The organism is Dongia sp. (genome assembly GCF_041909655.1).
Classification (GTDB): domain Bacteria; phylum Pseudomonadota; class Alphaproteobacteria; order Dongiales; family Dongiaceae; genus Dongia.
Map to the genome: position 1 here is coordinate 1 of NZ_JAYRDA010000006.1, position 111,594 is coordinate 111,594.

Consider the following 111,594-nt stretch of genomic DNA (forward strand, 5'->3'; position numbering starts at 1 on the left):
CGCCTATCACGAAGGCGGCCACATCATCATCGAAGTGAACGATGACGGCAAAGGCCTCGCCCTCGACAAGATCAAGGCGAAGATCCTCCAGAACAATCTCGCCACCGAGAGCGAACTGGAGAACATGTCGGATCAGCAGATCCAGCAATACATCTTCAAGGCCGGCTTCTCGACCGCCGCCAAGGTGACCAGCGTATCGGGCCGCGGTGTCGGCATGGACGTGGTCAGGACCAATATCGAAAAGATCGGCGGCACCATCGAATTGCGCAGCCAGGAAGGCAAGGGCACGCGCTTCTCGATCAAGATTCCGCTGACTCTCGCCATCGTCTCGGCCCTGGTGGTCGAATGCGCGGGCGAGCGTTTCGCCATTCCGCAGATCAGCGTCGTCGAACTGGTGCGCGCCAGCTCGACCGGCGAGCTGAAAGTCGAGCGCATCAATGAAACGCCGGTCCTGCGCCTGCGCAACAAGCTGCTGCCGCTCGTCAGTCTGCGCGAAAAGCTGCAATTGGAAAGCGAAGCCGAGCGCAACAGCGACGATACCTTCGTCGTGGTGACGCAGGTCGGCACCTATCAGTTCGGCATCATGGTCGACCGCGTGTTCGACACGGAAGAAATCGTCGTGAAGCCGGTGGCGCCGATCCTGCGCCACATCGAGGTGTTCTCGGGCAACACGATCCTGGGCGACGGCTCGGTCATCATGATCCTGGATCCCAACGGCATAGCCGCGGCTTCCGGCCAGATCAGCATGGGCGATGCCGATGCCGCCGAGCAGCAGATGTTGCGCAGCCGCGCCCATAACGACGAGGCCGTGCCGCTGTTGCTGTTCCGCGCCGGCGCCGGTGCCCCGAAGGCGGTGCCGCTGGCCCTGGTCGCGCGTCTCGAGGAAATTGACCGCAAGACGATCGAGCGTTCGAACGACCGCCTGGTTGTGCAGTATCGCGGGCAGTTGATGCCGCTGGTACCGCTCGACGCCTATCAGGATCATTCGCAGACCGAAGGACAGCAGCCGGTGCTGGTGTTCTCGGACCGCGATCATTCGATGGGCCTGATGGTCGACGAGATCGTCGACATCGTCGAGGCGAAGCTCAGTGTCGATCTGGCGGCGGAAAATCCGGGCCGTATCGGCAGCGCCATCATCGCCGGTCAGGCGACCGACATCATCGATACCGGCTTCTTCCTGTCGCAGGCCTTCGCGGATTGGTTCGGCTCGCGCCGCGCCGACAGCGTCGGCGACGAGTCGAAGCGCGTGCTGATGGTCGATGACAGTGCCTTCTTCCGCAATCTGCTGTCGCCGCAATTGCAGGCCGCCGGCTTCATCGTCACCGCCGTCGACAGCGGCGACAAGGCGCTGGCGCTGGCTGAAGCGGGCGAGCAGTTCGACCTCATCATCTCGGATATCGAAATGCCGGGGATGGACGGCTTTGCCTTCTGCGAAGCGGTGAAGAAGAGCGGTCACTGGCAGTCGACGCCGATGATCGCCCTGTCGTCGCATGCGAGCCCCAAGGAACTGGCCAAGGGCCGTTCCGTCGGGTTCGACGATTACGTCGCCAAATATGATCGCGAGGGCCTGGTGCATACCCTCAACGAAGCCCTTTCCGAAGTGCGAGGTGCAGCATGAGCGCCGCAAAGAACGGGGCCGATCGCGGCTCCCCCGCCGCCAGCAATAGCGGCGAGCAGCGTGACTACGTGACCATGACGATTGCCGACCAGTTGTTCGGCATTCCGGTTCTGACCGTCCAGGACGTGCTCGGGCCGCAGAACATTGCCCGGGTTCCCCTGGCACCCAAGGAGGTGGCCGGCAGCCTCAATCTGCGCGGCCGTATCGTGACCGCGATCGATGTGCGGCCGCGTTTGGGCCTGCCGCGGCGCGAAGGCGGCAAGGCTGCCATGTCGGTGGTGGTCGAGCATGAAAACGAGCTCTACAGTTTGTTGGTGGATAGCGTCGGCGAAGTGCTCAGCCTCAATTCCCGCGACTATCAGCGCAACCCACCGACGCTGGATCCGCGCCTGCGCGACTTCTCGGACGGCATCTATCGTCTGAACGGTTCGCTGCTGGTCGTGCTCAGCGTGGCGTCGCTGCTGGATTTCGGTAACCGGTCGGACGCCGCCTGATAGGGTGGCGGCCGGCGCGGTTGTTGCCGGAATGGGGAAGACTAAGCGTGGGGAGCGCCTGAGGCCGGGAAATTCCTAAACATCCAGAGGTGATTGTGTGCGATCGCCGCAATTTCGCGCAAATGCCTGCGAGGATGATTGACGAAACGGGCCTTGGCTGACTAATGATGATGTGAGCCGCGGCCAGGGCGCCCCGGCGAACGGAGTTGATGTATGAAATCGTGTCTGGTCGTTGACGATTCCAAAGTCGTCCGGATGGTCGCTCGAAAGATCCTGGAGGGTCTCAATTTCCAGATCTTCGAAGCTGATAACGGTCAAGCCGCGATGGATCAGTGCGCCAAGGAAATGCCCGACGCGATTCTGCTCGATTGGAATATGCCGGTGATGAGCGGGATTGATTTCCTGCGAGAGCTCCGGAAGATGGACGGCGGCCAGACGCCGATCGTGGTGTTCTGCACCACGGAAAACGACATCCAGCATATTCAGGAAGCGATCTCGGCCGGCGCCAACGAATACATCATGAAGCCCTTCGACAGCGAGATCATCGAATCCAAGTTCTCTCAGGTCGGGCTGCTGTGACGGCGCCGCAAAGCGCGCGCCACGGTCACAATGGTTGCAGGAAATGACAGCATTCAGCGCGGCATCAGGGGCGTCAGCCAGCGGATCTTCCGGCGCCACGCCGGCCGGGCCCTATCGCGTGATGGTGGTCGACGATTCCGCCGTGATTCGTGGTTTGCTGACACGCGCCCTGGAAAGCGATCCGACCATCAAGGTCGTGACCACGGTCGGTAACGGCCAATTGGCGATCGATGCCTTGGCGCGCGCCGGCAGCGATATCGAAGTCGCCGTGCTCGATATCGAAATGCCGGTGATGGACGGCATCACGGCACTGCCCAAAATGCTGCAGGCAAAGCCCGGCCTTGCCGTGATCATGGCTTCGACGCTGACGCTCAAGGGTGCGTCGGTGTCGATGAAGGCGATGTCGCTGGGTGCCGCGGATTACGTGCCGAAGCCGACCACGACGGGCGCCATTTCGGCGGCGACGGATTTCAAAAGCGATCTGGTCGAAAAGGTAAAATCGTGGGGTGCCGCCGGACGCCGCAAGCGCGGTGTGGCGGCGCCATCGCCGAACGCCGTGGCCGCTGCGCCGGAAGCGCCCAAGCGGCTCTACGGTTCGCAGCCGATCCAGTTGCGCCAGATGCCGCCCATTCTGAAGCCGGAATGTCTGGCGATCGGCTCGTCGACCGGCGGGCCGCAAGCCCTGTTCAAGGTGTTTCAATCCGTCGGCAAGATTTCGCATCTGCCTGTCTTCGTGACGCAGCACATGCCGGCAACCTTCACCACCATCCTGGCGGAACATCTGGCGCAGGCATCGGGCATGCCTGCGGCCGAAGCCAAGGACGGCGAGCCAGTCGTGCCGGGCCGCATCTATGTGGCACCCGGCGACTTCCACATGATCGTGGAAGGCAACGCGGCGCAACGCGTCGTGCGTCTCAACAAGAACCCACCTGAGAATTTTTGCCGCCCCGCAGTCGATCCAATGTTGCGTTCCATCGCAAAGGTTTATGGCAACAAGACTTTGTTTGTCATGCTGACGGGAATGGGGCAGGATGGCCTCAAAGGGGCGGCAGAACTGACCAATGCTGGGGGAACGGTGATCGCTCAAGACGAACAGAGTTCAGTAGTCTGGGGTATGCCGGGTGCCGTCGCAACCGCTGGGTTGTGCTCCGCCGTCATGCCGTTGACTGAAATCGGACCGTTCGTCAAAAAGGCGATTGGCCGCGGCATGGCATGAGGCGAACGTCGATGACGATCACGGACTTCGACTTCATCTGCCAGATTCTGAAAACCCGGTCAGGCCTGGTCCTGACCAACGACAAGGCGTATCTGCTGGAAAGCCGCCTGTTGCCGGTGGCGCGCAAGTGGAAGCTCGCCACCTTCGACGATCTCGTGCGTCTCATCCGCACGAAGAATGACGAAGCGGTGATCCGCGACGTGGTCGAAGCCATGACCACGAACGAATCCTTCTTCTTCCGCGACACCAAGCCCTTCGATCAGTTCAAGCAGATCTGCATGCCGGCGATGCTGAAGGCGCGCGCCGGCAACAAAACCTTGCGCATCTGGTCGGCCGCCTGTTCCTCGGGCCAGGAAGCCTATTCGCTGGCGATGATCCTCACCGAGATGGGATCGCAATTGGCCGGCTGGAAGATCGACATCGTCGGTACCGATCTCTCGAATGAAATCCTGCAGCGCGCCAAGGACGGCCTCTATTCGCAATTCGAAGTGCAGCGCGGATTGCCGATCACCTTGCTGGTGAAGTATTTCCAGCAGACCGGCGATCGCTGGAAGATCTCCGACAAGATCCGCCAGATGGTGAACTTCCGCGAATGGAACCTGCTTAACGATCCGGTCTCGCTCGGCAAGTTCGATATCGTCTTCTGCCGCAATGTGCTGATCTATTTCGACCAGCCGACCAAGGCCAAGGTCCTGGCCGGCATCGCCAAGCAGATGCCCGAAGACGGTTATCTGTTCCTGGGCGGTGCCGAAACCGTGCTCGGCATTTCCGACAAGTTCCAGTTGCTGCCCGGCCAGCGCGGCATCTATGGCCTCACCGGCGGCATCAAGACGCCGCAATCCCTGACCCCGCCGGGTTTTGCCACACCGCGGACCTAGCTGTTTCCCTTTCTCCATCGTCATCCCCGAGGATGACGGAATGAATGTCGGGGCATAGCGCAATCCAAACGAAAATGGCCGGGCGTTGTGGCCCGGCCATTGCCAGATTTGCGATGAAGGTGGCGCCTATGCGCTTTCGGCGGTTTTCGCCGGCATGCCGCCTTCTTCCGGATCGCGCAGCACATAGCCGCGGCCCCAGACGGTCTCGATATAGTTCTCGCCGCCGGTCGCGGTGCTGAGCTTCTTCCTCAGCTTGCAGACGAAGACGTCGATGATTTTGAGTTCCGGTTCATCCATGCCGCCATAGAGATGGTTGAGGAACATCTCCTTGGTAAGCGTGGTGCCCTTCCTGAGCGAGAGCAATTCGAGGATGCCGTATTCCTTGCCGGTGAGATGCAAGGGCTGGCTCTCGACCTCGACGGTGCGGGTATCGAGGTTGACGGTGAGGCGGCCGGTCTTGATGACCGAATCCGAATGTCCCTTGGAGCGACGCACGATCGCCTGCAGCCTGGCGATCAGTTCGCGCCGGTCGAATGGCTTGGTAAGGTAATCATCCGCGCCGAAGCCCAACCCCTTGATCTTGGAATCGAGTTCGTTAAGACCCGACAGGATCAAGATCGGCGTGTTAACCCTGGCGGCGCGGAAGCGGCGCAGGACTTCATAGCCATCGATATCGGGCAGCATCAGATCGAGGATGATGATGTCGTAGTCGTAGAGCTTGCCGATCTCCAACCCATCTTCGCCGAGATTGGTGGTGTCGACGATATAGCCCTCGGCTTTCAGCATCAGCTCGATGCTTTGGGCGGTGTTCGAATCGTCTTCGACGACTAGCACGCGCATGGCCTGGACCCCGTTCGAGTGTCAACCGCAGCGGTTCGGTGAAGGAATCTTAATCATTAATGCGGTGTTATGTAAAGGTGTTGACGTTAACTTTGAGCCTCGGGGTCGATTTATCCACAATTTAAGCTTAAAATCCTATTAACCAACTAAATTATTGAGGTAGCAAAAAAGTTCTGGCTGGGATCAGGTTCCTTGCTAATCTTAACGACGATTTAACGGGGATCGCTTAACGTTATCTACAGCACTTTTCTTGGGTATTCCGCCGGAAGCCGGCGTCGAATAGTGGCAATAAACGCAGTCTGACCGAAATTCGGTCGCATGAAGGTTCAGGGCGAAGTTGGGCGCATTGGTGCAAGGGCTGGAGCCGTTCTTTCACGAACTGGAGCGCATTCCGGACACGCGCGTGCATGGCCGGGTGGCGGCGGTTGTCGGCATGCTGGTCGAGGTGGCCGGAATCGAAAGCGCCCTCTCCATCGGCGCGCGCTGCGCCCTGGTCGATCGCAATAACCGCCAGGTTCCCTGCGAAGTGGTCGGTTTCCGCGAGGGCCGGGCGCTGGCCATGACCTATGGCTCGCTGGAAGGTGTGGGCCTCGGTTCCAGGGTGCTGCTGGTCGATAGCGAGCCGGTGATCCGGCCGTCGCGTGCCTGGCTGGGGCGCGTCATCAATGCTTTCGGCGAACCGATCGACGGCAAGGGCCCGCTGGCCGCCGGGGCCGAACCGGTCCGCATCCGCAACCAGCCGCCGCCCGCCCATGCCCGCACACGCGTCGGCGGCAAGATCGATCTCGGCATCAAATCCATCAACGCCTTCGCCAGCGTCTGCCGCGGCCAGCGCCTCGGCATCTTCGCCGCCTCCGGCATCGGCAAATCGGTGCTGATGTCGATGATGGCGCGCTATGCCTCGCTCGACGTCAACGTGATCGGCCTCATCGGCGAACGCGGGCGCGAGGTACAGGAATTCATCGAGGACGAATTGGGGCCGGAAGGTCTCGCCCGTTCCGTCGTCGTGGTGGCGACCTCGGATGAATCGCCGCTGCTGCGCCGGCAGGCTGCCCAGGTCACCCTGGCCCTGGCCGAATTTTTCCGTGACGACGGCGATCATGTGCTCTGCCTGATGGATTCCGTGACCCGCTTTGCCATGGCGATGCGCGAGATCGGCCTCTCGGTCGGCGAGCCGCCGGCCTCGAAGGGCTATACCCCCTCGGTCTTTGCCGAATTGCCGCGCCTCCTGGAACGCGCGGGGCCGGGTGTCGCCGGTTCCGGGTCGATCACCGGCCTCTTTACCGTGCTGGTCGAGGGCGACGATCACAACGAACCCATCGCCGATGCCTGCCGCGGCATTCTCGACGGCCATATCGTGCTGGAACGCTCGATCGCCGAGCGCGGCCGCTATCCCGCCGTCAACATCCTGCGCTCGCTTTCCCGCACCATGCCGGGCTGCAACAACGAATTCGAGAACCGCGTCATCCGCGAGGCGCGGCGCCACATGTCGGTCTATGAGGACATGGCGGAACTCATTCGTCTTGGTGCCTATCGCCGCGGCTCGGACCCGGCGGTCGACCAGGCGATCCAGCTTTATCCGCAGATCGAGCAGTTCCTCAATCAGGGCCGCAACGAGAAAGCGGAGATGTCTCTGGGCTATCTGCAGCTCGCCACCATTCTCGGCATTCCGCCCGAGATGGGGCCGGGGCCAGACGAAGTCCCCGCTCCTGAATCCGGGGCAGCATGAGCGGTCTCGACCAACTCCTGCGGCTGCAGAAATGGAATCTCGATGAAAAGCGTCGCCAGGCCGCGGATCTCGAAGGGCTCATTCTGCGCCTGCAGGGGGATATCGCGCGCCTCGACGCCGAGGTGGCGCGCGAGATCGAAGCCGCGCGCAGCGATCTCGAAGCCAGCCGCGTCCTGCCGCCCTACCGCGCGGTGATGGCAACCCGGCGCGAGCGGCTGGAGCAATCGGTGGCCGACGTGACGCTGGAACTCGACCGGGTGCGCGAGGAGATCGCCGAAACCTTCGCCGATATCAAGAAGACCGAGCAGGCCATTCAGCTGCGCCTGGAGCGGCGGCGCCAGGAACAGGCGCGGCGCGAGCAGATCGCGGCCGACGAAATGGGGCTGGAACAGCACCGCCGCAACCGCACCAAGCGCGACACGTGACGGGCGCGACACGTGATCAGATCGTGACCTTGTCTGGTCCTTGCTTCAGTTCCTCGAGCGGCGAGACTGGGAATTCGTCCACGGTCTGAAACGCGATCACGCCGGCAAAGCCGGTCATCCCGCGTGCTTCCTCGTAAATCGATTCAATGTCGCGGCGCATGCGCTCGTCGACGCGCTGGCGGCTGCGGATCATCAGGTCGAAACGATGCTCGCGCATCAGGCCGTCGAGCTGGAAGGGTCCCAATCGCGTGAACTCAGCCTCGACCACGAAGCGCGTGCCGCCTTCGCCATGCTCGTAGCCGCGCTCGCCCTTCTGGTGGCGGCGATAGAACAGGTTGATCCGCTGCACGCGCTGCTGGTCGTCGAGATAGGGCAGGAACAGGGCGCGCCACTCGCCTTCCTGCCGGTCCTGGGCAAGGCTCGATAGCTGGCTGAACTCGCCCCGCAGGCGCCGCACGATTTCCTCGCGCTCGGGGCCGAGGCCGCGCGCGGCGAAACCGGAACCCAGCAGACGGCCGATATCGCCGCTGCGCAACGCCGCCATGGCACCGACGATCCCGGCGCCGAGACGCGATCCCATATGCGGCAGGTTGGCGAGGATTTCGCGCGCGAGCGCCGGGTCGATGGCGGCATTGCGGCCGGAAGCTGCCGGTGCTGCGCCCTGCAGGATGGCGACGAGATCGGCCAAGGTCGGCCAGGCGCGCGAGAGCGAGAGCAGTGCCTGCTGCGGCGTTTGGACGACCAGCGGCGCTGCAACCAGCGGTGCCGGCGGCGGTGCCTCGACATGATCGATTGCCAGGGCAAGCTGCGCGCCCACGGGCAGGCTGGAGCGCTGCTGCATCAGGATGTCGCCGGCCGGCGTGTGGATGACGGCATGGCCGGCCGGCGTCATGGCGATGACGCGGCCGAAGACGATATGGCTTTCCTTGCCATTCTGGTTGAGCTGGGCGGCGGGATCGATCTCGATCGGGTGCTGGCTGCCGATCTGGACGGCAAGCACGCGGATCTGTAATTCGGCGCCAGCGGGCAATGCGGCCTTCAGCAGGGTCTCGCCGGCGGGCATTGCCGGATGGCCGGGATTGGGCAGCGCGGCATGGGTGGGGGCCGCGTCGAAAAGGGCGAGGATGCGATGCTGCACGTCGCCGGGAAGCGCACTGGCCGATGGCGGCAGCAGCGGCGGGCGCGAGATCGGCATCGGCGCCGGCGTCGATAGGGGAGTCGCGGTGGGTGGCGCTGCCGCCTGGCTCGGAACCGCTATCGGCGCGGGGCCAGCCGGATTGGGCAGGACGGAGCCGGGTGCCATTGGATTGGGCGTCGCCTGGCCGGTCGGCACCGTCGTCGTTGGCGGCGCGGCCATGGGTTGCGGCAGGGTGACGATCTGCCCATTGGGCAACTGAATCTGGATCTGCGGCGCGCTGGGTTGACCGGCTTGCGTTCCCGGCAGGGGCGGGGTCACGGCATGGGATTGCAGCACGATCGCCGGCAAGGTGGAGCCGACGATCTGAATGCTGGGCGCCGGGGCGCTGGGGGGCGGCGTGGTCGCGGGCGGCGTGCCGGTTGCGGGGATTCCTGTGGTTGGCGTTCCCGTGGCGGGCGCGCCGGTGGTCGGCAAACCGCCTGCAGGGGCCGGCACTGTGCTGGGCGCGCTGCCGCCCGGTGCTTGCGGGGAGGAGGGCTGACCCGGTTGCGGCGGTGCCGGTGTGCCGGCGGCGGGTGGCTGTGCTGCGCCGGGCGTCTGCGGGGAATTGGAGGGCGCGGGCGTCGGCCGCACGGCGTCGTTGGCGAGGATCAGGACCTGCAGCCGGTCGCCGGTGGGGCGCACTTCCAGGGTCACGTGGGTTCCCGGCGGGAGGGGAGCATTGCTGGCAACGCGGACCGTCCCTTTATCGGTGGCGATGGTGATCTGGCCGTCATTCTCGCGGCCCATCACCACGCCCTTGATGATGGTGCCGGGATCGACTTGCAGGAAACTGCGTGGGGGGTCTGGAACGGTGCCGGTGATCGCGGCCGGCGTTACCGGCCCCGACATGCCGATGAAACGCCCGCCAAGGGGTTTCAGAAAATCCGTCATGTCCCGGTTGAGGTGGCGGGATCGTTCGCCTCGGCCATCAGATAGGCGGCCAGCGCCTCGACATCGGCGGCGGCGATGGCGGCCGGGTGGCGCGTGAGGAGCGGCATCTGCGCGCGGATCGAGTCCTTCACCTTGGAATCGCGGCGGACGATGCCGAAGAGCGCCGGATTGAATTTGAGGAAGGAGCGGCAGGCCTTGGCCAAAGTCTCGTAGGTCTGCCGGCCCTGGCTCATGTCCTGGGCCGAATTGACCACGATGCCGATCCGCGCCGGGGCCGCATCCGCCTTCATCATCTTGATGAAGGCATAGGCGTCGGTGAGGGTGGTGGGCTCGTCATTGGCGACGATGATCACATTGGCGCAAAGCCCCGCCAATTGCCGCACCGGCCGGTCGATGCCGGCGCCCAGATCGATGATGACGCGGTCATAGCCGGCGGCGAGATCGCGCAGGCCGGCGATCAGATGGGAGAGGCGTTGCGCCGGCATATGGGCAAGGCCGCCCGAGCCGGAGCGGCCGGCGATCACCGAGAAGCCGGCCCCGGAGGGGGTCACCGCGCGGGAGAGGGGAAGGTCGCGTTCCAACACCGTGCCGAGATCGAGCGCCGGGGTGAGGCCCAATTGGATATCGACATTGGCAAGGCCCAGATCGCCATCGAACAGCAGGACCTTGTCGCCGCCATGCGCCAGTGCCTGGGCCAGCGAAATCGAGAGCCAGGTCTTGCCGACCCCACCCTTGCCGGAGGCGACGGCGATGGCATTGCTGAGCGGTGATACTTGGTCGGTCATACCGTGTTTCCAAAGACAGGCCGGGCCGCATTTGCCGGCGGATTGGGCTGGTTGTCGCGCGGGGCACCCAAAGTAGGCCGCAGAATCAGATCGGCCAGGCGCTCGGCGGTGACGATTTCCAAACCGCTGGCAATTTCGGGCGAGGTGCCGAATTCGGCAAAGGCAAACTTGCCAGCCTCGCACGCCGCCAGAATACCACCGAGACGCCGGGCAGCGTCAATGCGCGTCGGCACCAGACGATGGGCGCCGGCTTCGGCATAGAGCTGAGCAAGCTCGCTGCTCTCGACGGTGCAGCCGCCGGCGGCCATGACCAGGACCATCTCGGCCTTGACGCTGTCGGCGAGGGCGGCGAGGTGATGGAGATCGCCGCTGTCGAGCGGGTTGCTGCCCACCGTATCGATGATGACAAAGGCGCCGGCGGGGGCTTGTGCCACGGCACGGCGCAGCATGTCGGCATCCTTGGCCCGGTAGGCCGGGACCTGGAGCGCCTTGGCATAGGTGCCGAGCTGTTCGACGGCGCCCGCTTTCACGAGGTCGCAGGTGACGGCGATGGAGGGCCAGTCGCGCAGCTTGGCGCGGGCCAGCAATTTCGCGAGCGTCGCCGTTTTGCCCGCGCCGGGCAGGCCCACCAGCATGATCGGTTTCAGCGGCTTGCGTTCGGTGATCGGCTGGCTGGGAAAGCGAATCCGCAAGGCGCCGGCCAAAGCCTGGATGGGCGATTCGAGGAGGAAGTTGCCGGCCAATTGGGTGAGCCGGTCGGCGAGCGGCACCGGTACACGGTGGAAATCGAGCGCCTGGGCGATCGCCTCGAGAGGATCGAGATCCGCGGCACCGGTGGGTGGCGCCGCCAGGATGGCGTCACGGTCGAGTGCTGCCGTCAGCTTCACCGCCTTGCCGACCTGTTCGGTCGACAGGATGACGGCATCGGGGCCCAGCTCGGCTTTCACCAGGGCCATGGCCTCCTGCATCGTCGGCGCGTTGAAGCTGCGCAGCCGCATAATGGTTCGCTAGCCTCTGTATGTCGGGAAAAGGAAGACCGCGCAAAACCGTGCCCCCCTCCCGCCTCCCCCCTGAAGGGGGGAGGAGAAAGCGAAACCCTCCCCCTTCAGGGGGAGGGGAGGGTGGGGGCATGGAAGCGATGAATGCCGCATCAAATCTGCCCCAGAGTCCGGATCTTGGCCTTGGGATGAATCTCGTTCTGCGACATGACCGTGGTCGATGGGCGGAAGCGTTCCACGATCGAGCGCACGAAGGGGCGGATGCCGGGGCTGGTGAGCAGAACCGGACTTTCCCCCATGATCGCGAAGCGTTCGAAGTTCTGCCGCACGCTCTGGATGAATTGCTGCAGATCGGTGGGCGCCATCACCAACTGCCGGTCCTCGCCATCGCCGCGGATCGCATTGGCAAAAGCATTTTCCCATTCCGGCGAGAGGGTGATGAGCGGGATGACGCCGGAGGCATCGCTGGCCGCGTCCGAAATCTGGCGGGCGAGACGGGCGCGCACATGCTCGACGATGGCATTGACGTTGCGCGAATAGCCGGTAGCCTCGGCGACACCTTCCAGGATGTTGGCAAGATCGCGGATCGAAATTCGTTCACCGAGCAATGCCTGCAACACGCGCTGCACACCGCCCACCGATATCTGGCCGGGAATGAGATCGGCCACCAGCTTCTGGTGTTCCTTCGGCAATTCATCGAGCAGCTTCTGCGTTTCCGAATGCGAGAGCAGTTCGGACATGTTGTCCTTCACGATCTCGGTCAGATGCGTGGTGATGACGGTCGATGGATCGACCACGGTATAGCCGCGGAAGAGCGCTTCTTCGCGCGCGGAGGGATCGACCCACATGGCGGGAAGACCGAAGGTCGGCTCGGTCGTGTCCTCGCCGGTCATGTTGATCTTGTCGCCACGCGGGTCCATGACCAGGATCATGTTGGGGCGCAGATCACCACGGCCCGATTCAATCTCCTTGATGCGGATGATGTAGGAATTGGCGTTGATCTGCAGGTTGTCCTGAATGCGGACGGCAGGCAGGATGAAGCCCATTTCACCGGCCAATTGCCGGCGCAGGGCCTTCACCTGATCGGTCAGGCGATGGCCGCGCTCGGTATTGATGAGGCCGAGAAGACCATAGCCGAGCTCGAGGCGGATCGAATCCAGTTGCAGCGCCGTCGAGATCGGTTCCTCGGCCACCGGCACCTGGGTCTGCTGCGCCACTTCGGCCTGTGTTGCCACATCGACCGCCTTGCGCTGGTGGCGCATGACCAGCCAGGCCATGCCGCCGGTGAGCAGCGCCAGACCCATGAACGGAAGGGTCGGAATGCCCGGCATCACCGCCAGGATGGTCATCAGGAAGGAGGCGAGGCCCAGCGCCGAGGGATAGCCGGCGAGCTGGCGGAAGAGAGCCTTGTCGGTCGAACCGGCGACGCCGGCCTTGGTTACCAGCATGCCGGCCGCGGTCGAGACGATGAGGGCCGGGATCTGCGAAACGAGGCCGTCACCGACGGTCAGCAGCGTGTAGGTCGAGGCTGCCTCGCTCATCGTGAGGCCTTCTTGCGCGACGCCGATGATGATCCCGCCGATCACGTTGATGAAGACGATGATCAGGCCGGCGATGGCGTCGCCGCGGACGAATTTGGCGGCGCCGTCCATGGAGCCGAAGAAGTTGCTTTCGTCTTCCAGCGTCTTGCGGCGCTGTTTGGCTTCCTTTTCGTCGATGAGGCCGGCGGAGAGATCGGCATCGACCGCCATCTGCTTGCCGGGCATGGCATCAAGGCTGAACCGCGCCGAGACTTCGGCGATGCGGCCCGAACCCTTGGTGATGACGATGAAGTTGACCAGCACCAGGATGGCAAAGACGATGATGCCGATAACGTAATTGCCGCCCATGATGAAGCCGCCAAAGGCTTCGATGACATGGCCGGCGGCATCGGTGCCCTCATGGCCGTAGGTGAGGATGAGACGGGTCGACGCAAGATTGAGCGCCAGACGCAGCATGGTGACGATCAGCAGCAGGGTCGGGAAGCTGGAGAGGTCGAGCGGCTTTTCGATGAACAGCACGACCATCAGCACCAGGACCGAGACCGTGATCGAGAAGGCGAGGCAGATGTCCAGCAACCAGGCCGGCATCGGGAAGATGAGGACGGTGAGGATGCTCACCAGGCCGAGGGCAAGGGCGATTTCGCCGCGGCGCAGGAATTTCGTGCCGCGATCGAGCGATCCCATCATGCCGCCGGTCGCGGCGCCTGGATTGTTGCTTGCGGTATCGCTCATGCCGATCTCGTCATGTCCCATTCGCTCCTGTCAACGCGGAACTAGCTTCAGGTTTTAATAGCTGGCCTGTTCGCTGTCGCCATGGGCTGCCGGCACTGCGACGCCTTCTTCGCTGTATTGCTTCAGCTTGTTGCGCAGAGTCCGGATCGAAATGCCGAGAATGTTGGCGGCATGGGTGCGGTTGCCGAGGCAATGGCTGAGCGTGTCGATGATGAGATCGCGTTCCACCGCCGCCACCGTCCGCCCGACCAGGCCGACCGTTCCCGCCGCCGCCACCGCCGCCGCCTTGGCGACGATGCTGTCGGTCGGCGTCGGAACCTGGGCTGCACCCACCGGCAGGCCGCGACCGCCGGTCAGCAGGATGGCTTCCGGGCCGATCACCGGGCCGTGGGTGAGGAGGACCGCGCGGTGCATGGTGTTCTCAAGCTCGCGGACATTGCCGCGCCATTCATGGGCGCGCAGCATGTCCTGAACTTCGGGCGAGATGCCGCTGAAGGCGACACCGTTGGCGGCAGCGTATTTCTTGGCGAAATGCTCGGCCAGCATGGCGATGTCGCCGGGCCGCTCGCGCAAAGGCGGCAGTTCCAGAGACATGACGTTGAGGCGGAAATAGAGATCCTCGCGGAAGGTCCCCTTGGCAACCTCTTCCTGCATGTCGCGGTTCGAGGTGGCGATGAGGCGGATGTCGACCTTGACCGGCTGCGAGCCGCCGACGCGGTCGATGACCCGCTCCTGGATGGCGCGCAGGAGTTTCGCCTGCAGGCGAGGATGCATCTCGCTGATTTCGTCGAGCAGGAGGGTGCCGCCATTGGCCTCTTCGAACTTGCCGATGCGGCGCGCGATGGCGCCGGTGAAGGCGCCCTTTTCGTGGCCGAAGAGTTCGGATTCGAGGAGGTTCTCCGGGATCGCCGCGCAATTGACCGAGATGAAGGCCTTCGACGCGCGCTTGGAATGGGTATGGATATAGCGCGCCATTACTTCCTTGCCGGTGCCGCTTTCCCCGGTGATGAGGATGCTGGCATCCGATGGCGCCACCTGATCGGCGAGCTTGATGGTGGCGCGCATGCTGGCATCGTTGAAGATGAAGGCGGCACTTTCCTCGGTGACGGCGGCGAGGACGGCGGCGATCAGCTCGGCATCGGGCGGCAAGGGGATGTATTCCTTGGCGCCCGCCTTGATGGCGCGGACGGCGATCTCGGCCGAGGTGCCGATGCCGCAAGCCACCACCGGAATGTTGATGCGCTCACGCTTCAGGCTGTCGATCATCTGCCCGATGTCGAGATTGACGTCGAACATGATGAGATCGGCGCCCTGGCCGTTGCGCAAGGCCGCCATGGCCTGCTCGACATCGTGAACATGGGCGACCTTGGCGCCGCGGCTCAGCGCGATCTTGCCGGCCGCCGTGATATGGCCGTCCAAGGATCCGACAATAAGTAAGCGCATCGATTAGCTCCCGTTCCGTCAGTCGAAATAGCGTACGCGCTGGTTGGCCGGCAGGATTGTGTTGAGGACCAGTTCCAGGCGTCGCGGATTTTCCTGATGCCCGATGGAGAGGGCGCCGAGGATATAGATGTGATTGACCAGCAGCTCGATCGCGGAATTGCGTTCCAGCTTGCTGGCGAGCGGCAGGAAGATGACATTCGCCATCACCGCGCCGTAGAAAGTGGTGAGCAGGGCGACGGCCATGGCCGGGCCGATCGCATCGGGCTGGTCGAGGGCGCCCAGCATCTGCACCAGCCCCACCAGTGTGCCGATGAGGCCCATCGCCGGCGCCACCTCGGCGGCACGGCGCAGGATGCCGGTCGAGCGCTGATGACGCTGCGCCATCGCATGGGTCTCGAAGGTGAGGTTGCGCTCGACCTCCTCGATCGGCATGCCGTCCACCAGCATGGTCATGGCGCGGAGCAGATAGGGTTCGCCCCGGAGAGCCGAAAATTCGTTCTGCATGGCGAGCAAACCGCGCCGGCGCGCGCGTTCGGCAAGCTGCAGCACCTTCATGGCGGCTTCATCCGGTGCCTGGCCGCGCACGAAGAGGGTGCGCCACATGACCGGCTGCGCCTGGACGACCTCGCTCCAGGAATAGGAGACGGTGGTGATGGCGAAAGTGCCGAGGATCACCATCAGAATGGAGGGAACGTCGATGAAGGCGGTCCAGTTGCCACCCATCCAGATCGCGGCGGCGATCAGGAGAACGGCGCCGATGAGGCCGAGCAAGGTGGCCATGTCGAAGCCCTGCCGGCGCGGCTCGATCCGCACCGGCACGTCGCTCTTGGCGGTGAAGCTTTGTATCGGCTCGTTGGCGGTATCGGACATCGGTTCGCTCCGGCGGTCCATCGTTACGGCGATCAGCCGCGGTCCGATTTGATGATTTCCGTCATGGTAACGCCCAGGCGGTCTTCGACGACGACCACTTCGCCGCGGGCGACGAGACGGTTGTTGACGTAGATGTCGACCGCCTCGCCGACCTTGCGGTCGAGTTCGACGACGGCGCCGCGGCCCAGTTTCAGGAGCTGGCTGACCTGCATGGTGGCGCGGCCGAGCACGGCGGAAACCTGGACCGGCACATCATAGACGGCGTCCAGTTCCTTGGTGCTGGCCGGTGCCCGGGAAGCTTCGGCGAGCTCCGTGCCGGCATTCTGCTCCTCGAATTCCTGCAATTGCAGGTTCTCTTCGTCACCCATCATTCGCTCCTCATGGCTTCGGCGTCGCTCGCAGGGGCGAGGTTGCCGGCATCGTTCTCAGTGGCGTCCGTTGCCTTGGCCAGATCGTCCGGCGCTGGGGTTGCGGCAGCCGGTGCCGCCATCTCCGTGGGCAGGGGAATATCCTGCAAGGTGAGGCAGCGGTCGAGTGCCGCCGAAATCTCGCGCCAAATCGCATCGGCATGTCGCTCAAGCCCGCCATCGGCCCATTCGATCGTGCAATCGGCAGCTCCCAGCCGCTCGTCGGCGATCAGGAAGAGGCGGCCTTCGAAGCCGGCGCCGGCGGTCATCGCCGCCATGCGCGGCTCCAGCGCGGCCACCAGATCGGGCGAGACCCGCGCCACCAGGCGCGGTTCCTTGCGCTGGTCCTGCAGGCACCGTTCGATGACCGCCTCGATTTCGGCAAGGCCGCCGCGGCGGGTGAATTCGGGCAGCATCTTTCTAACCATGGCCAGGGCGATGGTGGCGGCGTCGCCAAGGATGGCCTGGCGGTCGGTCGCCACATCGCTCTGCATTGCCGCGACCTGTGTCGCCATCGTTTCAAGGGTCGTGGCGATGCGTTGTTCGATCTCGGCCATGGCCGCGGCGCGGCCCTTGGTTTCGCCGGCACGCTCGCCTTCGGTACGCGCCTTGTCGGCGGCGGCCTTCATCTCGGCTTTGCTGAAGGTCGGCTCCGGCGGGGGCGGAGGTGGTGCCGGTTCGGCGGGCGGTGCCGGTTCGGCGGCCTTCGCCGTCTTGGCCTTTGCGTTTTGGGCCTTCGCGGCGGCGCGCGCAGCCGACGGCGATTCAACGCCGGGGACGGCGTCGAAATCGGTGTCGAACATAAATTTGCGCACGCTGGTCACCTCAATCTGTCTCCATTACACGAATCAATAGATCAACTCGTCTTCGCCCTTGCTGTCGGCCAGCACGAGTTCGCCCTTGCCCGCCAGTTCCTTGGCCATGTTGACCATGCTCATCTGCGCTTCTTCCACGTCCTTGAGGCGGACCGGGCCCATCGCCGCCATATCCTCGCGCAGCATCTTCGAGGCGCGTTCCGACATGTTGGAAAGGAAGAGGTCGCGCACCGCCTCGGAGGCACCCTTGAGTGCCACCGGAAGCTTGGTCTTGTCGACGTTGCGCATGAGGGTCTGAACGCCGCCGGGATCGAGCTTGCCCAGATCCTCGAAGGTGAACATGAGCGATTTGACCTTCTCGGCGGAATCGCGGTTCCGTTCCTCGAGGGCGGCGATGAAGCGCTGCTCGGTGTTGCGATCGAGATTGTTGAAGATCTCGGCGATGAGTTCGTGGGCGTCGCGGCGCGAGGAGCGGGCGAGGTTGGAGAGGAACTCGTTGCGCAAGGTCCGCTCGACGTCGTCGATGACATCCTTCTGGATCGATTCCATGCGCAGCATGCGCATGATGACTTCCATGGCGAAGGCCTCCGGCAGCAGTGCCAGCACGCGCGAGGCGTGGTCGGATTTCACCTTGGAGAGCACCACCGCCACGGTCTGCGGATATTCGTTCTTCAGATAGTTGGCGAGCACGCTCTCGTTCACGTTGGAGAGCTTGTCCCACATGGTACGACCGGCGGGACCACGGATTTCCTCCATGATCTGGTCGACCTTCGACTTGTCGAGCACCTTCATCAGCAGGCGCTCGGTGCTTTCGAAGGTGCCGGTCAGCGAGCCGGTCGAGGAGATGCCGTCGGCGAATTCGACGAACAGGCGCTCGACCACGGTCGCGGAAACGGTGCCGAGATTGGCCATGGTCTGCGAGATTTCGCGGATCTCGTCGTCATGCATCAGGGCAAAGAGCTTCGATGCCGATTCCTCGCCCACCGAGAGGAGCAGCAAGGCGGCCTTCTGCGAACCGGTCAGTGACCTGTAGTCATCCTTGGTGCGCATCTCAGGCTTCCTGATAGATCCATTGACGCATGATATTCACCGCCTGCTCGGGGTGCTGATCGACCAGTTCGGCGATCCGCTTCAGCGAGGAGGCGCGGACGCGGCCTTCGACCTGGTTGATGTCGATCATCTGCTCGATCTCGTTGGCGATGTTGGTGATGTCGCCCATGCTGCCGTCGCCGCCGCCGGCGGTCAGGGCGGCAAGATCGCCCCCGGCGCCAGGCAGGGCCAGGGCCGCCGCAGCACCCGGCGGCAGGGCCGCGCCACCCGGACCGGCGATGGCGAATTGCTCTGGTGCCGCACTCGGGATCGCGAGCACGCGGTTGAGCAGCGGGCGCACCACCAGCAGCAGCACCAGGATCGCCACCAGCGAGAGCACGACCAATTCGGCAATGCGCATCAGATCGGTCTTGTCGAGGCCCAGCAGGCTGACGCCCTCGTCGACGACATCCATCTCGGCAAATTGCATGTTGATCACCTCGACCACGTCGCCGCGATCGGCATTGTAGCCGATCGCCGAGCGGACCAGGGTCGCGATCTTGTCGAGTTCTTCCTGCGGCAGGGGCGCGTAGGTGGCGACGCCGTCGGCATCGGTGGTATAGGTGCCGTCGACCAGGATCGCCGCCGAAATCTTGCGTACGTCGCCGCTATGCTTGACCTCGGTCTGGACCTTTTTCGAGATCTCGAAATTGACGGTTTCCTCGGTGCGCTGGTTGGTCGAGGAACTGCTGCTCTCGGTGCCGGCGGCCGCACCCGGCGGATTGGGCACGTTGTTGGCGACCGTCACATTGTTCTGCGGCTCGCGCTCCTGGCTCTGCTCGTTCTCTTCCACCGTCTGGGTGGAGCGGACGACCTGGCCTTCCGGATCATAGGTCTCGGTATTGGTGGTGACCTGGTTGAAGTCGAGTTCGGCGGTGACTTCGGCGCGGACCTTGCCGGCGCCCAGCGTGCGGCTCAGCATTTCCTCGATCGCCTGGGTCATGCGCAATTCGTAGCTGCGGCGCATTTCCTCGGCGTTGAGCTGGGTCATCTCCTCCTCGGAGCCGCCGCGGGCGAGCAAGCGACCCTTGTCGTCGATGATCGAGACGCTGCTGGTCTTCATGCCGGGGACGGAGGAGGCGACCAGATGCTGAATGGCGGCGATCTGCTCCTTCTCCAGGTTGCCCTGAAGGGTAACGACCACTGACGCGGTCGGCTCGGCGCGTTCCCGGGAGAACAGCTCGCGTTTCGGCATCACCAGATGGACGCGGGCGCCCTTGACCTGGCGCAGCGCCCGGACCGTGCGGGCGAGCTCGCCCTCGAGGGCGCGCAACTGATTGATTTGCTGAACGAAATTGGTCGTGCCGAGGGCATCCGGGCGATCGAAGATCTCGTAGCCGACCGAGCCGCCATTGGGTAGGCCTTCGCCGGCCATGACCAAGCGCAGGCGGCCGACCTGATCGGCGGGCACATATATCTGGGCGCCGTCGCCCTTCACCTCGAAGGGGGTCTGCTGCTCCTCGAGCTTGGCGGCAATGGCCGCCGAATCTGTTGCATCGAGGCCGCTATAAAGCAGCTGCATGCCGGGCGAGGTCAGCCGGGCACCGATGAAGAAGAAAAAGGCGATGAGTGCCAGTGCGGTCGCACCTAAGGCGGCGAGGCGCAGCGGGCCGAGGTTACGTAAGGTGTCCAGCAGCGGATTCACGTTTGCCACTCGCTCCTAATAGGCAGCTTTTGCCGACTCGGCCGCACGAATTCGTCTAAAATTTTATATACTAAAATTTTCGACGAATTGCTTATGTTCGGGCGCTTATCCCTCGAAATGCGGCTTGCCGACCGGGCTGAGAATAGGGGCGAGGCTTTAAAGAGAGGTTAATAGCGGAAGTTTTTGCCTAGGCAGCCAGCAAATTCTGCCTAGCTAGTATATTGATATGGTTAATATATATTAGGTTATCCACAGAAATTAAGGAATATTACCTTAGACCATCACGAGTGTGGTGATTTTTCGTCCGGTTCGACCCTATCGATGGACCGATAATCCTGAATACGGGTCGTCCTTAGGCCGCGAAGCCCATGCCGGTCGATCGATCTTTGCCAGGAAAGGAACTCCTCGACCGAGAGTGAGTAGCGTTTGCAGGCTTCCTCAAGAGTGATGAGGCCGGCGCGCACGCCAGCCACGACCTCGGCCTTGCGCCGGATCACCCAGCGGCGGGTGCCTGGGGGCGGAAGTTCATCGAGGCTTTTGGGAACGCCGCCCAAAATCCCGTTATCACCAGATCTAGCGTGCGACATGACCACCTGTGGCATCCCCTCGAGGATGTCGCTCGGTTGCGGGGCTGATTGCTCCGATTCATACGCCATCGCCATTTAACAAAGTCCTAAACCGATTGACGAAAGACACCGCCCGAACACACTTTGGCAGATAAAATAATGATAAAATACAACGGGTTGCCTTAGAGGATGGCGTCGGCAAGCAGATCCGCGGCCTCTTCCTCGGGATCCTCTTCGTCGGGCGGCGTTTCAACCGGGGCCGCCGGCTTGATGATCCGGGTGACATCCTCGAGCGGGATCCTGAGATCGCCGATATTAAGGAGAACCTGGCCATCGACGATCTCGGCGCCGTCGACGGTGCCGTAGGAGGTGATGTCGGCGGTATAGGATTTGCCGAGCGCGTCCTCATAGGTGACCGCCACCCGGTACTGGCCGTCCGGCAATTGGTTGCCGAAATAATCGGTCCCGTCCCACAGGGCTTTATGGGTGCCCAGGGATTTGTTGGCGTCCATCAGCATCACCAACTGGTTGTTGCTGTTGTAAATGTTGAGGACCGCCTTGCCGGCATTGGTTTCGAGCGTGTAGTCGAAGCGCACCTCGCCATCGCTCAGCATGATCTTGTCGCTGTCGACCGCCACTTCGGTGCCGAGGAAATTGGCCGCGGCATAGGCGTTGGTCGAGGATTGCAGCGAGATCAGCCGATCGAGGCGGGAATTCTGCTGGATCATCTGCTCGACCGAGGCGAAGGACACCAATTGCTCGGTGAACTGCGCCGTATCCATGGGCGAGAGCGGATCCTGGTTCTGAAGCTGTTTGGTCAGCAGCAGCAGGAAGTTGTCATAGGTCTCGGTGAGATCGCCCAGCGCGCTGCCGGTCTTGCCGTTGGCGCCGGCGGCATTTTCGGTGCGCAACTTGTCGAGCGTGTCGCTGATGCTGGGGACTTCCATCGCCCGTCACTCCTTATTCACCAGATCCGGGACCGGGTCCGCTAGATCTGTACGTCCACAAGGCCGTCGCCGGTGGCCACAATCGCCGACTGTGCCGCCAGTTCCGCCGCCAATTCGTCATCACTGCCGTCCGTCAGCATCTGGGCGAGATCGCCACCGCCGCTGCCGAACTCACGGGCAAAGGAATCGCCGTCGCCACCCTGCTGGAGGCTGAACGACAGGTCACCCTGGTCCATCTTCAAGCCAGCGTCTTGCAAGGCGCGTTCCAACGCCTTCACGTCCCGCTGCAGCAGATCGAGGGTGGCCGGGCGCTCGACCGAAACGGCGGCCCGGACGTTCTTTTCCTCATCAATTTCGAGCTTTACGTGGATGCGGCCGAGTTCGGAGGGGGAAAGCTGCAGGGTAATGCTGCCGCTGCCGTCCCGGGCGGCGCGCTGGATACCGAGGGCAACCTGCTCGCGGGCCGGCAAATTCTGCAGGTGTTGCCGCAGATTGGCGACAAAATCGGCCCGTTTGGCCGCATTGCCCTGGCCAAGATTGAGGTTCCAGCCCGGGATGCCCGAAATGGTGCCGCTTTCGCCCTCGAAGCCCAATGGCGAGAGCGGAAGCACGGTCGATATCGCCGCGCCGGCGCTGGCCGAGCCCCCAGTCTGGCTGTTGGTCGACGCGGCCGCGTTTTGGGCGGGCGCCTGAGCTGGCGTGCCGGTGGTCCCCGCGCTGGCGGTGGCAGCGCGCTGGCGAGGTGTTTGTGCGCTGCGCCGAAACGTGCCGGGGGAATCCTCCTGCCGATGCTCGTTCTGCCGTGCCATGGCGCCGGCCTTCGCCTCGGCTTCGCCGGTGGAACTCTCTTCGGCCAGGGACAAGGCCATCTCGGCCGCAGCGGCCGTCTTGATATCGTCTTCGGCCTGGTTCCCGATCGCCGGGGCGGCGGTCGCAGGCTCGCCTTCCACCGACGCGTTTTCGCCTTCGGCGGGCAAGCCAGGCTGGGCCGCGGCGATCTCTTCTTGTGCCGGCTCCGCGGCGGCGATGGGCTGCGTCGGCGCCACCGCTTCATCGGCATCGGCATTCAGTTCAGGCGCCGCGGGATCGTTCGCAACCGGCATGGCGCCGGCCACGGCAATCGGCGCGGTAACCTGCGGCGTTTCCGATGTCGGCTGCCAGATCTCGATCACGGCGGCCTGAGGCTGCTGGTCGAGGGATGGATCGGCGCTTTGCTCGCCGGTGCCGCCCTCCTGGCCTTCGGTGCCTTCGGCCTCGGTCTGCAGATCGAGATCTTCGCCGGTGTCCTCGCCGATTTCGACACCCTCGGCCGGCGGTGCCGCTTCAATGCTTTCGCCCTGATGGGCGCAATCCACTGCCGGCGCTTCCACCGCGCCAGGTTTCTTGTCGCCGAGGGGGCTGTTGCTCGCATTGCCCGTGCCCGGACTGCCGCTGGATTGATCGGCGGGGGCGGCGGCCTGTTCGTTGCCGCGGATGCCATGGGCGCGATCAAGCGCGCGCGGGCTGGCCAGGGGACGGGCCGTCAAGGGCTCGACCGCATCGGGGCGATGCTCGATCGGCAGAACGGTGGTGACCTTGTTCGCCGTCACGGGAGGCTGCGCCGTGCTGACGCGCTTGCTCATCACGCCGAAGAGAAGATCGGCAAAGCCGCCGGATTGGTTGGTGCCGGTCTCGGCGATGCCGTTAACCTTCGGCGCGAGACCGAAAAACTGACCGATGCGGCTGGTATCCATGCTTCCCATCGTTTTCTTCTTCAGGCCAGGAAATTAACCAGGGACAATTGGCTGGTGGTGCCGACCGCGGCAAAGACCGCCTGCAACTGGAGCTGAACGACGTCGAGCTTGGCGGCCACTTCCGCCTCGTCGATGCCCTCGATCTTGCTGCTGCCATCCTTCGACAGATTGATCGTGGTCTGATGCGACAAGGTCGTGGCGCCGATCACCGCGTCGTTCACCGTGTTGTCCGCGTGCAATGCCCGCAACCCTTCAAGCGATTCGCGTGCCAAGGACTGCGCTATCTTGACCTTCTCGTCGTAATGCTCGAGATCGTCGACCGCCGATTGGGCATAGCGCAGGGCGAGCTGCAGCTTCTGGATCGCGATTTCGTTGGCGGAGAAGGAACCGCGGATGGTGAGCTGATCGGCGATCGTCACCTTGCTCCGCTCCCAGGCATTGGCCGAGTCAAAGGCCTCCTGGTGCTCGTTGTAATCGGGCGCCACGGGATTGGTGACGGTATAGGGCTTGATCACCTCGAGCTCGGTCTCCAGCACCACGCCGATGGTCGTCGCCGTGAGCGAGAAAGTGCCGGAGCCGGTGGGGCCTGCCGTGGCGGTCACCGGCATGGGCGGCGTGGCGGCGTTGACCAATGCCGTGAGATGGATGGCGATCGCATCCATGTCCTGTTCGTCGCCGGTGGTGACATAGCGGATGGTCCGGCCGTTGACGGTCAGTTCGTAGGCATCGCCGCGGCGGCCGACCGGACCGGAAAGCTGAATTTGATCGATCTGGGCCAGCGGGCCGGCGGGAATGTTGGCGATTTTGGTGGTGGTGACGGGAGGTGCCGAGACCTGGCCGACATCGGTGGTGAGGGTGGCCGTATAGGTGAAGCCCGTGCCCGGCGTGTCGGAGGTCAGCGCCAGCTGTCCGTCCTTGATCGAGGCCGTGATGCCGATCGCGGCCGCGTTGATGAGGCCGGCGAATTTCTGCGAGATCGAGAGCTCGTCATCGACCGCCGTGGTCGTGACGGTGAAGGGGCCGGCGACCGGTGCGGTAAAGGAAATTTCATAGATGTCACCGGCATCGCCGAACGGCCCGTCAAAAGTGACCAGTTCTTCCTGCGCGACGGCGACGACCGTGCGCTGGGTGGTCTCGACGGCGGCGCTGTTCTGCACGGCGGCATGCGCGGTGAAAGCGGTCGCCGAGGAAAGCTGGATCTGGCCGTTGCCGGGGAGCGTCGCAATCACGTTGAAGGGAGGCTGATAGCTGGCAAGCTGGCTGGTCAGCTTCTGCGCAATTTCGTCGAGGGTTTTCTCGTCCCCCGTGGTGCGATAGGACAAGGTTACCGGCAAGGGATGGGTCGGCGGATCGGTCACGGTGATGCTGTAGACTTCGTTGATGATGCCGACCGGCCCGCTGAGCTGGATGCGGTCGACCTGCGTCGCCCCCAGCGGGATGTTCGGCTGCACCACTTCGAAAGTCGCCGGTGTGGGGTCAGTGCCGGTGATGACTGTGCTGAACCCCGTGCCGGCGACATCGGCCGTGATGGTGAGGCCGAAAGCATCGACATCGCTCACCGTCACCACGCCGGTCAGCGGCACATTGGCGCCGATCGCGGTGCTCAATTGCGCGGCCACTTCTTGTGCCGTCAGCGGCCCGGTCAGCGTAAACACCTCGGCATTGATCGTGAAGGTCTGTGACTGGCCCGTGCCCAGATAATCCGTGGTGATGCGGACTTGCTGCAGGGTCGTGCCGGGGGCCAATTGCTGCAATGTGGCGGAAGTGGCGGCGTTGGCGCTGCCGGAGGGATCCGGCAGACGCTTCAGATCGAGAACCGGGAGCTTGTCGTTGGCGGTGAGGCCGCCGAAGAGGAAACGGTCGTTGACCTGCTCGTTCAGCAGCGCCCGCAGCTGGCTGAGGGCGCCGTCGATCTGGCCGATAATGGGCGAGACCTTGCCGGCACGAGTCAGTTCGGAGGTAAAGGTGTTCGCGTCGCCGCCGGCAACGTTGGTGATGCTTGCGGTGACGGAGTAGGTCTCGCCGGCTTCCAGCGAGGTGATCGTGAGCTTCGTGCCGACGACATCCGCCTTGACCCTGGTTCCCAGCGCGGCGTTGACCTGGCTGGCAAGATTGCGGGCAATGTCCTCGACGCTGCCTTCGACCCCGGACGTCACATAGCTAAAGAGCTGGCCATCCACCACCAGTTTATAGACGTCACCAACATCACCAAGATCGCCGTCGAGGGTAACGGTGTTCATCTGTGCCTTCGGCGGTTCGGTCATCGAGTCGAGCAGGGCGGAGTTGAGGTCGCTGGCCAGCTTCTCCATGCCGGTGAAGACGCGGTCATAGGCCTTCACGTCGGTCTGGGTGAGTTTAATGGCATCGAGATAGCCTTCGCGCCGCTGGATCTCGGTACGCAGGCTGAGGAGCTGCGAGCTCTGGGTGCCGTAGGCGACCAGGCTCAACGACTTCTTGCCGGAACCCAATTGTTGCGTGAGATCGGCCAGCGAGGTCTGCAGATTCTTGAATCCGGCGACATTGCTGAGATAGGTCGCGTAGGAACTGTAGGCGTTAACGCTCATATCGGTTCTCCGCCATTACCTGACCGCAGCCTGCAGTGTATCGAACAGCTGCTGGATCACCGTGAGGAGCCGCGCCGAAGCGGCATATGCATTCTGCAGGACCTGGAGATTGGCAATCTCCTCGTCGAGATTGACGGCGACGTCGGCCTGATAGCGGGTTTCGGTCTGGGCGACGCTTTCCGCGTTGAACTTGCTTTGATCGGCGATGAATTTCGCATTGACGATCGAGGTGCCGACGATGCCCGTGAAGATGCCCTTGTAGGAGACGCCTGAAATGGCGATGCCGGCGGCGTTGAAGGTTCGGTCGGTTGAATTGAGCGCATTCACCACACCGTTGGCTGCGTTCTTTTTCAATTGCTGGGTGCCGTCCAGCAAAGCCTGGTTGACCTGGAAGGTGTAGCGGTCGGTGCCGGTGAAGAAGCCGCTGCGCAGTTCCGGCAATTCGCCATTGGCGCGGGTCAAGACCGTGAAAGGCGTGTCGGCGGCGCCGGCGACCAATTGCAGTGAGCCGACGCCATTGATCGCGGTAACCCCGAGCGTGGTGTCGGAATTGATGAGACTGGCGAGCGACGACGCGATCTGGTCGAGCGACGTATCGGTTTCCTTGGCGGTATAGCTGAAGATCTTGCCGTTGACCTCGACTTCGAAGATATCGCCGGGGCGCAGATCGCCATGGAAGCTGACGGTGGTATGCTGCGCCGAACTGGGCGAAGCCTCGATCGATGTCTGGAAGGAGGATTCGATACGCAGGGACTGGCCGGCGGCGTCATAGGCCGCGCTGAATGTGGTCGAAGAACCGATGGTCGTGGTCAGCGCCGAGACGACGGCATCCAATTGCGAGCGGATCTTGCGGATCACCTCGGTCGCGGGATCGGAACTGACCGGCTGGCCCTTGGCGGAATTGTCGAGCCGGAAGTCGAGGAGGGCGCGGAGTTTCCCTTCGCGGAGCAGCAGATCGACCGGCTGGGTCGGATCCTCGGTACGGACCAGATTGGTGCCGTTATAGGTGAAGCGCGAGGGCGGGCCATCGACCAGGCTGAGGCCGGCGGAGGTGAAGACGGCGATGGCGCCGTTTTCGCGTTCCACGGTCCGGATGTCGGCATATTGCGAAATCTGCCGCACCAGGTTGTCGCGCTGGTCGATCAGTTCGGTCTGCTCGGCGCCGCCGGCGCTTGAGGAGCGGAGGCGGAGATTGACGGCGAATAGTTCCTCGAGCAGGCCGTTGAAATCGTCGACCGATTGCTCGATGTCGGTCTTGACGTCGCTGTCGATTGCATCCACCGCGGCGGAAATGCGGCCGATTTCCTCCGCCAGCTGCTCACCGTAGCGGATCACCGCGGTCTGGGCGGCGTCGGAATCCGGCGAGGATTGCAGGGTCTGCCAGGCCGTCAGGAATTGTGTATAGAGCGTCGGCAAGGCAGCCTGGTCGGTGGTGGTGCCGAGGATGCTTTGCAGCTGCTCCATATATTTGTTCTGCGCGCTGGTCGTGCCGTCCTTGGCAATGAGGCTTTCCCATTGCTTGCGCAGGCTTTCGTTGACCGCCGAGGCGTAGCCCGAGACGCTGACGCCGCCCACCTGGTTTTCGCCGAGGAAGATGGATTCGCGGCTGATCGTCTTCTTGGTGTAGTTGGGATCGTTGACATGGGCAATGTTGGCCGACAGGACCTGGATATTGGCCTGGTTGACCCGAAGGCTGGATACGGCGGCGTTGAGGGCGCCTGTCAGTGACATGGCTTCTTATCCCAATCCCGGTTCTAGATCAGCGCTTGATATTGATGACTTCGGCCAGCATCTCGTCCGCCGTGGTGATGACGCGGGTATTGGCGGCATAGGAACGCTGGGTGACGATCATCTTCGAGAATTCCTCGGCGATATCGACGTTCGATCCCTCGACCGCGCTGCCGCGCAAGGTACCGGCACCATTCTCGCCGGCACCTGCGACGCGCGCCGAGCCGCTGTCGAAGGTTTCGCTGAAGGCCTGGCCGGCTTCGCGCTTCAGGCTGTTGGGATCGTAGAACTGCGCCAGCGGGATCTTGAAGAAGACGCGGCTGCGGCCGTTGTCGTAATTGAGTTCGACATCGCCGTTGTCACGGATGGTGAGATCCTTGAACAGACCCTGCTCCACACCGTCCTGGGTAAAGCGGCGCACATCGATGGTCTGGCCGCCGAACTGCGTGACACCCTCGGTGGTCTGGAAGGCGCCAAGATTGAGCTCGATGGTCTGTGGGCCGACGCCGTAATCGACCTGGAAGGTGATGATGGCGTCGTCGCCGAGGCTCTGCGCGGTCGGCGTCGTGGCGTTGCCGTTGATGTTGTAGGCATTGCTGAGGCCGACCAGCTGGCCGGCCGCCGTGCCGGTGCCGAACTGGACGTCGATGAAGGCATCGGTCGAGCCGTTGGTGGCGCTGACATTGGCGCTGAACGGCGTGCCGGCATCGATCGCGGTCAACTGGATGGTGCCGCCCAAAGCCGTCGCGGTCACGCCCAGCGCCGAATTCGTGTTGATCAGCGCGGCGATGCCCTGGGCCACGTCATTGAGGCTGGTCTCGGTGCCGTTGGCAACGTAGTTGATCGACAGCGAGCCGACATTGACCGTCCAGGTATCGCCGATTTCGCTGGGACCCACGGTACCGGTGAGCGTAACGGTGTCCACCTGCGCGGTCGGCAGGCCGTTCGCCGTCGTATTCACGCTGGAGGCGCCGAGCGAGGTGCTGCTGGCCAGCGCACCCGAGGTGATCGCGCCATCGGTGATGGCGAGGGCGAAGGTGCCGAGCGGGGTATCGGAGTTGATGGCAAGGCTGTCGCCGTCGAAGATCGACGCGGTCACGAGCGGACCGACGGTGACGTCGGAATTGATGGCCGTGATGAGGGCATCGCGGGCCTGGGCCACGGTATAGCCGCCAACCGGCGCGGTGATGGTGACCGGGTTGCCGTTGACGGTGATGGTGATGTCATCGCCCGCCGCCATCGCACCGGGGAGATCGATGTAGCTGGTCTGGCCTGAGCCGGTGCCGCCGACGGTGGCGCTGAACGGCGTGCCGGCATCGTCCGCGGTGACGTCGAAAGTCGTCGCCGTCAGGTTGCCGGCGGTGATCTGCGCGGCCAATCCCGGATTACCGTTGATGGCGGAAACCAGTGCAGCGCCGGTCTGGGCCTGGGTATAGCCACCGACAGGGGCGGTGACCGTGACCGAGTTCGAGCCGATGGTGAAGGTAAGCGTCTGCCCGAAGCCGAGGCCGTCGGCCGGCAGCGTGAAGGTGTCAACCTGCGCCACCGCCGGTACGTTCGCGGTGGTGGGCGCCAGCGCCATGGTCTGGTCGTTCACACCGACGATGGTGCCGGAGACGGGATCCAGGGTGCTGTCGGAGGCGACGATGTCGAGCTGCCACAGATTGTCGGCGCGCTTGACCCATTCCAGCGAAACGGTGTGCGCATTGCCGAGCGCGTCATAGACGCGGATATTGGTGGGCGCCAAAGGCGGTGTCGGATTGACGACCGAAGAGGCCGGCAGGTTGCCGACGAATTCGATTTCGGACGTGGGCGTCGGCTCGTCGATCGTCTGTACGATCTGAATGGGGGCGAGGGTCGCCGTATCCGGCACGCCGGTGGTCTGATCGACCGCCCAACCATTCAGGAAATAGCCGCCGTTATTGACGAGGTAGCCGTCGCGGTTGACTTCGAAATCGCCGGCACGGGTATAGTATTGGAGATCGTCGAACAGCGTCTGGTTGGCGTTCTGGACCGTCGGCCGGCTGACCACGAAGAAGCCCTGGCCGCTGATCGCCATGTTGGAGACGCTTTGGGTCTGGTTGACGTTGCCCTGCAGCGCATTGGCGTAAGAGGGCGAGGCGATGACGCCGCCCGGCTGGTGCAGGTTGTTGTTCGAGACCGTGATCAGCGTCTCGAAACGCGTATCGATCTTCTTGTAACCCGTGGTCTGGGAATTGGCGATGTTGTCGGAGATGTGCCCGAGCGACCGTGATTGCGCGTTGACACCGCTAACGGCCGTAAACATGGCCCCAAGAATGCTCATCAGAAACCTCACCCGGTTGAACGAAGGGATCCCTTCTCGCCGGAGTTAATGCAAATGGCGGGCCACAAAAATAATTTAACTAAAACAATGAATTATCTGGAGGTGGCAGGCTGCGATAGGCAAACTCGGTGTGTCGCCACAGGCCGGTTAGGGACCTGGATGGAGGGCTGAGCGAGGCACATTCTGCCCAGTTGAGCCGATGTCGCAGAGGCGTTGCTTGACCGCGCGGGGGGCAGCGCGGTCTAAGTCAAGGCGGCCGTCACGGCCGGGCAGCGGCGGAGGTGTCATGACATTGAGCGGGAAGCGAATTCTGGTCACGGGTGGCGCCGGATTCATCGGTTCGGCCCTGTGCCGGCGCCTGGCGGCGCTGGAAAACTGCCAGGTCCTCAATGTCGACAAGCTGACCTATGCCGCCAATCTGGACTCCCTGAAAACGGTGAGCCATCTGCCGCGATACCAGCTCTCGGTCACGGATATTTGCGATACCCCGGCTCTCAAAGCCGCTTTTGCCACGTTCCGGCCGGATCTCGTCTTTCACCTGGCCGCGGAATCCCATGTCGACCGGTCGATCGAGGGGCCGGAGGCCTTTCTGGAAACCAATGTGATGGGGACGCAGCGCCTGCTCTCGGCAGCCCTTGCCTATTGGCAGCCGCTCGACGAACCGGCCCGCGCCGCCTTCCGCTTTGTCCATATCTCGACCGACGAGGTTTATGGGACGCTGGGCGAGACGGGCTACTTCACCGAGGAGAGCGCCTACCACCCCAATTCACCCTATGCGGCCAGCAAGGCGGCATCGGACCATTTCGCGCTGGCCTGGCATGCGACCTATGGCCTGCCGGTGATTGTCAGCAATTGCTCGAACAATTACGGGCCCTATCAGTTTCCGGAAAAGCTCATCCCCCATTGCATCATCCGCGCGCTGGCCGGTGAGACGCTGCCGGTCTATGGCCGCGGCGAGAATGTGCGCGACTGGCTGCATGTGGAGGACCATGTGGCGGCCCTCATCGCCGTGGCCGGGAAGGGCCGGGTCGGCCAGAAATACAATATCGGTGGGCATCAGGAGCGCCGCAATATCGAGGTCGTAGAAGCCATCTGCGCGGCACTTGATGTGGCGCGGCCGCTGGCCCGGGGGACCTATCGCGACCGCATCGCCTTCGTGGCCGACCGGCCCGGGCATGACTTCCGCTATGCGATCGACCCCCGGAAAGCGGAAGCGGAACTGGGCTGGCGCCAATCGATCGAGTTCGATGCCGGTATCCGGGCGACCGTCAAATGGTATCTCGAGAACGAGGCGTGGTGGCGCCCCATCCTTGAGGGCGGTTACCGGGTGCAGCGGATCGGTCAGTCGGTTCGTCACTAGCGGGCCCGGAATGAATTGGCCCCGGAATGAATTGGGCTGGCACACAAATTGCTCTATAGTGTTTGTGAATCAGCGGCTTCCGGTTGGACGCTCACGGCGCGACTGAGCCGGAGCGAGCCTGGAGGCGGGTCGGGGGAGCGATGTCGGTAGGAGAATCTGGCGCCTTGGTCGTGGACCCGACCGCGCATGTCAGCCCGGATGCCCGCATTCTGCCTTCCAGCCGCGGCAGCCGCATCGTTATCGGGCCGCGAACGCAGATCTATGAATTCGTGGTCATCAAGGCGGTGGGCGGCAGCGGCGACATCATCATCGGCGAGGAATGCTATATCAACCCGCACAGCACGCTCTATTCGGGTAACGGAATCCGTTTCGGCCGCCTGGTCCTGATCGGGCCGGGCTGCATGATCGTGCCGACCAACCATGCCATCGCCCGCCTGGACATGCCGATCCGACAGCAGGGCTTCATGCCGTCGCGGGGCGGGGTCGTGATCGAGGACGATGTCTGGGTCGGCGCCAACGTCACCATCCTCGACGGCAGCTATATCGAAGCCGGCGCCGTGATCGCCGCCGGCAGCGTCGTGGCGGGAAGGGTCGGCGGGCGCGCGGTCTGGGGCGGCAATCCCTGCCGCTTCATCCGGGCCAGGGACAACCAGCAGGAAGGCAATTGAGCGCAAGATGAAGTTCAACATCTCTTACTTCGGGCCGGAACCGCTGTTCCATCTGCGCCGCGATTTCCTGCTGGCCTTGAAATACGGGCTGGAGAGTCTCGGCCACGACGTCGTGCTGTCGGGACTGTCGCTGGAAAGCAACCGCTTCAACCTGATCGTCGGCGCCTACTTCCTGCCCAGCGCGGAGCTCAAGAAGGTCGCGGCCCTCACCATCCCGCATGCGCATGTCAATACCGAGGTGATCGCCCAGGACATGCTGAACTTCAATCCGCAGAAGACCGACTTCCTCGGCGCCTATCTGCCGGCGATGCAGGCGGGCAGGTTTGTCTGGGATGTGATCATGGACAACATGGCCGAGCATCAGCGCTACGGCAACAATGCGCATTTCCTGCGCTGGGGCTGGCATCCGAAGCTGGAAGACATCGAGCACCGCCAGGAAAAGGATCTCGACTTCTATTTCTTCGGCCTGATGAGCGGGCGGCGGCGCGAGATTCTGCAGACGCTGCAGGCCCGCGGGCTGAAGGGCGTCTCGGACGGATCGTGTCCCTATTTCCTGCGCAACGACCGCATCGCCCGGGCGAAGGTGCAGCTCAACATCATCCAGGAAGACAAGTACACCCACGTCAATTCCTTCCGCATCTGCTATCTGGCCAACAATCGCTGTGCCATCCTGTCGGAGCATGAGAGCGACCCGGCGAATTATCTGGCGCTGGCGCAGCTTGCCGATCGCGCGCATTTGGGCGAGGCGATGGCGGATCTCATTGCCGGCGACAAGTGGCGCGCGCTGGGCGAGCGTGCCTATGCCGATTTCCGCGCCGTCGCGATGCGCGATTGCCTTGCCGAATTGCTCGACCGGTCGCTGTCGGGCGCCATGGTTTAATGATCGGGAGACCGGGGGAAGCATGAGCCTGCATGACATGGAAGCCGTCATCCTGTGCGGCGGTCAGGGAACCCGCCTCAGGGAAGAGACGGAATTCAAACCGAAGCCGATGGTCGAGATCGGCGGCCGCCCGATCCTGTGGCACATCATGAAGCGCTACGCCAAATTCGGCGTGCGCCGCTTCGTCCTCTGCCTCGGTTACAAGGGCGACATCATCCGCGATTATTTCCTGCAATACCGCTATCGCAATGCCGATGTGGTGGTCAGCCTGAAATGGAACGATGTGCAGGTCCTGGGCGAGGCGGAGAACGAGGATTGGGAGATCGTCCTCACCGATACCGGCGCCGAGACCATGACCGGCGGTCGGATCAAGCAGGCGCTGCGCCATGTCAAAGGCCAGCGCTTCTTTGCGACCTATGGCGACGGCGTTGCCGATGTGGATATCGCCGCGCTGGTGCAGGCGCATCAGGCAGCCGGCCGCCAGGCGACGGTGACGGCGGTGCATCCGTCCTCGCGCTATGGCGAGATCGATATCGGCCACGACGCGGTCCAGTCCTTCTTCGAGAAGCCGCAGACCGCCGGCGGATGGATCAATGGCGGCTTCTTCGTGTTCGAGAAAGCGGCCTTTGACAATGTCGGCAACGATCCGGCATTGGTGCTGGAAGCCGACGTGCTGCCGCAATTGGCGGCACGGCAGCAATTGACCGCCTATCAGCATAGCGGCTTCTGGCAATGCATGGACACCTATCGCGAGATGCTGCTGCTCAACGGCATCTATGCGAAGGGTGATGCGCCCTGGCTGTGATGTGGCAATGCTGAACCCGCTGCCCGATTCCGATTTCTGGCGTGGCCGACGTGTCCTGGTCACCGGGTATACCGGCTTTGTCGGCGGCTGGGGATGTTATTGGTTGCACCGGCTCGGCGCCGTGGTCAGCGGATATGCCCTGCGACCGGCGAGCGAGCCCAGCTTTCATGACGTGATGCAGCTTTCCGGCCTGATCGCCGGCACCCTGGGCGATGTCCGTGACCTGGCCCAGTTGCGCGCGGCGGTCGCGGCGGCGCGACCAGAAATCGTGTTCCACCTGGCGGCGCAGCCGATCGTGCGGCAGGCCTATCGCGATCCGGTCGAGACATTCTCGACCAATGTCATGGGCAGCGTGAATCTGCTGGAGGCCCTGCGCGGCATCCCGGATCTTGGCGCGATCGTGGTCTTCACGACCGACAAGGTCTACCGCAATCTTGACCGCCCCTGGCCCTACCGGGAAAGCGATCCCCTGGGCGGCGACGAGCCTTACAGTGCCAGCAAGAGTGCCACCGAACTGGTCTGCGAGGCCTATCGCAATTCCTATTTCGCGCGCGCGGCCAAGCCGGTGCCGCTGCTGACCATCCGGGCCGGCAACATCATCGGCGGCGGCGATTGGTCGGCGGACCGGTTGTTGCCGGATGCCGTCCGCGCCTTTGCCAAGGGCGCGCCGCTGGTGCTGCGCAATCCGAATTCGGTGCGTCCGTGGCAGCATGTGCTGGAGCCGGTGCGCGGTATGCTGGCGCTGGCCGAAGCGGCGGTGGCCGGCAAGGTCGACGATCACGAAGGCTGGAACATGGGACCCGCCGGCGACGATGCCACCACCGTGGGCGAGTTGGCCGACATCGCCGCCGGTATCTGGGGAAAAGGCGCCACCTGGCGCGTGGAAGGCGATGGGTCGATTCCCGAAGCCAATCTGCTGACCCTCGACAGCCACCGCATCGCCGAGGCGGCCGGCTGGCGCACGGCCTGGTCGGCGCCGCGGGCGGTGGAAAATTCGATCGCCTGGTATCGCGATCAACTGCATGACGCCGACATGCGGCAGGCGACCGCGGCGCAGATCGACTCATATTGCGACGATGTCCGAGGCAGCAACCGATGAAGATCACCCATCTCGACCTGCCGGGTGCGGCCGTCATCGAGCTCAACCCCTTCAAGGATGTGCGCGGCTATTTCATGCGCAGCTATGACCGCGCCGCTTTTGCGGAAGCCGGCCTGCCGACCGAATGGATGCAGGCCAATGAATCGTATTCGGTGCAGAGGGGCACGCTGCGCGGCATGCATTTTCAGCGCCCGCCGCATACCGAGGCAAAACTGGTGCGCGCCATCGTCGGCGTCGTGATGGACGTCTTCGTCGATCTGCGCCGGCATTCGCCGACCTTTGGGCAGTGGCGCGCGGTGGAACTCGATGCCGGCAAGAAGAACATGGTACTGGTGCCGCGCGGCTGCGCGCATTCCTTCTGCACGATGACCGAAGACAGTCTGGTCGGCTATCTGGTCGACAATGCCTATCATGGCGCGGCCGAAGGCGGTGTGCGCTGGAACGATCCGCAACTCGACATTCCCTGGCCGCTAGCCGGACCACCGGTCATTTCGGACAAGGATGCGTCCTGGCCGCTGCTGCGCGACATCGAGCCGCTCGATCTCGAGGTGGCGGGATGAGAGCCGCAATCCTCGGTGCTGGCGGATTGGTCGGCAGTGCCGTGATGGCCGAACTCCGCTCGCGCGGGCATCTTGGCATCGGCATCGGCCGTGGCCGGGTGGAGTGCCAGGTGGATCTTGCCGATTCCGGCGCGATCCAGCCGGCCTTGTTCGAGGGCTGTCAGGCGATGGTGCATTGCGCGGGGGTGACGGATGAGGAGGTGACCGCCGATCTGGGCGCCGCATCGCGCCGCGCCATGGACGGGACCCAGCGCCTGATCGAGGCCGCGCGCAATGCCGGCATCAAGCGTTTTGTCTATATCTCGAGCGCCCATGTCTATGGGCCGCTGAACGGCGAGATCGATGAAGCGCACCCAGCCGATCCGCGCAGCAACTATGCCCTGCTGCATTTCGCGGCCGAGCAGGTCATGCGGCGCATGTTGCGGGAAGAGGCGGAGGCCGGATTGATCCTGCGCCCCTGCGCGGTCTTCGGCCCGCTGCCGGATGCCGCGCACTTTCGCCGCTGGTCGCTGGTGCCGTTTTCCTTTCCGCGCGACGCCGCCACGACAGGTGAGATACGCTTGGCGAGCAGTGGCTCGCAGCGCCGGAATTTCGTTTCCAGCGTCGCGATCGGCGAGGCGGTGGTCGATTGGCTGGAGCGTGGGCCGGCCGGCCTTTCCGTCATCAATGCGATCGGTGTCGACGACCTCAGCGTGTTCGAATTGGCGCAACTCAGCGCAGATATCTGCACCCGGCTGACCGGGCGGGCGTGCCGGGTCACGCGGCCGGAAGCGGCCGCCGCCGACGCGCCGCCGCTGCGGTACCGCTCCCGGACGGAACGGCCGCGCACCGGCCTGACGTTGACCGATCATCTGGAATCCATCATCAAGGCTTATGGCGATATGGGAGCCCATCAATGAGTAAGATCCCCCCGGCGCAGAAGGATTATCCGCCGCTGCCGCTCGACAAGGAAATTGCACAGCGATATGTGCAGTTCCTGGTGCAATCGCAGCGCGACGACGATCCCGAGGCGCGCCGTGCCTTCTGCGAGGCGCAGGGTTTCCATCAGAAGCTGCTGCACAACAACCCGCATATCGCGGCTATCGAAAAGCTGTTCCAGGACCAGTCGAGCATGGAACGCCTCGGCGACATGACGCTGCGCGATTACATGATGTATCACTATTATTACATACATCAGGGCTATCGCTATGGCGCGCCGCGCCATCAGCAGCGCTGGTTGGGCCACGACATCATCAAGACGCCGCAGGATTGCTGGGTCTATCAGGAAATCATCCATGAAACCAAGCCGGACGTGGTGATCGAGCTTGGCATCATGTTCGGCGGGGCCACGCATTTCTTCGCCAGCATCCTCGATCTGGTCGGTCATGGCGAAGTGCTGGGGATCGACATTTCCCTGGCCAAGGCAAAGCCGCCGGAGAACAAGCGGATCACCTATATCGAGGGATCGAGCACGTCGGAAGGCGTCCTGGAGCAGGTGCGGCGCAAGGCGGCGGGCAAACGGGTCCTGGTCATTGCCGATTCCGATCACGAGAAGAACCATGTGCTGGGCGAGATCCGCGCCTATGCGCCCTTCGTCCATGTCGGCGGCTATTTCATCGTCGAGGATTCGCTTAACGATGTGATGGGCTATCATCCGGTGCCGAATGAAGGGCCGAAGGCCGCGGCCGAAGCCTTCCTGCGCGAGAGCGACGATTTCGTCTATGACCGGCGCTGGGGCGAGCGATACATCATGTCGCTCAACCCGAACGGCGTTCTTCTGAGGGTGAAGTGACATGAGACATGTAATCGTCGCCCCACCCACCATCGACATCCGCGCCCAAGTTGCCGAACTGGTCAAGAAGACCGGCAGCACTCTGCTGGCCGATCCCAGTCGTGGCGCCTGCGAGCGTTATGGCTACCAGACGCTTTATGAAATGCCGGTGGCGTTGCAGAAATCGACGCGGACCAAGCTCATCACCGATCATGTCGCATCCTTGCGCAGCCACAAAGCGGTCGTGGCCGATCACAGCGTCTTCATCTGGCTGGCGGATTGGATGCGCTGGCTCTGGGGCGAGACGCCGAGCGAGGAATGGGAAGCGGTACTGGCGCTCGCCGGGCAAGCAGTGCCGCTATATGACCGCATCGAACATGTGACGGCGGGACCGGCGGCCGGTTATGACGGCTATCATTGGCTGGACCAGCGCAACGGTGCGCAGATCGAGCGCCTGATCCGGCATCTCTATGTCGATTTCGGCTGTCTGGAGCGGGTGAGCGGCCTGGAGCGGGGGCGGTCATGACCGACCAATTATTGCAATTGCCGCTCAAGGTCGAGGTGAAGTTCCCCCTGGCCGATGGGCGCATGCTGGTGCAGGGGCCACTCACCTATAATACGGACGGCTTGGCGACCCGGCATAATTGCGACTTCATGCGCGACCCCGGCTTTGTCGAAGCCTATCGCTATGGGATGCTGGATGGCCGCCCCGATCTTCATATCGAGTGGCGCGTGCATATCGCGCTGTGGGTGGCGCAGCAGGCAGCACAGCTTGACGGCGATTTCGTCGAATGCGGGGTCAATACCGGCATCCTGTCCGGCGCCATTCTGATAGCGCTGGATTTCCATGCCAAATGGCCGCAGCGCAAATTTTTCCTGCTGGATACCTTTGCCGGTATTCCGGAGGAGCAGATCAGCGCGGCCGAACGCGCGGTCGGCGTGTCGGAGATGAACCGGAAATACCAGGACGGCGATCAGCTTTACGCCGCCATGCAGAAGAAATTCGCACGCTGGCCCAATGCCGTCATCGTGCGCGGCCGCGTGCCGGAAACGCTTTCGGCCATCACGTCGCAAAAAATCAGTTACGCCTCGATCGACATGAATGTGGTCGAGCCGGAAATCGCCGCCGGCGAATTCCTGTGGCCGCGCCTGGTGCCGGGCGGCCTTATCCTGCTGGACGATTACGGCTGGGCGCCGCATGTGAATCAGAAATACGCCTGGGATGTCTTCGCCAAGGGGAAGGGTGTGTCGATCCTGTCCCTGCCGACAGGCCAGGCCTTGATCATGAAGCCGCATTGATTGTTGGAGCCATGCGATGACTGAGATTGCTGCCGATAAAAAGGGTGAAGCCCATGCGGCATTGGATTTTTCCTGGCCATGCGATGCGGCTGCAATCGCCGATGCGATTCGCCGGACCGGCTGCGCCGTCGTTCGCGGCGCCATCCCACCTGCCAAACTGGTGGATATCCGGGATCGCACCGCAGCGACCTACGACAAGTATGATGCCCTCAAGGCCCGCAACGAACTTCCGCCGACCTTCGCGTGGACCTACAAGTTTGGCGTCCTTTCGTTGCTAGACGTGTTTGCCGATTACGATTCCGCGCTGAGGTTCATTGTGGAGCATGGGCAGAATGAGGCAATCAGAGCTATCGCCAAGGCATTCTTCGCGAGCGATCTAAAGGTCGAGGTGCCGCGCATTGTATTTCGTCGCCAGGTATCGACCAATCGCAATCGGGAAATTCCATACCACCAGGATTTCTATACGCAGACGGAAGGCGTTCAGGGCGTACTGAATTTTTGGACGCCATTTATAGATTGTGGTGTCACGGCGCCATCTGTCGAAGTTGTGACGCATGTCTTTGACCGCTTGTTGCCGACGCGGGAGCGGCCGCTATTGCCGCAGAATGAATCGTTCGACAAGATCCATATCACGCGAGAGCAGATTATCGATTTGTGTGGCGACGGAAAGTTCTGGCACCCCCGCCTCAATGTCGGCGATTTTCTGATTTTCTCGGATCATGTTGTACATCGAACTTACATGACCGAGGATATGACCCAGGAGCGGCAGAGTATCGAGTATCGTGTTATCGGTGATTGCTCCATCTTGCCTTCTTATCAGGGGCCGAAAGACCGATTTGTGCGCATCTAAATGCGGCTAGAAACTACCCAATCACAATCTTGAACGAGCGAGGCAATTGACGATGGACCAGAATTTCTACAACAATCTGTCACAGATCGTTGCTGCCGCAACGCGGAGTTCATTGGTCTGGACGCTGCGCGATGTCGAAGTCGCCAGCTACTTTCGCGCCACGCTGGATACCTCGGAATACGTCGAGAAGACGATGATCAGCGCCAAGATTTTCCGCGGTGACAAGGATCCGCGGAATCGCGGGCGGTTTGAGTTGCTTGAGTTTGGTCTTCAAAATATCGCCCTCGATGAAGGTGTGGTCCTGGAGTTTGGCGTTTTTAAGGGCGATACGCTGCTGTACATCGCGGATCGGATCGATACCTACGCCTACGGTTTCGACAGCTTCGAGGGACTGCCTGAAGACTGGTTTCTCGATCACAACAAGGCGGAATTCAATCTGAAGGGAGAAATTCCGGTCATCAAGAATCACCGCGACAATATCCGGCTTATCAAGGGGTGGTTCGACCAGACGCTGCCGGAGTTCGCCAACAAGCTGGATCGCCCGGTGAAGTTCTTGCATATCGACTGCGATCTCTATTCGTCGACCAAGACAATCTTCGATTGTCTGAACCCGCATATCGTCAAAGACACTGTCATCGTCTTTGACGAGTACTTCAACTATCCGAGCTGGCGCGAGCACGAGTTCAAGGCGTTTCAGGAATTCGTCGCCGAGAACGACGTGACTTACGAGTATATCGGATACGCGCCGCGACACTATTCGGTGGCGGTCAAGATTCTGGATCGGAAGTAGGCCGGAAGGATCCGGTTCCGCGGCGCTGCGTCAGTTGGCCGAGAGCGCCGCCGGGTGCAGCTTGGCGACCTTGCGGCCGTCCGGCGTGTTGGCGGCATGGACCGAGCGCGCCATCAATTCCTGCCAGCCCAGGGTCGAGTTCGATGCCTCGTGCTCGGCCAGCCATTCGGCGCGGTATTCCGAGCCGGTGGTTTCCTCGAAGATCGGCATGCCCTGGGTATAGTGAACCAGCTTGGCATCCTTGCGTGGCGGATCATAGCCAACCAGGTGATTCCATTCCCGCGGCAGATCGCCGACCAAGCCATCGGGGAGCCAGTCCATCGCGTGCGGATTGCGGCATTGCTCGGGATCCTGGACATAGGACGGCGTCAGCACCCGGTTCGCCGGGTGGCCGCAATTGAACATGATCATGCTGGCCCATTCGAACCGCTTGACGTTCTTCGACACCATGGCGCCATAACGATCGTCGACCAGGGCAAAGAGCTCGGCCAGATCCGCAAGGCAGAGATAGTCGATGTCAAGGAACATCGCCCAGCCCTGGTAATTGCACAGCCACGGCACGAGGAAACGGCTGTAGGTGAAGGGTGTGAGGCCGCTGCGCGTCATCGGCAGGGTCGGCAATACGATCGGCGTGACGGCGATCGGCTTCGAACAGCGGCGCAGAATGCTGAATTGCAGAACGTTGTAGGAAACGGCCTGACGGTGGTCGTAGCCGATGAAAATGCGCAAGGGTGCGCCCGATGATTGGTTCTGCATGCCGCTACCCGATGATTTCAGAAGAGGGCGTCGTAAATTGCCGATTGCATCTTGCTGGTTGCGCTCGACCCCAAGGCCGGCAGCGAATTGATGAAGTTGTAGGAGGTCGACATCATGCTGACCAGATTGGTGGTCACGATATTCTGCGACATGCCGAACGGATCGGCATTGGGATCCGTCACCTTCTCGACGGTGTCGTAATCCTGGCGATAGGTGCCCATGCTCAATTGCAGGGCGTAGGAAAAGTCCTGATTCTTGGCCGAATAGGAATCATCCATGCGGGTGACACGGATGACATAATCGCCGGTGTCGAGGTTGAGGGCGCCGATCGCGGCATCGTCAAAGGCCTTCTTGGCATCGGACCCGGCCTCGGCGCCGTTATCGGCGATAACCAGGGTGCTGCCCCTCTTGAAGATCTGGATGCGGACGTCGTCATCGCCACTGGCGTTCAGCGTGCCGATCTTGGCATCGCCCGACATGGTCACGCGGAATTTGTAGGTATCGACCGAATCGCCCTGGGCAAGCGCGCTGAAGACGTTGAGGCGGGTTTCGCTTTTGCGCAACAGGCCGACGTCGCGCGCCGTCATGTTGTTGTCGATCTGGACGTCGACGGTATCCTTCTGGAATTCGGCGACTTCGCCGATCCTGGCCTGCTCGGCCTTGATCCGCTGCATTTCGGCGAGCTGCTTTTCCAGCCGCTCGAGCTCCTCCTGAGCATTGCGCGCCGTATTGTTCTGGCGGGTCGTGCTGCTCGTGGTGGTGAAGAGCGTGCTTGACGACGTGTCCTGGAAGCTGCTGATGGTTGTCGACATCTTTTCTTCTCTCCAGTTCGGACGCGCCAAATCCGCCTTCTGCCAATCTGCGCTGTGTGCTGTAGCCGTCCCGCCTTAGGCCGAGACGTTTAGAATAGGCCGCGCGTTCGGTGCCGTCGCGCTGTCGGTCATGATGGCGTTCGACTGTACCGGCTTTACCGTCGTGGAATTCATCGGTGCTTCCGGCGTCATCGACAAACCCTCGGCGATGGCGCGATTGATCGAAATGATGGGATCGATCTTGCTGCCGTCGAGGTCACCCAGACGCTGCATGATATGCCGATCCATCATCACCGACAAAGCGAGCACATTGTCGCGGATGTCCTTTGGGAGTTCGCAGGCGGGATCGATGAGCGAGGCTTGGAAGATCGACCAGAGGCGCTGGTTGAGGCGCAGCGCCTCGCGCAGCGATTCGCCCTTGTCGTCCGCCTTGGCCGCCTGCAACAGCCGCCGCGAAGCTTCGGCCAGCGCCCAAGCCTCGGTGCTGCGCGGATCCATGTCGCGCGGCTGATTCGCGTAACCGATAGCTGCCTGTTTCATCATTCCTCCGCCAGCGATTGCCCAGACATTGCTTGAGCGTACCGCGTGTTCCTGAAAAATCTGATAACTCAATCAGCTAAATCAGGCCGGCGACGTGTTTCGCATCTTCCCCGGAGGATGGCGCGGCTGTTCAGAACAGCTTGGCGACGCCCTTCAGGGCTCGATAATAATCTTGCGAATGCACGTACTGTGCCACCTTGTTCAGCTGCTCCGCGTCGCCCGGTCGCCGGTTGATGGTTTCTGCCAGAATGATCTGGAATTTCACCATGTTATCCGCGGCACTTTCCGGAAACAGATAGATCAACTGAATCGCCAGATAGAGCTGTTTCTCAATCGTATCGGCGCTTTCTTCCTTCATTACCTCACGGCCGCGCAGAAAATTGGCCTTGTTGTAGAGGAAGAAACTGCCCGGTTCGTCGCCCCGGCCGATAACGGCCCCGTTGACGATCACCTTCTCACCCGGTCGCAGCGTGAATTTAAGCGGCACGTTAACTCTCCTGACGTATTCGGAAAAGCTCGTCCGCCTTAAGACACGCCGGCTGCGGCCGGGTATTGGTGGGAGGAGCGGGCGACGGCGTTGCCGCCGCCGCCCAACTCTACCCGTTCTAGGAAAATTAGAACAGTCGCAGGATCGCCTGCTGGGCCTGGTTGGCCAGGCTGAGGGAGATCGTGCCCAACTGCTGACGCGTTTGCAGCGTCAGAATGTTGGCACCTTCCTCGTTCTGGTCGGCCAGGGTCAGCTTGCCGGCGCCTTCCTTCAACACGTTCGAGAATTCAGCCGTGAATGTCTCGCGCGTTTGGATGATGTTGAGGTTGGTACCGAGCGACGACGATGCCGCACGCAGCTTCAGTTTGGCCGCATCGAGCTGTCGGATCGAGTTCTCGATGTCGGCACGATCGTTCCAGCCGTTCTGGGCAAAGTCCAATTGGAGACCCTGACCGTCCGTCTGGACGTTCTGGCTGACCACCGTCACCGTGGAGGTGTTGGTTTCGTTGAGCTGCACAGTGAGGTTGTTGGCATCGGTGCCGTCAACCAGCTGTTCAGTTTCAAGCGTCGCCGTCTGGCCAGCATTGGTGCCGCGGACGTCGAACTGGACGTCACGGGGAGCCGTGAAATCACCGCGGACCTTGTAGTCGATTTCCGTCGTACCCGTCAGCAACTGGGCCGAGGTGACGCCGGAAACGTCGAACGAGATCGTCGCACCATCGTTGACGCCACCCGAGATCGTCGCCGTAACCGAGGTCGACGCGCCGGTGAACGACACGGTGGCCGTACCGCCCTTGCCATCGGAGATGGTCAGAGTGGCCGCAGCACTGGTACCCGAGAACTTCGCGTTCACGGCACTGACGGCGTTGTCGAGGAAGCCGCTGGCCGCCTGAACGCTCGCCGTCACCGAGTTGGCTTTCACTTCCGCCGTGCTGTTGATTTCGGCCGCAGCAGCAGAGCCCGCCGTGGTGATGTACTTCAACTCATTGTAGTTGAAGTCCACGTCGTAGGTGGCCGTGCTGTTGTTGGTGCCGATACCCGTCGCCGTGCTGATGGTGCCGGCCGCAACCGAGGAGGCCGTCAGCGAGATGGTATCCGTGCTGCCGCCGCCGCTGGCCAACGTCACCGCATAGGTGTCGAAGTTGTTGGTCAGGTAGTTGAAGCTGGTCCCCGTCGCCGTCAACTTGATGGTGTCGTCGGCAGTGACGCTCGTTGCAGTGACGCCCGTGACGGCACCAGCGCCCGTACCATAGGAGCTGCTCACCGCCGCGCTGTACTTCGACGCCTGCAGGATCTGACGCTCGTCAATCTTGACGCGCGCAGTGCCGGAATCGAACGCAAACGCGTTCTCGCCATTGGCGACCTTGCCGTTGCCGAGCAGGTTAAGACCGTCGCGGGTGATGGTTTCGCCGTTCTGATTTTCGGCGATCACCTGCAGGTTGACGTTCTTCTCGATGATGCTGGTACCGACACCAGCGGTATCCGGCACGTCTTCGATGGCGTCGAAATCGACGTCGAAGCTGATCCGGGTGCCGCTGTCGAAGCTGTTCGAGAGACGAAGGATCGTCCCCTGGGCTTCGGCCGCTTCCCATTCCGACACGGTAAAGGTGGTGGTAAAGGTCTGGTCACCTTCGGTGATGGTGAAGGTCTTGGCCTTACCGGTACCGCCGCTCAACTTGATGCTGATCGAATCAAAGTTGAATTCCGCGGTATTGGCGAACCCGGTGATTTCCAGGTTGCTGATGCCGCGCAGCTTTTCCGCATTGGCGATGTCGTTGGCAGAACCGGTGATGGCACCGTCGCCGACAACGCTGATTTCGTAGGTATCAGTGCTGACGACGTTGGTCACGGTCGCGCCGCTGACGCCCGCGAGCGAGTTGACGGTGGTCTTGGAAGACGCCGTCGCGGCGATCTGCAGGCCGCTGCCGACCAGGAGGTTCTTACCTTGATAGCCAGAATCCTTGGCGGCCGAGTCGATCTGGCGAAGCAGGTTGTTGTACGAGTTCGCGAGATTGTTACGGAACGCAACGGAGTTGGCGTCATTGCCCAAGGAACCGAGCGCCTGAGTGGTCAGACCGCGGGCCTGTTCAATGAAGGTTTCGATCGAGGAGATACCCTCGTCGGCACCTTTCACGGTGCTGATAGCCTGACCGATATTGTCCTTCAGGCCGTCGAGATCGCCAGCGCGCTGGTTGAGGCCTTTGGCGGCGAAGAACGACGCCGGGCCATCCAGAGCGGAGTTGATCTTGTTGCCCGTGGCCAGCCGGAGCTGGGTCTTGTCGAGCTGGGTCGTGGTCTGCTGCAGCAGCAGCAGGTTGCTTCGAATAGAGGACGAAAGGGCGATTGAATCAGCCATTTAAAAGCTCCCTTTGGAGGCTTATGTGGCGGCCGTGCTTTGCAAGGCCGACGCGCCCGACAGAGGCGTGCGGCAGATAGGTAGCAATTACCTTGCCAACAGGCAGAAAGTGCCGGTTTGCGCCGTTTTTCGAGGGTCGCGGCAAAGTTTGCCTAGCGACAATCCAGTCCAAATGGGCAAAAATTGCCGGATCGCGGGTAAGTATTGCCGGTTAAGGAAGATTAACCAGGCAATTTATTCACGTCGAATCAAGACCTTAAACTTCATATATTGTTAACCAACAACGCCCTAGTTTGAACCCGCCAGCGCGGCAGAAGACCTCTCGAGGAGACTGTCACATGTCCGTCCCGCCGGTCGTCCTGGATTCTCCCGCCGTGCCAAACGCTTCACCTCAAAATACCGCGGCCGATACGGCCGAGATCAACCGGCTGCTGGTGCGGTGCGCGGCCGAGCACAAAGCCGGCAAGCTGAAACAGCTGGAGCGGACGCTCAACGAAATCGTCGAGCTGGACCCCAATCACCCCGAAGCGCTATTCAACCTTGCCATCCTCCACCGCGACCGCCGCGACATCACGGCGGCCGAAATCCTGTTCCGCCGCTCGATCAAGGCGGATCCGATGCGCATCGACGCCTATCAGGGTCTCGGTGAATTGCTCTACAACGCCCGCCACCTGACCCTGGCCATATCGATCTTCCGCCGCGGCCTGGAGCGGGCGCCGACGCGCCTGCCGCTGCTGGCCAGCCTCTCGCGCTGTTTCATGCAATTGCGCCGATCGAAGGAAGTGGCGCATTACTGCGAGCAGATCCTGGCGATCACGCCGGATGACGAGGATGCATTGTGGCAACTGGCCTGGTCGCAGATCATGCTGGGACAGGCGGACAAGGCTCTGACGACACTCGATCATCTGGCGGCGATCTCGCCCGGCAACCAGCGCGCCAGGGTCTTGCGGCAGATCGCCTGCGAGCGGTTGGGCCGGCAGGACGAAGCCGAGCGCCTGTGGCTGGGTTTGCTGGACGGCATGCCGGCGGATTGGACGCTCTTCAAGAGCATAACCGAGCTTTACAGCTGGAGCGGATTGTTCGAGCGCAGCTATGAGCTGGTCGATCGCTATATCTCGCGGCTGCCCGATTCCATGGAGGCGATGCGCGAACTCTGCGTCCTGCAGATGAATGACGGGAATTTTGCCGAGGCGCAGCGCACGCTGGAAGTCATCCTGAAGCAGCACCCCGATTCGGCGCAGTTGCTGATGGTGCGTGCGCTCAATGCCTTCCGCGTCGGCGATTATGAAACCGCCTTCAAGTATTACGAAGCGCGTTGGGGGCGCGACACGCACGACGCCAAGTGGGATTTGCCGATCCCGGATTGGGATGGGTCGCCCCTGGAAGACGGCGAATTGCTGATCTTTGCCGAGCAGGGCGTCGGCGACCATGTCATGAGCGCGCATCTTTTCCCGGAATTGCGGCACAAGGCCAAGCGCGTGACGCTGGAGACCACCGTCCGCCTGATCAGCCTGTTCCAGCGCAGCTTCCCGGATATGTCGCTGGTCGACCGCAACAATCTGCCAAAGAACTGGAAGCATCATCACCTGCGCGCCCGCGCGGCGATGGCGGATCTGCCGATCCTCCTCAAGGCGGACATGGAGAAGCTGCCGCATCGTGACGGGTATCTGGTGCCGGATCCGGCATTGATGAAAAAGCTGCGCCAGCGCTATCAGGAGAGATTTCCAGGCAAAAAGCTGGTCGGCATTTCCTGGCGCAGCGGCAACCGCGACAGCGCCGTCATCCGCTCGATCGACCTGCCGCATTGGCGCAGGATTTTCGAGGTCCCGGATTGCGCGTTCATTTCCCTGCAATACGGCGCCGTCGACGAGGATATTGCGGCGCTTAAGGAGGAATTGGGTGTCGAGGTTCTGTGGGATCCCGAGATCGATCCCATGATGATCATGGATCCCTTCGCCGCGCAGGTCGCGGCGATGGATCTGGTGATTTCGGTCGATAACAGCACGATCCATTTCGCCGGCGCCCTGGGCGTTCCCTGCTGGGCCATGCTGCCGGTCAATTCGGACTGGCGCTGGCAACTCGAGCGGTCCGACACGATCTGGTATTCCAGCCTGCGCCTGTTCCGCTCGCTGCCAGAAAACGGTGGCGATTGGGCGCCGGTGATCGGTGCCGTCGCCGACCGGCTTGCCCATGTCTCAGATATCGATCTCGCGGCGGCGCGCGCGGAAGCCGATCTTCGCTGCATGCGGGTGATGCACCGTTTCGGGCGCGTTTCCGACGCCGAGGAATTTGCCCGCCGCCTGGTCGAGAGCGGCGCCCATACCGGCGAAGCGATGCATATCATCGGCCTTGCCGCGCTGCAGGCGGGTGTTGCCCAGGATGCCGTCCAGATTCTGTCGCGGGCGATGGCATTGCGCCCGGGCGACAGCGAGATACTGGGCGATCTTATCGGCGCGCTGGATGCCAGCGGCCAGCCGCAGCAGGCCGAGCGTCTGGCCCGGGACGCGCTGCGCCAGGCGGAGACCGATGCCAAGCTGCTTAACGCCCTTGGCCAATTGCTGACGCGCCAGCGCCGGTTTGACGAGGCCACCGATTACTTCGCCCGAATCCTGCGTCACCGCCCCGAGGATGTCGAGGCGCGCCAAGCCCTGGCGCGACTGCAAATGCTGGAGGGCGAGACCGAACTGGCGCAGATCAATTTCAACAAGGCGCTCAATTTCGATCCCAATTTCCGCGCCGCGCATGTCGGGCTTGCCGAGATCATGCTGCGCGAGCCCGAGCCTTCCACTGAAGCCTGGCAACATTTCATGTGGCGGTTTGCCGAGCGGCCCGGCGAAATGCCGCGCCATCTGGCGATGGTCGATCCCGACCTGCGGCCGGATGTCTGGACCGGCGGAAAATTGCGGCGCCAGCGCCTGCTGCTGCGCGCCGAACGGACGCTGCTGGAACAATTGATGTTCACCGGCTTGCTGGAGCAATTGACCGGAACCAGCCGGCCCGGGATCATCGAATGCGATCAACGCCTGCTGCCGCTGCTGAACTTGCCCAACCGGAAATGGGAATTGCGCCCGGCCGGCGCTACATTGCCGGCCGAGCTGACCACGGCGCGGATCCAGATGATTGCCAGCCTGGGCGATCTTGCCGGCGCCGGTGCCAGCCAGGCCCTGCGTCAGGGGGTGGTCGCGGCACCGGCGATCCGGCCGGACGAAGCCCTGGTGCGCAGCTATCGCGATGCCTATCAATCGGCCCTGCCGGGGCGGCGCCTGGTGGGGCTTTCCTGGCGTGAGCCGGGCGTGTCTGCCGGCCTCACGCTGCTGCTGGAACAGATCGTGCCGTTCCTGCTGCGCAACGATCTGGGGATCGTGCTGTTGCAGAGCGATCAGAAGGCGGAGGAGGTGGCGGCCCTTTCCGAGGTAGCCGGAATCAAGCTTCCGGTTCTCGATCCGCATGGCGACGCGGATTTGGCGCGCATGGCCGCGCGGCTGGCAGCACTCGATGCCGTGGTGACGGCCGAGGAAATGACAGCCCATCTTGCCGCCGCGGCCGGAGTCAAAACGGTTAAGCTCTGCGGCCGGTTGGCACACTGGGCCTGGGGGGATCGCAACCAGCCGTGCATATGGTATCCTGACGCCCGCTCGATCCATTTGAGCTCGGCCGAGCAGATTGCCGACCTGCCGGAAATAGTGGCCGCGCTGTTGCGCTGATCGTTGCAAAGTTCTGGCGCGACATCCGCGCCGCGGGAGAAGCCGATGAATCGCAAAGAGCGCCGTACCCTCGCCAAGTCGCAGGAAAAGACCAAGAAGAGCATCGCAGGGGCAAAGGCCGGCGAGGTTAACAGCGCTGTCGAGAACGTCATCAGCCGTGCCATCAAGGCGGCCCAACTCGGGGCTCTCGATGAAGCGGAATCAGCGTTGCTGGAAGCCGAGAAGGTGGCGCCGGCCCATCCCGAGATCAAGCATCAGCTCGGCATGCTGATGGCGCGGACGGGGCGGCTCGACCAGGGCATCGCCTATCTGACCGCCGCCTGTCATGCGCGGCCGAGCGAGGCGCTCTATTGGAACAATCTCTGTGCTGCCTATATGAGCGCCGGACGGTCGGTTGACGCCGCCGATGCCAGCCGCAAGGCGACCGAGATCGATCCCAACTATGCCATGGCATTCTACAATCTCGGCGTGACGTTGCGCGAAATCAACCGGCCGATCGAGGCCGTCGCGGCGTTGCGGCGCCTGACCGAGCTTACCCCCGGCGATCCCGCGGCCTGGAACATGCTGGGCGTCAACCTGGTGGCGACCGGCGACAAGATACAGGCACTGGACGCGCTGGCGAAATGCGTGACGCTGGACGGCAGGAATGTCGACGCCCGAATCAATCTTGGCCGCCTGCTGCTGGAGCGCGGCGATCATGCCGACGCCCTGTCGCATTTCCAGGTCGCGACCGAGCGCGAGCCGGAGAACTACCGCGCCGTGCTCGGGCTTGGCATTGCCGCCCACGAACTGGGCCAGACCAACGTCGCATTGCGTGCCCTGAAACGGGCGACGTCGATCGACCCGCGCAGCGTCGATGCCTGGGTTTTCCTGGCCGAGACGGCCGATCGCGCGGGCGAAGAAGTGACGGCGCGCATGGCGACGGAACGTGCTGTCGCGCTGGCAGGCACGGATGCCCGGGTCCGCGCCCTGGCCGATCGGGTGCTGCTGGGCGCCGGCCGCGTCCAAATCATGGTGGGGGATGCGCCCGGCCCGAAAGTTGTCGGCGCTGTGCCGGCACAGGCATCCGCGCCGGTACCAGCACCAGCACCGGCGGCGGATCCAGCCGCCGGCCTGCCCAAGCTCAACATCATCAAGATCAACTGATCGCCCAAAAAAAGAACCGCGGCCAAAGTTTGGCCGCGGCTCCGTTGCGATCGATATTCTCCGGGAGCGAATCGGAGAATGTCGATCAACGCGCTAGAACAATCGCAGGATCGCCTGCTGTGCCTGGTTGGCCAGACTGAGGCTGATGGTGCCGAGCTGCTGCCTGGTCTGGAGCTGCAGCATGTTGGCGCCTTCCTCGTTCTGGTCGGCCTGGACCAGTTGGTTCGAGCCTTCCGCCAGGACGTTGATGAATTCGACCGTGTAGTTCTGGCGGACGGTGATGATGTCGAGATTGCTGTTGAGGGATGACGCTGCCGATTGCAGACGCAATTTCGCCTCGGCCAGTGTCTTGGCTGCGAAATCGATGTCGGCACGGTCACGCCAGCCGTTCTGGGCAAAGTCGATGGCGAGGCCCTGGCCGTCTGTCTGTACGTTTTGACTGACCACCGTGATCTGCGTGGTGTTGGTCTCGTTGAGCTGCACCGTCAGATTGTTCTGATCCGTCCCGTCGGTGACCTGCTCGGTTTTGAGTGTTGCGCTCTCGCCCACATTCGCTGCGCGCACGTCGAAGAGGCATTGGTCGGGCGCGGTGAAGTTGCCGATCGCATTGAAGGTGAGGGCGCCTTCCGATTCCGGCGTCAGCGGCGTGCCGCCGATATTGAGCGAGAAGGTGGCGCCACTGTTGACGCCGCCCACGATGGTGAAGCTAAGCGCCTGCGCGGAGTCGAGGGTGCCGGTCACCGTCGCGGTGCCGCCGAAGCCGTCGCTGAGCACGAACGTCGAGTCCGACACACCGGTCTTCACATTGACCGTCAGGGTGTGGGCAAGGTTGTCTGCGAAGCCCGAGATCGCGGTCACTGACACGTTCGATGCCGGCAGGGCACCGCCGAGCGACCGCTTGGTGGCTTCGACATCGCCGGCGCTGGATGCAACGGCGGTGGCGACGCCGATCAGACCGACGCGGCGCAAGTCCAGGGTCACGTCCTGGTTGTTGTCGGCGACCGCAGGGAAGGTCGTGGCGCCATCGGCCGTGATGCTGACCGTGACGAGGCCGGCCGGGCCATTCAAGGTGACGTCATAGCCGGTGAAGCGACCGGTCACGAAGTCGAAATTGGCGGCGCTGGCCGAAGCCTGCAGCGTATAGGTAAAGTCATTGGCGATGCCGGTCGAGACCGCGGGCGTCGTGGCGATGGACGGAGCGCCGGAAATCGCCCCGGACGCGTTGCCATAGGAGAGGCCGACCGCCGCCGAATATTTCGATGCCTGCAGAATGGTGCGTTCATCGATGGTGACGCGTGGCGTGCCGCTGTCGAAGCCGAAGGAATTCTCGCCATTGGCCAGTTTCTGCTGGCCGTCGAGGTTCATGCCGTCGCGGCTGATCTCCTGGCCGACACCGTTGAAATTGGTAGCCGCGACCGCGACGTTGGTCAGTTTCTCGACGACCGAGGTGCCGAGCCCGTAGGTATCGGGCACGTTGTCGATTTCGTCGAAATCGATATCGAAGTGGATGTTGGTGCCGGAAGCGAATTTGTGGTCGAAGGCCAGCATCTTGCCGGTCGACTTCGCCACCGCCCACTGATCCAGCGTATAGGTCTTGGTGACCGTGACGCCACCTTCGGTGACGGTGAAAGTCTTGGCCTTGCCCTTGCCGCCGGTATACCGGATCGAGAGCGGGTCGAGATTGCCGTTGGTGAGACTCTGGAAGCCGCCGATCTGCAGGTTCTGGATGCCGCGATCGCGTTCGGCGTTGGCGACATCGCTGGCATTGGCGCTGATGGCGCCGTCGCCTTCGATCGAGATGACGTAATCGTCCGCCGACTTCACATTGGTGACGCGGGTATTGCTGACACCGGTAAGGGCGTTGGTCGCTGTCTTGGAGGACGAGGTGGCGTCCAGGCGGAGGCCAGAGCCGAGCAGCAGGTTCTTGCCCTGATAGGCGCTGTCCTGCGCGGCCTTGTCGATCTGGCGCAGCAGGCTGTTGAACTGCTCGGCCAGCGAGGCCCGGAGGTCGATCGATGCCTGGTCGTCGTTGAGGTTGCTATAGGCGGTGGTGATAAAGCCCTGGGCGCGGTCGATGAAGGATTCGATGGCGCTGACGCCGGTATCCGCCGCCTTGATGGTGCTGATCGATTGCCCGATCGAGTCCTTCAGGGTGGAGAGATCGTCGGCGCGCCGGTTGAGGCCTTTCGATGCGAAATAGGCAACCGCGCCATCAAGGGCGGAATTGATCTTGTTGCCCGTCGCGAGCCGCTGCTGGGTCCGATCCAATTTGGTCGTCGTCTGCTGCAACAGCAGCAGGTTGCTGCGGATCCCAGCCGTCAATTGAATGTCATTGGTCGCCATCTGGGTTCTCCCGAATGTGTTTTGCGACGAAGACGACCGTTTTGGGCCGTCTGGCAGCGATTTCCGCCACGTCTCGGGAGCTGTTATGCAGGTCGCGTGCCAAGTTTTAAATTATTGATTTATAAAGTAAAAAATGAATTTTGCAGACGCCGGGTGGGGTGCAGAGCCTGCCGCGGGAGGCAGGATCGGCCTGGTCAAACCGGCATTTTCTGCAGTTTGGCCTGGCCCTGAGGCACGTAGGGGCGGCAGATTTAGACCGATCCCGCCGGCCGCTCATGAAGCGTCACATCAGAAATAAGCCCTAAGGGCTTCGCGCGCAGGGGAGAAATGAGCACAGATGTGTGCTTAGGCATTGACGCCTATTGCTTATTTTGTGGGTCTTGCATATCTTGGAATCTGGGTGACTTTATTTTGGGCGCATCGCGTTTGCCCATTTGCGATCGCGTTTCCCGCCCAAAAAGGCTTTTATCGCGTGTTTTCACCCCCACCTATCGCGGATTTCCGACGATAGCGGGCAGACGATAGCGCAGGAATTATTGCCGAATGGTAAACGCTGCGGCGGCAATTGACACGGGTTCGACGAGCTCCCCGCTTTATACGCGGGCGGCGTCGGCCAATGCTGTCTTGTCGTCGGAGGCCAGCGCCCCGGTAACGTCGCCCCAGGCGAGCGAGAGCAAGGTCGTCAATCTGAGCGAGACGCTGCGTTTCAACAGTTTCGAGTTCTCGTACCGGCCGGATTTCGGCAAGATCGTGCTGTTGCGCCAGGAGCCCGAGACCGGCGAGGTCGTGCAGCAATTCCCGACCGATTATTATCTCGAGAAATATGCCGAGAGCGAGCGGGCGACGCGGCAAGCGCGTCCGGCTGCGAATGATGCCCAGTCGGAAAGCAACGTCGTGACGGCGCCGACGCGTCAACCGGCCAATGGGGCGAGTGCAGGGGGTGCCGATGTGGCGCCGGTCGTTGCCAGCGCGCCAGCCTTGCCGAGCGGCGGTGTGAGTAGCAGTGCCGGCACGGCCCGGGTCGACATCACGGTCTGATCAGCGTTTGGCATATGCGAAGACCGGCGCCGATGGCGCTTTTTTTATGCCCGCTGCTGTACGGCGACCGGGCAGGCAGGGACCTGGCGGCGGGATTTGGTAATGCCGCCACGATTGTTGTAGCCGGTCACCGAGGCGCGCTTTTCTTCCAGCGCCACCACGACGGCGCGCATCACGCGCTCGTTCACGTCGCGCATCGCCTTCAAGGCGCGGAGATTGTCCTGGACCGCACCCTGGAAGCGTTCGGTGGCCTCGGTCAGCTCATCGCGCAAAGCCTGACTGACCGCGGCAATATCCTCACCCGGCTCCTTCAGGGCCATGGTGAAGGCCTGATAGGCGTCGGCCAGGGCCACCTTGTCCATCTGCAATTGCTTGAGTTCGGTCGGCTTCAGGCTGCGCAGCATTTCGAGTTCGCGTTCCATGCAGCCGATCAGTTGCGAGGTGACGGCAAGCAGATCGGTGACGCGTTCGGTCTTGGTCATCACTGAGTCTCCTGAAGCTGCAACAATTGGCGCTGAACGATATCGGCAATGCCGAGCGAGCCGGTGCGGGCGACGCTCTTGCCGTATTCCTGATTGAGAAGCGAGCGGAACATGCCTTCGGCCTGGCCGCCGCCGGTCAGGGGATCGGGCTCCATCTCGGCGGTGATCTCGTCGAAGACCAGACCGGCGAAGAAGGCTTCGAAATCCTCGGCGATGGCGCGGATCTCGGCGGCGTTCTTCGGCTGCTGATTGCGCTGGGCGGTATTGCCGCCGGCAATCAGGCTGGGATCGATTTGGGTGGGGATACCGATATCGCTCATGATCACTGCACCATGATGTCGGCCTGCAATGCGCCGGCGGATTTGATCGATTGCAGGATCGAGATGAGATCGCGGGGACCCACGCCCAGGGAATTGAGGCCGGCCACCAATTCTTCCAGCGTCACGCTGTCTTCGAGAATGGCGAGCTGACGATCGGCGTCTTCCTCGACATCGATATTGGTGCGCGGCACGACGGTGGTGACGCCGGTATTCGAAAAGGGCGAAGGCTGCGAGACCTGCGGCGTTTCGGTGATACGGATGGTGAGATTGCCTTGCGCGATCGCTACCTTGCTGATGCGCACGTTCTGACCGATGACGACGACGCCGGTGTTTTCGTCGATGACCACGCGGGCCTGCTGATCCGGCACGATCGGCAATTGCTCGATATCGGTGAGGAGGGCGGTGGGGTCGCCGGCGTAATTGCTCAAGGAGAGCTGGACCGTGCCGGGATCCATGGCATAGGCGGTGCCGCCGCCGACGAATTCGTTGATGGCATCGGCGATGCGGCGCGCGGTGGTGAAATCGGGGTTGCGCAAGGCGACTTTGATCATTTGCAACTGCGAGAGAGCAAAGGGCACTTCCCGCTCGACGATGCCGCCGCGGGTGATGCGGCCGGAGGTGGGCACGCCGCGGACGATGGTCTCGGCCTCGCCCTGCGCCTTGAAGCCGCCGATCGTGATCTGGCCCTGGCCCACCGCATAGATTTCGCCATCGGCGCCCAGCATCGGTGTCGCCAGCAGGGTGCCGCCCTGGAGGCTGGAGGCATCGCCAAGCGAAGAGACAGTGACATCGATCTCGGCGCCCTGGCGCGAGAAGGCGGGCAGGGTGGCCGTCACCATGACGGCGGCCACATTCTTGGTCTCGAGATCGGCATTGGCCTGGTTCACCTTGACGCCGAGGCGTTCGAGCATGCCGATCAGGCTTTCACGGGTGAACGGCGACTTCTTCTTGACGTCGTCACCGGTGCCGTCGAGGCCGACGACCAGGCCATAGCCGACCAATTGGTTCTCGCGGACGCCTTCGAACTCGGCGATGTCCTTGATGCGGGAAAGCGCGCTGGCGGGGTGGGGCAGGGTGAGCAAAGTGAACGCCACGGAAAGGGCGAGCGCTGCACCGGTCATGCCGCGCCAGAACCCCCGGCGGGGGGCGCAATCGGCAAGGTGGCTGGTTTTGGCTGTTTTCAACATCGCTCTCTGCTGCCCGTTTAGGCGTGACTCTTCCGTCTCACCCTCTCATGCGAGTTCCATGCCACGGCCGGGTGAAAGTTTTTTCATCGTATTTCATGCGGTTAGATGGGCATTTCCTCGTTCCGGAGGGTGGTTCCGCCGGGCAGATTTTGGCTACCGGCGGGGTCGGGCGGTAATAAATGCCGCCAGTCCCTGCCACATCGCGCCAAGTTCTTAATTCGCTTTAATCTTTCATTAGCGGCGCGTGGTATTATATGAGGGTGATCTGCCAGCCCCGAAAGGGTGAGTCCCGCGTGCCCATCAAGATCGACCCAGTTGCCCCGAAGCCCGTTTCCGCCAATCGGCGGGTGGGTGGTGCTGCCTCGGCCGGTTCCGGGACCGAGTTCGCCAAGGCGTTGGGCGATTCCCACGCCGCACAATCGCAGCAGGTCTCGACCTCGCTCAGCGTCAATTCGCTCTCGGTCGTGCTGGCCGTCCAGGAAACGCCGGATTCCACCCGGGGCCGTGCCCGTCAGCGGGCGCGGGATCGGGGCCTCCAGATGCTGGATTATCTGGAAGAGGTCCGGCTCGGCCTGCTGCTGGGGATCGTGCCGCGGGAGAAGCTGGAACAGCTGGCGCAGATGGTCCGCGCCAAACGCGAGCAGCTCGACGACCCGGTCCTGACCGCGATTTTGGACGACATTGAACTGCGTGCCGCCGTTGAATTGGCCAAGCTAAGCCGGTAAGGCGCTGGTAACTTTCGACAGCGCCGTCACAAGAACTTAATAAATTCAAATAATTAGTCGCTTGGCCGCAGCGCAAATCGCGCTTGCGGGAGGCCGCCTTTTCCCTATACTCCGCGCCAAATTCGCCCTGCCGATTCCGGCCATCTGTTTGACGGGCGGGCGGGCACGGCGAAGTGGCAACGACCAGTCGAGACCACGCATGAAGCCTATGCTGTCGCCTGATTATCGTCCTACCGACAAAGAAACCTTTATGAACCCGGTACAGCTCGAATACTTCCGCCAGAAGTTGCTGGCCTGGAAGAACGAGTTGCTGCGGGAATCGGGAGAGACCCTGAGCCATCTTCAGGAGGAAAGCCTGTCGGAGCCGGATCTGGCTGACCGCGCGTCGCTGGAGACCGACCGGTCGCTCGAACTGCGGACCCGCGACCGCGAGCGCAAGCTGATCCAAAAGATCGATGAAGCCCTGGGCCGGATCGAAGACGGTTCCTACGGCTATTGCGAAGAGACCGGCGAGCCGATTTCCTTGAAGCGCCTTGAAGCGCGGCCGATCGCCACGCTGTCGCTGGAAGCCCAGGAACGCCACGAGCGCATGGAGCGCACGCACCGGGATGACTAGGGCCGACGATTGAGACACACCCGCTTTGGTGGGGGAAGCGTGAACGGCGGGCCTCGGGCCCGCCGTTTTCATTTCAGCTTCAGGTGCGGGTGATCGACAGACCGCCATCCACCAAAGATGCCGTCCCGGTGACGAAGGACGAGTCGTCGGAGGCGAGATAGAGCACCGAGCGCGCCAGTTCTTCCGGCGTGGCCGGGCGTTTGAGCGCGTGCAGATTGGTGATGAAGCTCTGTGCCTCGGCGGTGTCGTTCTTGCTGCGATACATCGGCGTATCCACGGCACCCGGCAGAACCGCATTGACCCGGATGTTCTGCGGCCCGAACTCGGCCGCCAAAGCTTGCGTGAGGCCGATGAGCCCCGACTTGCTGGCAGCATAGGCGGCGACGCCGGGGAAGGCGGCACTATAGCCGACGAAGGTCGAGGTGAAGATGATCGAACCGCCGCCCTGTTTCTGCAGCGCCGGGATCTGGTGTTTGGCGCCGAGGAAGGCCGAGGTGAGATTGGTGGCGAGCGTTTCCGACCAGCCCTTCTCCGAAATCTCGGTGCTGGGACCCATTTCGCCCAGGATGCCGGCATTGTTGAAAGCAATGTCGAGCTGGCCGAAGCGGGCGATGGCCGTGGCGACCAGCGCCTTGGCATAGTCTTCAGAGACCACGTCGCCGGCGAGATGAACCGCCTCGCCGCCGTCGGCCACGATCTCGGCGACCAGACTGGCGAGCTCGGCTTCGCGGCGCGCGCCGACCACGACCTTGGCACCTTCGGCGGCGAACAATTTCGCGGTCGCCCGGCCGATCCCGGAACTGGCGCCGGTCACGATGGCAACTTTCCCAGACAATCTCTTCATGTGAGCACCCTTTTGATTTTCTCGCGGCCACCCAGCGTGGCTGCCGATGCCCAGAACATATTCATTGTTTGAAAGTAAATGAACTGACCATATAATGGATATATCATTCAGTTTTTATGAATAAAGGTAGATGGATCGATTTCGGGCCTTTGAGGTGTTTGCGGCGGTGGTATCGAAGGGCAGCTTCAATCAGGCGGCCCAGGCCCTTAGCACGTCGCCGGCCAACGTCACGCGCTACGTCGCTGAACTGGAAGCCTATCTGGATACGCGCCTCCTCAATCGTACCTCGCGCAAATTCTCACTCACCGAAAGTGGTGCCGCACTCTACGAACGCTGCCGATCGATCCTGGAGGATGTGGCCGAGGCGGAGGCGATCACCGCCTCGTCGACCTTGCGGCCCCGTGGCCGGTTGCGGATCAACGCGCCTTTGAGTTTCGGCATCCAGCACCTGGCACCGCTCTGGCCTCGTTTCGCCGCGCAATATCCCGAAATCGAGTTGGATGTCAGCCTGATCGACCGCGTGGTCGACCTCGTCGAGGAGGGCTACGACCTCGCCATCCGCATCTCGCGCGCCGGCACGACCACGCATGTGGCGCGCAAGCTTGCCGCCTCGCGAAATATCGTCTGCGCATCGCCCGATTATCTGCGCGCACATGGAGCGCCGGCGACTCCCGCGGATCTCGCCCGTCATGCCTGTATCGGCTACAGCCACGCGGTGACTGGGAACGATTGGCACCTCGTCGATACGAAAGGCGATGTCCATATCGCCAAGGTGCGCTATGCGATGATCAGCAATAACGGCGATACCGCGCGCGCGGCGGCTTTGGCCGGCATGGGCATCATCTGGCAACCAACTTTCCTCATTGGCGCCGATCTTCGCGCAGGGCGGCTGGTCGAGATCCTGCCTGACTATCGCATGCCCGACATCGATATCCTGGCACTCTATCCCAGTCGCCGGCATCTCAGTGCCAAGGTCCGGGTAATGGTGGATTTTATGGCGGCATCCTTTGCCGGCACCCCGCCCTGGGACGTTACGCCGTGAGGTCCGTCATATCCTCGGCGATCGTCAGCCAGGGCCAGCGGGCGCGGTAGCTCTCGGCCTTGGCGCGGAAGCCGGCGCGATTGGGGCAGGCGGCATTGGCGACAAGTTCGCCGCGGGTGAGTTCGTCTAGGCCGTACGGGGCTGCGAGTTCCAGCGTGCCGTCGGCGCGGGGCTGCAGGCCGATACAGGTACAGCGCACTTGGAACCGGGCGATGGCATCGCGCGCGCCGGTGACCGGCGGCCAATCCGCGCCGAAGCGATCGCGGTACCAGAGATGGACGCGCGCCTGGTTCTTGATGTCGATGAGCGCATCGAGATCGGCGAAGACGAGGGAGGCGCGCCGCACGACAGCGTCTTCGGCTTCGTAGGTGAGGTCGGACGTGTCGCAATAGAAGATGTCGTAATCCTTGATCCCCGCTGTCGGCGGCCGGTTGCCGAGCGCGTTCCAATAGGATTGATAGATCGAGCCGGCGACCAGCCACGCATCGGGGATGCCCAGCATCGGCAGGCGCGTAAGGATGGCGCGGTTGATCGGGTTGGCGAGTGCCGCGGCGACGAGATCGGTCATGGCGACATTCTAGCAGAGGTATCAAAAAAAGTGCCCTCCCACCGGGTAGGTGGAAGGGCGCAGTTGCCGTCATGAAACGAGTGCCGCGTTTCGGCCCCAGCCCGGGCCGATGCGGTTGTTGGTCAGGTGTTGCGTGGTCTGGTGGGCGCCCCGGTATGATCCAATGTCGTCAGGTTAGAAGGGGAAGAAGATGTCGTAGACCTGCTGGCCAAAGCGCGGCTGCTGCACGTCGGAAAGCGTGCCCTTGCCGCCATAGGCGATGCGGGCCTCGGCGATCTTGTCGTAATCGATCTCGTTGACGTTGTTGATGTCCTCGGGACGAATGACGCCGCCCACGGTGAGCGCGCGCAATTCGTAATTGACGCGGACCTGCTGCGTGCCCTGCAGGACCATGTTGCCGTTGGGCAGGACCTGGGTGATGACCGCGGCGACGCGCAGACGGATCGCTTCCGAGCGGTTGACGGTGCCGGTGCCGCTGGTGCTGGAGGCACTGTCGGAATTGACCAGATTGCCGGCGTCGATGCCGTCGGGGAAGATGTCGGCCAGCATCGTCTCGTAGCCCAGCAGATTGTCGAGGCCGGCGCTGTTGCTGCCGTCGCGGTCCTGGGTGGTGCCGTTGTTGAGGGTCGCCTGGTCCTGGATCTCGATCACCACGGTAAGGATGTCGCCGACCTTGCCGGCGCGCTGGTCCTTGAAGAAGGCGCGGCTGCCCTGACGCCAGAGCGAGGCCGGCTGGCGGATGTCCTGCATGGGCGCCGGCATCGGCAGGCTGACCGGCTGATAATTGTCGTCATGCATCGGATTCTCGATCGGATCCATGCTGGGTTCCTTGCCGATCTCGGCGACGCGGTCGATCATGTTGCCGCAGCCGGCGAGCGGCACCGATAACAACAAGGCCAGCATCGCGGCTTTGTTCGGGTGGCGGGTCATGGCGGCTTCCTTCCTCACTTCGGGGCCTTAATTCAGGGTCAGGTGGCCGATGACGGGAATCTCGATCGTCCCCGCATCGCGCACCACGCCGACCAGTTCTTTCTTGCTGTTGACGTTCATGACGCGCACTGACTGGCCGATGGCCGCGTCTTCCAGCACCTTGCCCATGAGCGAGAGGCTCATCGGGCCGCTTTGCAGTGCCAGCGTTACCAGCGTGTTCTTGCGCACAGCCGGTGTCATCACCAGATCGCTGCCGCGCAGGATCTGATTCGAGCGCAAGGGCCGCCGCGTCGTCATGCCCAACAATTGGCGTGTGTCGGTCACCACATTGCCGACCAGGCGATCGGCCCGGATCGAGATCCAGCCGAGATCGGCATCCTGGACGGTGGTGCCGGCGGGCAGGGCGCGGTTGAGAACGGGAATCTCGATTGTCTCATGCGCCCAGCCGGTCACGACGCGCTGCAAAGCGGTCGGGCCTTCCGCCGGTACCACCAACAGCGCCGCAAAGCGCTGACTTGTGGGGTCGTATTGCAGGTTCTGCACACCGATGGTCGGTGCAAGATCGGTCGGCAGTACGAATTCGACGTCGCCGCCATCGATCACCACATTGAGGCCGCCGGCGCTGCTGCTGCGTTCCCGGAGAGCGTCGCCGAGGACTTCCGTCACCTGCAGGGCTTCGATCCGCTGGCTCATGCGCCCAACCAGAACCCGGTCGAATTTGGAATCCGGCTGCCAGTCCAGGCGATAGGCGCGGACCAACTGGCGCAGGAAGCGGGCATCGAGGGAAATCGTCTGGCCGGGCGCCGGGGCCTTGGCGACCGGTGTATCGCCCAAAGTGAGGCTTTCCATGAAGAGGTCGCCCAGGCGCACCACTTCGTCATCGACCATGATGCTGCTGCGCAGGCTTAGCGATGTCGTCTCCGGCTCCTCGTAGCCATAGAGGTCGATTGCGGCCGTCTCCTCGGCAGCGACGCTGGTGGCGCCGATTCCGCCCAGCATGGCACCACCCAGAAGGGCGTTGGCCATGAGATAGGCGAGGCGACGGCGAGGCGATGGCGGCAAGCGGGTCATGGCATTCCTCCTCAGCGGATGTTGCTGACGGTCTGCATCATTTCATCGGACGCCTGGATCACTTTCGAGTTGATCTCATAGGCGCGCTGGGCGGTGATGAGATCGGTCATCTCGCTCACCATGTTGACGTTCGATTGCTCGAGAAAGTTCTGCTGCAGCACGCCGAAGCCGATGGCGCCGGGATTGCCGACCACGGGGCCGCCCGAGGCCTCGGTCTCCAGCAGCAGATTGTCGCCGGTCTGCTGCATGCCAGCCTCGTTGATGAATGTCGCCAACTGCAACTGGCCGAGCAATTGCGGTTCGACCTGGCCCGGGATGGTCACTTCGACCTGGCCGTTGGCGTTGATGCTGATGCCGGTGGCGGTGTCCGGAATGGCGATGTTGGGGACGAGGTCGAAACCGTCGGCGGTAACGATGGTGCCGTCATTGGAAAGCCGCAGCGCGCCGTCGCGGGTATAGGCGGTGGTGCCGTCCGGCAGGGTCACCTGGAAATAGCCGCGTCCCTTGATGGCGACATCGAGCGGGTTGTCGGTCGGGATGAGCCCGCCCTGCTCGGTGATGCGATAGACCGCGATCGGCTTCACGCCGACGCCGACCTGGACGCCCGCGGGGACGATGGTGGCGGTATCAGAGGATTGCGTGCCGACGCGGCGCAGATCCTGATAGAGGAGATCGGCGAATTCGGTCCGGCTGCGCTTGAAGCCCGTCGTCGTCACGTTCGAGATGTTGTTGGCGATGACGTCGATATTGAGCTGCTGGGCCATCATGCCGGTGGCGGCTGTGGTAAGCGATCGCATGTTTCTCTCCCGCCGTTAGCTGCTGGGGATGATGTAATTGACGGCACGGCGCATGCGCTCATGCTCGCCTTCGAGGAACTTCTGAACCGATTGGTAGGAGCGCTGCACCGTGATCATGTTGGTCATCTCGAGGACGGCCCGGACGTTCGAGCCTTCCAGCATGCGCTGCTGAATCTTGAAATCCTCGAGCGGTACCGCCTGGGCCGGCTGCTCGGAGGTGAAGCCGCTGGCGCCGACCGCCTTCAATTGCTGGGTGTCGGCGAAGCTCACCACGTCGAGCTGGCCGTAGATGATCGGCACGTTGCCGCCCTGGGTCAGATCGGCGGACAGGACCCCGTCCTCGGATACGGCGAGCGGTCCGTCTTCCGGGTTGACGACGACAGGCTGACCGCCGGCCAGGACCTGATAGCCGGCCTGGTTGACGACCTCGCCGGCGGCGTTCAGCTGGAAGCGGCCGTTGCGGGTATAGATCGGGCCATCCGGCCCCTGCACCACGAAGTAGCCATCGCCCTGGATGGCGAGATCGAGATCGTTGCCGGTGACCTGCAGTTCACCCTCGCGCTGATCGCGAAAGGTGGCGAGGTCCTGGACATAGGACAGCTTGGTCGGCTTTTCGGCGCGGATCAGGTATTCGCTGAACACCATCCCCTCGGCCTTGAAGCCGGTGGTATTGGTGTTGGCCAGATTGTTGGCCACGACTTCCATATTCCGCGTCAGACCGAGCTGCCGAGACAGCGCGATATAAGTCGGTGTTTCCATGACGGTGCCCTCAAAGGGTCGGTTCAATCCAGCTCTACGTCTGGTTCGCAAAGCTATGCAGACAGCGTGCCAATTGAAAAATTTAGCTATATCAATTGGTTGATTGGGTGATGGCAGGCCGGCGCGCAGTTTGTGCCGGGTAGCGGCGTACGCAGCGCTGGGCATGATCTGCAGGGCGGCTTCTCTTGCGCTTCATGGGATGTTAACCATCAAGCCCTAGGTTACGGGCGAGATTCCGGCGCTGGAACGAAACATGCTTCGCCGGAGATGGGCGGTATCGCCGCCTTGGCCAGATTGATGAGAAAGTTGACGACCAATGGCTGAAGCTGAGGGCGCACCGGAAACCGCCAAATCCAAGAAAATGAGCGGCAAGAAGTTGGTGCTGTTCATCATTCTGCCGCTCCTGCTGCTGGCAGGCGGCGGTGCCGCTGCCTTTCTGCTGCTGGGCAAGGAAGAGCCGGCCAAAGATGCCGCCCATGGCGAAGAGGCGACGCCCGAGGAAGAGGAGCATGTCGAGGATGACGGGCATCCCCCGGTCTTCATCGAACTGCCGGAAATGACGGCCAACCTGGTCTCGAGCGGCAAGAAGGGCGCCTTTCTGAAGACGACCTTGGTGCTGGAGCTCCGCACGGCCGAAGACCAGGCCTCGTTCGAGGGCGTGCAGCCGCGGGTCGAAAACGAGATCCAGACCTATCTGCGCAGCCTGCGGCCGGAAGACCTGCAGGGTGCCGAGGGCATGAAGCGCCTGCGCGACGAGTTAATGCTGCGGGTGAAAGACTCGGCCAAACCTGCTAAGGTTAAAGATATACTGTTCAAGCAGATCCTGGTTCAGCAATAGCGCTGGCGGAACCGCGTGGTTCCGGAAGATCGGATAAGGGCGACGGATGATCGACGATCCAGAAGAGGAAATGTCCGAAGAGGAGAAGGCCGCCGCCGCCGCCTGGGGTGATATTGGCGACGATGCCGGTGACGGCGAAGAGGCGCCGGCAGCCCAGGGACCGATGTCGAACCGGGTCCTCGATCAGGACGAGATCGACAGTCTCCTGGGTATCGCCAAGGGCGGTGCGACCGACGAGAAGCAATCGGGCATCCAGGCGATGCTCAACAGCGCCCTGGTGTCCTATGAACGCCTGCCGATGCTGGAGATCATCTTCGATCGCCTCGTGCGCATGCTCTCGACCAGCCTCCGGAATTTCACCACGGACAATGTCGAGGTCAGCCTCGACAACATCACGGCGATTCGCTTCGGCGATTACCTGAATTCGATCCCGCTTCCCGCCATGATGGGTGTCTTCAAGGCCGAGGAATGGGACAATTACGGCCTGCTGATGGTGGATTCGTCGCTGACCTATTCGATCGTCGACGTGTTGCTGGGCGGGCGCCGCGGCACCGCCGCGATGCGCATCGAGGGCCGGCCCTATACCACGATCGAACGCAACCTGGTCGAGCGTCTCATCAACGTGGTGCTCAATGACCTCACCGCGACCTTCGACGTCATCTCGCCGGTGACGTTCCGTTTCGAGCGGCTGGAGACCAATCCGCGTTTCGCGGCCATCGCGCGTCCCGCCAATGCCGCCATTCTGGCGCGGCTGCGGGTCGACATGGAAGATCGCGGCGGACGCCTGGAATTGATGCTGCCCTATGCCACGCTGGAACCGGTGCGCGAGCTGTTGCTGCAGATGTTCATGGGCGAGAAGTTCGGCCGCGATTCGATCTGGGAGACCCATCTTTCCGGCGAATTGTGGCAGACGGAAGTGAAGATCAACGCGGTGCTCGACGAAGTCCAGGTCTCGCTCAATGACGTTCTCAATTGGAAACCGGGCAGCCGGCTGGATCTTGAGGTGACGCCGGATTCGATGGTCGAGTTGCGCTGCGGCGACGTGCAATTGTTCCGCGGCCAGATGGGCCGCAAGGGGCAGCACATCGCGGTCAAGATCCAGGATCGGTTGATCAAGTAGCATGTTGAGGCAGACGGAATGATGCCGTTCGGATTCCTCGCCGATATTGTCCTGATCGTCCTTCTGGTGGCGACGCTGATCTATGTCCTGAAGCTGTCGCGGCGCCTCGCCGAATTGCGCCAGGACCGGCAATCCTTCGAGGGACTCATTACCACCTTCGCCAAGGCGACCGCCGATGCGCAGCGCAGTGTCGCCGAGTTGCGCCAAGGTGCCGAGGGCATCGGGCGTGACCTCAGCGGCCGGATCGAGCGTGGACAAAGCGTGGTCGGCGAATTGCAGCACAGCGCCGACGATCTGAAGATGCTGATCAATCGCGCCGAGACGGCCGCCGGCAAGCTGGAAGCGGCGATCGGCGCCTCGCGGCAAATGGCGACCCAGCCCACGCGGCCGGCCGAGCCGTCGCAGCGGCAGCCGGAACCGCCGGCGCCGGAGCAAAATCCGCAGGACCCGCAGACGCGGGCCTTGCTGTCGGCCCTGGGCCGCATTCGCTAGGATCTGACATGACCACGCCATTGCCTCAGCCGCATAGCCAAACGCCGCAAGGTCCAGCGTCATCGCCGACGCGGTCGTCATTCCGGTTGTTGCCGATGCTGATCCTTGCCATGGGGCTGGTGCTGACCATCCGGGTCGGCGATGTGTGGCAGGAGATGTCGGTCGGCATCGGGACGGAAACCCAGGCGCAGACCGCGCCGGCGACGGATGCGGCTGAACCCGCCCCGGCCGCAGATACGCAATCCGCCGCCACCGAACCTCCAGCGCCCGCGGAAGGAGCGCCGGCTGAGGATGCCGCCGCGGCCGAGACGGCGCCGCCTGAAGATCCGCTGGATTTCACCGATGAGGAGGTCGAGGTCCTGCAGCAATTGGCCAAGCGCCGCGAGGAACTGGATCTGCGCGCGCGTCAGTTGGACGAACGGGAGGCCATGGTCGCCGCCGCGGAGCAGCGCATGGAGCAGAAGATGGCCGAGCTCCGCGCGCTCCAGACCACGGTCGAAGACCTGCTGGTCAAGCGCTCGGAGGTGGAAGAGGCGAAGCTCCAGACCCTGGTGCAAACCTATGAAAAGATGAAACCCAAGGACGCGGCGCAGGTGTTCGAGGAAATGGACATGGATCTGCTGCGCGACCTGGTCAGCCGCATGAAAACCAGCCGGGCGGCCCCCATCCTGGCCCTTGTTTCGCCCACCAAGGTCAAGGAATTGACCCTGGAATTGGCGGAAGAAAATGCCTTGCCCTTCGCCCCTTAGCGGGTGTCGATCTAAAATTAACCCGATTTGTCCGGCGGTTTAACCGCGACTTAACCTATTTGCTGCAAGTTTCAGGCGGTTACGGGGCAAACCTCGCCCTTTGGTGGGGCTGTGTTGGAGTGAGAGGCTAGAGATGTCGGTTGATCTGAATATGAACGTCCTCATCGTCGATGACTACAAGACGATGCTCCGTATCATTCGCAACTTGTTGAAACAGCTTGGTTTTAACAATGTCGACGAAGCGACGGACGGCTCCGCGGCGCTGCAGAAGCTGCGCGACAAAGATTACGGCTTGGTCATTTCCGATTGGAACATGGAGCCGATGACCGGCATCCAGTTGCTGCGCGAGGTCCGTGCCGATGCCAAGCTAAAGGGCATGCCCTTCATCATGATTACCGCGGAAAGCAAGACCGAGAACGTGATCGCCGCGAAGGAAGCCGGCGTGAACAATTACATCGTGAAGCCCTTTAATGCGGCCACGCTGAAGACCAAGCTGGTGACCGTCCTCGGCAATTTCTGACCCAACGGAAAGGGCCAAGACCATGACCGCTTCTGTGCCCCCCGAACTGCTGGGCCGATTGAGCGAATTGCAGGGACGCATGCAGAACGTGAGCCGGGCTGAAATCGCCGAAGTCGTTTCCGCGCTGCTGTCGGAGATGGAAGGCGACCTTTCGGAAGACAATCTGCGGCTGTTTGCCGAGCTGGAATCGCTCTCGCGCTATATCATCGCGGCGAAATCCGAGATCGCGGCCCTGCGCCCCGACGAAATCACGGCGCGGCATTTGCCCAAGGCGACGGACGAGCTCGACGCCATCGTCGGTGCCACCGAAGAGGCGACCAATTCGATTCTGGCGGCGATGGAGACCCTGGAAACCGCTGCCGGCGAAATGCCGCCGGAAATGGCGGAGAAGGTCACGGAAGCCGTGACTCAGGTTTATGAAGCCTGTAACTTCCAGGACATTACCGGTCAGCGTATTACCAAGGTCGTCAATACGCTGAAGCATATCGAAGAGAAGGTGGAAGCGCTGGTCGCGGCCTTCGGTGACGAGATCGCCAAGTACAAGGCGGCTCACCCGGACACCGAAGAACCCAAGGCGGAGCAGCAGAAGCCGACCGATGCCGATCTGCTCAACGGGCCGCAATTGCCGGACGATGCGTCCAAGCAGTCAGAGATCGACGCGCTGCTGGCAAGTTTCGATTAAAAGCGCCGCCTAACGCCGGCGCGAGCCGAGCGATGGAGATGCCGGAATGGCAGGACCGCCCCAGATCGGGCCAGGCACATTTTCTGCCAATGGCGGGGCGGCGCGAAACCCGCGCAGCAATGCATTCCTGATTGCCCCGCCGGCACCGCCGGCCCGGAATCCAAGCCTGGTTCCGTTTCTTGCGATCCAGCTTCTTGTCCTCGCTTTTTTCATCATCCTCACCTCGCATACGACGCTGAACGCGGAAAAAGCCCGCGCGGTGACCGAGAGCGTGCAGCGAAAATTCTCCGGCATGCAGGACAATGTCGCGGCCGGCGCGCAAGGTGGGGCCCTGGAGCCGGAAGCGCGCGACGTGTTGCAGAACGTGCTGGTCGCCTTTCAGGGCTTGATCCCGCTGGATCGCAATGTCCGTCATCTGTCGGTGCTGGAACAGACGATCAAGCTGCCGGTCGAGCTCTTCTTCGCCGGCGATTCCACCGAGGTCCTCGATAGCCGCCGCAGCCTGATCGACGAGGTGATGCGCGCGCTCGATTTGCGCCCGGCGGACTGGGGGTATGAACTGGAAATCCTGGTGCAAGGCGATCCACCCAGCGCCCTGACCCTTGACCGCGCCGCCAACCTGGCCGCCGCATTGGCGCAGGAAGGCCGGGGACAACCCAGCATCGTCGTCGCCATGGGGCGTGGCGATCCGGCCTGGATGGTGCTGATGGTGCGGCTGCGGCCGAACCAGACGGCACCCGATCAGATGGGGCCCGATCAGATGGGGCCCGCCGGCACCGCCGTCGAGGAGCCGGTGCCGTGATGCTCGACCGTGATTTCCTGAAATCGGCTTATCCCAAGGTCGAGGAGACGGGCCAGCCGCCCTGGCTCATCACCTTTGCCGATCTGGTTTCGTTGATGCTGGTCTTCTTCGTCATGCTATTTGCGATGTCGTCGCTGGATAGTGAGCCGCTGCAGCAAATCCTGGGGCGGAACCCGATTCCGCAGGTGATCGAATCGCCGGAGGAATTGGTGCAGGAGCGGTCGATGGAACGCGCACCGGTGGCGGATGCGCGCGATCCGGATTATCTTCTCTCGGTCTTCAAGACCAAGCTGGAGTCGGACCCTTTGCTGCAGGACTTGCCCCTCACGAGCTATGGCGACCGGATCGTCCTGTCGATCCCGGCGGAGCGACTCGCGGCCGATCTTGAAGCCGGTCCCACGGGTCGTGGTGGTGCCCTGGTTCATGCGCTGGGCGGGGCGCTGCAGACGCTGCCCAATCAGATCGTCATCGACGGCTATGCGCCGGAGGGCGCCGGCGGCAATCGCTGGCAGAACGCCCTGCGTCTGGCCTATCGCATCGCCCATGGCCTGGAAGAAGCCGGTGTCGCCGGCCCGGTTCTGGCGCGCGGTCATGTCGCCGAAGCCGGGGCCGCGGCGGAAGCCGGCGGCGTCGATGTCGTCCTTCTGGATGGGACAGCGCCAATCCTGGCGCCGGTGGGCGCCGATACGCCGTGACCATCTGCGACCGCGCCTGGCGGTCTCTCCGGATTTTTGCATTTCTGTGGATCGCCGCGTTCGGGCTGGTGCTTGCGCATGTCGATGTGGCGCAGGCACAGGAAAATGCGCGGGTGCGCGGCGAATTGCGGGATGATTTCGGCCGCCTGACCCTCGATTGGGGCCAGGCCGGCGGGCCCAAGGTCACGGTCGGTCTCACGGATACGCAGATGGTCCTGCGCTTCGAACGCCCGGTGCGGCTGGATGCCGATGCGGTGCGTGCCAATCTCAAAGCCTATTTCCGCGATGCGACTCTTGCCGCCGACGGCCTCTCCCTGACATTGCCACTGAAGAAGCCGGTCACCTATCGCAGCAGCCGTGAAGGCGGCCGCTTCGTGCTCGATCTCGGGCAGCCTGGCGAGGCGGTGTTCGACAATGACGGCGGTGCCAAGGCGGAAGCGCCCACGCCGGAGCCGGCTGCAACAACCCAACCACCAGCACCGGTGGCAAGCCTGCCGGCCAGTACCCCGACGCAGTCTGCTGCTGCGCCCGCGGCAACGCCCGTCGCGGACGGTCCGAGCCTGCGGGTGCGGAGCGGTGAACACAAAGGCTATTCGCGCCTGGCTATTGACTGGCCGGACGTCGCCTTCACCCTCCGGCAAACGGGCGAGCAGGTCGAGCTGATCTTTGCCAAGCCGGCGCAGATCGATCTGGCGGCGCTGACAAAACGCCTGCCGCCGCGCATGCGCAATGTGACGGCGGGCCGCGATGCGGCGGGCAACCTCGTTATTGCGTTGCAAGTGATGCCGAATGTCACGGCGGCGGGCTTCCGCAACGGCGGCACGGTAGTGCTTGACCTGCGCGATGGCGCACCGCCCCCTGTGGCTGCCGATGCGGCACCGATCGCGCCCGCAATCGTGGCCGAGGCGCCTTCCGGGAGTCTGCCGAATGTGGCGGCGCCGGCCGAAGTTCCGGCTGTCGAGACGCAGCCCACGCCAGCGCCAACCGACGGTCTGGCCGTTCCCGCCTTGCAATCGGCACCACCCGTCGCCGATGCCGGCGCTGAAGCGGTGCAGGATGCCGCGCCGGCGCAACAGCCCGCGCCGCCGATCGCGACGCCGGTCACGGTGACCAAGGAACCGGCTGTCACGCCAAGCGCCGCGCCACCGGCACCTGTCTCGATTACCGCAACGGCAATCCCGGCCGAGAACGGTGCCGAGCTCAATTTCGCCTTTGCCGAACCGACCGGTCTTGCCGTGTTCAAGCGCGGCGAGGCGCTGTGGCTGGTCTTCGGGCGGCCGGGGCCGGTGGATATTCCTGGCCTGATCCGGTCGGCGCCGGTGCTGACCGGCCTTGCCCGCATCGAGACACCCTATGCGACCGTGCTGCGCCTGCCGGGCACGGCGCGGCTGGGTGGCGCCAATATGGGCGCGGCGATCAGCGGCGACGGGCGCCTGTGGCAGATCAGCCTGGGGCCGAAACGTAACCTGCGGCCGGCCAGCGTTGTCGAGCAGCGCCGCGAATCGCTGGCCAATGGCGGCACGTCGCTGCTGCTGCAGGTGACGGAGCCCGGCGCCGCCATCGATCTTGCCGATCCAGAGGCCGGTGACCGGCTGGCGGTGGTGCCGGTGAGCAATCCCGGGCTCGGCCTTGCCGACGGCGCGGATTGGCCGGACTTCCGCGTGCTCGCGAGCTTCCAGGGCATTGCCGTGATCCCGATCAGCGAGCGGACGCGCGTGCAATCCTTGCCCAACGGCGTTGTCGTGACGACGATCGGCGAGATTGCACCGCAGACGATCGCCGAAACCGAACCACCACCGCTGGAGAACGGCGAAGCGGCACCGGCCCAGCCGGCTGCCCCGGGCGATGCGCCGGTTGTGACGCAGGTTGCAACCGCGCCGGCTACAGGTCTGTTCGATCTTCCCACCTGGCGCAAGGGCGGCGAGGCCAGTTTCAATCAGGACGACGCCGCGATGCGCGCCGCGGTCGAGAACGCGCCTCCATCGCAACGCCCCGCCGCCAATCTGGCGCTGGCGCAGTTTCGCTTTGCCCATGCGCGCTATGCCGAGACCATCGAGGCGCTCGATCAATTGGTCGGGACGACGCTGGAAAGCGACCGCCTGGTGCATGCCTTGCGTGGCGCGGCCCTGGCATTGATGGGCCGTACCGAGGCCGCCAACGAGGTGCTGGCGGAACCTGATCTCGCGACCGTGCCCGAGGCGGCGATGTTCCGTGCCTTCCTCGCGGCCCAAGTGCGCGACTGGGCGGCGGCGGCTGAAGCCTTTGGCCAGGCTCTGCCATCGCTCGACGAATATCCGAAACCCGCCCGCATGCAGATCCGCCGCATCGCCGCCGAGGCGTTGATCGAACATGGCGATCCCCTGACGGCGCAATCCTTCCTCGACGGCATCCGCCTCGATTCACCCAGCGCCGAGGATCAGGCCTATCACGACTATCTCAGCGGCAAGCAGCAATTGCGCCTCGGCGACAAGGAGATGGCCGCCGAATTGTGGCGCAAGCTGGTCGACAGCCCGATCCCGGAAGTGCGTGCCCGCTCGCAATTCGATCTTGCCGAACTGGATCTTGCCGAGGGCAAGATCGACGCGAAGCAGGCGGCACAATCCCTGGAGGGGTTGCGGTTCGTGTGGCGCGGCACCGATTTTGAATTCGACCTGCTTTATCGCCTGGGCGAACTTTATCTCGCTTCCGATCAGCCGCGCCGCGGTCTCATGACTTTGCGGCAGGCGGCGACGAATTTTCCGACCAATGCCCGTGCCAAGGATGCGACCGATGCCATGGCGAAGGCGTTTTATGATCTCTATCTCGGCAATCAGGCGGACCGGCTGCCGCCCTTGACCGCCGTGGCCCTCTATGACGAATTCCGCGAGCTGACGCCGAGCGGCATCGATGGCGATCGCATGATCACCGCTTTGGCCGACCGACTGGTACGGGTGGATCTGCTCGACGGGGCCGCGCGCCTGCTGGAAACTCAGGTCACCAAGCGCCTGGCCGGCCTCGACAAGGCCAAAGCCGGCACACGCTGGGCGGCCGTCGCCTTGCTCGACGGCAAGCCCGATCAGGCGCTGACGGCGATCAAGGAAAGTGAAATCACCGACATGCCGCCGGATCTGGTTCAGCAACGGCGGCGCCTGCAGGGCCGGGCCTTGTTCGAAACCGGCGACACGCTGCAGGGCCTCTCGCTCATCCGCGGTGACAACAGCCTCGATGGTCTGTGGCTGAAGGCCGATCTGCAGTGGCGTCTGCGCGAATGGCCGGCCGCCGCCACGGCGCTTGGCGATCTGGTGCGCGCCGAGGCCGATCGCCTGCAGCTCAATCTGCCCACCGAACCCACCAGCGAAGACGTGGCGGCGGATCCCGCCGCGGCTTTGGTCGATCCGCTGGACAACGAAGCGGTCAATGCCGAGCGGGACAAGAAGTTCACCGAGGTGCTGGCACCACTCATCCTCAATCAGGCGACGGCGCTGTCGCTTGCCAATGATCGCGGCGGATTGCGGCGGTTGGCGCGCCAGCATGGTGCCCAGATGGCCAAGGGACCTTACGCGACCGCCTTTGCGACGCTGACCTCGCCCAGCGCCAACCTCGCCGACAGCATCAGCGCGGCGATGGACAGCGTCGATCAATTGGGCGCCTTCGTCGAGGATTACCGCGCGCGCTTACGTGCGGCCAGTCTCAGCGCGCCGGCCGAACCGTCTCTCTAGGAACGGCTAGCCGGCGACGTTGAAGCTGCGAATGAGGCTGCCGGCCACCAGATACCAGCCATCGACCATCACGAAGAAGATCAGCTTGAACGGCAGCGCGATCATCACCGGCGGCAGCATCATCATGCCCATCGACATCAGCACCGAGGCCACCACCATGTCGATGATGAGAAAGGGTAGGAACACCAGGAAGCCGATCTCGAAGGCGCGCCGGAGTTCCGAGATCATGAAGGCCGGGATCAGCACCTGAAACGGCGTTTCCGCCGGCGTCGCCACTTCGTCGATCTGCGCCATGTCCATGAACAGGACCAGATCCTTCTCGCGCACCTGGCTCATCATGAAGGTATGAAACGGCGCCGTGGCGGCGGCGAAAGCCTGTTCCTCGTCGATCTCCTCGGCGATCAGCGGTGCCACGCCGTCGTTATAAGCCTGCTCGAAAGTGGGGGCCATGACGAAGGCGGACATGAAGAGCGCCAGGCTGACCAGCACCATGTTGGGCGGCGTCTGCTGGGCACCCAGAGCGGCGCGCAGCAGCGACAGCACGACCACGATGCGGGTGAAGCTGGTGACGGTCATCAGGATGCCCGGCGCCAGCGACAGCACCGTCATCAACGCGACGAGTTGGATGATGCGACCCGTCGTGCCGCCGTTGGGGCCGTCGCCAAGATCCAGCGAGAAGGTCTGCGCCATGGCCGGTGCCACGGCAAGAAGCAATGGCAGGCCCACGGCGAGACCTGCCAGCAGGAGGTAACGCCGCCGTGTCATAAGGGCTTGTCTCCGCTGCTGGGACGTTCCGCGCGCAGGGTCGGCATCAAGCCACCCGCCGGTGCGGTTTCGGCCGCCATGGTCTGGGAATGGGCCAGGGCGCGTTCGAAGGTCTTGGCATCCGCCGCGCCGGCAATGCCGGATTCGATCACGAGGTCGCCGGTCGGCCCCAGCAGAAGCAGATGCTCGGTCTGATCGCGGCGCACCAGGACCAGCCGGTGGCGCGGTCCGGCGGCGATCGAATCAACCACCTTGAGGCGTTTCTTGCCGCCGGGCCGGGCCATGCCGCCCAGGCCGAAACGGCGCAGCGCCCAGGCCAGCAGCAGGATGAGGCCCAGAACCAGGATGAGCGCCAGGACGAAGCGCAGATATTCGGAATCCATATCGACTCGATCTTACAGGTTCGGCTGAACTCTAACTCTTATCCGGCTTGCCGCCATAGGCCATCTGCGCCCGCAAGCGCCGGTCGGCCTGCGCGAGATCGAGCGAGAGGTCGAGATTGCGGCGCCGGAGGGCGAAATCGAGACCGTTGAGCTCGTTCATCACCGCATCGAGGGCCGGGCGCAAGGGTTTGGCAAGGACCGGATCGAGGCTGCCCACCGCGTCGCAGAGCACCGCGATGCGCATGGCAACGAGATCCAGCTCGACCAGTTGGCCTTCATCGGTGGCAAGCCGCGCCGCGCCGATAAGGCGGGCGAGATCGGCGATGGCAGCGGGCAGATCGTCATGATGCGGCGCGACGGGCGGCGTCATGGGGCACCATGCGCCTTGTCGTCGCCGGCGCGGCCATTGGCCCGGTAGATGTAGCTCAGGATCTCGGCCACGGCGGCAATGGCATCCACCGGAATCTCGGCTTCGAGTTCCAGCGTGGCCAGCAATTCGACCAGGTCCGGATCCTCGCGGACCGGCACCCCTTGGGCAAAGGCGATCTCCAGGATCTGCTCGGCCACCGCACCTCGTCCGGTCGCCACCACGCGGGCGCTCTGACCGGTATTGGCACCCAGGCGCGGCTTCTGCTCGATGGCGACCGCGATCGGCGTCTTTTCCTTGGGCTGCGGCCAGCGCGGCCGGCGGGGGCCGATCTCGTCCTCGTCGCTCTGACGCGCCATCGCAACGCTCCTTGGCCAGATTGCCGGTCCGGAACGGCCGGATTCGGCCTCACGACCGCCCCTCAACCCGCCCCACTTTCTCTTATACTATGTGAGCCGAGGCTTAACGAGGCCTTAACACCACCGGCAATATGATGGGAAATCAATATGTTCGCCCGCGGAGGCGGAGAAAGGCGGCAATTGGTCCGGACTTTAGCCGCGGTCTTTGAAGCACTGCTTCACCCATTCTTCTGCATTTTCCTCTGCTTCGGAACCTAGGGATGACTCGGCGCTTATAAGCTTCCTCCAGTTTTCCTCGGTTTTTTCTGCAATAAAGACATCACGCGCGCTTTTGAACTCTGGTGAGAGAGTGGCTTCAAGCTTTCCATATAGGCATTTCATGAGGTCTTCAGGCTCCGCCCAATTCACTGGACGCCCCTGAATGCGCTTCATCGATCTGACAAAGAACTCATAAGGTGTTGTTACATCCGCGTATTGCACAAAGTCATCAGCAACATCTTCGAGGTAGCATTTCTCTATTGCCTCTTTGTAAGCAGCTTGCTCGGTAACGTAAGCGACCTCGCCATTTTTTATGGACAACACAAGAGCGTCCGCGTTTGCCTTTGTGCGGTCGGCAACAAAGGTGTTCACAGCGGACACCAGCCGCGGCGAAGATAACTTCGTGGCCGTGACCGAGGCGCAGTCTCGAAATCCGGATGTATATATAAAGTGTCCGCGCAGCTTGCGGTCATGAGCATACTTGTAGGCCCACTTCCAGAACGACGGCACGTCCTTGATGTCGGCGAATTGACCGACGTCAAACTTGGTAGCCGAAGCCGTGGACTGGGAAGTGGACTTTGGCGCTGACGTTGAAGCACACGCACTGACAACCAGCAACACCGCGAAAATCAGATAGCGCATAGGAGTCCCCGTTTCCTCTGGCCGGATTATACACACGGAATGGAAGAACGAGGAAGGCAGGCAGCACGGCGCGGTCGCTCGAGACGAAGCGTAATCGCTTCGTTGACGTTTGACTGTGTTGCCAGAGCGCAGCATTGCGCGGAATAGGACCCGAACGGAGGCAGCATATGCGTTCGGCGTGGATATCGCGCGACTGGCGCGAGGTATGAACGACGAACTCAAGGATGTCCGGGAAACAATCTGCGGTATGCTTGAATGGATAGAGAAGGCAAGGAAAGCCGCCGATATGCTGCGCGGTTGGAAAAAGCGCAGAGAAATCGGAGCGCCGCCGAAGCAAATCGAAGACAAGACGGGTGATCTTGATGACGCCCTACCATTCCAGGGCCAATTCATAATTCGTTAACGTCTAGTGCCCAGTATGCGCGTAGTAATGTCTACAATTTTAGATTAATTTGGCTAAAGACTTTGGATCATGGTGATTCGAAGAGATGGGTAGGGATCTCGTTAAGGTCTCTGTCTCTGCACAATGCGATGGACGTTAAACTTAAATGTCTGATTTCATTGTGATTTGCAGATAGAAACAATTTTATATAATTTAACGGGATCTTAAGGGCTACCCCCGAGAATCGCCGGTGATCCTCGGGAAGAGGGGTGGCGAGAGGCTGTTTGGACCGGTCCCGATGACCGGTCGGCGGTGGCGCCAAGGGAGCGGAGCGGATGGATTTAAGCAGCATCCCGTTGTTCGAGCGGATCAGCGAGCGCATGGCCTGGCTGGGCGAGCGCACGCGCGTCCTTTCTCAGAACATCGCCAATGCCGATACCCCCGGCTACACTCCCAAGGACGTGAAGCCGCTCGATTTCGAGGCGGAGATGCGCAAGCTCGATCCGGTCGAGCCGCGCCGCACCAGCGAGCAGCATCTGACCGGCACGGTACCGCCGGCCGGCGATTTCGACGTCAAGAAATCGAAGAAATTCTACGAGCAGGCGGCGGAGAAAAACGCGGTCGTGATCGAAGAGCAGATGATGAAGCTCTCGGAATCGCAGGTGACCTACAACATGATGGTCAATCTCTACCGCAAGCATGTCGACATGTTCAAAACGGCGATCGGCCGCAACGTCTGATCGGAACCGTAACGGGAGCGCGTCATGGAACTTTATGATTCGATGTTCATCTCGGCCTCGGGCATGCGCGCCCAGGGCGAACGCCTGCGCGTCATCGCCGAGAACATCGCCAACGCCGAATCCGTGGGCGAGACGGAAGGCGAGGATCCCTATCGCCGCAAGGTGATCACGTTCAAGAACTATCTCGATCGCGACATCGAGGCGGATCTGGTCAAGGTGAACAAGATCGCCACCGATCCCAGCGAGTTCAAAAAGCGCTACGAACCGGGCCATCCGGCGGCCGACGCCAATGGCTATGTCAGCTATCCCAATATCAACACGCTGGTCGAAATGACCGATATGCGCGAGGCCCAGCGCTCCTATGAAGCGAATCTCAAGGTCATTGAAACCTCGCGGGCGATGCTCTCGCGCACGATCGATATTCTGCGCTGACGCCTTTCCTGATATACTGAGCGCCTGAACAAGGGATACCGAGCATGGCCGATCCGACCATCAGCACAGCCGTCAATGCCTACAATTCGGCCGCCAAGGCGATGGGCAGCAAGGGCCTGGAGCCGCGGGAGACGCCCGGCGTCAGCTTCGGCGAGTTGCTCCAGAGCATCAAGGACAACTCGATCGCCACCGGCAAGGCTGACGAGCATCAGAGCATGAAGGCCACTGCCGGCAATGCGGATGTCACCGACGTGGTGACGGCTGTGTCTTCGGCCGAAGTGACCTTGCAGGCGGTGACGGCAGTGCGCGACCGGGTGATTTCGGCCTATCAGGAAATCATGCGGATGCCGATCTGATCCCTCGGGGAAACAGATTCTCCGTTGCGCGGTTCCGGTCGCAGGATGACAAGATGGATGAGGCCGCACTTCTCGAAATCACGCGCAACGCGGTTATTGTAACCCTCAAGGTTGCCACGCCGGTCATGCTGATCGCCCTTGTGGTCGGTTTGATCATTTCGCTGTTCCAGGCGCTGACACAGATCCAGGAAGCCACGCTGACCTTCGTGCCGAAAATCCTGATCGTGTTCGCCTCGCTGCTTCTGCTGGCGCCGTTCATGCTGCACACGCTCATCGATTTCACCGAGCAATTGATGGCCCGAGTGGCCGGCTGACAGGGCGGGAGCAGGCCCGTCTCATGTCGATCACCGATTTTCTCACCAGCTCGGTCTTTCAGTTCTTCATCGTCTTCGCGCGCCTGGGCGGGGCCATTGCCTATCTGCCGGGCTTTGGCGAAAGTTATGTCACCATGCGCGCGCGCCTGGCTTTCGCGCTGCTGATGACCCTGGCGCTGTTTCCGATGGTGGGCGGAACCATGCCCGCTTTGCCTTCGCAACCAGCCCAGCTCGGCTTGCTGGTGCTTGGCGAGGTGACGATCGGCGTCTTCTTCGGCTTGATGTGCCGCGTCATCCTGATGGCGACATTGGCGGCGGGCATGATCATCGCGCTGCAGATCGGCATCGCCAATGCGCTGAGCAGTGATCCGACGACGGCGCAGCAGGGGGCCGTCACCGGCAACTTCCTGATCGCCGCCGCCGTCGTCCTGATTTTCGCCACCGGGCTCGATCACGCCACGTTGCGCGCGCTGGTCGGAACCTATGGGGTGTTTCCGCCCGGGGAATTGCCGAATCTCGCCGACATGGCCAATCTCTTTACCCGCGTGGTGGCCGACAGTTTCACCCTGGCCCTGCAGATGACGGCACCCTTTATCGTCTATGGTCTGGTGGTGCAGGTGGGGATGGGGCTGCTGGCGCGGTTGATGCCCACGCTGCAGGTCTTCTTCGTGATCATGCCGCTCCAGCTCCTGGTCGGTTTCGGCCTGATGGCGGTCACGGTCTCGGCCGCGCTGATCTGGCTGCTCGACGTCTATCAAGATCATCTGACGCCGTTCGTGGAATAGGGATGCCGCGCCGTGTCGGAAGACAATGACGACTCACAAAAAACGGAAGACCCAACCGGCAAAAGGCTGGAAGAGGCGCGCACCGAAGGCAATGTGCCGAAATCGCAGGAAGTCGGCCATCTGCTGATGATCACCGCCTTCACGCTGGGCGTCACGTTGTTCTCGGCGATGGTGGCCCGCGGAATCCTCGACATCTCGCTCCCGTTCCTCGCCAGTCCGGATCAGGTCCCGACCGATCTCAATCACCTTGTCAGTACCGCCTGGCATTTGCTGGGGCTGATCCTGCTGGCTGGAATCGGGCCGGTGATCCTGGCTTTCATGGCGGCCTTCGGCGCCAGCTATCTGCAATTCGGCCTGCTGTGGTCGGGCGCCAATTTGATGCCCAAGCTCAGCAAGATATCGCCCTTTGCCGGGTTCAAGCGGATGTTCTCCCTGCGCTCGGTCACCGAATTGCTGAAGGGTGTCCTGAAAATCTCTATCGTCGGTGCCGTCATCGGCTATCTCGTCATGCCCAGCGTCGGCGATCTGCATGAGCTCATCGGCATGGAGATCGTGCAGTTGCTCGCCAAGATGCGGGACATCGTCTATGTCGTGCTGATCGGCGTCGTGGTGGTGATGGCGGTCGTGGCCGCAGCCGACGTGCTCTATCAGCGCTTCGAGTACATGAAGGGCCTGCGCATGTCGCGCCAGGAACTCAAGGACGAATACAAGCAGACCGAAGGCGATCCGCTGGTCAAGGGCCGCCTGCGCCAGTTGCGCATGGAACGGGCCCGGCGCCGCATGATGGGCGAGGTGCCCAAGGCCGACGTGGTCGTCACCAACCCGACCCATTTCGCGGTGGCGCTCAAATACAGCCAGCTTGAAATGTCGGCACCCAAGGTCGTCGCCAAGGGAGCCGACAAGGTGGCGCTCCGCATCCGCGAGGTGGCGAAGGAAGCCGACGTTCCGATCGTCGAGAATCCGCCCCTGGCGCGCGGCCTCTATGCCGCCGTGGAACTCGACCAGGAAATCCCGGCCGAATACTACAAGGCCGTCGCCGAGCTCATCTCCTATGTCTACAAACTGAAACGGCGCCGCTACTGAAAAGACGGACGCGGAAAGGCTGCGGCGCTGGACGCATCGGCGGGATCAGTTACACTCGCCTTCCAGGATTCCGCGATGGGCGGGATCCTGCGTCGAATCATGTTGTCGGGGCGGTGCATGGGGTTTGGCAGCGGGACAATCGGAAGAGCGGCACTCCTGCTGGGCGGCGCTGTGGCGCCGATGGCCGCCGCCGCGCAGGAAGCCGATCCCGCGAACGCCGGGGCGGTATCGCCCTGGGGAATGATCGCCTTGGGGGGCGTTCCGCTGCTGCTTGCCGGGGCGGGAATCCTTGCCTGGCTGTGGCGCCGTTCCGCCGGACATCGCGATCTGCTGCTGGCCAGCCTCAACGCCACCAGCCGCGCCCGGCAATTGGTCGATGCGAAGGGGCGCGTCGTCCTTTCCAATGATGCTTTCGGCCGGCTCTTTGCCGGAACCACGGGGCCGCTGCCCGAGGTGCTGCGCCGGCGCGTGGCGCCGGGTTCCGACGCCGCCGAGATTCTCGGCCAGTTGATGCGCAGTGTCGCCGAAGGCGGGCGCGGACGGACCGAGATCGAGGTCGTCTCGGCCGATGGCGTCTCGGATTGGTTCGATATTTCTGGCCGCAGCATCGACGGGTTTCCGGGCTATGTGCTCTGGGGCGCCGAGTTGGTGACGGCGCAGCGCCAGATCGAGGAATTCATTCGCTCGGATCACGAAAAATTCGCCGACCTCATCGAACATGCGCCGATCGGCTTCTATTCGGTGGATGAGGAAGGCCGGTTCCTTTTCGTCAATTCCACCCTGGCGAGTTGGCTGGGCTTTCTGCCCAGCGATGACGGCACCTACCGGCAAAGATTGCACGATCTGGTGGCGGACAGCCTGCCGGCCAGCGTGCCGCCCTACAGCCCGTTCCGGGACCCGCTGGCGCATAGCGGCGAGGTGGTGCTGCGGGGCCCCAACGGCCACACCTTCCAAGCCTTTGTCCGTCACGACGTTGCCAGCATGCAATCGATCGATGGCGGCGGGGTCCGCCTGAGAACCCGTTCGGTGGTTCATGACCTGACGCGCGAACGCGAGCTGGAAAGCGCCCTGCAGGTTTCCGAGCAGTATTTTCAACGCTTCTTCGAGGAAGCGCCGGCCAGCATCCTGATGCTGGATGGCGAAGGTCGGGTGGAGCAAGCCAATCCGGCCTTCCAGCACCTCTTGATCGGCGCCGAATGGGCGCAGGCGCGTTTTGTCGATCTGGTGCAGCCGGAGGAGCGCGCCGCGGCCGAGGCGCATCTCGATCTGGTGATGAAGGACGGCCGGGCCGGTCCGCCGCTCACGGTCCGCCTGATGGGCGAGAAACAGCGTTCGGTGACCGTCTACGCCTCGCGCCGCGAGGATCGCGGGCGCGCCATCGGCATGATCCTCCATCTCATCGACGCCACCGAGCAGAAGCGGCTGGAAGCGCAATTCGCCCAATCGCAGAAGATGCAGGCGGTCGGCCTGCTCGCCGGTGGCATCGCGCACGATTTCAACAATCTGCTGACCGCGATGATCGGCTTCTGCGATCTGCTGCTGCTGCGCCACAAGGCGGGCGATCAATCCTTCGCCGATATCATGCAGATCAAGCAGAACGCCAACCGTGCCGCCAATCTGGTGCGGCAATTGCTGGCCTTCTCGCGCCAGCAGACCCTGCAGCCGCGCGTTCTCGACGTCACCGACGTGCTGGCGGAGCTCTCGCATCTGATACGGCGCCTCATCGGCGAGAACATCGAGCTTGCGATGGAGCATGGCCGCGACCTGGCTTCGGTCCGCGCCGATGCTGGTCAGCTCGAACAGGTGATCATCAATCTTGCCGTCAATGCCCGCGATGCGATGCCCGATGGCGGGCGCCTGCTGATCCGCACCCGCAACGTGACCACCAACGATCCGATCAGCCGCGGCGTCGAGGTGATGCCGCCGGGGAACTATGTCCTGGTGGAGATCGCCGATACCGGTTCAGGGATCGCACCGGAGATTCTCGACCGTATCTTCGAACCGTTCTTCTCGACCAAGGCGGTGGGTTCCGGCACCGGTCTCGGCCTTTCCACGGTCTATGGCATCGTGCGCCAGACCGGGGGCTTCGTTTTCGTCGACAGCCAGATAGGCCGCGGCACGACCTTCCGCATCTATCTGCCCCAGCATGCGGCTGCCGGCGATACCGCCGCCCGCGCCGATTATGCCGAGGACACGCCCCGGGATCTTACCGGGATCGGCACGGTCCTGCTGGTCGAGGACGAGGATGCGGTCCGCCTGTTCTCGGCCCGCGCGCTACGGAACAAGGGCTACAAAGTGCTGGAGGCCCGCAGCGGCGAGGCGGCGCTCGAAATCATGAACGAACAGGTGGACGGGATCGACCTCATCATCAGCGACGTGGTGATGCCCAATATGGACGGCCCGACCCTTATCAAGGAGGTCCGCCAGCGCCGGCCGGACGTCAAGGTGATCTTTATTTCGGGTTATGCCGAGGACGATTTCCGCCGCAAGGTCGATGCCGGGGAAGAGGCCCATTTCCTGATGAAACCCTTCACGCTGAAACAGCTCGCCAGCAAGGTGAAGGACGTCCTCGAATAGATCGCCGGCCGATGTCGCCGCACAAAAGAAAACGCCGCGCCCAAACTGGGCGCGGCGTTTTCGGATGACCTGAAGGTCGAAGGATCGGTTAGATCGAATCCTTCAGTTCCTTGGCGGCGCGGAAGGCGATCTTCTTCGACGCCTTGATCTTGATGGCTTCGCCGGTGGCCGGGTTGCGGCCCATGCGCGCCGGACGCTTGCGGACCTGGAAGATGCCAAGGCCCGGAATGCGGATCTTGTCGCCCTTCTTCAGGTGCTTGCCGACGGCGGTGATGAGATCGCCGAGGATCTCGTTCGCCAGCTTCTTCGACAATTCGTGCTTCTCGGCGAGGTCGGTGCCGAGCTGCTTCAAGGTCACGGTCTTTTGCGGTGCAGTTGCCATAATAAGCCCCTCTGTCTCAAATGATGCCCATGCGGGTGGTCCCAGTCGCGAAGCATAAACGCCGCCAGAATGAGTCGCAAACAAAGAAAGCGGCCTCCCATCGATAGAAATGCGCTTGACGCGGGCCCTTCTGAATGGTCTGGAACGACATGGGGAATCGGGGCGGGCTATGACCGCCGGCCCATTCCCGCCTGGAACCAGCCTGTGGAAATCCGCCGTTGCAGTTTCCGCGCGGTTTGATAAAAGGGCTGGAAATGCTTGATTTTGCGGGATCGGGGTGTAGCTCAGCCTGGTAGAGTACCTGCTTTGGGAGCAGGGTGTCGCTGGTTCGAATCCAGTCACCCCGACCATTCCGCACAAGGCCGTATGGACGTTCTGCAATGCAATAGCGATGCGTTTCAGCGTCTATTCGGTCAAGTTTTGAATGAAAAAAGTATCAGGATTTTGTGCGATTTTTCTGTGATCGGACGGATCCAAGCACGCTTCAGCAAGGAGTGACGGCACCATGGTGGCGCGAATCTATCGGCCGGCGAAGTCGGCGATGCAATCGGGTCGGTCGGGACGCAGCGCGGATTGGATCCTGGAATTCGCCCCGGAAACGCGGCGCGAAGCGGACCCCTTGATGGGCTGGACGTCGAGCGACGACACGCGGCGGCAATTGCGCCTCACCTTCGCCACCAAGGAAGAAGCCGTGGCCTATGCGACTCGCGAAGGCATTCCGTTCGAGATCGCGGAGCCGCGCGAACGCCAGCTTGCACCCAAGGCCTATGCCGACAATTTCCGTTTCGACCGCGTCGGCCGCTGGACGCATTGAGGACTGACCCCATAGCTCAGTTGGATAGAGCAATTGCCTTCTAAGCAATAGGTCGCAGGTTCGAATCCTGCTGGGGTCGCCAAGCTCATGGAGTGCTGTGTTGGACAACCGCGGAAAGTATGTTGCTCCAGCTATTCAAGCTACAGCGTTTAGCTGTGCGCATTGTGGAACATTGACATCTCAAACTTGGTTTGAACTTCATGGAGCAACTACTGCGAATGGCACTGCGCCACGTTTGATAGATGAAGATTTTGTTAAACAGCTTAAGCAATCGAATAACGGAAATGTCCCTAGTATTGTAGAGTTATTGGCTACCGGGCGCCCGACGCTGTTTGGTGAAATAGATTTGGTGCGCTGTAGGAGTATGGGAAATCTCTTTGTATCGCGTTGCATGGAATGCAAGGAGCTATCGCTTTGGATATTCGATCGCCTAATTTGGCCGACACAGACAGCCGCCCCCAAGGCTAATCCAGACCTACCTGCACATATAATTGGTGATTACGAAGAGGCTGCTGCGATACTTGACCTTTCCCCGCGTGGAGCTGCAGCTTTGCTTCGTCTGTGCGTTCAGAAGCTGTGCGCTGACCTTGGAGGTAAAGGTAAGAATCTAAACGACGATATCGCCAAGTTAGTAGCGAACGGTCTAGACTCGCAAATTCAGCAGGCGCTAGACATCTTGCGTGTCACAGGAAATAACGCAGTTCACCCTGGTCAGATGGACCTGAAAGATGATCGCGCAAGCGCATCGAAGCTGTTTGTGTTGCTGAATCTAATTGTCGACGAGTTGATAAGTAAACCTACCCGGATCAAAGCGATGTACGCAGGCTTGCCAGCGCGAGAATTGGACGCAATTGAGCAGCGTAATGCCAAAGCCATTAAAGGCCAGAAGGTAGAAAAATCTGACGAAAAAAGTTAACACTCAATGCGTGGATTCCTAAAATACGGTGCTCGGTTTTCTAGTTGAGCGACCAACTTGGCCTCAACGTATTGAAAGTAAGTAAAAAAATGAACGCCAAGAAATAGTTGGCGAACTTCTAAGCAATAGGTCGCAGGTTCGAATCCTGCTGGGGTCGCCATTCGCGGCGGGAGATAAAAAAGGCGTCGACGATTTCTCGTCGACGCCTTTTGTTTGATCGCAGCTTAGGGGATCAGGCGCGTGCCGGCTGTGCCTTGGCTTTGGCTTGGCCCAGCACATTGTCGAGTGCGTAGGCGCCGCTGCCCAGGAGCGCGCTGGCGAAGGAAACAACGATCAGGAAGATCGGATATTCCCAGCCGCCATTGGCGGCGCTGAAGACCCAGCCATTGCCGATATGGACCCAGGCGGCGCCGAGCAGGATCGGCACCAGGGCGAGGGCCACGAGGCGGGTCCGGAAGCCGATCACGAGCGCGATGCCGCCCACGAGCTCGGCCGCGAAAGTGAGGTAGGCGAGGAAAGCGGGCAGGCCCAGGGATTCGAAGAATTGCGCTGTGCCGGCGAGGGTAAAGGTCAGATATTTCAGAATAAAGCTGTGGGCGATGAACATGACGCCCAGGGACACCCGCAGCAGCAGGGCGGCGAGGGCGGCTTTGTTGGTCTCGGTCATGGTTGCGGGTTCCTTCTGCAACGAGGTTGGGCCGCACCCTGTGGGGAATTCGACGTGCGGCAAGTCACCGCGGCAATATCGTGCGTTGTGTTTGCGCCATAAATTGCCCATAAATGGGCAGAGTTTCTTGCAAATTCGCACAAGTGATATGGCTAACTCGCTGGAATGGAATGATTACCGTGTCGTGCTGGCCATCCATCGGACGGGTGGGCTGGCGCCGGCGGCGCGGGTGCTCGGGATCAATCACGCGACCGTCTTCCGCCAGGTGAATGCCATGGAGGCCCGGCTGGGCGCGCGCCTGTTCGACCGGCACCGCAGCGGCTATGGCCTCACCGCCGTGGGCGAGGTGGCGCTGGCCGCCGCCGAGGCGATGGAGATTCAGGTGCTGGCGGCCGAGCGGCGTATGACCGGCGGCGATCTCAGTCTTTCCGGCAGCATCCGTGTGACGGCCCCCGACGACATGGTGCAGCGGCTGCTCTTGCCGATGTTCGTCGCTTTCCGCGCGCGCTATCCGCAGATCGAGCTTGAGATCATCGTCGACAACCGCTTCCTCAACCTCTCGCGGCGCGAGGCGGATATCGCGATCCGTCCAACCTCGGCGCCACCGGAGGCGATGGTGGGGGTCAATGTCGGTCCGCTGGCTATGGCGACCTATGGTGTGCCCGAATTGGCGGCACAGATCGAGGCGGGAAATGCGATCTCGGATCTGCCCTGGATCGGCTGGGAGGACGGCGCGGATTCAATTGCCTTTGGCGGCTATTTCCAGCGTCTCGTGCCACGGCCGCTTTTCGTCTACCGCGCCAATTCGCTGCTGGCGCAGATTTCCGCGGCGGAAGCGGGGATCGGCATCGCCGTGCTGCCCTGCTTTGCTGGCGACGGTTCGGAGAAGCTCACCCGCATCGGTGCGGTGGTGGACAGCATGTCGAGTGACTTGTGGCTGCTGACGCATCCCGATCTCCGGCGCGCCGCGCGCATCAAGGCCTTCATCGATTTCATCTCGGGAGCGCTTCGCAAGAAGCGGCGCCTGCTGGCGGGCGAATAGGCGGCCGCTTTAGCGCTGGCCGCAGGAGCCGATCGACTGGATCGGGCAATCGGGAAATTCCGGCAGATCGACGGGCGAACTGATATAGATCGCGAGAAGCGCCATACCCGCAAAGGCGAGACCGAACACGGCGAAACCGGACATGCCCGCGCCCACCTGATCCATCTTGGGTTCAGGCCGCAGCAGGTCGTCGGTCACTGATGGCATCGCGCCGATGGTCTGCGCCACGCCTTTAACTTCACCCTTGGTCACGTCTCATCCGTCCATGAGCTTGATTTGCGTAGTTTATATGGTGTTTCACCGCTGAATCTGCTAGCGGCATTGCGTCACAGGGGAAGGGATTCTTGGCAGCGAACGAAATCGACCGATTGGACGCTTCGCAATGCCCCATTCTTGCCAAGGCGGGGACGATCGGGCAGTTTTCTTGCCAATGGCTGACAGGCGGTTCTCGCCTCGTGACAGCCGACAAGCATCAGACACGGGGGATCAAGGCATTATGGCTGGCACCTATATCAACATCGCGGCACCCGGCGGCGGTCAATTCCGCGCCTATATGGCGGTGCCGAAGGGGGGCAGTGCGCAGGCCCCGGGGATCGTGCTCTGCCAGGAGATTTTCGGCGTCAACGCCTATGTGCGCGAGACCGCCGATTATTATGCCGAGGAAGGTTATGTGGTGCTGGCGCCCGACCTCTTCTGGAGGATGGAGCCCGAGGTCGACATGGGCTATTCGCCGGAGGAATGGCAGAAGGCCTTCGGCTTCTTCCAGAATTTCGACATCGACAAGGGTATCGCCGATATCGGCGCCACGGTGACGGCGCTGCGGGCGCGGCCGGAATGCAACGGCAAGGTCGGCGTGCTGGGCCATTGCCTGGGCGGCAAGCTTGCATATCTCACCGCGGCCCGCGTCGCTGTCGATGCGGCGGTCGGCTATTACGGCGTCGGCATCGAGGGCTCCCTCGATGAAGCCAAGAACATCAAATGCCCGATTGTGCTGCATTTCGCCGAGCTCGATCAGTATTGCGGCAAGGATGCGCGTGACCAGATCTACACCGCCCTCAAGGATCGGCCGGAGATCGAGCTCTATACCTATCCCGGCGTCGATCATGCCTTCGCCCGCACGATGGGGGATCATTACAACAAGCCCGCATCTACGCTGGCACACTCGCGCTCGATCGCTTTGTTCCGCAAGGCGATCGGCCCGCGCTACGATCTCTCTGCCCTGTGGGACGCGCATTGCTATCACGAATTCGCGACGCGCGATGTGGCCGCCACCATGAAGACCATGGTCGCCGAACCCTATGTCAATCACATCCCGACCATGACCGGTGGCGTGGGGCAGAAGGAATTGGCGCGCTTCTACCAGCACCATTTCGTCAATGCCAATCCGGCCGATACCAAGCTCATCCCCATCTCGCGCACGATCGGCGCCGACCGCGTGGTCGACGAGATGCTGTTCTGCTTCACCCATGATTGCGAGATCGACTGGATGCTGCCCGGCGTGAAGCCCACCGGCAAATATGTCGAGATCCCGCTCGTCGCCATCGTCTGCTTCCGCGGCGACAAGCTCTATAACGAGCATATCTATTGGGACCAAGCTTCGGTCCTGGTGCAGATCGGGCTGCTCGATCCGAAATTGCTGCCAACCGCCGGCATCGAAACCGCCAAGAAACTCCTTGATGAAAAATTGCCCTCGAACACGCTGATGAAGCGTTGGGCGGAAAGCGCCGGCAAGTAACATGAGCAATCCCCTGAAGGATAAACTTGCCGCCGGCGGCTGCGTCACCTGCCATTGGGCGACGCTGGGCTCGCCCTCGGCCGCGGAATTGATGGCTGAATCCGGTCCCGACAGCATCGTCTTCGACATGCAGCACGGTTTGTGGGACCGCGTCAGCCTGGAACATGCGATCGGCCTGGTGCGGCATCGCACCGTGCCGGTGGTGCGCAGCGCCGATGACAGCGATTTTGCCATCGGCTCGGTGCTCGATGCCGGTGCCCGCGTCCTCATCGTCCCCATGGTCGATACGGTGGCGCAGGCAAAGGCGGTCGTGCGCAAGGCGAAATATCCGCCGATGGGCAGCCGTTCGGGCGGCGGCACCCGGCCGATGCTCGATTACAAGAGTTATATCGGCGGTGCCAATGAAGACATCCTGGTCGCAGTGATGATCGAGACCGCCGAGGCGGTGGCGAGCGCAGCCGAGATCGCCGCCATTCCAGGCATCGACATCCTCTTCATCGGCCCGTTCGACCTTTCCATGTCGCTCGGCACCTTTCCCGATTTCGGCCCGAAGCACGAAGCGGCGGTGCAATCGGTCCTCGCCGCGGCCAAGGCCCATGGCAAGACCTGCGGCATCTTCACCCCCTACGCGACCCAGGCCGCCGACCGGCGCGCGCAGGGTTTCCAATGGGTGGTGCTGTCCTATGACCAGAGCCTGGTGCAGGACGCGGCCAAGGGTGCCGTCGCCCGCGCGGCGATGGGCACGGGACCAGACCTCGTCAAGAACGCCATTGCCCTGGTAAGCGGTGCCAATGGCGGTATCGGCAGCGAGACCGTGCGTGCCCTGCTGCGCGGCGGTGCCGCGAAGATCTATTGTGGTGCGCGCAATGTCGATTCCCTGCGGCAACTGACAGCGGTGGCGCCGGACAAGCTCGTGCCGGTGCAACTCGATGTGACTGATGCCGGCAGCGTCGCCAAGGCGGCATCAGCCTGCGGCGACGTGACCTTGCTGGTCAACAATGCCGGCTGGAATTCGAATGAGGGTCTGTTCACGCCGAACGCCATCGACAATGCGCGGCGCGAGATGGAGATCAATTATCTGGGGACGCTGGCGATGGCGCAGGCCTTCCAGCCGATCCTCGCCAGGAATGGTGGTGGCGCGATGGTCAACCTCATCACCGTGGTGGCGCATGCCAATCTGCCAGTGATGTCGACCTATGCGGCCTCGAAAGCGGCACTGCTGTCGCTGACGCAAGGGCTGCGAGCGGAGCTGAAGCAGCAGGGGACCCATGTGATGGGGGTGTTGCCGGGGGCGGTGGATACGCCGATGACGCCGGGCTTCGAGGGCATGAAGATGCGTCCGTCGGCGGTGGCCGAGGCGATCATCCAGGGGCTGCGTGCCCGCATGGAAGACATCTATCCCGGCGCCATGGCGGCGGGTGTGGCCAGCGGCATCGCCCTCAATGCCAAGGGCGTCGAGCACGAATTTGCGAATTATCTGCCGGAGCGTTCCGCCGCGCGGCCAAAATGATCCAGGTCGATAACATCGTGAAGCGCTTCGGTGGCATCCGCGCCGTCGATGGTTGTTCGCTTGCCGTGGCGAAGGGGTCGGTGACCGGCCTTATCGGACCCAATGGGGCGGGCAAGTCGACCCTCTTCAACATCATCGCCGGCATGCTGGCGCCCGATGGCGGATCGATCATGCTCGACGGCAGGGATGTGACTGGTTGGCCCGCACATAGACTGTTCCGCGAGGGTCTCGCCCGCACCTTTCAGATTGCCCATGAATTTGCCCGCATGACCGTGCTGGAGAATCTGATGGCGGTGCCGGCGGGCCAGTCGGGCGAGCGGCTGGTGAATACCTGGCTGCGCTGGGGCGCGGTCAGGGAGGAAGAAAAGAAAATCCGGGCGCGCGCCGAAGAGGTTCTCGACCAACTGCGCATCGATCACGTGAAGCACGAACTTGCCGGCAACCTTTCCGGCGGGCAGAAGAAACTGGTGGAACTGGCACGGACCATGATGTGGCATCCCAAGGTCGTGCTGCTCGACGAGATCGGCGCCGGCGTCAACCGCACGCTGCTCGCGGAAATCGCCGGGGAGATCGAGCGCTTGAACCGGGATCACGGCTATACCTTCTTTGTGATCGAGCATGACATGGATTTGATCGCGCGGCTTTGTGATCCGGTGATCGTGATGGCCGAGGGCCGCGTTCTTACCCAGGGCTCGATGGCCGAGATCCGTGCGAATGCGGAGGTGATCGAGGCCTATCTCGGTGGCGGCAAGGGGAAGCCAGGCAAGGTGCAGCATGGCGCTGCTTGAGGCATCCGGGCTGGTCGGTGGTTATGGCGGCATGGATATCCTCAATGGTGTCGATCTCAATGTCGATACGCCGGAAATAGTGGTCATCATCGGTGCCAATGGTGCCGGCAAATCGACCGCGATGAAGGCTCTCTTTGGCCTTGTTGCCTTGCGCAGCGGCAAGGTGGTTTTCGACGGCGCCGAGGTGACGGGCCAGATGCCCAATCAATTGGTCGCACGCGGCATGGGCTATGTGCCGCAGGAGCGCAATGTCTTCCGCAATCTCACCGTGCGCGAGAATCTGGAGATGGGGGCTTTTCTGAAACCCGCTTCCCAGGCGCGCATGCTGGAGCAGGTCTTCGCGCTGTTCCCGGTGCTGATGGAAAAGGCGAGACAGCCAGCGGGCGAGCTGTCCGGCGGGCAGCGCCAGATGGTGGCGGTCGGCCGCGCCTTGATGGCCGAGCCCAAGCTGCTGATGCTGGACGAGCCCACGGCAGGGCTTTCGCCGCTGGTGATGGCGCAGATATTCGAACGCATCGTCGCCGTGAATGCCGCCGGGATCGGCATCCTGCTGGTAGAGCAGAATGCGCGCCAGGCACTCAGCATCGCCCATCGCGGTTACGTTCTGGCGACGGGGCGCAATCGCTTCACCGGAAGCGCGGATGCCTTGCTCGCCAATCCCGATATCGGCCAATCCTTTCTGGGCGGGTGAGGGAAGACATGGCCGAGTTCATCAATCTCTATCTTCTTCCCGGCATCGCGGTCGGCTGCATCTATGCCTTGGGTGCCGTCGGTATCTCCTTGATTTTCGCGATCCTGCGCTTCGCCCATTTCGCCCATGGCGATCTCATGACGCTGGGCGCCTATATCGCCTACAGTTTGGTGGCCGGTCTCGGTTGGTCGGTCTATGCGGCCTTGCCCTTTGCGCTGGTCGTCGGCGCGGTGGCGGGCATGAGCATCGACCGTGTCGTCTACAAGCCGTTCCGGCGCTCGGCCGGCATCATTGTCGTCATCGCCTCGTTCGGCGTGATGCTGGTTCTGCGCTCGCTCATCCAGCTCATCTGGGGTGTTGAAACCCTGTCCTACGAGACCGGCATCCGCCGACCGGTGCCGCTTTTCGGCGACATCAAGCTGGCGCAGAAGCATATCGTCATCATTATCGTCTCCCTGGCGATCGCTGCCGCCCTGCACTGGTTTCTGAGCCGAAGCCGCATGGGCAAGGCGATGCGCGCGATGAGCGACGATGCCGATCTCGCCCGTGTCTCCGGCATCGATACCGAAAAGGTCGTACGCTGGACCTGGATCATCGGCGGCGGCCTTGCGGCGGCGGCGGGGATCTTTGCCGGCATCAATACCAAGCTTCATCCCAGCATCGGCTGGGATCTGCTGCTGCCGCTCTTCGCGGCGGCGATCCTGGGCGGGATCGGGCGGCCCTATGGTGCCATCGTCGGCGGGCTGGCGATCGGTGTGGCGCAGGAGGTTGCGACCTATCCCTGGTTCAGCGATTTGCCGCTGGTGCCGCCGGCCTACAAGAATGCGGTCGCCTTCTTCGTCATGGTGGCGATGCTGGTCTGGCGGCCGACGGGACTCTTCAAGGGCAGGGTGCTCTGATGGACATCCCGATGTTCGGCCTCTTCATGTACGCGCTCAGCTTGCTGACCATGATCGGGATCTATGGCGTGCTGACCCTGGCGCTCAATCTGCAATGGGGTTTTGCCGGTCTCTTCAATGCCGGCATCGCCGGCTTCTTCGCCGTGGGTGCCTATGTGACCGGTATCCTGACGGCGCCCGAAAGTTCCAATCATCTGGGCGGGTTCGGCTGGCCACCGCTGGCGGCGCTGCCGGTTGCCATGCTGATCAGCGGCATCATCGCCTGGCCGATCGGGCGCATCTGCCTGGGCCTCAAGGGCGATTACCTCGCCATGGCCTCGATCGGCATCGCCGAGATCATCCGCCTCGTCTTCAAGAACGAAACCTGGCTTGCCAATGGGACGATGGGGATATCGACCGTGCCGCGACCCTTCGAAAGTCTCGGCCAGCCCTGGGGCAACATCGCTTTCCTCGCACTCGTCGCCGCATTGGTGCTGGTGCTCTACCTTGCCGCCGAGCGCGCCTGGACTTCACCCTGGGGCCGTGCCATGCGCTCCATCCGCGACAATGAATTGGCGGCAGCGGCGATCGGCAAGGATGTGGTCCGCTTCCGTCTCGAAGCCTTCGTGATCGGGGCGATGGTGATGGGATTGGGCGGGGCACTCTCCGCCATGTATTTCAAATTCATCGGCGCCAGTGCCACCGAACCCCTGCTCACCACCTTCCTCGTCTGGGTGATGCTGATCATTGGCGGCAGCGGCAACAATCGTGGGGCGTTGCTGGGCGCGGCCCTGGTCTGGCTGATCTGGTCGGGGACCGAGCTCTTCACCAATCGCCTGCCGGCGGAATGGATTACCCGCTCGTCTTACCTGCGGGCACTCCTCATCGGCGTGCTGCTGATTGTCGTGCTGCAGCGCTTCGCCAAGGGCGTGCTGCCGGAACGTCCGCCAAAGCGCATCGATTAGGGAAGGTTGGATGCGATTTCGGTCAGGCTTGCGATGGGAGTCGTGCGCCTGAGCAGATCGTATTCGAGCGGCCCATCCTGACGTCGCAGCCAGAAGACACGGAAGCCGAAGCGCGCGGCCCCCATGGCGTCCCAGGCATTGCTGGAAACAAAGCCGATGCCGGAGGCTGGCAGGCCGAGCTGTTCCACAGCCATGGCATAGACTCGTGGATCGGGTTTGTAGAAGCGGAGGCGCTCGACCGAGAGCAAGGGGTCGAGTTGGTTGATGAGGCCGGCGCTGGCAAAGGCTTCGCGCAGCATGGCTCCCGTACCGTTGGAGAGGATACCGAGCCTGAGCCCGCGCGCCTTCAGAATTTCCAAAACGGGCGCCACATCGGGGAACGGATCGAGCCGGCGATAGGCTTCGAGGAGGTCGCCGCGCAAGGCCGCATCCGTGACGCCATGCTGTGCCAAGGCGAAGTCGAGTGCCTCTGCGGTGAGGATGTCGAAGGGCCGGTAATCGCCGGCAAGCGAGAGCGTCCAGGTATATTCAAGCTGCTTCTGGCGCCACAGGGTCGAGATCGCCGCGGCGTCAGCGCCCAGGCGAGCCTGGTGCCTGGCGACACTCGCATGGATGTCGAGCAGGGTCCCGTAGGCATCGAAGAGCAAGGCGGAGAGGGCCATTGGCGTTCCCCTCGAAATGCGATCGGCCCGTCTCTCGAGAGAAAGACGGGCCGATGCGGTGGATGGCTATCCGTTACGGGTTGACGAGGCCGATTTGCTTGTAGCCGTCGCCCTCGACCACGAAATGGCCGATGACGCCGGGAATGTCGCCATTGGCGTCGAATTCCATCTCGCCGGTGGCGCCGGAATAGTCGATGTCCTTGCCGGCGGCGATCAACTCCTTGGCCTTCTTCCATTCGCCGGGCAGGATCTTTTCACCCGGTGCACTGGCCACCTCGCGCAAGGCATCGCGCACTTTGGCGCGGTCGGTGGAGCCGGCCTTCTCGACCGCGAGGGCGGCCAGCATGACCGAGTCATAGGTCTGGCCGATGAAGATCTTGTCCTTGGTGGTCTGGAACTTGGCCGTATAGAGGGCCTCGAAAGCCTTCGCGGCATCGCTTTCCGGAGCAGAAGGCGAGGTGAAGAACGAGCCCGCCAGATTCTCGGCGCCGATCTGCTCGATGAGCTTGTTGTCGCGCAGACCGTCCGTGCCGACGAAGCGGGTGAAGAGATCGTTCTCCAGCGCTTCCTTGACGATGGTGGTGCCGGAATCGCCGGCATAGGCGATCAGCACGAGGGCTTCCGGCTTGTCCTTGGCGAGGGTGCCGAGTTCGGCCATGTAGCTCTGCTGCTTTTCCTCATGCTTCACCTCGGCCGTGATCATGCCGCCGCCGGCCTTGTAGGCCTCGGCGAAGCCGGTCGCGAGCGGTGTCGCGTAATCGTTGTTGGCATAGGTAAGGGCGACCGTCTTGATGCCCTGGTCCAGTACCAGCTTTGCCAGCACGACGCCCTGATAGGCATCCGAGGGCACGATGCGGAAAACGGTGTCGTTGTCCTTGAGCCCGGTGAAATCCGGCGAAGTCGCGGTGGGCGAGATCAGGGGGACGCCGGCCGGGATGGTGACGGCATTGGCGGCGGCCAAGGTCGTTCCCGACATGAGCGCGCCCGCAACGATCGGCACATTCTCGATATTGACCAGCTTGGTGGCGGCGTCGACGGCGCCTTGCGTGGCGCCGGTCGTGTCGCCTACCACGGTCACCATCTGGCCGTCGAGCAGGCCGCCACCGGCATTGACCTCGTCATTGGCCAGGGTCACCGCATCCATCATCGGCGGGATGAAGCTGGCGATCGGGCCGGTGACGTCGAAAAGGATGCCGATCTTGGTATCGGCGGCGAGGGCCGGTGTTGCCGTCAGGGCGGCGAGAGTGGCGAGGCTCGCGGTTGTCAGCAGAATGCGACGCATATTCATGATGTCATGTCTCCCAGTTTTCTGGCTTGCCGTTTATTCGGCAAATCTCAGGTGAAGGCGTTGAAGGTGATGAGGGTGAGGGTGTCCTTGACGAAAGGCAGGGTCTGCAGTTCCGATGTGACGAAACGGCCGACATCCATTTCGGTCGGCAGATAGCATTTCACGAGCAGATCGTATTGCCCCGAGATCGAATAAAGCTCGGCGATCTGCTGGACCGTATCGAGGGCCGTTTCGGCCACCTCATAGGCCTTGCCGGGGTCGCATTTGACCATCACGAAGATCGGCCGCATGGCTGGCAACTCCTTGTTCTCGGGTAAAATCCTGGCGGCATGTTGCCCCGCCGGCCAGCCAAAATCCAGTCCCGGCAAAATCCAGCCCCGGCAAGGCACAATCCGGTGATGGGTCAATCAGGTGACGGCGGCCCGCCGGTTGAACTCGGGGCGGCGCCATTCCTCCTGGGCCAGGACCGTCTTCAACACGGCCACGGCATCCCAGATGTCCTGATAGCGGAGATAAAGCGGTGTGAAGCCGAAGCGCAGGAGATCGGGGGCCCGGAAATCGCCGATGACACGACGCGCGATCAGGGCCTGCATGATCGGATAGCCGTGGTTATGCCCATAGCTGACCTGGCTGCCGCGCTGGCGTCCATCGGCGGGGCTGGCGAGGCCCAATCCCGTGCCACCGCATTCCTGTGCCACCAAACGGATCATGAGGTCGCCGAGCGCCAGGGATTTCGCACGCAACTGGCCAAGATCGATCCCGTCGAAGGTTTCAAGGCCGCATTGCAGCGCCGCCATGCCGATCACCGAGGGGGTCCCCACCAGATAGCGCTCGATCCCGTCCCGTGGGCGGTAGGCGGTGTCGAAATCGAAGGGCTGGGCATGGCCGAACCAACCGAAGAGGGGTTGCTGTGCCGCGCCCAGCCAGCGCCGGGCGACATAGAGAAAGGCCGGTGCCCCCGGGCCGCCATTGAGATATTTGTAACCACACCCCACCGCGAAATCGCAGCCATGGCGGTCGAGTTCGACCGGCATGGCGCCGGCGGAATGGGCAAGATCCCAGAGCGTGAGAGCGCCCACATCGCGGGCGCGGGCGTTGATCGCCGCCATGTCGTGCCGGCGGCCGGTGCGGTAATCCACATCAGTCAGCATGACGATGGCGACATCGTCATGGATGCGGTCGAGCACTTGTTCCGGCCGGACCAGTTCCAGACGGTGATCGCGCCCCAGCAATTGCGCCAAACCCTGCGCCATGTAGAGATCGGTGGGGAAATTGCCGATATCAGACAGGATGATCTTGCGCTTGGGCCTCAGGCTCAAGGCCGCACTTAGGAGCTTGAAGACGTTGAGCGAGGTCGAATCGCAGACCGCCACTTCGTCTTCGCTGGCGCCGATCAGCGGTGCCAGCTTGGCGCCCAGCCGTTTCGGCAGATCGACCCAGCCATGGGTGTTCCAGCCGGTGATAAGATCGTCGCCCCATTGCCGGCGGATCACCTGATCGACATGTGCCGCCGTTGCCTTGGGCAGGGCGCCCAGCGAATTGCCGTCGAGATAGACAACGCCTTCGGGCAGATGAAAGCGGTCGCGCGCAAAGGCGAGCGGGTCGTCGCGATCCAGCTGTTCGCAGTGAGCGCGGTCGAGAGACTGCATCAGAGGCTCCGCAGAATGGCGCGCACCGGGCTCGAATCGGCGCCGGCGATCTTGAGTGGCAAGGCAATGAGTTCATAAATCCCGAACGGCACCGCGTCCAGCACCAGTCCTTCCAGGATCGCCATGCCATGCCGCGCCACGGCGAGATGTGCGTCCATGGTCTTCGACGTTTGCGGATCGAGCGATGGCGTGTCGGTGCCGATGAGGCGCACGCCGCGCGCGGCCAGTTCATCGATGAGAGTGGCATCGATGGCGGCGAAGTTCGCGTCCCAATCCAGCTGCGGGGCGCGGTCATAGGTGCGGATGAGAACGCGCTCGATGCCGGGCTCGATCTGCGGGAGGATCTCGGCACAGCCGATCAGCGCGCCGGCCTGCCGGCCGTCGACGACTAGCGCGGGGCCGAGATAGCGGGCGGGATCGACCGCGTCGATGGGTGCGCCCGCGGCATCGTAGTGGAACGGCGCATCGGCATGGCTGCCGCTATGGGTGGAGAGGGTGAGGGCGGAGACATTGACCGGAACGCCCGGCGCCATCGCCCAAATCCGCCGGAGATCGAACGCGGTATCGCCGGGCCAGACCGGCAGGCCGACGCGCAGGGTTTGGGAAATATCGTAGATCTGGGACATGGGGCGCCTTGACTAGGCGCAACCATAGCCGAGGGATGCTGGATACGGAAGCCGGCGTTACTTGGGCGCCAGGACGAAGAAATAGACAGCCGCCAAGCCGCCGCCCACCAGGACCAGCAGCCACAGCAGAATGCCCATCATCTCCATCGCGCCCAGCCCCTTTTTCACGGGCTTGACGGCGGCAGTGTCGCCGCCGCGTCCAGCCACGATGTCCAGCGCTTTCTGTTCGTTTTCCCGGCGGCTCATATCGTTCACTTGCGGCGGGATGCCGCTTAGAGGGAAAGTCTAAGTCCTGCCGACTTAACAAGAGCTTAACCCTGCTCCAATCAGGGTTATGATCCTATTTCGCGGGATAGAGCTTGTCGGGATCGGCGACGATCTCGGCGACGATTTTGGGGGCACCGTCACGGATCGCGGTGAAAAAACAGGAGCGACGTCCGGTATGGCAGGCGACGCCCACCTGATCGACCATGAGGAGCAGGCAGTCCCGGTCGCAATCGGCCCGCAACTCGACCAGGCGCTGAATTTGACCCGAAGTATCGCCCTTGCGCCACAAGGCCCGGCGCGAGCGCGACCAATAGACGACACGGCCGCCGGTCAAAGTCTCGCGCACACTCTCGCGATTCATCCAGGCCATCATCAGGACCTCGCCACTGTCGTGCTGTTGCGCGATCGCGGGAATGAGGCCGTCGGCATCGAATTTGAGGCCGTCGATGAAGGCGGCAAGGTCGGGCGTGATGTCGGTCGTCGTCATGGCGATCACCAAATGGACATGGGTTGCTTCACGTCGCCCTCGGCATAACGCGAGAGACGGAAGGCGCGAAGCGGGAGATTGCTGTTCTTGCCGGTCGCCAGATCGCACATCACGCGCCCGACAATCGGCCCCAGCGCAAAGCCATGGCCGCAGAAACCGGTGGCGATCAGCAGGCCGGGATGATCCGATGGCGCATCGAGAACGGGGATGCCGTCGGGCAAGGAATCGATGTTGCCGGCCCATTGCTCGGCGATGCCCACGCGCCCGATCCCGGGAAAATCCCGCTGCAGCACACTTACCGCGTTTTTGAGGCGCTGCTGCTGCGGCAGGATCTGCGGCTCGCGCTCGTGGATTGCCGGGAACTTCGCCTCGTCACGCCAGGGCATGCGTTGTGCGAAATCGCGCAGCATCGGCGCGCCGATATGGAGGTCGATACCCTTCTTGCTGTCGAGATAGGGCTTCCAATACCAAGGCGTCAGCCGCAGATGATCGAGCGTCAGATCGACATCGCCGTGGAGGCTGGAGGCGATGTTGAAGGAGCCGTCCTTGCGCTTCCGGAAGGCGACATTGTCACCCACGAAAGCCGCATCGGTCAGATGCGGCAATATATTGGTGCGGGCGACCGAGGCGCGGATATGGGATTGCGGCAGGAAGATGCCGAGCCCCTTCAGGATGCGCCAGGAACTGGCACCGGCCGAGACCATCACCTTGTCGGTCTTGATGCGGCCCCATTCGGTGACGATGCCGACCACCTTGCCCCCGGCGCGTTCGATCTCGACGGCGCCGCAGCCTTCCAGCACAACGGCGCCCAAGTCACGCGCGCGTTGAGCGAAGGCAGGCGCCACCTTGCGCGGTTCGGCATGGCCGTCGCTGGCCGTGAAGAGACCACCCAGAATGGGGCCGCTATGACCCGGCAGCAGATTGGCGGTTTCGGCCGGCGACAGCAATTTTGAATCGAGGCCCATATCCCGCGTGTCCTGGAACCATTTCTCGCGATAGGCCATGGTGGCTGGGCGATTGGTGACATAAAGCGCGCCGCCCGGATTCCATTCGAGATCGGTATTGAGCTCGGCCTCGAGCCCGCGCCAGATTTCCTTGCAGGCCTGCATCAGGGGAATTTCGTCGGGGTCGCGCATCTGCACGCGCACGAAGCCCCAGGCGCGCGAACTCTGCTGCGCAGCGACGCGGGATTTGTCGATCAGCACGACTTTGAGGCCGGCTCGGGCCATGTAATAGGCGCTGGCGCAGCCTTGAATGCCGGCGCCGACGATGACGATATCCGCAGAAGCGGGAACGGCATTGGGGGCAGGCTGGGCAGGGATGCTGGTCAAGCGGTGACTCCTCGGAAGCGCGGCCGGATATTGGGGCGGGTTGGCAAGGGAATGTCCGGTTTCGGCGCATGACTGTCAATCGGGCCACATCGGGCGACATGCGCAAATGGACATCACGGCATGCGGCGCGGGCATTTGACGCAGGTCGGGGCCTTCTGGGAGAGTGCCGCGCCGCCCGAGGTCAGTCATGCCCGGGCCTGCCGGGGGGTATATGGGTCGTTGGACGGGAATTGCGGGGCTGCTGCTGGCGGCTCTTTTCTGGGGCGGCATGATCCCACTGACCAAGTATCAATTGGAACGCTGGGATCCCTATTTCCTGGTCGCGGTGCGCTCGCTGGGGGCGGCACCCTTGCTGTTCCTGATGATGCTGTGGACCGACCGCAATCGCCCCGCGCCGGTACATGTTCCGGCTTCGAAGGTCTGGTTTTTCGGTGTCGTCGGCAATGGCGGCTTTGCCATCCTCTATACCGTGGGCGTGCAATTCAGCGATCCGATCCTGGCGGCAATCCTCACAGCCGCGGCGCCGGCCGTCGCCGCCGTGACCGACCGTGTCTTCTTCCGTCTGCCTTTCAACAAGCTGATGGTGCCCGGCATCATCGCCAGTGTTGTCGGCTGCGCGCTGGCCTCGATCGATGGCAGCGGCGAGGGCGGCATCGCGTTTGGTGGCGGCGAGCTGCTGGTGCTTGCATCAACCGTGTGCTGGGCGTGGTACTCGACGGTGGCACAACGCTGGTGCCCGGACTGGTCGCAGGTGCGCATCACCTTCGCCACGATGGCGACGTCGGGGACGGCTATGTGCGTGATCTATGCCGTGCTGGCGCTGGGCGGCTGGGTTTCCTTCCCGCCGTCGCCGCCGGAAAGGTGGGAAGAGGCGTTCAGCCTCGGCTGGTATATCGTCACCGTGATGGTGCTGGGTGTCGTTCTATGGAATGCGGGCGTGCGCGCAGTCGGCGTCGTCACCGCCTCGCTCTATATCAACCTCACACCCTGCGTCGCCATCGTGATCCTGGTCATGTTGCAAGGCGCGCAGCCCACCACCCAGCAATTGCTGGGTGGCGTCCTGGTTCTTGCCGGCATCGTCTATTCGGAATGGCGCATCCTGACGGCGAAACAGCCGGTCAGGTCCGTTTGAACTTTCCTGCCGCCTTCCGCTTGGCCAGCAGGCAGATGAGGTCGCAGGCGAGATGGGCGGCGGCGAGGGCCGTGATCTGGCTCTGATCGAAAGGCGGGGCCACCTCGACCACATCCATGCCGACCAGATCGAGTTCGGTGAAGCCGCGCACGATTTCCAGCGCCTGCGCACTGGAGAGACCGCCCGAGACCGGCGTGCCGGTGCCGGGTGCGAAGGCCGGGTCCAGGCAATCGATGTCGAAGGTGAAATAGGCCGGGTGATCGCCGACGATGCGGTTCACTTCCTTGATCACCGCCTGCGGTCCGTTGGCATGCACCCATTGCGCATCGAGGATGTTGATGCCCATGAAGTCGTCGTTCCAGGTGCGGATGCCGATCTGCACCGAACGCTTGGGATCGATGAGGCCGTCCTTTACCGCCTTGTAGAACATGGTGCCGTGGTTGAGGGAATCAGGCGTATCGTCCGCCCAGGTGTCGCAATGGGCGTCGAAATGGATGAGCGAGAGCGGCTTGCCGAATTTTTCGACATGCGCCTTCAACAGCGGATAGGTGACGTAATGGTCGCCGCCGAAGGTCAACATGCGCGCACCCGATTTCAGGATATGGCGTGCATGATCGACGATGGCGTCGTGGATCGTCATCGGGTTGTGGACGTCGAGATAACAATCGCCGAAATCGATCACGGCCAGATTCTCGAAGGGATCGAAACCCCAGGGATAGGGTTTCAGCGAGGCCACTTCGGCGGAAGCCAGCCGGATGCCCTGCGGCCCAAGCCGCGCGCCGGGGCGATGCGTGGTGGCGAGATCGAGCGGCACGCCGCTGATCACCAATTCCGCATTGGCGAGGTCCTTGCTGTAATTGCGGCGCATGAAAGAAAGCACGCCGGCGAAGGTGGGTTCGAGGGCGAGGCCGTAGGGTGATTTGCGCGCGATGGCGCCGTCGATCTTGATCTCGCTGTGGTCATGCTGGTCGGTGGCCATGTTGATGTATTCCGTTCCTGGGTTTGCTCATTTGGGGATCTCCCCCAATGGTCGCCTGGGATAGCTCGTCGAAAAGATGTCGGATTATCCGGGGCTCTCCCCCGATGGTCGGCTTTCAGCGCGTCTCAAACTTGCCGAGGCTCTCCCCCGGCTGGTCTCATGCTCGAAACAGTGTCGTTTGCTGCCGCGAACTTGACGAAGATAAGCAAGCTTTAGCAGAGTGTCGAGCCATTGTTTGCTGGCGGCCCGTTCCCACCTTCGCCCGGATTACTGCAAAATCATGACCAAATGGATTGGCTATTTCGGCCTGCTGCTCCTGGCGCTGCTCTGGGGCACGATGGTACCTGCCGTGGCGCATCTCCTCCATATTTGGGATCCCTATTTCCTGGCAGCCTTCCGTTATGTGGGCGCCGTGCCGCTGATGTGGGTGGCGCTTTCTCTGATCGACCGGCGCAAGGCACCGCCGGCATCGGGCGCCGCGGTTACGCGCCCGGGTTGGCGCATCTGGCCGCTGGGAATCATCGGTATCGGTATCTATTCGGCGCTCTATACGGTGGGCGTGCAGCATTGCCATCCGGTGACGGCGGCGATCCTCAGTGCCACCAGCCCGGCTGTCGCGGCGATCGTCGATCTCGTCGTCTTCCGCGTGCCGCTCGATAAGCGCATGCTGCCCGCCATCCTGCTCGCCATCATCGGCGGTGCGCTGGCGACGGTGCATTTCGGGGCCGGCGACATGTTCGATTTCCGCGGCGGCGAGATCCTGATCGTGACCGCCTTCGCCTGCTGGTCCTGGTATTCGACGGCGGCCCAGCGCTGGTGCCGCGGCTGGAGCCAGTTGCGCATCACCACCACGACGATGACCACCGGCGGCGCCGGCCTCATTGTGATCTATCTGGTCGCGGCGGCCTTAGGTGCTGCTATCCTGCCGCCACCCATGGCGACCGATCCGGTTGATTGGCTGGTGCTCGCCTGGGTCACCGTCGTGCTGGTGGCCTTTGGCGTCTATCTGTGGAATTTCGGCGTGAAGCGCACCGGCGTGGTGGTGGCCAGCCTCTATCTCAATCTGGTGCCCGTGGTGGCGATTGGCATTTTTGCACTTTCCGGCACGCTGCCCACCTGGCCGCAGATTCTGGGGGGCGTGCTGGTGATCCTGGGCGTGCTAATGTCGGAACTGCAATTGCTGAAGGCGAAGAAAATGGATCCGGCGCTCAATGCCGCGCAGCCTTCCTGAACGGAGGAAAATCATGGCCGACGTGAAACACTACAAGCGTAGCGAAATGACATTCGAGACCTATGGCGGCCCGCCGGGCACGGCCGAGATCAGCCGCCTGGTGGGGCCTGACGTCTCGCATACGATGGGCGTCGGCCTTGCTAAATTCGACGGCTGCTCGATCGAATGGACCGTGCTCTATGACGAGATGATCATCGTCATCGAAGGCTGGTTCCGCCTGAAGCATCCGGGCGGCGTCATCGAAGCCGGTCCCGGCGATGTGATCTGGCTCCCGGAAAAGACGCCGATCACCTATGAGGGCGAAAAGGCCATCGTCTGCTACGCGCTCTATCCGGTGGATTGGAAGAAGCGGCATAATTTGTGAGGACCACTCTACCAGTGTAAATTTGTCATCCCCGCGAAGGCGGGGATCCACGACTTACTTTCTTCGATGGCAAGCGAACTCGTGGATGGTCGGCCTTCGCCGACCATGACAAGAATTTTAGATTTCCCTACCCACTCATCTTCTCCACCAGCCGTTCCAGGAACGCCTCGCATTGCGCGATCTGGTCTAGGGTGACCCATTCATTGGGCTTGTGCGCTTGTTCGATCGAGCCGGGGCCGCAGATCACGGTCGGGATGTCGATCTGCTGGATGAGGCCGCCTTCGGTGCCGAAGGCGATCTTGATCGTGTCGTTGGTCTTGGCGAGCGCCTTGGCGATCACCGTGATCTCGGCATCCTCGGCGGTGTCGAGGCCGGGGAAGGCCGAGATGGGCTCCCAGGAGAAACCGCTCTCGCCGCTGATCGCACGCATTTCCTTGGCGAGTTCCTCATCGGCGAAGCGCTTTACTTCGGCCACCAGATCGTCGGGGCTCTGGGCCGGAAGATAACGGAACTCGAAATCGAAGCTGCAATCCTTCGGCACGATGTTGAGCGCGGTGCCGCCTTTGACGATGCCGGTATGAACGGTCGTGTGCGGCACGTCGTAATCGGGGTCGAAGGGGCCTTCCTTGGCGAAACGCCGCCCCATGCGCTTCAGATAGCCGATCACTTCGGCGGCGTATTCCACCGCATTGACGCCCTGGGGTGCCAGCGACGAATGGCATTCCAGGCCGTGGACATGGCAGCGCAGGCTCTTTTTGCCCTTATGCGCGATGGCGACCTTCATCGAGGTGGGCTCGCCGATGATGCAGCCCCGGGGTTTCACCGGAAAGTCCTTGATGATCTCCAATGCCCGTCGCACGCCGACGCATCCCACTTCCTCATCATAGGAGAAGAGAAGATGTACCGGCGTGGTGAGCTCGCGCTTGGCAAGCTCGGGCACGGCGGTGAGCACGACGCCGACGAAGCCCTTCATGTCGGTGGTGCCGCGGCCATAGAGGCGGCCGTCTGATTCCTTCACTTTCCAGGGATCGCTTGCCCAATCCTGGCCGTCCACGGGGACCACATCGGTATGGCCGGAAAGCGCATAGCCGGCCCTGTCATCAGGACCGATCGTTGCGTAGAGATTGGCCTTCTTGCCGGTCTCGTCCTTCATCAACTGGCTCTTGATGCCGAAGCCGTCGAGGTAATCCTGGACAAAGGCGATAAGGTCGAGATTGGAATTGCGGCTGGTGGTATCGAAGGCCACCAGGCGGCGGATCATCTCCAGACTCTCGGGGCGCGGGGCCAAGATGGTAACTCCTATTGACGGGTCCGTCCGGAGAGCATACCGGGGAGGCTGATAATGGCAAGGCGAGGCGAAAAGTTTGTCGGCGCAGGAAAAGCATCTGACGGTGAAACATCTGCCCGGCATTCTCGTGCGATACGAGCCGGTGCCGGCGATTGTTCCTGCGCCAGTGGTCTTCGATTCACCCCATAGCGGGTATGCCTATCCGGAGGATTTCGATCATGTCGTGCCGCGCGACATGCTGCGCCGTGCCGAGGATGCCTTCGTCGACGATCTATATGAGGCCGCCCCCGGTTCCGGTGCCGGATTCCTGAAGGCCCTGTTTCCGCGCGCCTATATCGACCCCAACCGGCATGAGGACGAGATCGATAGCGGTATGCTGGAAGGCCCCTGGCCGCGCCCGATCCGCGCCAGCGAAAAGGCGGAAATGGGCCTCGGGCTGGTGCGGCGCCTGATCAAGGGCCGGGTCGAGATCTATGACCGGCCGCTGCGGGTGGATGAGGTGATGGCGCGGATCGACAGCTATCACCGGCCCTATCATGCTGAGCTTGAAACTATGCTCGACGAACGCCTCGCGCGCTTCGGCGCGGTCTGGCACGTGAACTGCCATTCCATGCGCACCACGGGACGGCATCAGGGCAAGAGCATCCCGCGAGACGATTTCGTCCTCGGCGACCGGGAGGGGGCGAGCTGCGATCCGGCCTTCACCGAATTCGTGGCGGCCCGCTTGCGTGCGCTGGGCTATTCGGTCCAGCTCAACCACCCCTTCAAGGGCGCGGAACTGATCGAACGTTTCGGCCGACCGCTGGCGGGGCGGCATTCGCTGCAGATCGAGGTCAATCGCGGCCTCTATATGGATGAGGACCGCATCGAGAAGCATCAGGGCTTCGGTGGCCTGAAGGCGGATATCGAACGCCTGATCGCCGATATCTGCGCCTTCGCACTGGGGCAGGTTAAGGGCTAGCGCGTCGCTCTTTGTCATGGTCCGCGAAGGCGGACCATCCACGAGTTTCAGCGAGACTGATGAAAGAAACTCGTGGATCCCCCGCCTTCGCGGGGGATGACAGCTGGAATGGGGCCTCTAAGCCTGAAACTGCTCCTGCAAAATCCGCTCTTCCAGATGATGTTCCGGGTCGAACAGCAGGTTGAGTGCGATGCTGGGGTCCTGGCGGACGGTGACTTCGGTCACTTCCCGGACTTCGTTGTAATCGGCCGTGGCGCTGACCGGGCGGCGGCTCGGCTCGCGGATGATGAAGCGCAGTTTCGCGCGTTGCGGCAGGATGGCCCCGCGCCAGCGCCGCGGCCGGAACGGACTGATCGGGGTCAAAGCGAGGACTGCGGAGGAGAGCGGCAGGATCGGGCCATGGGCCGAGAGGTTGTAGGCCGTGCTGCCGGCGGGCGTCGCCACGATGACGCCGTCGCAGACCAGTTCGCCCATGCGCTCCTTGCCGTCGATCTCCAGATTGATCTTGGCGGCCTGGGCGGATTCCCGCAGCAACGAGACCTCGTTGATGGCGACCAGTTTGTGTTCGATCCCGTCGCTGGTCTTGGCGATCATCTGCAAGGGGTGGAGGGTGACCTGCTCGGCCCGGGCGAGGCGTTCGGGGAGGCCCACGGCGTCATAGCGGTTCATGAGAAAGCCGACTGTGCCGCAATTCATGCCGAAGATCCGGACCGGGCGGTTCATGGTGTCGTGAAGGGCGCGCAACATGGTGCCGTCGCCGCCCAGCACCACGATCACTTCGGCATTCTCGTCGCCGGCGCCATAGCGGGCGGTGAGATCGGCCAGGGCAGCTTGGGCATCCGGTGATTCGGCCGCCACGAAAGCGATGCTCGGAATGCTCAAGACGGTAATTCCCCCTGCCCATGTTCATGAATGGCGGGCGCAGTATAGCCACTGCCCGAATAAGTCACTAGTGGGGCGCTTGCCAAAGTGCTTTTGACACAGCACTCTAGGCCGATAGCGGGGAATGTGGGGGATCACATGCGATTGGCGGGTTTCACCGGATTGATGATGGGGTTGTTGGTCTGTGCCGGCCCCCTGTCGGCGCAGGAGACGGCGCCGGAGACGATGGCTCCGGATGCCATCGCCCTTGAGCAATTCGAGGATGAATCCGGCGATCTGCACGAGGGCTATTACTACCCGACGCCGCAGACAATCGAGCATTACACCAGCCGCGTCGTCACCCTGCCGGAGAGCGATGAAATCCGCCGCCAGGGCTTTGTCATCGGCATGGCGCGCCAGCAGATGGCGGCGCAATACACGCCCGATTATGCGATCTTCGCCAAGGGCGACGATTCACAAAAACTGATCATCACGGGCCTGCGCGACGGCTCGCTCGACACGATCTACCGGGCGCGGGCGCTCTTTGCCAGCATGACCTTGATCGCGCGCTCGACGCCGTTCTTCCAGAAGAACACTCAGCCGGAAGAAGCGACGTTCTTCGATCTTCTGAAACTGCTGGGCTTCACCCAGGTCACCATCTCGGACGGCAAGGAATTCTGCCACCAGGTGATTATCGATTGAGGGGTTCTCTCAGTTGTCATCCCCCGCGAAGGCGGGGGATCCATGAGTTACTTTCTTCAGTTTTATGCAAACTCGTGGATGGCCCGCCTTCGCGGGCCATGACAACGACGCATTACCCGCCCGTCACACTCATATGCCGTTCGACCGCGGGGCCTGTATGGCGGCGGTCGATGATGAAATCGTGGCCCTTGGGCTTCCGGGTGATCGCTTCGCGGATGGCGGCCACCAGAACCTCGTCCGACTCGCTCTGGCGCAAGGGTGCACGGAGGTCGGCGGCATCGTCCTGCCCCAGGCACATATAGAGCGTCCCCGTGCAGGTCAGGCGCACGCGGTTGCAGGATTCGCAGAAATTATGGGTAAGCGGGGTGATGAAGCCCACGCGCTGACCGGTCTCGGCCAGGGTCACATAGCGGGCAGGGCCGCCGCTCCGGTGGTCGTTCTCGATGAGCGTCCAGCGCTGGGCGAGATGGCTGCGCAACAATGAGATCGGGTAGAACTGGTCCAGCCGGTTCTCGCCGCCGATATCGCCCATGGGCATCACTTCGATGAAGGTGATGTCGTGGCCGTTTTCGCCGCACCATTCGATCAGGTGATAAAATTCGTCGTCATTGACGCCCTTGAGCGCCACCGTGTTGAGCTTCACCCGGATGCCCGCATCCTTGGCCGCCTGGATGCCGTCGAGCACGGGGCCGAGCTTGCCCCAGCGGGTGATGCGGGTGAATTTCTCGGGATCGAGAGAATCGATCGAGACATTGACTCGCTTCACCCCGCAATCGGCGAGTTCCCGGGCGTACTTCCCGAGCTGGCTGCCATTGGTGGTGAGGGTCAGTTCCTCGAGCGTCCCGGCCTCAAGGTGACGCGAAAGGTTCCGGATCAGCTGCATGATCCCCTTCCTCACCAGCGGCTCGCCGCCGGTCAGGCGCAGCTTCTTGACCCCCAGGGCCACGAAGGCACTGCACAGGCGGTCGAGTTCTTCCAGGCTGAGGATCTCGGCCTTGGGCAGGAAGGTCATGTCCTCGGCCATGCAATAGACGCAGCGGAAGTCGCAGCGATCCGTGACGGAGACGCGCAAATAGGAGATATGGCGACCGAAGGGGTCGATCATGGGCGGTTTGACGGGCGTCTCGAGGCTGGTCATCCGTGGAATATAGGGGGCTTGCCGCCGATTTTCCTCCCCAAATCTTGGATGGGCTTTGAGCTATGCGCGGGAGCGAGGGGCCGCCCGCCCAAAACGGAGGCGAATCCGAGGCTAAAACGGGCTCAAATGCCTTGTTTTGCCTAGAAAAACTCTAAATAATCGCGTTTCGCGCCGCAACACAGCCAGTAGCCACGCATTTCGGGTTTTTGAGCATGCAGACCGCCAAAGATATTCGCCGCGTTTTCCTCGATTACTTCCGCAAGGAAGGGCACGAAATCGTGCCCTCGTCGCCGCTCGTCCCGCGCAACGACCCCACCTTGATGTTCGTGAATTCGGGCATGGTCCAGTTCAAGAACGTCTTCACGGGGCAGGAAAAACGCGATTACGTCCGCGCCTCGACCGCCCAGAAATGCGTCCGCGCCGGCGGCAAGCACAATGACCTCGAGAATGTCGGCTATACCGCCCGGCACCATACGTTCTTTGAAATGCTGGGGAATTTCAGCTTCGGCGATTATTTCAAGGAACGCGCGATCGAGCTCGCCTGGAACCTCATCACCAAGGAATACGGCCTCCCTAAGGACAAGCTGACCGTCACTGTCTTCATCGACGATGACGAAGCGCATGGCCTGTGGAAGAAGATCGCCGGCCTCTCGGATTCCAAGATCATCCGCATCGCGACCTCGGACAATTTCTGGGCCATGGGCGATACCGGCCCCTGCGGCCCCTGCTCGGAAATCTTCTACGACCATGGCGACAAGATCGCCGGTGGTCCCCCGGGCTCGCCGGATGCCGATGGCGACCGCTTCATCGAAATCTGGAACCTGGTCTTCATGCAATATGAGCAGGTCTCGAAGGAAGAGCGGGTGAGCCTGCCGCGCCCCTCGATCGATACCGGCATGGGGCTGGAGCGTCTCACCGCCGTGCTCCAGGGGAAGCACGACAATTACGACATCGATCTGATGCGCAATCTGATCGAAGCCTCGGCCCATGCCTCCAATACCGATCCGGATGGCCCGCTCAATGTCAGCCACCGGGTCATTGCCGACCATCTGCGCTCCAGCGCTTTCCTGGTGGCCGATGGCGTGATGCCGTCGAATGACGGGCGCGGCTATGTGCTCCGGCGCATCATGCGCCGGGCCATGCGCCATGCGCATCTCCTGGGCTGCAAGGATCCCTTGATGTGGAAGCTGGTCCCGGCGCTGGTTGCCGAAATGGGGCTGGCCTATCCGGAACTCGGCCGCGCCGAATCCGCGATCACCGAGACGCTGAAGCTGGAGGAGACGCGTTTCAAGCAGACGCTGGAAACCGGCCTTAAGGAACTGGAAGGTGCCATCGCCTCGAAGAGCGGCCTCACCAATGACGGCAAGCTTTCGGGCAGCGTCGCCTTTGCGCTCTCCGACAGCCGCGGCTTCCCGCTCGATCTCACCCAATCCATCCTGCGCGACAAGGGGATCGAAGTGGATGTCGAGGGGTTCAACGCCGAGCTCGAGAAGCAGCGCGAGCGCAGCCGCGCCGCCTGGTCGGGTTCAGGCGAGGCTGCCACGGAGAAGATCTGGTTCGAGATCCGCCAGCGCCTCGGCGCCACCGATTTCCTCGGCTATTCGACCGAGAAGGCGGAAGGGCAGATTCTCACTCTGGTCAAGGGCGGCCAGGAAGTCACGGAGGCGAAGACCGGCGACGAGGTCGCGATTGTTGCCAACCAGACGCCGTTCTATGGTGAATCCGGCGGCCAGATGGGCGATGCCGGCAAGCTGGTCACGGCGAGCGGCGCGGTGATTGACGTGACCGACACGCAGAAGAAGCTGGGCGATCTCCATGTCCATCTGGGCCGGGTCGTGAAGGGCAGCGTCAAGACCGGCGAGGCGGTCGAGATGCTGGTCGATCACGGGCGCCGCGCAGGGTTGCGGGCGCATCATTCAGCGACCCATCTGTTGCACGAGGCCTTGCGCCGCCGCCTGGGGACGCATGTCACCCAGAAGGGCTCACTGGTGGCGCCTGATCGCCTGCGCTTCGATTTCTCGCATACCAAGGGCATGACGCCCGAGGACATTGCCTGGGTCGAGCATGAAGTGAACAAGCGCATCCGCGCCAATGCCGATGTAGCCACAAAGCTGATGACGCCGGATGACGCCATCGCCGCCGGCGCCATGGCGCTCTTTGGCGAGAAGTATGGCGAGGAGGTGCGCGTCGTTTCCATGGGTGGCCGTGAAGAGGTTGAGCCCAAGGAATTCTCGACCGAGCTCTGCGGCGGCACCCATGTGCATCGCACCGGCGATATCGGATTCCTGAAGATCGTCTCTGAAGGCGCCGTCGGCGCGGGCCTGCGCCGGATCGAGGCGGTGACGGGTGCTGCGGCGGAAAACTTTGTGGCTGAACAGCAGAAGCAGCTCGCGGAAGCCGCTGCGGCGATCAAGGCATTGCCGCAGGAATTGCCGCAGCGCATCGTCAGTCTGCTGGAGGAGCGCAAGAAGCTGGAGCGGGAACTCGCCGAGGCGCGCAAGACCATCGCGACCGGCGGCTCGTCGGCGGCAGCCGAAGTGCAGGATGTTGGCGGTGTCAAGTTCTCCGGCCGTGTGCTGGAAGGCGTGCCGGCCAAGGAACTCAAAGGCATGGCGGACGAGTTGAAGAAGAAACTCGGCTCCGGTGTCGTGGCGCTCGTGGCGACCGCCGACGGCAAGGCCTCGATTGTGGTCGGTGTCACTGACGATCTCACCGGCCGCTTGAGTGCGGTCGACTTGGTGAAGGCCGCAAGTGCTGCGATCGGCGGGCAGGGCGGCGGCGGCCGGCCGGACATGGCGCAGGCGGGTGGTCCCGATGCGGGGCGCGCGCAGGACGCGGTGAGCGCCATCGAAGAGATGCTGCGCGGCCACGTGAAAGCGGCATGAGGTCCGGCGCGGCGGAGAGTTCATCAGCATGACCGCCGCCGCGATCGCCATCGTTCTCACCCTCACGGCCATCTGGGCCATGGGCACGCAGTTCCTGCTGCCCGGACGCCTCAAATGGCGCGTGGTGGGGCTTGCTTTGGCGTTGGGCGCCCTGTCGCCACTGCCGATCTTCCTGGCGCTCAATCTGCGCGATGCCTTCAGTTTCCCCGACAATCCCGGGCTCGGCGATGCGCTGGCGGCGAGCTTTCTGCTGGCGGCGCTGCCGGAGGAATTGGTCAAGGGCATCGCCGTCCTCATTGCCATCCTGCTGCTCAGGCATCTCTCGGTCTTTCATCAGGATGTCGATCAGGCGACCGCCTTCCGCTTGCCGATTCTCTGCGGGCTTGGTTTCGCCGCGGTCGAGAACGTGGCCTACAGCCTCAATGCGGGATTGGCCGAGATGGCCGGCAAGCAATTCGGCAACCCCTTGATGATCCCCTTCGCGCGGACCATCATGGCCAGCCTGCTGCATGCCTCGCTGGGCTGCCTGATGGGATATTTCCTGACGCGCTTCGTGACGAACGGCCGCCTCAACTGGCTAGCAGCGCTGGCCGGCTACGCCGCCGCAGTGATCGGCCATGCCGCGGTCAATTGGGGCCTCATCGCCGTGGTCTTCCAATTGGTCAAGGACGGGCACCAGATCGACGAGGTCGATCTTGCCGCGCTGGCGCCGCACATCATGCTGGCGGCGGTGTTGATTCCCAGCGTCATCGCGGCGGCGGTGATCTGCGTGGTGCTGATGCGCCGGCGATTGCGGCGGCAAGCGCTTCAGGCGATCCCGGCCTGAAGCGGGGGTGATCCATTCCCGTTTTCAGGCCGTAAAGCTCCGGTGATTCCATCCCGGAGATCTTCCATGAACCTGCATCGTCCCCTTGCCCTCACAGAAACCCTGACTGCCGAGCGCTCGCAGGCCTTGGCGCGCCGGCCCAGCAAGGCGGCGGCGGAAGAGGCGATCCGCACGATCATCGCCTATGCCGGGGACGACCCCGATCGCGAGGGCTTGCTGGGCACGCCGGAACGCGTGGCGCGCTCCTACGACGAATTTTATGCCGGCTATTTCGACGATCCGGTGGCGATCCTGCAGCGCACCTTCGAGGAGATCGAGGGCTATGACGAGCTTGTCCTTCTCAAGGACATCCCCTTTGTCAGCCACTGCGAGCATCATCTGGCGCCGATCGTCGGCCGCGCCCATGTCGGCTATCTGCCGAAAGCGCGCGTGGTGGGAATCAGCAAGCTCGCGCGGGTGGTCGAGGTCTATGCCCGCCGCATGCAAATCCAGGAAAAGATGACGGCGCAAATCGCCAACACCATCCAGCAGGTGCTGGAGCCACTGGGCGTCGGCGTCGTGATCGAGGCCGAGCACCATTGCATGACCACGCGCGGCGTCAACAAGCCGGGTGTCACCATGACGACGTCGACCTTGCTGGGCTCCTTCCGCGACAATCCGGAAACGCGCCGCGAATTCCAGCGCCTGATCGGGCGATAGAACATTGCGTTGACAGCTACCGGAGCCGCATTAAACTGCCTGCCGTTGTGACGCGGGGTGTCCGTTCTCGAAAGGGACGGGCTGAGATCATACCCGAAGAACCTGATCTGGATCATGCCAGCGAAGGGATCGTTGCACCGCCCGGCAAGCGGCTGATCTATTTCCCCTTGTCTGCTGGTGTTCCTCCCT

General features: G+C 62.6%; 111 protein-coding genes, 2 tRNA genes and 1 riboswitch. Of the genes, 61 read left to right on the forward strand and 52 right to left on the reverse strand.

What is annotated here, in order from left to right; genetic code table 11:
• From ACE3PR_RS13185 to ACE3PR_RS13205, 5 genes are all read left to right on the forward strand, one after another.
• Positions 1-1,618, forward strand: a 1,618-nt coding sequence (locus tag ACE3PR_RS13185; RefSeq protein WP_374372656.1) for a chemotaxis protein CheW, incomplete at its 5' end; no start/stop codon positions are given.
• Positions 1,615-2,112 (forward strand): chemotaxis protein CheW, encoded by a 498-nt coding sequence (locus ACE3PR_RS13190; protein WP_374372659.1) that lies wholly within the window; start codon positions 1,615-1,617, stop codon positions 2,110-2,112. The genes ACE3PR_RS13185 and ACE3PR_RS13190, both read left to right, overlap by 4 nt.
• 213 nt (positions 2,113-2,325) lie before the next feature.
• A complete protein-coding gene (locus tag ACE3PR_RS13195; RefSeq protein WP_374372661.1) occupies positions 2,326-2,691 on the forward strand; it encodes a PleD family two-component system response regulator in 366 nt (121 codons plus the stop codon).
• A gap of 43 nt (positions 2,692-2,734) precedes the next feature.
• The gene (locus ACE3PR_RS13200) at positions 2,735-3,907 is read left to right on the forward strand and encodes a chemotaxis response regulator protein-glutamate methylesterase (protein ID WP_374372664.1); all 1,173 of its coding nucleotides are present in this window, start codon (positions 2,735-2,737) and stop codon (positions 3,905-3,907) included.
• Positions 3,908-3,918: 11 nt separating this feature from the next.
• Entirely contained in the window at positions 3,919-4,785 is an 867-nt protein-coding gene (locus ACE3PR_RS13205) for a protein-glutamate O-methyltransferase CheR (protein WP_374372666.1), read from the forward strand.
• Between the two features lie 126 nt (positions 4,786-4,911).
• Here ACE3PR_RS13205 and ctrA read toward each other — a convergent pair whose 3' ends face one another.
• A complete protein-coding gene (gene ctrA, locus ACE3PR_RS13210; RefSeq protein WP_374372668.1) occupies positions 4,912-5,625 on the reverse strand; it encodes a response regulator transcription factor CtrA in 714 nt (237 codons plus the stop codon).
• A 349-nt stretch (positions 5,626-5,974) separates the two neighbouring features.
• Here ctrA and fliI point away from each other — a divergent pair, with 349 nt between their 5' ends.
• Positions 5,975-7,354: a flagellar protein export ATPase FliI gene (gene fliI, locus ACE3PR_RS13215; RefSeq protein WP_374372670.1), complete on the forward strand. Its 1,380-nt coding sequence runs from the start codon at positions 5,975-5,977 to the stop codon at positions 7,352-7,354.
• Positions 7,351-7,779 carry a hypothetical protein gene (locus ACE3PR_RS13220; protein ID WP_374372672.1) on the forward strand — a complete coding sequence of 143 codons (429 nt, stop codon included), beginning with the start codon at positions 7,351-7,353 and terminating at the stop codon, positions 7,777-7,779. Before fliI ends, ACE3PR_RS13220 begins: the two co-directional genes overlap by 4 nt.
• Before the next feature lie 16 nt (positions 7,780-7,795).
• Here ACE3PR_RS13220 and ACE3PR_RS13225 read toward each other — a convergent pair whose 3' ends face one another.
• The 16 genes from ACE3PR_RS13225 to ACE3PR_RS13300 form a co-directional block, all read right to left on the reverse strand.
• On the reverse strand, positions 7,796-9,850 hold the full coding sequence (locus ACE3PR_RS13225; protein ID WP_374372674.1) for a hypothetical protein: 2,055 nt from the start codon (positions 9,848-9,850) through the stop codon (positions 7,796-7,798).
• A complete protein-coding gene (locus ACE3PR_RS13230; protein WP_374372676.1) occupies positions 9,847-10,635 on the reverse strand; it encodes a P-loop NTPase in 789 nt (262 codons plus the stop codon). The genes ACE3PR_RS13225 and ACE3PR_RS13230 overlap by 4 nt, the downstream gene beginning before the upstream one ends.
• Positions 10,632-11,633 (reverse strand): GTP-binding protein, encoded by a 1,002-nt coding sequence (locus ACE3PR_RS13235; protein ID WP_374372678.1) that lies wholly within the window; start codon positions 11,631-11,633, stop codon positions 10,632-10,634. Before ACE3PR_RS13235 ends, ACE3PR_RS13230 begins: the two co-directional genes overlap by 4 nt.
• A gap of 152 nt (positions 11,634-11,785) precedes the next feature.
• Positions 11,786-13,906, reverse strand: coding sequence for a flagellar biosynthesis protein FlhA (flhA, locus tag ACE3PR_RS13240; protein WP_374372680.1), 2,121 nt, complete (start codon positions 13,904-13,906; stop codon positions 11,786-11,788).
• A gap of 54 nt (positions 13,907-13,960) precedes the next feature.
• Entirely contained in the window at positions 13,961-15,349 is a 1,389-nt protein-coding gene (locus tag ACE3PR_RS13245; RefSeq protein WP_374372682.1) for a sigma-54-dependent transcriptional regulator, read from the reverse strand.
• A gap of 18 nt (positions 15,350-15,367) precedes the next feature.
• Positions 15,368-16,219: a motility protein A gene (locus ACE3PR_RS13250; RefSeq protein ID WP_374372685.1), complete on the reverse strand. Its 852-nt coding sequence runs from the start codon at positions 16,217-16,219 to the stop codon at positions 15,368-15,370.
• Between the two features lie 32 nt (positions 16,220-16,251).
• Positions 16,252-16,587 carry a flagellar motor switch protein FliN gene (gene fliN, locus ACE3PR_RS13255; protein ID WP_374373455.1) on the reverse strand — a complete coding sequence of 112 codons (336 nt, stop codon included), beginning with the start codon at positions 16,585-16,587 and terminating at the stop codon, positions 16,252-16,254.
• Positions 16,587-17,441: a hypothetical protein gene (locus tag ACE3PR_RS13260; protein WP_374372687.1), complete on the reverse strand. Its 855-nt coding sequence runs from the start codon at positions 17,439-17,441 to the stop codon at positions 16,587-16,589. Before ACE3PR_RS13260 ends, fliN begins: the two co-directional genes overlap by 1 nt.
• Before the next feature lie 33 nt (positions 17,442-17,474).
• Positions 17,475-18,491, reverse strand: a complete 1,017-nt coding sequence (gene fliG / locus ACE3PR_RS13265) for a flagellar motor switch protein FliG (RefSeq protein WP_374372689.1) — start codon at positions 18,489-18,491, stop codon at positions 17,475-17,477.
• A gap of 1 nt (position 18,492) precedes the next feature.
• Positions 18,493-20,175, reverse strand: coding sequence for a flagellar basal-body MS-ring/collar protein FliF (gene fliF / locus ACE3PR_RS13270; protein ID WP_374372691.1), 1,683 nt, complete (start codon positions 20,173-20,175; stop codon positions 18,493-18,495).
• A 281-nt stretch (positions 20,176-20,456) separates the two neighbouring features.
• Complete coding sequence (locus tag ACE3PR_RS13275; RefSeq protein ID WP_374373457.1) at positions 20,457-20,762, reverse strand: DUF1153 domain-containing protein; 306 nt, start codon at positions 20,760-20,762, stop codon at positions 20,457-20,459.
• A gap of 161 nt (positions 20,763-20,923) precedes the next feature.
• Positions 20,924-21,688 (reverse strand): flagellar hook assembly protein FlgD, encoded by a 765-nt coding sequence (locus ACE3PR_RS13280; protein ID WP_374372693.1) that lies wholly within the window; start codon positions 21,686-21,688, stop codon positions 20,924-20,926.
• Between the two features lie 41 nt (positions 21,689-21,729).
• Positions 21,730-23,430, reverse strand: coding sequence for a flagellar hook-length control protein FliK (locus tag ACE3PR_RS13285; RefSeq protein WP_374372695.1), 1,701 nt, complete (start codon positions 23,428-23,430; stop codon positions 21,730-21,732).
• Between the two features lie 11 nt (positions 23,431-23,441).
• The gene (locus ACE3PR_RS13290) at positions 23,442-25,985 is read right to left on the reverse strand and encodes a hypothetical protein (RefSeq protein WP_374372698.1); all 2,544 of its coding nucleotides are present in this window, start codon (positions 25,983-25,985) and stop codon (positions 23,442-23,444) included.
• A 15-nt stretch (positions 25,986-26,000) separates the two neighbouring features.
• Positions 26,001-27,716, reverse strand: a complete 1,716-nt coding sequence (locus tag ACE3PR_RS13295) for a flagellar hook-associated protein FlgK (RefSeq protein WP_374372700.1) — start codon at positions 27,714-27,716, stop codon at positions 26,001-26,003.
• Between the two features lie 28 nt (positions 27,717-27,744).
• Positions 27,745-30,018: a flagellar hook-basal body complex protein gene (locus ACE3PR_RS13300; RefSeq protein ID WP_374372702.1), complete on the reverse strand. Its 2,274-nt coding sequence runs from the start codon at positions 30,016-30,018 to the stop codon at positions 27,745-27,747.
• A gap of 292 nt (positions 30,019-30,310) precedes the next feature.
• On the opposite strand from ACE3PR_RS13300, the gene rfbB reads away from it, so the two are divergent.
• The 12 genes from rfbB to ACE3PR_RS13360 all read left to right on the forward strand — a co-directional run bounded on the left by rfbB (position 30,311) and on the right by ACE3PR_RS13360 (position 40,079).
• Positions 30,311-31,378: a dTDP-glucose 4,6-dehydratase gene (gene rfbB / locus ACE3PR_RS13305; RefSeq protein ID WP_374372704.1), complete on the forward strand. Its 1,068-nt coding sequence runs from the start codon at positions 30,311-30,313 to the stop codon at positions 31,376-31,378.
• A gap of 170 nt (positions 31,379-31,548) precedes the next feature.
• Positions 31,549-32,046 carry an acyltransferase gene (locus tag ACE3PR_RS13310; protein WP_374373458.1) on the forward strand — a complete coding sequence of 166 codons (498 nt, stop codon included), beginning with the start codon at positions 31,549-31,551 and terminating at the stop codon, positions 32,044-32,046.
• Between the two features lie 7 nt (positions 32,047-32,053).
• Complete coding sequence (locus ACE3PR_RS13315) at positions 32,054-32,926, forward strand: hypothetical protein (RefSeq protein ID WP_374372706.1); 873 nt, start codon at positions 32,054-32,056, stop codon at positions 32,924-32,926.
• A 22-nt stretch (positions 32,927-32,948) separates the two neighbouring features.
• The gene (gene rfbF / locus ACE3PR_RS13320; protein WP_374372709.1) at positions 32,949-33,731 is read left to right on the forward strand and encodes a glucose-1-phosphate cytidylyltransferase; all 783 of its coding nucleotides are present in this window, start codon (positions 32,949-32,951) and stop codon (positions 33,729-33,731) included.
• A gap of 7 nt (positions 33,732-33,738) precedes the next feature.
• Positions 33,739-34,830: a CDP-glucose 4,6-dehydratase gene (gene rfbG / locus ACE3PR_RS13325; protein ID WP_374372712.1), complete on the forward strand. Its 1,092-nt coding sequence runs from the start codon at positions 33,739-33,741 to the stop codon at positions 34,828-34,830.
• The gene (gene rfbC, locus ACE3PR_RS13330) at positions 34,827-35,390 is read left to right on the forward strand and encodes a dTDP-4-dehydrorhamnose 3,5-epimerase (protein ID WP_374372714.1); all 564 of its coding nucleotides are present in this window, start codon (positions 34,827-34,829) and stop codon (positions 35,388-35,390) included. Before rfbG ends, rfbC begins: the two co-directional genes overlap by 4 nt.
• A complete protein-coding gene (locus ACE3PR_RS13335) occupies positions 35,387-36,289 on the forward strand; it encodes an NAD-dependent epimerase/dehydratase family protein (RefSeq protein WP_374372717.1) in 903 nt (300 codons plus the stop codon). Before rfbC ends, ACE3PR_RS13335 begins: the two co-directional genes overlap by 4 nt.
• The gene (locus ACE3PR_RS13340; protein ID WP_374372719.1) at positions 36,286-37,161 is read left to right on the forward strand and encodes a CmcI family methyltransferase; all 876 of its coding nucleotides are present in this window, start codon (positions 36,286-36,288) and stop codon (positions 37,159-37,161) included. The genes ACE3PR_RS13335 and ACE3PR_RS13340 overlap by 4 nt, the downstream gene beginning before the upstream one ends.
• A gap of 1 nt (position 37,162) precedes the next feature.
• Complete coding sequence (locus ACE3PR_RS13345) at positions 37,163-37,666, forward strand: hypothetical protein (RefSeq protein ID WP_374372721.1); 504 nt, start codon at positions 37,163-37,165, stop codon at positions 37,664-37,666.
• Complete coding sequence (locus tag ACE3PR_RS13350) at positions 37,663-38,439, forward strand: TylF/MycF/NovP-related O-methyltransferase (protein WP_374372724.1); 777 nt, start codon at positions 37,663-37,665, stop codon at positions 38,437-38,439. Before ACE3PR_RS13345 ends, ACE3PR_RS13350 begins: the two co-directional genes overlap by 4 nt.
• A gap of 16 nt (positions 38,440-38,455) precedes the next feature.
• The gene (locus tag ACE3PR_RS13355; RefSeq protein ID WP_374372726.1) at positions 38,456-39,289 is read left to right on the forward strand and encodes a hypothetical protein; all 834 of its coding nucleotides are present in this window, start codon (positions 38,456-38,458) and stop codon (positions 39,287-39,289) included.
• 52 nt (positions 39,290-39,341) lie between these two features.
• The gene (locus tag ACE3PR_RS13360; RefSeq protein ID WP_374372728.1) at positions 39,342-40,079 is read left to right on the forward strand and encodes a class I SAM-dependent methyltransferase; all 738 of its coding nucleotides are present in this window, start codon (positions 39,342-39,344) and stop codon (positions 40,077-40,079) included.
• A gap of 30 nt (positions 40,080-40,109) precedes the next feature.
• On the opposite strand, the gene ACE3PR_RS13365 is transcribed toward ACE3PR_RS13360, so the two are convergent.
• From ACE3PR_RS13365 to ACE3PR_RS13385, 5 genes are all read right to left on the reverse strand, one after another.
• Positions 40,110-40,835, reverse strand: coding sequence for a hypothetical protein (locus ACE3PR_RS13365; RefSeq protein ID WP_374372731.1), 726 nt, complete (start codon positions 40,833-40,835; stop codon positions 40,110-40,112).
• 17 nt (positions 40,836-40,852) lie between these two features.
• On the reverse strand, positions 40,853-41,647 hold the full coding sequence (locus ACE3PR_RS13370) for a hypothetical protein (RefSeq protein WP_374372733.1): 795 nt from the start codon (positions 41,645-41,647) through the stop codon (positions 40,853-40,855).
• A 75-nt stretch (positions 41,648-41,722) separates the two neighbouring features.
• The gene (locus ACE3PR_RS13375; RefSeq protein ID WP_374372736.1) at positions 41,723-42,190 is read right to left on the reverse strand and encodes a flagellar biosynthesis regulator FlaF; all 468 of its coding nucleotides are present in this window, start codon (positions 42,188-42,190) and stop codon (positions 41,723-41,725) included.
• A gap of 127 nt (positions 42,191-42,317) precedes the next feature.
• Entirely contained in the window at positions 42,318-42,674 is a 357-nt protein-coding gene (locus tag ACE3PR_RS13380; RefSeq protein WP_374372738.1) for a flagellar biosynthesis repressor FlbT, read from the reverse strand.
• A 127-nt stretch (positions 42,675-42,801) separates the two neighbouring features.
• The gene (locus tag ACE3PR_RS13385) at positions 42,802-45,030 is read right to left on the reverse strand and encodes a flagellin (RefSeq protein WP_374372740.1); all 2,229 of its coding nucleotides are present in this window, start codon (positions 45,028-45,030) and stop codon (positions 42,802-42,804) included.
• Between the two features lie 338 nt (positions 45,031-45,368).
• Between ACE3PR_RS13385 and ACE3PR_RS13390 the strand changes: the two genes are divergently transcribed.
• Together ACE3PR_RS13390 and ACE3PR_RS13395 are read left to right on the forward strand one after the other, a co-directional pair.
• Complete coding sequence (locus tag ACE3PR_RS13390) at positions 45,369-48,734, forward strand: tetratricopeptide repeat protein (protein ID WP_374372742.1); 3,366 nt, start codon at positions 45,369-45,371, stop codon at positions 48,732-48,734.
• Positions 48,735-48,779: 45 nt separating this feature from the next.
• The gene (locus tag ACE3PR_RS13395; protein ID WP_374372744.1) at positions 48,780-49,880 is read left to right on the forward strand and encodes a tetratricopeptide repeat protein; all 1,101 of its coding nucleotides are present in this window, start codon (positions 48,780-48,782) and stop codon (positions 49,878-49,880) included.
• A 93-nt stretch (positions 49,881-49,973) separates the two neighbouring features.
• Here ACE3PR_RS13395 and ACE3PR_RS13400 read toward each other — a convergent pair whose 3' ends face one another.
• On the reverse strand, positions 49,974-52,223 hold the full coding sequence (locus tag ACE3PR_RS13400) for a hypothetical protein (RefSeq protein ID WP_374372747.1): 2,250 nt from the start codon (positions 52,221-52,223) through the stop codon (positions 49,974-49,976).
• A 543-nt stretch (positions 52,224-52,766) separates the two neighbouring features.
• On the opposite strand from ACE3PR_RS13400, the gene ACE3PR_RS13405 reads away from it, so the two are divergent.
• On the forward strand, positions 52,767-53,261 hold the full coding sequence (locus ACE3PR_RS13405; RefSeq protein WP_374372749.1) for a hypothetical protein: 495 nt from the start codon (positions 52,767-52,769) through the stop codon (positions 53,259-53,261).
• Positions 53,262-53,305: 44 nt separating this feature from the next.
• Here the strand turns inward: ACE3PR_RS13405 and ACE3PR_RS13410 are convergent, their stop codons facing one another.
• The 3 genes from ACE3PR_RS13410 to ACE3PR_RS13420 are packed head-to-tail and all read right to left on the reverse strand — an operon-like array spanning position 53,306 to position 55,184.
• Entirely contained in the window at positions 53,306-53,743 is a 438-nt protein-coding gene (locus ACE3PR_RS13410; protein WP_374372751.1) for a hypothetical protein, read from the reverse strand.
• Positions 53,743-54,063, reverse strand: coding sequence for a rod-binding protein (locus tag ACE3PR_RS13415; protein ID WP_374372753.1), 321 nt, complete (start codon positions 54,061-54,063; stop codon positions 53,743-53,745). Before ACE3PR_RS13415 ends, ACE3PR_RS13410 begins: the two co-directional genes overlap by 1 nt.
• A gap of 2 nt (positions 54,064-54,065) precedes the next feature.
• Positions 54,066-55,184, reverse strand: a complete 1,119-nt coding sequence (locus ACE3PR_RS13420; RefSeq protein WP_374373461.1) for a flagellar basal body P-ring protein FlgI — start codon at positions 55,182-55,184, stop codon at positions 54,066-54,068.
• A gap of 359 nt (positions 55,185-55,543) precedes the next feature.
• On the opposite strand from ACE3PR_RS13420, the gene ACE3PR_RS13425 reads away from it, so the two are divergent.
• On the forward strand, positions 55,544-55,975 hold the full coding sequence (locus ACE3PR_RS13425) for a flagellar assembly protein FliX (protein ID WP_374372755.1): 432 nt from the start codon (positions 55,544-55,546) through the stop codon (positions 55,973-55,975).
• A gap of 199 nt (positions 55,976-56,174) precedes the next feature.
• Positions 56,175-56,591 carry an RNA polymerase-binding protein DksA gene (dksA, locus tag ACE3PR_RS13430; protein ID WP_374372757.1) on the forward strand — a complete coding sequence of 139 codons (417 nt, stop codon included), beginning with the start codon at positions 56,175-56,177 and terminating at the stop codon, positions 56,589-56,591.
• A 79-nt stretch (positions 56,592-56,670) separates the two neighbouring features.
• Here the strand turns inward: dksA and ACE3PR_RS13435 are convergent, their stop codons facing one another.
• Positions 56,671-57,435 carry an SDR family oxidoreductase gene (locus ACE3PR_RS13435; protein WP_374372759.1) on the reverse strand — a complete coding sequence of 255 codons (765 nt, stop codon included), beginning with the start codon at positions 57,433-57,435 and terminating at the stop codon, positions 56,671-56,673.
• 130 nt (positions 57,436-57,565) lie between these two features.
• Here ACE3PR_RS13435 and ACE3PR_RS13440 point away from each other — a divergent pair, with 130 nt between their 5' ends.
• Positions 57,566-58,477, forward strand: a complete 912-nt coding sequence (locus ACE3PR_RS13440; protein WP_374372761.1) for a LysR family transcriptional regulator — start codon at positions 57,566-57,568, stop codon at positions 58,475-58,477.
• Here ACE3PR_RS13440 and ACE3PR_RS13445 read toward each other — a convergent pair.
• From ACE3PR_RS13445 to flgF, 5 genes are all read right to left on the reverse strand, one after another.
• Complete coding sequence (locus ACE3PR_RS13445) at positions 58,467-59,045, reverse strand: nucleotidyltransferase family protein (protein WP_374372763.1); 579 nt, start codon at positions 59,043-59,045, stop codon at positions 58,467-58,469. The two genes, ACE3PR_RS13440 and ACE3PR_RS13445, sit on opposite strands and share 11 nt — an antisense overlap.
• Positions 59,046-59,219: 174 nt before the next feature.
• Positions 59,220-59,975, reverse strand: a complete 756-nt coding sequence (flgH, locus tag ACE3PR_RS13450; RefSeq protein ID WP_374372765.1) for a flagellar basal body L-ring protein FlgH — start codon at positions 59,973-59,975, stop codon at positions 59,220-59,222.
• A 27-nt stretch (positions 59,976-60,002) separates the two neighbouring features.
• On the reverse strand, positions 60,003-61,046 hold the full coding sequence (flgA, locus tag ACE3PR_RS13455) for a flagellar basal body P-ring formation chaperone FlgA (protein ID WP_374372767.1): 1,044 nt from the start codon (positions 61,044-61,046) through the stop codon (positions 60,003-60,005).
• An 11-nt stretch (positions 61,047-61,057) separates the two neighbouring features.
• Entirely contained in the window at positions 61,058-61,843 is a 786-nt protein-coding gene (flgG, locus tag ACE3PR_RS13460; RefSeq protein WP_374372769.1) for a flagellar basal-body rod protein FlgG, read from the reverse strand.
• Between the two features lie 15 nt (positions 61,844-61,858).
• A complete protein-coding gene (flgF, locus tag ACE3PR_RS13465) occupies positions 61,859-62,602 on the reverse strand; it encodes a flagellar basal-body rod protein FlgF (RefSeq protein WP_374372772.1) in 744 nt (247 codons plus the stop codon).
• A 316-nt stretch (positions 62,603-62,918) separates the two neighbouring features.
• Between flgF and ACE3PR_RS13470 the strand changes: the two genes are divergently transcribed.
• The 9 genes from ACE3PR_RS13470 to ACE3PR_RS13510 all read left to right on the forward strand — a co-directional run bounded on the left by ACE3PR_RS13470 (position 62,919) and on the right by ACE3PR_RS13510 (position 72,198).
• Positions 62,919-63,440, forward strand: a complete 522-nt coding sequence (locus tag ACE3PR_RS13470; protein WP_374372774.1) for a flagellar basal body-associated FliL family protein — start codon at positions 62,919-62,921, stop codon at positions 63,438-63,440.
• A 46-nt stretch (positions 63,441-63,486) separates the two neighbouring features.
• Positions 63,487-64,560: a flagellar motor switch protein FliM gene (fliM, locus tag ACE3PR_RS13475; RefSeq protein WP_374372776.1), complete on the forward strand. Its 1,074-nt coding sequence runs from the start codon at positions 63,487-63,489 to the stop codon at positions 64,558-64,560.
• 18 nt (positions 64,561-64,578) lie between these two features.
• A complete protein-coding gene (locus ACE3PR_RS13480) occupies positions 64,579-65,052 on the forward strand; it encodes a DUF6468 domain-containing protein (protein WP_374372779.1) in 474 nt (157 codons plus the stop codon).
• A gap of 95 nt (positions 65,053-65,147) precedes the next feature.
• Complete coding sequence (locus ACE3PR_RS13485; RefSeq protein ID WP_374372781.1) at positions 65,148-65,801, forward strand: MotE family protein; 654 nt, start codon at positions 65,148-65,150, stop codon at positions 65,799-65,801.
• Positions 65,802-65,934: 133 nt separating this feature from the next.
• Positions 65,935-66,321, forward strand: a complete 387-nt coding sequence (locus tag ACE3PR_RS13490) for a response regulator (RefSeq protein WP_374372783.1) — start codon at positions 65,935-65,937, stop codon at positions 66,319-66,321.
• A 22-nt stretch (positions 66,322-66,343) separates the two neighbouring features.
• Positions 66,344-67,003, forward strand: coding sequence for a protein phosphatase CheZ (locus ACE3PR_RS13495; protein WP_374372786.1), 660 nt, complete (start codon positions 66,344-66,346; stop codon positions 67,001-67,003).
• Between the two features lie 46 nt (positions 67,004-67,049).
• A complete protein-coding gene (locus tag ACE3PR_RS13500) occupies positions 67,050-67,805 on the forward strand; it encodes a hypothetical protein (RefSeq protein WP_374372788.1) in 756 nt (251 codons plus the stop codon).
• A complete protein-coding gene (locus tag ACE3PR_RS13505; protein ID WP_374373463.1) occupies positions 67,805-68,500 on the forward strand; it encodes a flagellar motor protein MotB in 696 nt (231 codons plus the stop codon). The genes ACE3PR_RS13500 and ACE3PR_RS13505 overlap by 1 nt, the downstream gene beginning before the upstream one ends.
• Positions 68,497-72,198 (forward strand): hypothetical protein, encoded by a 3,702-nt coding sequence (locus tag ACE3PR_RS13510; RefSeq protein ID WP_374372790.1) that lies wholly within the window; start codon positions 68,497-68,499, stop codon positions 72,196-72,198. The genes ACE3PR_RS13505 and ACE3PR_RS13510 overlap by 4 nt, the downstream gene beginning before the upstream one ends.
• Before the next feature lie 6 nt (positions 72,199-72,204).
• Here the strand turns inward: ACE3PR_RS13510 and fliP are convergent, their stop codons facing one another.
• The 5 genes from fliP to ACE3PR_RS13535 form a co-directional block, all read right to left on the reverse strand.
• On the reverse strand, positions 72,205-72,963 hold the full coding sequence (fliP, locus tag ACE3PR_RS13515; RefSeq protein WP_374372792.1) for a flagellar type III secretion system pore protein FliP: 759 nt from the start codon (positions 72,961-72,963) through the stop codon (positions 72,205-72,207).
• Positions 72,960-73,346 carry a flagellar biosynthetic protein FliO gene (locus tag ACE3PR_RS13520; protein WP_374372795.1) on the reverse strand — a complete coding sequence of 129 codons (387 nt, stop codon included), beginning with the start codon at positions 73,344-73,346 and terminating at the stop codon, positions 72,960-72,962. Before ACE3PR_RS13520 ends, fliP begins: the two co-directional genes overlap by 4 nt.
• Before the next feature lie 31 nt (positions 73,347-73,377).
• Positions 73,378-73,716: a hypothetical protein gene (locus ACE3PR_RS13525; protein WP_374372797.1), complete on the reverse strand. Its 339-nt coding sequence runs from the start codon at positions 73,714-73,716 to the stop codon at positions 73,378-73,380.
• Positions 73,713-74,072 carry an EscU/YscU/HrcU family type III secretion system export apparatus switch protein gene (locus tag ACE3PR_RS13530; RefSeq protein WP_374372799.1) on the reverse strand — a complete coding sequence of 120 codons (360 nt, stop codon included), beginning with the start codon at positions 74,070-74,072 and terminating at the stop codon, positions 73,713-73,715. Before ACE3PR_RS13530 ends, ACE3PR_RS13525 begins: the two co-directional genes overlap by 4 nt.
• A gap of 192 nt (positions 74,073-74,264) precedes the next feature.
• Positions 74,265-74,972, reverse strand: coding sequence for a hypothetical protein (locus ACE3PR_RS13535; protein WP_374372801.1), 708 nt, complete (start codon positions 74,970-74,972; stop codon positions 74,265-74,267).
• A gap of 205 nt (positions 74,973-75,177) precedes the next feature.
• On the opposite strand from ACE3PR_RS13535, the gene ACE3PR_RS13540 reads away from it, so the two are divergent.
• The 8 genes from ACE3PR_RS13540 to ACE3PR_RS13575 all read left to right on the forward strand — a co-directional run bounded on the left by ACE3PR_RS13540 (position 75,178) and on the right by ACE3PR_RS13575 (position 81,641).
• Entirely contained in the window at positions 75,178-75,375 is a 198-nt protein-coding gene (locus ACE3PR_RS13540; RefSeq protein ID WP_374372804.1) for a hypothetical protein, read from the forward strand.
• A 314-nt stretch (positions 75,376-75,689) separates the two neighbouring features.
• Positions 75,690-76,094 carry a flagellar basal body rod protein FlgB gene (locus ACE3PR_RS13545; RefSeq protein WP_374372806.1) on the forward strand — a complete coding sequence of 135 codons (405 nt, stop codon included), beginning with the start codon at positions 75,690-75,692 and terminating at the stop codon, positions 76,092-76,094.
• A gap of 24 nt (positions 76,095-76,118) precedes the next feature.
• On the forward strand, positions 76,119-76,526 hold the full coding sequence (gene flgC, locus ACE3PR_RS13550) for a flagellar basal body rod protein FlgC (RefSeq protein ID WP_374372808.1): 408 nt from the start codon (positions 76,119-76,121) through the stop codon (positions 76,524-76,526).
• Between the two features lie 44 nt (positions 76,527-76,570).
• Positions 76,571-76,882: a flagellar hook-basal body complex protein FliE gene (gene fliE, locus ACE3PR_RS13555; RefSeq protein WP_374372810.1), complete on the forward strand. Its 312-nt coding sequence runs from the start codon at positions 76,571-76,573 to the stop codon at positions 76,880-76,882.
• A 53-nt stretch (positions 76,883-76,935) separates the two neighbouring features.
• Entirely contained in the window at positions 76,936-77,196 is a 261-nt protein-coding gene (gene fliQ, locus ACE3PR_RS13560; protein WP_374372812.1) for a flagellar biosynthesis protein FliQ, read from the forward strand.
• A 23-nt stretch (positions 77,197-77,219) separates the two neighbouring features.
• Positions 77,220-77,981, forward strand: a complete 762-nt coding sequence (locus ACE3PR_RS13565) for a flagellar biosynthetic protein FliR (RefSeq protein ID WP_374372814.1) — start codon at positions 77,220-77,222, stop codon at positions 77,979-77,981.
• A 12-nt stretch (positions 77,982-77,993) separates the two neighbouring features.
• Entirely contained in the window at positions 77,994-79,064 is a 1,071-nt protein-coding gene (gene flhB / locus ACE3PR_RS13570; protein WP_374372817.1) for a flagellar biosynthesis protein FlhB, read from the forward strand.
• 117 nt (positions 79,065-79,181) lie between these two features.
• Positions 79,182-81,641, forward strand: a complete 2,460-nt coding sequence (locus tag ACE3PR_RS13575) for a response regulator (protein WP_374372819.1) — start codon at positions 79,182-79,184, stop codon at positions 81,639-81,641.
• 88 nt (positions 81,642-81,729) lie between these two features.
• Here the strand turns inward: ACE3PR_RS13575 and ACE3PR_RS13580 are convergent, their stop codons facing one another.
• The gene (locus tag ACE3PR_RS13580; protein WP_374372822.1) at positions 81,730-82,107 is read right to left on the reverse strand and encodes an HU family DNA-binding protein; all 378 of its coding nucleotides are present in this window, start codon (positions 82,105-82,107) and stop codon (positions 81,730-81,732) included.
• Positions 82,108-82,296: 189 nt separating this feature from the next.
• Here ACE3PR_RS13580 and ACE3PR_RS13585 point away from each other — a divergent pair.
• From ACE3PR_RS13585 to ACE3PR_RS13600, 4 genes are all read left to right on the forward strand, one after another.
• Positions 82,297-82,373: transfer RNA gene (locus tag ACE3PR_RS13585), tRNA-Pro, on the forward strand.
• A 155-nt stretch (positions 82,374-82,528) separates the two neighbouring features.
• Complete coding sequence (locus tag ACE3PR_RS13590; RefSeq protein ID WP_374372824.1) at positions 82,529-82,837, forward strand: ETC complex I subunit; 309 nt, start codon at positions 82,529-82,531, stop codon at positions 82,835-82,837.
• A gap of 5 nt (positions 82,838-82,842) precedes the next feature.
• Positions 82,843-82,919 (forward strand) — tRNA-Arg (locus tag ACE3PR_RS13595).
• A gap of 18 nt (positions 82,920-82,937) precedes the next feature.
• Complete coding sequence (locus tag ACE3PR_RS13600) at positions 82,938-83,753, forward strand: DUF4145 domain-containing protein (RefSeq protein WP_374372826.1); 816 nt, start codon at positions 82,938-82,940, stop codon at positions 83,751-83,753.
• Between the two features lie 232 nt (positions 83,754-83,985).
• Here the strand turns inward: ACE3PR_RS13600 and ACE3PR_RS13605 are convergent, their stop codons facing one another.
• Positions 83,986-84,420, reverse strand: a complete 435-nt coding sequence (locus ACE3PR_RS13605) for a DoxX family protein (RefSeq protein ID WP_374372828.1) — start codon at positions 84,418-84,420, stop codon at positions 83,986-83,988.
• 148 nt (positions 84,421-84,568) lie between these two features.
• Here ACE3PR_RS13605 and ACE3PR_RS13610 point away from each other — a divergent pair, with 148 nt between their 5' ends.
• Complete coding sequence (locus ACE3PR_RS13610; RefSeq protein ID WP_374372830.1) at positions 84,569-85,462, forward strand: LysR family transcriptional regulator; 894 nt, start codon at positions 84,569-84,571, stop codon at positions 85,460-85,462.
• Positions 85,463-85,471: 9 nt separating this feature from the next.
• Here ACE3PR_RS13610 and ACE3PR_RS13615 read toward each other — a convergent pair whose 3' ends face one another.
• Positions 85,472-85,714 carry a hypothetical protein gene (locus ACE3PR_RS13615; RefSeq protein WP_374372833.1) on the reverse strand — a complete coding sequence of 81 codons (243 nt, stop codon included), beginning with the start codon at positions 85,712-85,714 and terminating at the stop codon, positions 85,472-85,474.
• Positions 85,715-85,958: 244 nt separating this feature from the next.
• Between ACE3PR_RS13615 and ACE3PR_RS13620 the strand changes: the two genes are divergently transcribed.
• From ACE3PR_RS13620 to ACE3PR_RS13645, 6 genes are read left to right on the forward strand one after another with little or no spacing between them, the layout of a single operon-like run.
• On the forward strand, positions 85,959-87,197 hold the full coding sequence (locus tag ACE3PR_RS13620; RefSeq protein WP_374372835.1) for a dienelactone hydrolase family protein: 1,239 nt from the start codon (positions 85,959-85,961) through the stop codon (positions 87,195-87,197).
• Position 87,198: 1 nt separating this feature from the next.
• Positions 87,199-88,707 carry an SDR family oxidoreductase gene (locus tag ACE3PR_RS13625; RefSeq protein ID WP_374372837.1) on the forward strand — a complete coding sequence of 503 codons (1,509 nt, stop codon included), beginning with the start codon at positions 87,199-87,201 and terminating at the stop codon, positions 88,705-88,707.
• A complete protein-coding gene (locus ACE3PR_RS13630) occupies positions 88,704-89,495 on the forward strand; it encodes an ABC transporter ATP-binding protein (protein WP_374372839.1) in 792 nt (263 codons plus the stop codon). The genes ACE3PR_RS13625 and ACE3PR_RS13630 overlap by 4 nt, the downstream gene beginning before the upstream one ends.
• The gene (locus ACE3PR_RS13635) at positions 89,482-90,186 is read left to right on the forward strand and encodes an ABC transporter ATP-binding protein (RefSeq protein ID WP_374372840.1); all 705 of its coding nucleotides are present in this window, start codon (positions 89,482-89,484) and stop codon (positions 90,184-90,186) included. Before ACE3PR_RS13630 ends, ACE3PR_RS13635 begins: the two co-directional genes overlap by 14 nt.
• An 8-nt stretch (positions 90,187-90,194) precedes the next feature.
• Positions 90,195-91,085 carry a branched-chain amino acid ABC transporter permease gene (locus ACE3PR_RS13640; RefSeq protein WP_374372842.1) on the forward strand — a complete coding sequence of 297 codons (891 nt, stop codon included), beginning with the start codon at positions 90,195-90,197 and terminating at the stop codon, positions 91,083-91,085.
• Positions 91,085-92,029 (forward strand): branched-chain amino acid ABC transporter permease, encoded by a 945-nt coding sequence (locus ACE3PR_RS13645; RefSeq protein ID WP_374372845.1) that lies wholly within the window; start codon positions 91,085-91,087, stop codon positions 92,027-92,029. The genes ACE3PR_RS13640 and ACE3PR_RS13645 overlap by 1 nt, the downstream gene beginning before the upstream one ends.
• Here ACE3PR_RS13645 and ACE3PR_RS13650 read toward each other — a convergent pair.
• The 8 genes from ACE3PR_RS13650 to ACE3PR_RS13685 all read right to left on the reverse strand — a co-directional run bounded on the left by ACE3PR_RS13650 (position 92,026) and on the right by ACE3PR_RS13685 (position 98,339).
• Positions 92,026-92,691, reverse strand: a complete 666-nt coding sequence (locus ACE3PR_RS13650) for a haloacid dehalogenase type II (protein WP_374372847.1) — start codon at positions 92,689-92,691, stop codon at positions 92,026-92,028. The two genes, ACE3PR_RS13645 and ACE3PR_RS13650, sit on opposite strands and share 4 nt — an antisense overlap.
• A 73-nt stretch (positions 92,692-92,764) precedes the next feature.
• The gene (locus tag ACE3PR_RS13655) at positions 92,765-93,979 is read right to left on the reverse strand and encodes an ABC transporter substrate-binding protein (RefSeq protein WP_374372849.1); all 1,215 of its coding nucleotides are present in this window, start codon (positions 93,977-93,979) and stop codon (positions 92,765-92,767) included.
• A 47-nt stretch (positions 93,980-94,026) separates the two neighbouring features.
• Positions 94,027-94,269 carry an Lrp/AsnC ligand binding domain-containing protein gene (locus ACE3PR_RS13660; RefSeq protein ID WP_374372851.1) on the reverse strand — a complete coding sequence of 81 codons (243 nt, stop codon included), beginning with the start codon at positions 94,267-94,269 and terminating at the stop codon, positions 94,027-94,029.
• A 117-nt stretch (positions 94,270-94,386) separates the two neighbouring features.
• Positions 94,387-95,628, reverse strand: coding sequence for a kynureninase (gene kynU, locus ACE3PR_RS13665; RefSeq protein ID WP_374372853.1), 1,242 nt, complete (start codon positions 95,626-95,628; stop codon positions 94,387-94,389).
• Positions 95,628-96,254 (reverse strand): arylformamidase, encoded by a 627-nt coding sequence (kynB, locus tag ACE3PR_RS13670; RefSeq protein ID WP_374372856.1) that lies wholly within the window; start codon positions 96,252-96,254, stop codon positions 95,628-95,630. Before kynB ends, kynU begins: the two co-directional genes overlap by 1 nt.
• Positions 96,255-96,311: 57 nt before the next feature.
• Positions 96,312-96,500 (reverse strand): hypothetical protein, encoded by a 189-nt coding sequence (locus tag ACE3PR_RS13675; RefSeq protein ID WP_374372859.1) that lies wholly within the window; start codon positions 96,498-96,500, stop codon positions 96,312-96,314.
• Between the two features lie 94 nt (positions 96,501-96,594).
• Positions 96,595-97,008 carry a phosphoribosyl-AMP cyclohydrolase gene (hisI, locus tag ACE3PR_RS13680; protein ID WP_374372861.1) on the reverse strand — a complete coding sequence of 138 codons (414 nt, stop codon included), beginning with the start codon at positions 97,006-97,008 and terminating at the stop codon, positions 96,595-96,597.
• A gap of 5 nt (positions 97,009-97,013) precedes the next feature.
• A complete protein-coding gene (locus ACE3PR_RS13685) occupies positions 97,014-98,339 on the reverse strand; it encodes an NAD(P)/FAD-dependent oxidoreductase (protein WP_374372863.1) in 1,326 nt (441 codons plus the stop codon).
• A 211-nt stretch (positions 98,340-98,550) separates the two neighbouring features.
• Between ACE3PR_RS13685 and ACE3PR_RS13690 the strand changes: the two genes are divergently transcribed.
• A complete protein-coding gene (locus ACE3PR_RS13690) occupies positions 98,551-99,471 on the forward strand; it encodes a DMT family transporter (RefSeq protein WP_374372865.1) in 921 nt (306 codons plus the stop codon).
• Here ACE3PR_RS13690 and speB read toward each other — a convergent pair.
• The gene (gene speB, locus ACE3PR_RS13695; RefSeq protein WP_374372867.1) at positions 99,458-100,450 is read right to left on the reverse strand and encodes an agmatinase; all 993 of its coding nucleotides are present in this window, start codon (positions 100,448-100,450) and stop codon (positions 99,458-99,460) included. The genes ACE3PR_RS13690 and speB overlap by 14 nt on opposite strands.
• A 280-nt stretch (positions 100,451-100,730) precedes the next feature.
• Here speB and ACE3PR_RS13700 point away from each other — a divergent pair, with 280 nt between their 5' ends.
• Both ACE3PR_RS13700 and ACE3PR_RS13705 read left to right on the forward strand, forming a co-directional pair.
• Positions 100,731-101,681, forward strand: coding sequence for a DMT family transporter (locus ACE3PR_RS13700; RefSeq protein ID WP_374372870.1), 951 nt, complete (start codon positions 100,731-100,733; stop codon positions 101,679-101,681).
• A gap of 13 nt (positions 101,682-101,694) precedes the next feature.
• Positions 101,695-102,045, forward strand: a complete 351-nt coding sequence (locus ACE3PR_RS13705; protein ID WP_374372873.1) for a hypothetical protein — start codon at positions 101,695-101,697, stop codon at positions 102,043-102,045.
• 127 nt (positions 102,046-102,172) lie between these two features.
• On the opposite strand, the gene argE is transcribed toward ACE3PR_RS13705, so the two are convergent.
• Positions 102,173-103,333, reverse strand: a complete 1,161-nt coding sequence (gene argE / locus ACE3PR_RS13710) for an acetylornithine deacetylase (RefSeq protein ID WP_374372876.1) — start codon at positions 103,331-103,333, stop codon at positions 102,173-102,175.
• A gap of 76 nt (positions 103,334-103,409) precedes the next feature.
• On the opposite strand from argE, the gene ACE3PR_RS13715 reads away from it, so the two are divergent.
• Complete coding sequence (locus tag ACE3PR_RS13715; RefSeq protein WP_374372878.1) at positions 103,410-104,294, forward strand: N-formylglutamate amidohydrolase; 885 nt, start codon at positions 103,410-103,412, stop codon at positions 104,292-104,294.
• A gap of 117 nt (positions 104,295-104,411) precedes the next feature.
• Here the strand turns inward: ACE3PR_RS13715 and ACE3PR_RS13720 are convergent, their stop codons facing one another.
• Complete coding sequence (locus ACE3PR_RS13720; RefSeq protein WP_374372880.1) at positions 104,412-105,176, reverse strand: NAD kinase; 765 nt, start codon at positions 105,174-105,176, stop codon at positions 104,412-104,414.
• A gap of 138 nt (positions 105,177-105,314) precedes the next feature.
• Between ACE3PR_RS13720 and ACE3PR_RS13725 the strand changes: the two genes are divergently transcribed.
• The gene (locus tag ACE3PR_RS13725; protein ID WP_374372882.1) at positions 105,315-105,857 is read left to right on the forward strand and encodes a molybdopterin-guanine dinucleotide biosynthesis protein A; all 543 of its coding nucleotides are present in this window, start codon (positions 105,315-105,317) and stop codon (positions 105,855-105,857) included.
• A 112-nt stretch (positions 105,858-105,969) separates the two neighbouring features.
• On the opposite strand, the gene moaA is transcribed toward ACE3PR_RS13725, so the two are convergent.
• A complete protein-coding gene (gene moaA, locus ACE3PR_RS13730; protein ID WP_374372885.1) occupies positions 105,970-106,962 on the reverse strand; it encodes a GTP 3',8-cyclase MoaA in 993 nt (330 codons plus the stop codon).
• A gap of 245 nt (positions 106,963-107,207) precedes the next feature.
• On the opposite strand from moaA, the gene alaS reads away from it, so the two are divergent.
• The 3 genes from alaS (at position 107,208) to folE (ending at position 111,405) form a co-directional block, all read left to right on the forward strand.
• Positions 107,208-109,880: an alanine--tRNA ligase gene (alaS, locus tag ACE3PR_RS13735; RefSeq protein WP_374372887.1), complete on the forward strand. Its 2,673-nt coding sequence runs from the start codon at positions 107,208-107,210 to the stop codon at positions 109,878-109,880.
• A 28-nt stretch (positions 109,881-109,908) separates the two neighbouring features.
• Positions 109,909-110,706 (forward strand): PrsW family glutamic-type intramembrane protease, encoded by a 798-nt coding sequence (locus ACE3PR_RS13740; RefSeq protein WP_374372890.1) that lies wholly within the window; start codon positions 109,909-109,911, stop codon positions 110,704-110,706.
• 66 nt (positions 110,707-110,772) lie between these two features.
• Positions 110,773-111,405 (forward strand): GTP cyclohydrolase I FolE, encoded by a 633-nt coding sequence (gene folE / locus ACE3PR_RS13745; RefSeq protein WP_374372892.1) that lies wholly within the window; start codon positions 110,773-110,775, stop codon positions 111,403-111,405.
• A 43-nt stretch (positions 111,406-111,448) separates the two neighbouring features.
• Positions 111,449-111,552, forward strand: a riboswitch (TPP riboswitch).
• Positions 111,553-111,594: the final 42 nt, after the last annotated feature.

Excerpts from the sequence above, each read along its gene's own strand:
- ACE3PR_RS13645 (WP_374372845.1), top strand. The coding sequence starts at position 91,085 with ATGGACATCCCGATGTTCGGCCTCTTCATGTACGCGCTCAGCTTGCTG.
- ACE3PR_RS13505 (WP_374373463.1), top strand. The coding sequence starts at position 67,805 with ATGCTCGACCGTGATTTCCTGAAATCGGCTTATCCCAAGGTCGAGGAG.
- ACE3PR_RS13235 (WP_374372678.1), bottom strand. The coding sequence starts at position 11,633 with ATGCGGCTGCGCAGCTTCAACGCGCCGACGATGCAGGAGGCCATGGCC.
- ACE3PR_RS13360 (WP_374372728.1), top strand. The coding sequence starts at position 39,342 with ATGGACCAGAATTTCTACAACAATCTGTCACAGATCGTTGCTGCCGCA.
- ACE3PR_RS13280 (WP_374372693.1), bottom strand. The coding sequence starts at position 21,688 with ATGGAAGTCCCCAGCATCAGCGACACGCTCGACAAGTTGCGCACCGAA.
- ACE3PR_RS13540 (WP_374372804.1), top strand. The coding sequence starts at position 75,178 with ATGAACGACGAACTCAAGGATGTCCGGGAAACAATCTGCGGTATGCTT.
- ACE3PR_RS13340 (WP_374372719.1), top strand. The coding sequence starts at position 36,286 with ATGAGTAAGATCCCCCCGGCGCAGAAGGATTATCCGCCGCTGCCGCTC.
- ACE3PR_RS13400 (WP_374372747.1), bottom strand. The coding sequence starts at position 52,223 with ATGGCGACCAATGACATTCAATTGACGGCTGGGATCCGCAGCAACCTG.
- ACE3PR_RS13625 (WP_374372837.1), top strand. The coding sequence starts at position 87,199 with ATGAGCAATCCCCTGAAGGATAAACTTGCCGCCGGCGGCTGCGTCACC.
- ACE3PR_RS13300 (WP_374372702.1), bottom strand. The coding sequence starts at position 30,018 with ATGAGCATTCTTGGGGCCATGTTTACGGCCGTTAGCGGTGTCAACGCG.
- ACE3PR_RS13660 (WP_374372851.1), bottom strand. The coding sequence starts at position 94,269 with ATGCGGCCGATCTTCGTGATGGTCAAATGCGACCCCGGCAAGGCCTAT.
- ACE3PR_RS13675 (WP_374372859.1), bottom strand. The coding sequence starts at position 96,500 with ATGAGCCGCCGGGAAAACGAACAGAAAGCGCTGGACATCGTGGCTGGA.
- rfbF (WP_374372709.1), top strand. The coding sequence starts at position 32,949 with ATGAGCCTGCATGACATGGAAGCCGTCATCCTGTGCGGCGGTCAGGGA.
- ACE3PR_RS13285 (WP_374372695.1), bottom strand. The coding sequence starts at position 23,430 with ATGGGAAGCATGGATACCAGCCGCATCGGTCAGTTTTTCGGTCTCGCG.
- ACE3PR_RS13530 (WP_374372799.1), bottom strand. The coding sequence starts at position 74,072 with ATGGCGCGTCAGAGCGACGAGGACGAGATCGGCCCCCGCCGGCCGCGC.
- ACE3PR_RS13440 (WP_374372761.1), top strand. The coding sequence starts at position 57,566 with ATGGATCGATTTCGGGCCTTTGAGGTGTTTGCGGCGGTGGTATCGAAG.
- ACE3PR_RS13390 (WP_374372742.1), top strand. The coding sequence starts at position 45,369 with ATGTCCGTCCCGCCGGTCGTCCTGGATTCTCCCGCCGTGCCAAACGCT.
- ACE3PR_RS13290 (WP_374372698.1), bottom strand. The coding sequence starts at position 25,985 with ATGAGCGTTAACGCCTACAGTTCCTACGCGACCTATCTCAGCAATGTC.
- ACE3PR_RS13420 (WP_374373461.1), bottom strand. The coding sequence starts at position 55,184 with ATGACCGGTGCAGCGCTCGCCCTTTCCGTGGCGTTCACTTTGCTCACC.
- flgC (WP_374372808.1), top strand. The coding sequence starts at position 76,119 with ATGGAACTTTATGATTCGATGTTCATCTCGGCCTCGGGCATGCGCGCC.
- fliM (WP_374372776.1), top strand. The coding sequence starts at position 63,487 with ATGATCGACGATCCAGAAGAGGAAATGTCCGAAGAGGAGAAGGCCGCC.
- ACE3PR_RS13315 (WP_374372706.1), top strand. The coding sequence starts at position 32,054 with ATGAAGTTCAACATCTCTTACTTCGGGCCGGAACCGCTGTTCCATCTG.
- fliE (WP_374372810.1), top strand. The coding sequence starts at position 76,571 with ATGGCCGATCCGACCATCAGCACAGCCGTCAATGCCTACAATTCGGCC.
- flgH (WP_374372765.1), bottom strand. The coding sequence starts at position 59,975 with ATGACCCGCCACCCGAACAAAGCCGCGATGCTGGCCTTGTTGTTATCG.
- ACE3PR_RS13245 (WP_374372682.1), bottom strand. The coding sequence starts at position 15,349 with ATGCGCTTACTTATTGTCGGATCCTTGGACGGCCATATCACGGCGGCC.
- ACE3PR_RS13700 (WP_374372870.1), top strand. The coding sequence starts at position 100,731 with ATGACCAAATGGATTGGCTATTTCGGCCTGCTGCTCCTGGCGCTGCTC.
- ACE3PR_RS13190 (WP_374372659.1), top strand. The coding sequence starts at position 1,615 with ATGAGCGCCGCAAAGAACGGGGCCGATCGCGGCTCCCCCGCCGCCAGC.
- ACE3PR_RS13610 (WP_374372830.1), top strand. The coding sequence starts at position 84,569 with ATGGCTAACTCGCTGGAATGGAATGATTACCGTGTCGTGCTGGCCATC.
- ACE3PR_RS13365 (WP_374372731.1), bottom strand. The coding sequence starts at position 40,835 with ATGCAGAACCAATCATCGGGCGCACCCTTGCGCATTTTCATCGGCTAC.
- ACE3PR_RS13495 (WP_374372786.1), top strand. The coding sequence starts at position 66,344 with ATGACCGCTTCTGTGCCCCCCGAACTGCTGGGCCGATTGAGCGAATTG.
- ACE3PR_RS13335 (WP_374372717.1), top strand. The coding sequence starts at position 35,387 with ATGAGAGCCGCAATCCTCGGTGCTGGCGGATTGGTCGGCAGTGCCGTG.
- ACE3PR_RS13650 (WP_374372847.1), bottom strand. The coding sequence starts at position 92,691 with ATGGCCCTCTCCGCCTTGCTCTTCGATGCCTACGGGACCCTGCTCGAC.
- ACE3PR_RS13485 (WP_374372781.1), top strand. The coding sequence starts at position 65,148 with ATGCTGATCCTTGCCATGGGGCTGGTGCTGACCATCCGGGTCGGCGAT.
- ACE3PR_RS13345 (WP_374372721.1), top strand. The coding sequence starts at position 37,163 with ATGAGACATGTAATCGTCGCCCCACCCACCATCGACATCCGCGCCCAA.
- ACE3PR_RS13195 (WP_374372661.1), top strand. The coding sequence starts at position 2,326 with ATGAAATCGTGTCTGGTCGTTGACGATTCCAAAGTCGTCCGGATGGTC.
- flgA (WP_374372767.1), bottom strand. The coding sequence starts at position 61,046 with ATGACCCGCTTGCCGCCATCGCCTCGCCGTCGCCTCGCCTATCTCATG.
- ACE3PR_RS13295 (WP_374372700.1), bottom strand. The coding sequence starts at position 27,716 with ATGTCACTGACAGGCGCCCTCAACGCCGCCGTATCCAGCCTTCGGGTC.
- ACE3PR_RS13435 (WP_374372759.1), bottom strand. The coding sequence starts at position 57,435 with ATGAAGAGATTGTCTGGGAAAGTTGCCATCGTGACCGGCGCCAGTTCC.
- ACE3PR_RS13370 (WP_374372733.1), bottom strand. The coding sequence starts at position 41,647 with ATGTCGACAACCATCAGCAGCTTCCAGGACACGTCGTCAAGCACGCTC.
- ACE3PR_RS13230 (WP_374372676.1), bottom strand. The coding sequence starts at position 10,635 with ATGACCGACCAAGTATCACCGCTCAGCAATGCCATCGCCGTCGCCTCC.
- ctrA (WP_374372668.1), bottom strand. The coding sequence starts at position 5,625 with ATGCGCGTGCTAGTCGTCGAAGACGATTCGAACACCGCCCAAAGCATC.
- ACE3PR_RS13520 (WP_374372795.1), bottom strand. The coding sequence starts at position 73,346 with ATGGATTCCGAATATCTGCGCTTCGTCCTGGCGCTCATCCTGGTTCTG.
- ACE3PR_RS13410 (WP_374372751.1), bottom strand. The coding sequence starts at position 53,743 with ATGACCAAGACCGAACGCGTCACCGATCTGCTTGCCGTCACCTCGCAA.
- ACE3PR_RS13275 (WP_374373457.1), bottom strand. The coding sequence starts at position 20,762 with ATGTCGCACGCTAGATCTGGTGATAACGGGATTTTGGGCGGCGTTCCC.
- ACE3PR_RS13490 (WP_374372783.1), top strand. The coding sequence starts at position 65,935 with ATGTCGGTTGATCTGAATATGAACGTCCTCATCGTCGATGACTACAAG.
- fliG (WP_374372689.1), bottom strand. The coding sequence starts at position 18,491 with ATGCGCACCAAGGATGACTACAGGTCACTGACCGGTTCGCAGAAGGCC.
- ACE3PR_RS13205 (WP_374372666.1), top strand. The coding sequence starts at position 3,919 with ATGACGATCACGGACTTCGACTTCATCTGCCAGATTCTGAAAACCCGG.
- ACE3PR_RS13575 (WP_374372819.1), top strand. The coding sequence starts at position 79,182 with ATGGGGTTTGGCAGCGGGACAATCGGAAGAGCGGCACTCCTGCTGGGC.
- fliN (WP_374373455.1), bottom strand. The coding sequence starts at position 16,587 with ATGGGTGACGAAGAGAACCTGCAATTGCAGGAATTCGAGGAGCAGAAT.
- rfbC (WP_374372714.1), top strand. The coding sequence starts at position 34,827 with ATGAAGATCACCCATCTCGACCTGCCGGGTGCGGCCGTCATCGAGCTC.
- flhA (WP_374372680.1), bottom strand. The coding sequence starts at position 13,906 with ATGAGCGATACCGCAAGCAACAATCCAGGCGCCGCGACCGGCGGCATG.
- ACE3PR_RS13405 (WP_374372749.1), top strand. The coding sequence starts at position 52,767 with ATGGTAAACGCTGCGGCGGCAATTGACACGGGTTCGACGAGCTCCCCG.
- moaA (WP_374372885.1), bottom strand. The coding sequence starts at position 106,962 with ATGATCGACCCCTTCGGTCGCCATATCTCCTATTTGCGCGTCTCCGTC.
- ACE3PR_RS13470 (WP_374372774.1), top strand. The coding sequence starts at position 62,919 with ATGGCTGAAGCTGAGGGCGCACCGGAAACCGCCAAATCCAAGAAAATG.
- kynU (WP_374372853.1), bottom strand. The coding sequence starts at position 95,628 with ATGCAGTCTCTCGACCGCGCTCACTGCGAACAGCTGGATCGCGACGAC.
- kynB (WP_374372856.1), bottom strand. The coding sequence starts at position 96,254 with ATGTCCCAGATCTACGATATTTCCCAAACCCTGCGCGTCGGCCTGCCG.
- ACE3PR_RS13385 (WP_374372740.1), bottom strand. The coding sequence starts at position 45,030 with ATGGCTGATTCAATCGCCCTTTCGTCCTCTATTCGAAGCAACCTGCTG.
- ACE3PR_RS13640 (WP_374372842.1), top strand. The coding sequence starts at position 90,195 with ATGGCCGAGTTCATCAATCTCTATCTTCTTCCCGGCATCGCGGTCGGC.
- ACE3PR_RS13620 (WP_374372835.1), top strand. The coding sequence starts at position 85,959 with ATGGCTGGCACCTATATCAACATCGCGGCACCCGGCGGCGGTCAATTC.
- ACE3PR_RS13705 (WP_374372873.1), top strand. The coding sequence starts at position 101,695 with ATGGCCGACGTGAAACACTACAAGCGTAGCGAAATGACATTCGAGACC.
- ACE3PR_RS13445 (WP_374372763.1), bottom strand. The coding sequence starts at position 59,045 with ATGACCGATCTCGTCGCCGCGGCACTCGCCAACCCGATCAACCGCGCC.
- ACE3PR_RS13690 (WP_374372865.1), top strand. The coding sequence starts at position 98,551 with ATGGGTCGTTGGACGGGAATTGCGGGGCTGCTGCTGGCGGCTCTTTTC.
- rfbG (WP_374372712.1), top strand. The coding sequence starts at position 33,739 with ATGCTGAACCCGCTGCCCGATTCCGATTTCTGGCGTGGCCGACGTGTC.
- alaS (WP_374372887.1), top strand. The coding sequence starts at position 107,208 with ATGCAGACCGCCAAAGATATTCGCCGCGTTTTCCTCGATTACTTCCGC.
- dksA (WP_374372757.1), top strand. The coding sequence starts at position 56,175 with ATGAAGCCTATGCTGTCGCCTGATTATCGTCCTACCGACAAAGAAACC.
- ACE3PR_RS13740 (WP_374372890.1), top strand. The coding sequence starts at position 109,909 with ATGACCGCCGCCGCGATCGCCATCGTTCTCACCCTCACGGCCATCTGG.
- fliP (WP_374372792.1), bottom strand. The coding sequence starts at position 72,963 with ATGACACGGCGGCGTTACCTCCTGCTGGCAGGTCTCGCCGTGGGCCTG.
- ACE3PR_RS13605 (WP_374372828.1), bottom strand. The coding sequence starts at position 84,420 with ATGACCGAGACCAACAAAGCCGCCCTCGCCGCCCTGCTGCTGCGGGTG.
- ACE3PR_RS13355 (WP_374372726.1), top strand. The coding sequence starts at position 38,456 with ATGACTGAGATTGCTGCCGATAAAAAGGGTGAAGCCCATGCGGCATTG.
- ACE3PR_RS13375 (WP_374372736.1), bottom strand. The coding sequence starts at position 42,190 with ATGATGAAACAGGCAGCTATCGGTTACGCGAATCAGCCGCGCGACATG.
- ACE3PR_RS13250 (WP_374372685.1), bottom strand. The coding sequence starts at position 16,219 with ATGTCCGATACCGCCAACGAGCCGATACAAAGCTTCACCGCCAAGAGC.
- ACE3PR_RS13500 (WP_374372788.1), top strand. The coding sequence starts at position 67,050 with ATGGCAGGACCGCCCCAGATCGGGCCAGGCACATTTTCTGCCAATGGC.
- ACE3PR_RS13535 (WP_374372801.1), bottom strand. The coding sequence starts at position 74,972 with ATGCGCTATCTGATTTTCGCGGTGTTGCTGGTTGTCAGTGCGTGTGCT.
- ACE3PR_RS13565 (WP_374372814.1), top strand. The coding sequence starts at position 77,220 with ATGTCGATCACCGATTTTCTCACCAGCTCGGTCTTTCAGTTCTTCATC.
- ACE3PR_RS13590 (WP_374372824.1), top strand. The coding sequence starts at position 82,529 with ATGGTGGCGCGAATCTATCGGCCGGCGAAGTCGGCGATGCAATCGGGT.
- ACE3PR_RS13635 (WP_374372840.1), top strand. The coding sequence starts at position 89,482 with ATGGCGCTGCTTGAGGCATCCGGGCTGGTCGGTGGTTATGGCGGCATG.
- hisI (WP_374372861.1), bottom strand. The coding sequence starts at position 97,008 with ATGACGACGACCGACATCACGCCCGACCTTGCCGCCTTCATCGACGGC.
- ACE3PR_RS13655 (WP_374372849.1), bottom strand. The coding sequence starts at position 93,979 with ATGAATATGCGTCGCATTCTGCTGACAACCGCGAGCCTCGCCACTCTC.
- ACE3PR_RS13525 (WP_374372797.1), bottom strand. The coding sequence starts at position 73,716 with ATGACGCCGCCCGTCGCGCCGCATCATGACGATCTGCCCGCTGCCATC.
- ACE3PR_RS13725 (WP_374372882.1), top strand. The coding sequence starts at position 105,315 with ATGCGATTGGCGGGTTTCACCGGATTGATGATGGGGTTGTTGGTCTGT.
- ACE3PR_RS13225 (WP_374372674.1), bottom strand. The coding sequence starts at position 9,850 with ATGACGGATTTTCTGAAACCCCTTGGCGGGCGTTTCATCGGCATGTCG.
- ACE3PR_RS13220 (WP_374372672.1), top strand. The coding sequence starts at position 7,351 with ATGAGCGGTCTCGACCAACTCCTGCGGCTGCAGAAATGGAATCTCGAT.
- speB (WP_374372867.1), bottom strand. The coding sequence starts at position 100,450 with ATGGCCACCGACCAGCATGACCACAGCGAGATCAAGATCGACGGCGCC.
- folE (WP_374372892.1), top strand. The coding sequence starts at position 110,773 with ATGAACCTGCATCGTCCCCTTGCCCTCACAGAAACCCTGACTGCCGAG.
- ACE3PR_RS13350 (WP_374372724.1), top strand. The coding sequence starts at position 37,663 with ATGACCGACCAATTATTGCAATTGCCGCTCAAGGTCGAGGTGAAGTTC.
- fliQ (WP_374372812.1), top strand. The coding sequence starts at position 76,936 with ATGGATGAGGCCGCACTTCTCGAAATCACGCGCAACGCGGTTATTGTA.
- ACE3PR_RS13415 (WP_374372753.1), bottom strand. The coding sequence starts at position 54,063 with ATGAGCGATATCGGTATCCCCACCCAAATCGATCCCAGCCTGATTGCC.
- ACE3PR_RS13395 (WP_374372744.1), top strand. The coding sequence starts at position 48,780 with ATGAATCGCAAAGAGCGCCGTACCCTCGCCAAGTCGCAGGAAAAGACC.
- ACE3PR_RS13200 (WP_374372664.1), top strand. The coding sequence starts at position 2,735 with ATGACAGCATTCAGCGCGGCATCAGGGGCGTCAGCCAGCGGATCTTCC.
- ACE3PR_RS13630 (WP_374372839.1), top strand. The coding sequence starts at position 88,704 with ATGATCCAGGTCGATAACATCGTGAAGCGCTTCGGTGGCATCCGCGCC.
- flgG (WP_374372769.1), bottom strand. The coding sequence starts at position 61,843 with ATGCGATCGCTTACCACAGCCGCCACCGGCATGATGGCCCAGCAGCTC.
- ACE3PR_RS13480 (WP_374372779.1), top strand. The coding sequence starts at position 64,579 with ATGATGCCGTTCGGATTCCTCGCCGATATTGTCCTGATCGTCCTTCTG.
- ACE3PR_RS13545 (WP_374372806.1), top strand. The coding sequence starts at position 75,690 with ATGGATTTAAGCAGCATCCCGTTGTTCGAGCGGATCAGCGAGCGCATG.
- flgF (WP_374372772.1), bottom strand. The coding sequence starts at position 62,602 with ATGGAAACACCGACTTATATCGCGCTGTCTCGGCAGCTCGGTCTGACG.